113 protein-coding genes, 16 tRNA genes, 1 rRNA gene and 2 other annotated features (1 of these 132 cut by a window edge) are annotated in these 113,797 nt (G+C 48.9%); of the genes, 95 read left to right on the forward strand and 35 right to left on the reverse strand.

Annotation, left to right across the window (positions count from 1 at the left end):
• The 25 genes from MUG84_RS21675 to MUG84_RS21795 all read left to right on the forward strand — a co-directional run.
• Nucleotides 1-225, forward strand: a 23S ribosomal RNA gene (locus tag MUG84_RS21675); the annotation flags it as partial.
• A gap of 132 nt (nt 226-357) precedes the next feature.
• Nucleotides 358-433: transfer RNA gene (locus MUG84_RS21680), tRNA-Asn, on the forward strand.
• 4 nt (nt 434-437) lie between these two features.
• Nucleotides 438-529 (forward strand) — tRNA-Ser (locus MUG84_RS21685).
• Between the two features lie 23 nt (nt 530-552).
• A tRNA-Glu gene (locus tag MUG84_RS21690) sits at nt 553-627 on the forward strand.
• A 21-nt stretch (nt 628-648) separates the two neighbouring features.
• Nucleotides 649-724 (forward strand) — tRNA-Val (locus MUG84_RS21695).
• A gap of 20 nt (nt 725-744) precedes the next feature.
• Nucleotides 745-818 (forward strand) — tRNA-Met (locus MUG84_RS21700).
• A 29-nt stretch (nt 819-847) separates the two neighbouring features.
• Nucleotides 848-924: transfer RNA gene (locus tag MUG84_RS21705), tRNA-Asp, on the forward strand.
• A 170-nt stretch (nt 925-1,094) separates the two neighbouring features.
• Nucleotides 1,095-1,170: transfer RNA gene (locus MUG84_RS21710), tRNA-Phe, on the forward strand.
• 20 nt (nt 1,171-1,190) lie between these two features.
• Nucleotides 1,191-1,266 (forward strand) — tRNA-Thr (locus MUG84_RS21715).
• A 4-nt stretch (nt 1,267-1,270) separates the two neighbouring features.
• Nucleotides 1,271-1,355 (forward strand) — tRNA-Tyr (locus MUG84_RS21720).
• Between the two features lie 6 nt (nt 1,356-1,361).
• Nucleotides 1,362-1,435 (forward strand) — tRNA-Trp (locus tag MUG84_RS21725).
• A gap of 34 nt (nt 1,436-1,469) precedes the next feature.
• Nucleotides 1,470-1,545, forward strand: a tRNA-His gene (locus tag MUG84_RS21730).
• Nucleotides 1,546-1,561: 16 nt separating this feature from the next.
• A tRNA-Gln gene (locus MUG84_RS21735) sits at nt 1,562-1,636 on the forward strand.
• Between the two features lie 5 nt (nt 1,637-1,641).
• A tRNA-Gly gene (locus tag MUG84_RS21740) sits at nt 1,642-1,716 on the forward strand.
• A 10-nt stretch (nt 1,717-1,726) separates the two neighbouring features.
• A tRNA-Cys gene (locus MUG84_RS21745) sits at nt 1,727-1,800 on the forward strand.
• A gap of 14 nt (nt 1,801-1,814) precedes the next feature.
• Nucleotides 1,815-1,888, forward strand: a tRNA-Arg gene (locus MUG84_RS21750).
• 14 nt (nt 1,889-1,902) lie between these two features.
• Nucleotides 1,903-1,985 (forward strand) — tRNA-Leu (locus MUG84_RS21755).
• A 202-nt stretch (nt 1,986-2,187) separates the two neighbouring features.
• Nucleotides 2,188-3,390: an SLC45 family MFS transporter gene (locus tag MUG84_RS21760; RefSeq protein WP_244728882.1), complete on the forward strand. Its 1,203-nt coding sequence runs from the start codon at nt 2,188-2,190 to the stop codon at nt 3,388-3,390.
• Nucleotides 3,391-3,788: 398 nt separating this feature from the next.
• On the forward strand, nt 3,789-4,085 hold the full coding sequence (locus MUG84_RS21765; protein WP_244728884.1) for a hypothetical protein: 297 nt from the start codon (nt 3,789-3,791) through the stop codon (nt 4,083-4,085).
• Nucleotides 4,086-4,134: 49 nt separating this feature from the next.
• Entirely contained in the window at nt 4,135-4,812 is a 678-nt protein-coding gene (locus tag MUG84_RS21770) for a PspA/IM30 family protein (protein WP_244728886.1), read from the forward strand.
• Between the two features lie 4 nt (nt 4,813-4,816).
• The gene (locus MUG84_RS21775; protein WP_244728888.1) at nt 4,817-5,284 is read left to right on the forward strand and encodes a PspC domain-containing protein; all 468 of its coding nucleotides are present in this window, start codon (nt 4,817-4,819) and stop codon (nt 5,282-5,284) included.
• A 3-nt stretch (nt 5,285-5,287) separates the two neighbouring features.
• Complete coding sequence (locus MUG84_RS21780; RefSeq protein WP_244728890.1) at nt 5,288-5,998, forward strand: PspA/IM30 family protein; 711 nt, start codon at nt 5,288-5,290, stop codon at nt 5,996-5,998.
• 134 nt (nt 5,999-6,132) lie between these two features.
• Nucleotides 6,133-6,780, forward strand: coding sequence for a cell wall-active antibiotics response protein LiaF (gene liaF, locus MUG84_RS21785; RefSeq protein WP_244728892.1), 648 nt, complete (start codon nt 6,133-6,135; stop codon nt 6,778-6,780).
• Between the two features lie 16 nt (nt 6,781-6,796).
• Nucleotides 6,797-7,882, forward strand: a complete 1,086-nt coding sequence (locus MUG84_RS21790; RefSeq protein WP_244728895.1) for a sensor histidine kinase — start codon at nt 6,797-6,799, stop codon at nt 7,880-7,882.
• Nucleotides 7,863-8,510 carry a response regulator transcription factor gene (locus MUG84_RS21795; RefSeq protein WP_244729159.1) on the forward strand — a complete coding sequence of 216 codons (648 nt, stop codon included), beginning with the start codon at nt 7,863-7,865 and terminating at the stop codon, nt 8,508-8,510. Before MUG84_RS21790 ends, MUG84_RS21795 begins: the two co-directional genes overlap by 20 nt.
• A 92-nt stretch (nt 8,511-8,602) precedes the next feature.
• Here the strand turns inward: MUG84_RS21795 and MUG84_RS21800 are convergent, their stop codons facing one another.
• On the reverse strand, nt 8,603-8,968 hold the full coding sequence (locus MUG84_RS21800; RefSeq protein WP_244728897.1) for a hypothetical protein: 366 nt from the start codon (nt 8,966-8,968) through the stop codon (nt 8,603-8,605).
• A 170-nt stretch (nt 8,969-9,138) separates the two neighbouring features.
• Here MUG84_RS21800 and MUG84_RS21805 point away from each other — a divergent pair, with 170 nt between their 5' ends.
• From MUG84_RS21805 to MUG84_RS21815, 3 genes are all read left to right on the forward strand, one after another.
• Nucleotides 9,139-9,894: a YwmB family TATA-box binding protein gene (locus tag MUG84_RS21805; RefSeq protein WP_244728899.1), complete on the forward strand. Its 756-nt coding sequence runs from the start codon at nt 9,139-9,141 to the stop codon at nt 9,892-9,894.
• 197 nt (nt 9,895-10,091) lie between these two features.
• On the forward strand, nt 10,092-11,642 hold the full coding sequence (gene zwf / locus MUG84_RS21810) for a glucose-6-phosphate dehydrogenase (RefSeq protein ID WP_244728901.1): 1,551 nt from the start codon (nt 10,092-10,094) through the stop codon (nt 11,640-11,642).
• A gap of 127 nt (nt 11,643-11,769) precedes the next feature.
• Nucleotides 11,770-13,353: a peptide chain release factor 3 gene (locus tag MUG84_RS21815; protein ID WP_244728903.1), complete on the forward strand. Its 1,584-nt coding sequence runs from the start codon at nt 11,770-11,772 to the stop codon at nt 13,351-13,353.
• Nucleotides 13,354-13,411: 58 nt separating this feature from the next.
• Here MUG84_RS21815 and sspI read toward each other — a convergent pair whose 3' ends face one another.
• Nucleotides 13,412-13,645: a small acid-soluble spore protein SspI gene (gene sspI, locus MUG84_RS21820; RefSeq protein ID WP_244729161.1), complete on the reverse strand. Its 234-nt coding sequence runs from the start codon at nt 13,643-13,645 to the stop codon at nt 13,412-13,414.
• 129 nt (nt 13,646-13,774) lie between these two features.
• On the opposite strand from sspI, the gene MUG84_RS21825 reads away from it, so the two are divergent.
• The 3 genes from MUG84_RS21825 (at nt 13,775) to pulA (ending at nt 17,518) form a co-directional block, all read left to right on the forward strand.
• Complete coding sequence (locus MUG84_RS21825) at nt 13,775-14,437, forward strand: potassium channel family protein (RefSeq protein ID WP_244728905.1); 663 nt, start codon at nt 13,775-13,777, stop codon at nt 14,435-14,437.
• A gap of 54 nt (nt 14,438-14,491) precedes the next feature.
• The gene (locus MUG84_RS21830; RefSeq protein WP_244728908.1) at nt 14,492-15,292 is read left to right on the forward strand and encodes a TrmH family RNA methyltransferase; all 801 of its coding nucleotides are present in this window, start codon (nt 14,492-14,494) and stop codon (nt 15,290-15,292) included.
• Between the two features lie 273 nt (nt 15,293-15,565).
• Complete coding sequence (gene pulA / locus MUG84_RS21835) at nt 15,566-17,518, forward strand: type I pullulanase (protein WP_244728910.1); 1,953 nt, start codon at nt 15,566-15,568, stop codon at nt 17,516-17,518.
• Between the two features lie 70 nt (nt 17,519-17,588).
• Here the strand turns inward: pulA and MUG84_RS21840 are convergent, their stop codons facing one another.
• From MUG84_RS21840 to MUG84_RS21850, 3 genes are all read right to left on the reverse strand, one after another.
• Entirely contained in the window at nt 17,589-18,443 is an 855-nt protein-coding gene (locus MUG84_RS21840) for an SDR family oxidoreductase (RefSeq protein WP_244728913.1), read from the reverse strand.
• Nucleotides 18,440-19,528: a mannonate dehydratase gene (gene uxuA / locus MUG84_RS21845; RefSeq protein ID WP_244728915.1), complete on the reverse strand. Its 1,089-nt coding sequence runs from the start codon at nt 19,526-19,528 to the stop codon at nt 18,440-18,442. The genes MUG84_RS21840 and uxuA overlap by 4 nt, the downstream gene beginning before the upstream one ends.
• A gap of 77 nt (nt 19,529-19,605) precedes the next feature.
• Nucleotides 19,606-20,283, reverse strand: coding sequence for a GntR family transcriptional regulator (locus MUG84_RS21850; protein ID WP_244728917.1), 678 nt, complete (start codon nt 20,281-20,283; stop codon nt 19,606-19,608).
• Nucleotides 20,284-20,521: 238 nt separating this feature from the next.
• Here MUG84_RS21850 and ric point away from each other — a divergent pair, with 238 nt between their 5' ends.
• Nucleotides 20,522-21,220, forward strand: coding sequence for an iron-sulfur cluster repair di-iron protein (gene ric, locus MUG84_RS21855; protein ID WP_244728919.1), 699 nt, complete (start codon nt 20,522-20,524; stop codon nt 21,218-21,220).
• Nucleotides 21,221-21,310: 90 nt separating this feature from the next.
• Here the strand turns inward: ric and clpP are convergent, their stop codons facing one another.
• Nucleotides 21,311-21,898 carry an ATP-dependent Clp endopeptidase proteolytic subunit ClpP gene (clpP, locus tag MUG84_RS21860; RefSeq protein WP_244728921.1) on the reverse strand — a complete coding sequence of 196 codons (588 nt, stop codon included), beginning with the start codon at nt 21,896-21,898 and terminating at the stop codon, nt 21,311-21,313.
• Nucleotides 21,899-21,932: 34 nt separating this feature from the next.
• Complete coding sequence (locus MUG84_RS21865; RefSeq protein WP_244728923.1) at nt 21,933-22,604, reverse strand: sigma-70 family RNA polymerase sigma factor; 672 nt, start codon at nt 22,602-22,604, stop codon at nt 21,933-21,935.
• Nucleotides 22,605-22,855: 251 nt separating this feature from the next.
• Between MUG84_RS21865 and yunB the strand changes: the two genes are divergently transcribed.
• Nucleotides 22,856-23,707 carry a sporulation protein YunB gene (yunB, locus tag MUG84_RS21870; protein WP_244728924.1) on the forward strand — a complete coding sequence of 284 codons (852 nt, stop codon included), beginning with the start codon at nt 22,856-22,858 and terminating at the stop codon, nt 23,705-23,707.
• Nucleotides 23,708-23,893: 186 nt separating this feature from the next.
• On the opposite strand, the gene MUG84_RS21875 is transcribed toward yunB, so the two are convergent.
• Entirely contained in the window at nt 23,894-24,979 is a 1,086-nt protein-coding gene (locus tag MUG84_RS21875) for a M23 family metallopeptidase (protein WP_244728925.1), read from the reverse strand.
• 131 nt (nt 24,980-25,110) lie between these two features.
• Between MUG84_RS21875 and lipA the strand changes: the two genes are divergently transcribed.
• On the forward strand, nt 25,111-26,037 hold the full coding sequence (gene lipA / locus MUG84_RS21880) for a lipoyl synthase (RefSeq protein WP_280521454.1): 927 nt from the start codon (nt 25,111-25,113) through the stop codon (nt 26,035-26,037).
• A 43-nt stretch (nt 26,038-26,080) separates the two neighbouring features.
• Entirely contained in the window at nt 26,081-26,527 is a 447-nt protein-coding gene (locus tag MUG84_RS21885; protein ID WP_244728927.1) for a YutD family protein, read from the forward strand.
• Nucleotides 26,528-26,569: 42 nt separating this feature from the next.
• Here MUG84_RS21885 and MUG84_RS21890 read toward each other — a convergent pair whose 3' ends face one another.
• Together MUG84_RS21890 and ylbJ are read right to left on the reverse strand one after the other, a co-directional pair.
• Complete coding sequence (locus MUG84_RS21890; protein ID WP_244728928.1) at nt 26,570-27,373, reverse strand: NAD kinase; 804 nt, start codon at nt 27,371-27,373, stop codon at nt 26,570-26,572.
• 65 nt (nt 27,374-27,438) lie between these two features.
• The gene (gene ylbJ / locus MUG84_RS21895; RefSeq protein WP_244728929.1) at nt 27,439-28,707 is read right to left on the reverse strand and encodes a sporulation integral membrane protein YlbJ; all 1,269 of its coding nucleotides are present in this window, start codon (nt 28,705-28,707) and stop codon (nt 27,439-27,441) included.
• Nucleotides 28,708-29,132: 425 nt separating this feature from the next.
• Here ylbJ and MUG84_RS21900 point away from each other — a divergent pair, with 425 nt between their 5' ends.
• Nucleotides 29,133-29,834, forward strand: a complete 702-nt coding sequence (locus MUG84_RS21900) for a DUF2225 domain-containing protein (RefSeq protein ID WP_244729163.1) — start codon at nt 29,133-29,135, stop codon at nt 29,832-29,834.
• A 63-nt stretch (nt 29,835-29,897) separates the two neighbouring features.
• On the opposite strand, the gene MUG84_RS21905 is transcribed toward MUG84_RS21900, so the two are convergent.
• On the reverse strand, nt 29,898-30,128 hold the full coding sequence (locus MUG84_RS21905) for a hypothetical protein (protein WP_244728930.1): 231 nt from the start codon (nt 30,126-30,128) through the stop codon (nt 29,898-29,900).
• The gene (locus MUG84_RS21910) at nt 30,125-30,295 is read right to left on the reverse strand and encodes a YycC family protein (protein ID WP_244728931.1); all 171 of its coding nucleotides are present in this window, start codon (nt 30,293-30,295) and stop codon (nt 30,125-30,127) included. The genes MUG84_RS21905 and MUG84_RS21910 overlap by 4 nt, the downstream gene beginning before the upstream one ends.
• Nucleotides 30,296-30,403: 108 nt before the next feature.
• On the opposite strand from MUG84_RS21910, the gene MUG84_RS21915 reads away from it, so the two are divergent.
• A complete protein-coding gene (locus tag MUG84_RS21915) occupies nt 30,404-32,203 on the forward strand; it encodes a M3 family oligoendopeptidase (RefSeq protein ID WP_244728932.1) in 1,800 nt (599 codons plus the stop codon).
• Between the two features lie 283 nt (nt 32,204-32,486).
• Entirely contained in the window at nt 32,487-32,894 is a 408-nt protein-coding gene (locus tag MUG84_RS21920; RefSeq protein WP_244728934.1) for an O-methyltransferase, read from the forward strand.
• Nucleotides 32,895-33,124: 230 nt separating this feature from the next.
• Here the strand turns inward: MUG84_RS21920 and MUG84_RS21925 are convergent, their stop codons facing one another.
• Together MUG84_RS21925 and MUG84_RS21930 are read right to left on the reverse strand one after the other, a co-directional pair.
• Nucleotides 33,125-33,370 carry an alpha/beta-type small acid-soluble spore protein gene (locus tag MUG84_RS21925; RefSeq protein WP_244728936.1) on the reverse strand — a complete coding sequence of 82 codons (246 nt, stop codon included), beginning with the start codon at nt 33,368-33,370 and terminating at the stop codon, nt 33,125-33,127.
• 156 nt (nt 33,371-33,526) lie between these two features.
• Nucleotides 33,527-34,504 (reverse strand): aldose 1-epimerase, encoded by a 978-nt coding sequence (locus MUG84_RS21930; RefSeq protein ID WP_244728938.1) that lies wholly within the window; start codon nt 34,502-34,504, stop codon nt 33,527-33,529.
• Between the two features lie 560 nt (nt 34,505-35,064).
• On the opposite strand from MUG84_RS21930, the gene trpS reads away from it, so the two are divergent.
• Nucleotides 35,065-36,051: a tryptophan--tRNA ligase gene (gene trpS, locus MUG84_RS21935; protein ID WP_244728940.1), complete on the forward strand. Its 987-nt coding sequence runs from the start codon at nt 35,065-35,067 to the stop codon at nt 36,049-36,051.
• Here trpS and MUG84_RS21940 read toward each other — a convergent pair whose 3' ends face one another.
• The gene (locus tag MUG84_RS21940; protein ID WP_244728943.1) at nt 36,052-36,237 is read right to left on the reverse strand and encodes a hypothetical protein; all 186 of its coding nucleotides are present in this window, start codon (nt 36,235-36,237) and stop codon (nt 36,052-36,054) included.
• Between the two features lie 118 nt (nt 36,238-36,355).
• On the opposite strand from MUG84_RS21940, the gene MUG84_RS21945 reads away from it, so the two are divergent.
• Complete coding sequence (locus tag MUG84_RS21945; RefSeq protein WP_244728945.1) at nt 36,356-36,568, forward strand: alpha/beta-type small acid-soluble spore protein; 213 nt, start codon at nt 36,356-36,358, stop codon at nt 36,566-36,568.
• A 184-nt stretch (nt 36,569-36,752) separates the two neighbouring features.
• Here the strand turns inward: MUG84_RS21945 and MUG84_RS21950 are convergent, their stop codons facing one another.
• Entirely contained in the window at nt 36,753-37,736 is a 984-nt protein-coding gene (locus MUG84_RS21950) for a metal-dependent hydrolase (protein WP_244728948.1), read from the reverse strand.
• 304 nt (nt 37,737-38,040) lie between these two features.
• Here MUG84_RS21950 and cyoE point away from each other — a divergent pair, with 304 nt between their 5' ends.
• Both cyoE and MUG84_RS21960 read left to right on the forward strand, forming a co-directional pair.
• A complete protein-coding gene (gene cyoE, locus MUG84_RS21955; RefSeq protein ID WP_244728950.1) occupies nt 38,041-38,976 on the forward strand; it encodes a heme o synthase in 936 nt (311 codons plus the stop codon).
• 149 nt (nt 38,977-39,125) lie between these two features.
• Nucleotides 39,126-39,737: an SCO family protein gene (locus MUG84_RS21960; RefSeq protein ID WP_244728952.1), complete on the forward strand. Its 612-nt coding sequence runs from the start codon at nt 39,126-39,128 to the stop codon at nt 39,735-39,737.
• Between the two features lie 119 nt (nt 39,738-39,856).
• On the opposite strand, the gene MUG84_RS21965 is transcribed toward MUG84_RS21960, so the two are convergent.
• Together MUG84_RS21965 and MUG84_RS21970 are read right to left on the reverse strand one after the other, a co-directional pair.
• Complete coding sequence (locus MUG84_RS21965) at nt 39,857-40,201, reverse strand: toprim domain-containing protein (protein WP_244728955.1); 345 nt, start codon at nt 40,199-40,201, stop codon at nt 39,857-39,859.
• A 456-nt stretch (nt 40,202-40,657) separates the two neighbouring features.
• Complete coding sequence (locus tag MUG84_RS21970; protein ID WP_244728957.1) at nt 40,658-41,824, reverse strand: MFS transporter; 1,167 nt, start codon at nt 41,822-41,824, stop codon at nt 40,658-40,660.
• A 331-nt stretch (nt 41,825-42,155) separates the two neighbouring features.
• Here MUG84_RS21970 and MUG84_RS21975 point away from each other — a divergent pair, with 331 nt between their 5' ends.
• On the forward strand, nt 42,156-42,611 hold the full coding sequence (locus tag MUG84_RS21975) for a hypothetical protein (RefSeq protein ID WP_244728959.1): 456 nt from the start codon (nt 42,156-42,158) through the stop codon (nt 42,609-42,611).
• 42 nt (nt 42,612-42,653) lie between these two features.
• Complete coding sequence (locus MUG84_RS21980; RefSeq protein WP_244728961.1) at nt 42,654-43,814, forward strand: transglutaminase-like domain-containing protein; 1,161 nt, start codon at nt 42,654-42,656, stop codon at nt 43,812-43,814.
• 66 nt (nt 43,815-43,880) lie between these two features.
• Here the strand turns inward: MUG84_RS21980 and MUG84_RS21985 are convergent, their stop codons facing one another.
• The 3 genes from MUG84_RS21985 to MUG84_RS21995 form a co-directional block, all read right to left on the reverse strand.
• Nucleotides 43,881-45,701: a 5'-nucleotidase C-terminal domain-containing protein gene (locus tag MUG84_RS21985; RefSeq protein ID WP_244728963.1), complete on the reverse strand. Its 1,821-nt coding sequence runs from the start codon at nt 45,699-45,701 to the stop codon at nt 43,881-43,883.
• Between the two features lie 197 nt (nt 45,702-45,898).
• On the reverse strand, nt 45,899-46,324 hold the full coding sequence (locus tag MUG84_RS21990) for an ImmA/IrrE family metallo-endopeptidase (RefSeq protein WP_244728965.1): 426 nt from the start codon (nt 46,322-46,324) through the stop codon (nt 45,899-45,901).
• A gap of 52 nt (nt 46,325-46,376) precedes the next feature.
• A complete protein-coding gene (locus MUG84_RS21995; RefSeq protein ID WP_425313265.1) occupies nt 46,377-46,832 on the reverse strand; it encodes a helix-turn-helix domain-containing protein in 456 nt (151 codons plus the stop codon).
• Nucleotides 46,833-47,119: 287 nt separating this feature from the next.
• Between MUG84_RS21995 and MUG84_RS22000 the strand changes: the two genes are divergently transcribed.
• The 17 genes from MUG84_RS22000 to MUG84_RS22080 all read left to right on the forward strand — a co-directional run bounded on the left by MUG84_RS22000 (nt 47,120) and on the right by MUG84_RS22080 (nt 64,284).
• Nucleotides 47,120-47,599, forward strand: coding sequence for an ArpU family phage packaging/lysis transcriptional regulator (locus tag MUG84_RS22000; RefSeq protein ID WP_244728969.1), 480 nt, complete (start codon nt 47,120-47,122; stop codon nt 47,597-47,599).
• Between the two features lie 95 nt (nt 47,600-47,694).
• Nucleotides 47,695-48,021: a YciI family protein gene (locus tag MUG84_RS22005; RefSeq protein WP_244728971.1), complete on the forward strand. Its 327-nt coding sequence runs from the start codon at nt 47,695-47,697 to the stop codon at nt 48,019-48,021.
• Nucleotides 48,022-48,346: 325 nt separating this feature from the next.
• Nucleotides 48,347-48,511 (forward strand): hypothetical protein, encoded by a 165-nt coding sequence (locus MUG84_RS22010; protein ID WP_244728973.1) that lies wholly within the window; start codon nt 48,347-48,349, stop codon nt 48,509-48,511.
• Entirely contained in the window at nt 48,501-48,878 is a 378-nt protein-coding gene (locus tag MUG84_RS22015) for a hypothetical protein (protein ID WP_244728975.1), read from the forward strand. Before MUG84_RS22010 ends, MUG84_RS22015 begins: the two co-directional genes overlap by 11 nt.
• Nucleotides 48,879-49,101: 223 nt before the next feature.
• Entirely contained in the window at nt 49,102-50,592 is a 1,491-nt protein-coding gene (gene glpK, locus MUG84_RS22020; RefSeq protein ID WP_244728976.1) for a glycerol kinase GlpK, read from the forward strand.
• Between the two features lie 140 nt (nt 50,593-50,732).
• Nucleotides 50,733-52,394 carry a glycerol-3-phosphate dehydrogenase/oxidase gene (locus tag MUG84_RS22025; protein WP_244728978.1) on the forward strand — a complete coding sequence of 554 codons (1,662 nt, stop codon included), beginning with the start codon at nt 50,733-50,735 and terminating at the stop codon, nt 52,392-52,394.
• Nucleotides 52,395-52,936: 542 nt separating this feature from the next.
• Nucleotides 52,937-53,926 carry an ABC transporter ATP-binding protein gene (locus MUG84_RS22030; protein ID WP_244728980.1) on the forward strand — a complete coding sequence of 330 codons (990 nt, stop codon included), beginning with the start codon at nt 52,937-52,939 and terminating at the stop codon, nt 53,924-53,926.
• The gene (locus MUG84_RS22035; protein WP_244728982.1) at nt 53,923-54,912 is read left to right on the forward strand and encodes an ABC transporter ATP-binding protein; all 990 of its coding nucleotides are present in this window, start codon (nt 53,923-53,925) and stop codon (nt 54,910-54,912) included. Before MUG84_RS22030 ends, MUG84_RS22035 begins: the two co-directional genes overlap by 4 nt.
• 127 nt (nt 54,913-55,039) lie before the next feature.
• Nucleotides 55,040-56,710, forward strand: a complete 1,671-nt coding sequence (locus MUG84_RS22040) for an ABC transporter substrate-binding protein (RefSeq protein ID WP_244728985.1) — start codon at nt 55,040-55,042, stop codon at nt 56,708-56,710.
• Between the two features lie 17 nt (nt 56,711-56,727).
• Entirely contained in the window at nt 56,728-57,732 is a 1,005-nt protein-coding gene (locus tag MUG84_RS22045; RefSeq protein WP_244728987.1) for an ABC transporter permease, read from the forward strand.
• An 11-nt stretch (nt 57,733-57,743) separates the two neighbouring features.
• Nucleotides 57,744-58,640 carry a nickel transporter permease gene (nikC, locus tag MUG84_RS22050; protein ID WP_244728989.1) on the forward strand — a complete coding sequence of 299 codons (897 nt, stop codon included), beginning with the start codon at nt 57,744-57,746 and terminating at the stop codon, nt 58,638-58,640.
• A 150-nt stretch (nt 58,641-58,790) separates the two neighbouring features.
• On the forward strand, nt 58,791-59,006 hold the full coding sequence (locus MUG84_RS22055; RefSeq protein WP_244728991.1) for a sigma factor: 216 nt from the start codon (nt 58,791-58,793) through the stop codon (nt 59,004-59,006).
• Nucleotides 58,999-60,195 carry an anti-sigma factor gene (locus MUG84_RS22060; RefSeq protein WP_244728993.1) on the forward strand — a complete coding sequence of 399 codons (1,197 nt, stop codon included), beginning with the start codon at nt 58,999-59,001 and terminating at the stop codon, nt 60,193-60,195. The genes MUG84_RS22055 and MUG84_RS22060 overlap by 8 nt, the downstream gene beginning before the upstream one ends.
• A 178-nt stretch (nt 60,196-60,373) precedes the next feature.
• The gene (locus tag MUG84_RS22065; RefSeq protein WP_244728995.1) at nt 60,374-61,783 is read left to right on the forward strand and encodes a deoxyguanosinetriphosphate triphosphohydrolase family protein; all 1,410 of its coding nucleotides are present in this window, start codon (nt 60,374-60,376) and stop codon (nt 61,781-61,783) included.
• A 57-nt stretch (nt 61,784-61,840) separates the two neighbouring features.
• A complete protein-coding gene (locus tag MUG84_RS22070; protein ID WP_244728997.1) occupies nt 61,841-62,776 on the forward strand; it encodes an MsnO8 family LLM class oxidoreductase in 936 nt (311 codons plus the stop codon).
• Between the two features lie 75 nt (nt 62,777-62,851).
• Nucleotides 62,852-63,844: a TRM11 family SAM-dependent methyltransferase gene (locus MUG84_RS22075; RefSeq protein ID WP_244729000.1), complete on the forward strand. Its 993-nt coding sequence runs from the start codon at nt 62,852-62,854 to the stop codon at nt 63,842-63,844.
• Nucleotides 63,845-63,864: 20 nt separating this feature from the next.
• Nucleotides 63,865-64,284, forward strand: a complete 420-nt coding sequence (locus MUG84_RS22080; RefSeq protein WP_244729002.1) for a GNAT family N-acetyltransferase — start codon at nt 63,865-63,867, stop codon at nt 64,282-64,284.
• 114 nt (nt 64,285-64,398) lie between these two features.
• On the opposite strand, the gene MUG84_RS22085 is transcribed toward MUG84_RS22080, so the two are convergent.
• Nucleotides 64,399-65,370: a D-2-hydroxyacid dehydrogenase gene (locus MUG84_RS22085; RefSeq protein ID WP_244729004.1), complete on the reverse strand. Its 972-nt coding sequence runs from the start codon at nt 65,368-65,370 to the stop codon at nt 64,399-64,401.
• Between the two features lie 226 nt (nt 65,371-65,596).
• On the opposite strand from MUG84_RS22085, the gene thpR reads away from it, so the two are divergent.
• The 4 genes from thpR to MUG84_RS22105 all read left to right on the forward strand — a co-directional run bounded on the left by thpR (nt 65,597) and on the right by MUG84_RS22105 (nt 68,669).
• Complete coding sequence (thpR, locus tag MUG84_RS22090; protein WP_244729006.1) at nt 65,597-66,205, forward strand: RNA 2',3'-cyclic phosphodiesterase; 609 nt, start codon at nt 65,597-65,599, stop codon at nt 66,203-66,205.
• 263 nt (nt 66,206-66,468) lie between these two features.
• A complete protein-coding gene (locus MUG84_RS22095; protein WP_244729008.1) occupies nt 66,469-67,329 on the forward strand; it encodes a cell wall hydrolase in 861 nt (286 codons plus the stop codon).
• 81 nt (nt 67,330-67,410) lie between these two features.
• Complete coding sequence (locus MUG84_RS22100; protein ID WP_244729166.1) at nt 67,411-68,094, forward strand: metal-dependent hydrolase; 684 nt, start codon at nt 67,411-67,413, stop codon at nt 68,092-68,094.
• A gap of 86 nt (nt 68,095-68,180) precedes the next feature.
• Nucleotides 68,181-68,669, forward strand: coding sequence for a ferritin-like domain-containing protein (locus MUG84_RS22105; RefSeq protein WP_244729010.1), 489 nt, complete (start codon nt 68,181-68,183; stop codon nt 68,667-68,669).
• A gap of 27 nt (nt 68,670-68,696) precedes the next feature.
• On the opposite strand, the gene MUG84_RS22110 is transcribed toward MUG84_RS22105, so the two are convergent.
• Nucleotides 68,697-69,854 carry an MGDG synthase family glycosyltransferase gene (locus MUG84_RS22110; RefSeq protein WP_244729012.1) on the reverse strand — a complete coding sequence of 386 codons (1,158 nt, stop codon included), beginning with the start codon at nt 69,852-69,854 and terminating at the stop codon, nt 68,697-68,699.
• A gap of 254 nt (nt 69,855-70,108) precedes the next feature.
• On the opposite strand from MUG84_RS22110, the gene MUG84_RS22115 reads away from it, so the two are divergent.
• From MUG84_RS22115 to MUG84_RS22135, 5 genes are all read left to right on the forward strand, one after another.
• Nucleotides 70,109-70,702, forward strand: a complete 594-nt coding sequence (locus tag MUG84_RS22115) for a TetR/AcrR family transcriptional regulator (protein ID WP_244729015.1) — start codon at nt 70,109-70,111, stop codon at nt 70,700-70,702.
• 159 nt (nt 70,703-70,861) lie between these two features.
• Complete coding sequence (locus MUG84_RS22120) at nt 70,862-73,219, forward strand: YhgE/Pip domain-containing protein (RefSeq protein WP_244729017.1); 2,358 nt, start codon at nt 70,862-70,864, stop codon at nt 73,217-73,219.
• 166 nt (nt 73,220-73,385) lie between these two features.
• Nucleotides 73,386-73,865, forward strand: a complete 480-nt coding sequence (locus MUG84_RS22125; RefSeq protein WP_244729019.1) for a hypothetical protein — start codon at nt 73,386-73,388, stop codon at nt 73,863-73,865.
• A gap of 328 nt (nt 73,866-74,193) precedes the next feature.
• On the forward strand, nt 74,194-78,792 hold the full coding sequence (gene gltB / locus MUG84_RS22130) for a glutamate synthase large subunit (RefSeq protein ID WP_244729021.1): 4,599 nt from the start codon (nt 74,194-74,196) through the stop codon (nt 78,790-78,792).
• A gap of 383 nt (nt 78,793-79,175) precedes the next feature.
• On the forward strand, nt 79,176-79,322 hold the full coding sequence (locus MUG84_RS22135) for a hypothetical protein (protein WP_244729023.1): 147 nt from the start codon (nt 79,176-79,178) through the stop codon (nt 79,320-79,322).
• A 70-nt stretch (nt 79,323-79,392) separates the two neighbouring features.
• Here the strand turns inward: MUG84_RS22135 and MUG84_RS22140 are convergent, their stop codons facing one another.
• Nucleotides 79,393-79,761 carry a helix-turn-helix domain-containing protein gene (locus MUG84_RS22140; RefSeq protein ID WP_244729025.1) on the reverse strand — a complete coding sequence of 123 codons (369 nt, stop codon included), beginning with the start codon at nt 79,759-79,761 and terminating at the stop codon, nt 79,393-79,395.
• A 220-nt stretch (nt 79,762-79,981) separates the two neighbouring features.
• Between MUG84_RS22140 and MUG84_RS22145 the strand changes: the two genes are divergently transcribed.
• The 5 genes from MUG84_RS22145 to MUG84_RS22165 all read left to right on the forward strand — a co-directional run bounded on the left by MUG84_RS22145 (nt 79,982) and on the right by MUG84_RS22165 (nt 84,399).
• Entirely contained in the window at nt 79,982-80,401 is a 420-nt protein-coding gene (locus MUG84_RS22145) for a hypothetical protein (RefSeq protein WP_244729028.1), read from the forward strand.
• A gap of 190 nt (nt 80,402-80,591) precedes the next feature.
• Nucleotides 80,592-81,251, forward strand: coding sequence for a sugar transferase (locus MUG84_RS22150; protein WP_244729168.1), 660 nt, complete (start codon nt 80,592-80,594; stop codon nt 81,249-81,251).
• A gap of 63 nt (nt 81,252-81,314) precedes the next feature.
• Nucleotides 81,315-82,298, forward strand: a complete 984-nt coding sequence (locus MUG84_RS22155; RefSeq protein ID WP_244729030.1) for an LCP family glycopolymer transferase — start codon at nt 81,315-81,317, stop codon at nt 82,296-82,298.
• Between the two features lie 411 nt (nt 82,299-82,709).
• On the forward strand, nt 82,710-83,624 hold the full coding sequence (locus MUG84_RS22160; protein ID WP_244729033.1) for an ABC transporter ATP-binding protein: 915 nt from the start codon (nt 82,710-82,712) through the stop codon (nt 83,622-83,624).
• Nucleotides 83,617-84,399 carry an ABC transporter permease gene (locus MUG84_RS22165; protein ID WP_244729034.1) on the forward strand — a complete coding sequence of 261 codons (783 nt, stop codon included), beginning with the start codon at nt 83,617-83,619 and terminating at the stop codon, nt 84,397-84,399. Before MUG84_RS22160 ends, MUG84_RS22165 begins: the two co-directional genes overlap by 8 nt.
• 81 nt (nt 84,400-84,480) lie before the next feature.
• Here MUG84_RS22165 and MUG84_RS22170 read toward each other — a convergent pair whose 3' ends face one another.
• Nucleotides 84,481-84,903, reverse strand: a complete 423-nt coding sequence (locus MUG84_RS22170) for a bactofilin family protein (protein WP_244729035.1) — start codon at nt 84,901-84,903, stop codon at nt 84,481-84,483.
• Between the two features lie 9 nt (nt 84,904-84,912).
• The gene (locus tag MUG84_RS22175) at nt 84,913-85,923 is read right to left on the reverse strand and encodes a M23 family metallopeptidase (protein WP_244729036.1); all 1,011 of its coding nucleotides are present in this window, start codon (nt 85,921-85,923) and stop codon (nt 84,913-84,915) included.
• A gap of 205 nt (nt 85,924-86,128) precedes the next feature.
• Here MUG84_RS22175 and cls point away from each other — a divergent pair, with 205 nt between their 5' ends.
• Nucleotides 86,129-87,559 carry a cardiolipin synthase gene (gene cls, locus MUG84_RS22180; RefSeq protein WP_244729037.1) on the forward strand — a complete coding sequence of 477 codons (1,431 nt, stop codon included), beginning with the start codon at nt 86,129-86,131 and terminating at the stop codon, nt 87,557-87,559.
• Nucleotides 87,560-87,589: 30 nt separating this feature from the next.
• Here cls and MUG84_RS22185 read toward each other — a convergent pair whose 3' ends face one another.
• Nucleotides 87,590-87,913 (reverse strand): YnfA family protein, encoded by a 324-nt coding sequence (locus MUG84_RS22185; RefSeq protein ID WP_280521456.1) that lies wholly within the window; start codon nt 87,911-87,913, stop codon nt 87,590-87,592.
• 227 nt (nt 87,914-88,140) lie between these two features.
• On the opposite strand from MUG84_RS22185, the gene MUG84_RS22190 reads away from it, so the two are divergent.
• Complete coding sequence (locus tag MUG84_RS22190) at nt 88,141-88,971, forward strand: YitT family protein (protein WP_244729173.1); 831 nt, start codon at nt 88,141-88,143, stop codon at nt 88,969-88,971.
• A 22-nt stretch (nt 88,972-88,993) separates the two neighbouring features.
• On the opposite strand, the gene ligD is transcribed toward MUG84_RS22190, so the two are convergent.
• The 3 genes from ligD to ku form a co-directional block, all read right to left on the reverse strand.
• On the reverse strand, nt 88,994-89,896 hold the full coding sequence (ligD, locus tag MUG84_RS22195; RefSeq protein WP_244729175.1) for a non-homologous end-joining DNA ligase: 903 nt from the start codon (nt 89,894-89,896) through the stop codon (nt 88,994-88,996).
• A 79-nt stretch (nt 89,897-89,975) separates the two neighbouring features.
• Nucleotides 89,976-90,917 (reverse strand): ATP-dependent DNA ligase, encoded by a 942-nt coding sequence (locus MUG84_RS22200; protein WP_244729039.1) that lies wholly within the window; start codon nt 90,915-90,917, stop codon nt 89,976-89,978.
• Nucleotides 90,918-90,940: 23 nt separating this feature from the next.
• Complete coding sequence (gene ku / locus MUG84_RS22205; RefSeq protein WP_244729040.1) at nt 90,941-91,858, reverse strand: non-homologous end joining protein Ku; 918 nt, start codon at nt 91,856-91,858, stop codon at nt 90,941-90,943.
• Between the two features lie 187 nt (nt 91,859-92,045).
• On the opposite strand from ku, the gene MUG84_RS22210 reads away from it, so the two are divergent.
• Nucleotides 92,046-92,348 carry a hypothetical protein gene (locus MUG84_RS22210; RefSeq protein WP_244729042.1) on the forward strand — a complete coding sequence of 101 codons (303 nt, stop codon included), beginning with the start codon at nt 92,046-92,048 and terminating at the stop codon, nt 92,346-92,348.
• Between the two features lie 57 nt (nt 92,349-92,405).
• Nucleotides 92,406-92,588, forward strand: coding sequence for an H-type small acid-soluble spore protein (locus MUG84_RS22215; RefSeq protein ID WP_244729044.1), 183 nt, complete (start codon nt 92,406-92,408; stop codon nt 92,586-92,588).
• A gap of 181 nt (nt 92,589-92,769) precedes the next feature.
• Here the strand turns inward: MUG84_RS22215 and MUG84_RS22220 are convergent, their stop codons facing one another.
• From MUG84_RS22220 to MUG84_RS22235, 4 genes are read right to left on the reverse strand one after another with little or no spacing between them, the layout of a single operon-like run.
• Entirely contained in the window at nt 92,770-93,114 is a 345-nt protein-coding gene (locus MUG84_RS22220) for an EamA family transporter (RefSeq protein WP_244729046.1), read from the reverse strand.
• The gene (locus MUG84_RS22225) at nt 93,098-93,451 is read right to left on the reverse strand and encodes a DUF2304 domain-containing protein (RefSeq protein ID WP_244729048.1); all 354 of its coding nucleotides are present in this window, start codon (nt 93,449-93,451) and stop codon (nt 93,098-93,100) included. The genes MUG84_RS22220 and MUG84_RS22225 overlap by 17 nt, the downstream gene beginning before the upstream one ends.
• Nucleotides 93,448-94,152 (reverse strand): glycosyltransferase family 2 protein, encoded by a 705-nt coding sequence (locus MUG84_RS22230; protein WP_244729050.1) that lies wholly within the window; start codon nt 94,150-94,152, stop codon nt 93,448-93,450. The genes MUG84_RS22225 and MUG84_RS22230 overlap by 4 nt, the downstream gene beginning before the upstream one ends.
• The gene (locus MUG84_RS22235) at nt 94,121-95,437 is read right to left on the reverse strand and encodes an ArnT family glycosyltransferase (RefSeq protein ID WP_244729053.1); all 1,317 of its coding nucleotides are present in this window, start codon (nt 95,435-95,437) and stop codon (nt 94,121-94,123) included. Before MUG84_RS22235 ends, MUG84_RS22230 begins: the two co-directional genes overlap by 32 nt.
• Nucleotides 95,438-95,605: 168 nt before the next feature.
• Here MUG84_RS22235 and MUG84_RS22240 point away from each other — a divergent pair, with 168 nt between their 5' ends.
• From MUG84_RS22240 to MUG84_RS22265, 6 genes are all read left to right on the forward strand, one after another.
• Nucleotides 95,606-96,232, forward strand: a complete 627-nt coding sequence (locus tag MUG84_RS22240; protein ID WP_244729055.1) for a hypothetical protein — start codon at nt 95,606-95,608, stop codon at nt 96,230-96,232.
• 112 nt (nt 96,233-96,344) lie between these two features.
• Nucleotides 96,345-96,839, forward strand: coding sequence for a tRNA (adenosine(37)-N6)-threonylcarbamoyltransferase complex ATPase subunit type 1 TsaE (tsaE, locus tag MUG84_RS22245; RefSeq protein ID WP_280521457.1), 495 nt, complete (start codon nt 96,345-96,347; stop codon nt 96,837-96,839).
• On the forward strand, nt 96,836-97,606 hold the full coding sequence (gene tsaB / locus MUG84_RS22250) for a tRNA (adenosine(37)-N6)-threonylcarbamoyltransferase complex dimerization subunit type 1 TsaB (protein WP_244729057.1): 771 nt from the start codon (nt 96,836-96,838) through the stop codon (nt 97,604-97,606). Before tsaE ends, tsaB begins: the two co-directional genes overlap by 4 nt.
• 19 nt (nt 97,607-97,625) lie before the next feature.
• A complete protein-coding gene (gene rimI, locus MUG84_RS22255) occupies nt 97,626-98,144 on the forward strand; it encodes a ribosomal protein S18-alanine N-acetyltransferase (RefSeq protein WP_244729059.1) in 519 nt (172 codons plus the stop codon).
• A complete protein-coding gene (gene tsaD / locus MUG84_RS22260; RefSeq protein ID WP_244729061.1) occupies nt 98,144-99,193 on the forward strand; it encodes a tRNA (adenosine(37)-N6)-threonylcarbamoyltransferase complex transferase subunit TsaD in 1,050 nt (349 codons plus the stop codon). The genes rimI and tsaD overlap by 1 nt, the downstream gene beginning before the upstream one ends.
• Nucleotides 99,194-99,286: 93 nt before the next feature.
• Nucleotides 99,287-99,553 (forward strand) — a binding site (T-box leader).
• A 51-nt stretch (nt 99,554-99,604) separates the two neighbouring features.
• Nucleotides 99,605-99,885 (forward strand) — a binding site (T-box leader).
• 146 nt (nt 99,886-100,031) lie between these two features.
• Nucleotides 100,032-101,582 carry a 2-isopropylmalate synthase gene (locus tag MUG84_RS22265; RefSeq protein WP_244729063.1) on the forward strand — a complete coding sequence of 517 codons (1,551 nt, stop codon included), beginning with the start codon at nt 100,032-100,034 and terminating at the stop codon, nt 101,580-101,582.
• Between the two features lie 504 nt (nt 101,583-102,086).
• Here MUG84_RS22265 and MUG84_RS22270 read toward each other — a convergent pair.
• Entirely contained in the window at nt 102,087-104,036 is a 1,950-nt protein-coding gene (locus tag MUG84_RS22270; RefSeq protein ID WP_244729066.1) for an ABC-F family ATP-binding cassette domain-containing protein, read from the reverse strand.
• Nucleotides 104,037-104,456: 420 nt separating this feature from the next.
• On the opposite strand from MUG84_RS22270, the gene MUG84_RS22275 reads away from it, so the two are divergent.
• From MUG84_RS22275 to MUG84_RS22320, 10 genes are all read left to right on the forward strand, one after another.
• Complete coding sequence (locus MUG84_RS22275; RefSeq protein ID WP_244729068.1) at nt 104,457-105,065, forward strand: 5-formyltetrahydrofolate cyclo-ligase; 609 nt, start codon at nt 104,457-104,459, stop codon at nt 105,063-105,065.
• On the forward strand, nt 105,046-105,513 hold the full coding sequence (gene moaC, locus MUG84_RS22280; RefSeq protein ID WP_244729070.1) for a cyclic pyranopterin monophosphate synthase MoaC: 468 nt from the start codon (nt 105,046-105,048) through the stop codon (nt 105,511-105,513). The genes MUG84_RS22275 and moaC overlap by 20 nt, the downstream gene beginning before the upstream one ends.
• A gap of 45 nt (nt 105,514-105,558) precedes the next feature.
• The gene (locus tag MUG84_RS22285) at nt 105,559-106,044 is read left to right on the forward strand and encodes a MogA/MoaB family molybdenum cofactor biosynthesis protein (RefSeq protein ID WP_244729073.1); all 486 of its coding nucleotides are present in this window, start codon (nt 105,559-105,561) and stop codon (nt 106,042-106,044) included.
• 222 nt (nt 106,045-106,266) lie between these two features.
• Nucleotides 106,267-106,539, forward strand: a complete 273-nt coding sequence (gene tatA, locus MUG84_RS22290; RefSeq protein WP_425313262.1) for a twin-arginine translocase TatA/TatE family subunit — start codon at nt 106,267-106,269, stop codon at nt 106,537-106,539.
• Nucleotides 106,540-106,643: 104 nt separating this feature from the next.
• Nucleotides 106,644-107,429, forward strand: coding sequence for a twin-arginine translocase subunit TatC (gene tatC / locus MUG84_RS22295; protein WP_244729075.1), 786 nt, complete (start codon nt 106,644-106,646; stop codon nt 107,427-107,429).
• A gap of 386 nt (nt 107,430-107,815) precedes the next feature.
• Complete coding sequence (groES, locus tag MUG84_RS22300) at nt 107,816-108,097, forward strand: co-chaperone GroES (RefSeq protein WP_244729077.1); 282 nt, start codon at nt 107,816-107,818, stop codon at nt 108,095-108,097.
• Between the two features lie 59 nt (nt 108,098-108,156).
• A complete protein-coding gene (gene groL, locus MUG84_RS22305; protein ID WP_244729080.1) occupies nt 108,157-109,785 on the forward strand; it encodes a chaperonin GroEL in 1,629 nt (542 codons plus the stop codon).
• Between the two features lie 186 nt (nt 109,786-109,971).
• On the forward strand, nt 109,972-111,819 hold the full coding sequence (locus MUG84_RS22310; RefSeq protein ID WP_244729082.1) for an ABC transporter ATP-binding protein: 1,848 nt from the start codon (nt 109,972-109,974) through the stop codon (nt 111,817-111,819).
• Nucleotides 111,820-111,948: 129 nt separating this feature from the next.
• Nucleotides 111,949-113,007: a Delta(5) desaturase DesA gene (gene desA / locus MUG84_RS22315; RefSeq protein ID WP_244729084.1), complete on the forward strand. Its 1,059-nt coding sequence runs from the start codon at nt 111,949-111,951 to the stop codon at nt 113,005-113,007.
• A 65-nt stretch (nt 113,008-113,072) separates the two neighbouring features.
• Nucleotides 113,073-113,797, forward strand: partial view of a sensor histidine kinase gene (locus MUG84_RS22320; protein ID WP_244729087.1) — the 5' portion only. The gene runs 418 nt beyond the window's last position; only the first 725 of its 1,143 coding nucleotides appear in the window; the start codon lies at nt 113,073-113,075; its stop codon lies off the right edge, out of view.

Consider the following 113,797-nt stretch of genomic DNA (forward strand, 5'->3'; position numbering starts at 1 on the left):
CGGGATGGACGTACCGCTGGTGCACCAGTTGTTCCGCCAGGAGCATGGCTGGGTAGCTACGTACGGAAGGGATAAGCGCTGAAAGCATCTAAGCGTGAAGCCCCCCTCAAGATGAGATTTCCCAATTAGTAAGACCCCTTGAAGACGACGAGGTAGATAGGTTGGAGGTGGAAGTGCAGCAATGCATGGAGCTGACCAATACTAATCGGTCGAGGGCTTATCCTAAAAGTTTTTCGAAGAAAAACTGGCTTCGGAAGCGTTACGCTTTGCATTGGAGCAGCTTCGAAAACAAATTCTAAAACATGCAAATCGTTTCGTATCTAGTTTTCAGGTGATCAAACCTGAATACAATATTGTTCCCTGATAGCTCAGTTGGTAGAGCACTCGACTGTTAATCGAGTTGTCACAGGTTCGAGTCCTGTTCGGGGAGCCATTATGGAGAGGTGTCCGAGTTGGCCGAAGGAGCACGATTGGAAATCGTGTAGGCGCCAAAAGCGTCTCGAGGGTTCGAATCCCTCTCTCTCCGCCATTAATATTCACTTCTTACATTAAGGCCCGTTGGTCAAGGGGTTAAGACACCTCCCTTTCACGGAGGTAACAGGGGTTCGAATCCCCTACGGGTCACCACTATTTAAAACCCATATATATGGAGGCTTAGCTCAGCTGGGAGAGCATCTGCCTTACAAGCAGAGGGTCGGGGGTTCGATCCCCTCAGCCTCCACCATATATACTTTTTATTACTGACGCGGGGTGGAGCAGCCCGGTAGCTCGTCGGGCTCATAACCCGAAGGCCGCAGGTTCAAATCCTGCCCCCGCAATTACTTTCTCAAATAGAAAGTGCCTCTGTGGAACCGTGGTGTAGAGGCCTAACATGCCTGCCTGTCACGCAGGAGATCGCGGGTTCGAATCCCGTCGGTTCCGCCATTCATTTAAAGCTCCAGGGATGAGAATCCGATTATCGGGTTCGTCGGAGCACCAGCTTCGTTAGCACTGCTTCGCAGTCTCGAACGAAGTGAGAGTATCCCGTCGGTTCCGCCATTCTTTTAAAAGCAATTTTTAGTATTTGCACTGATTTGTTATACGTGATATAGTAAGGCTCGGTAGCTCAGTCGGTAGAGCAGAGGACTGAAAATCCTCGTGTCGGCGGTTCGATTCCGTCCCGAGCCACCATGAATTATAAATGCATAAAAGCCGGTGTAGCTCAATTGGTAGAGCAACTGACTTGTAATCAGTAGGTTGGGGGTTCAAGTCCTCTCGCCGGCACCATTATGGAGGCTTAGTGAAGTGGCTAAACACGGCAGACTGTAAATCTGCTCTCTACGAGTTCGGTGGTTCGAATCCATCAGCCTCCACCAGTATTTAGGGGCATAGTTTAAAGGTAGAACAGCGGTCTCCAAAACCGTTAGTGTGGGTTCAATTCCTGCTGCCCCTGCCACATTGTTTTTTGATTTAGTGAAATGTTTGATATGGCGGTCGTGGCGAAGGGGTTAACGCACCGGATTGTGGCTCCGGCATTCGGGGGTTCAAGTCCCCTCGATCGCCCCATTTATTATCAAACTGTTGGGGATTAGCCAAGCGGTAAGGCAACGGACTTTGACTCCGTCATGCATAGGTTCGAATCCTATATCCCCAGCCAGTTACGCGGACGTGGCTCAGCGGTAGAGCATCGCCTTGCCAAGGCGAGGGTCGCGGGTTCGATTCCCGTCGTCCGCTCCAAATATTTTATGGCGCCATAGCCAAGTGGTAAGGCACAGCTCTGCAAAAGCTTTATCCCCAGTTCAAATCTGGGTGGCGCCTCCATTATAACTAAATATGCGCCCTTAGCTCAGCTGGATAGAGCGTTTGACTACGAATCAAAAGGTCAGGAGTTCGAATCTCTTAGGGCGCGTATTATTTTTACTTGCTGGTGTGGCGGAATGGCAGACGCGGCGGACTCAAAATCCGCTTCCGGCGACGGAGTGGGGGTTCAAGTCCCTTCACCAGCATTAAATGAAAAACTCTTTATCTGATTATCAGATGAAGAGTTTTTTTTGCATTATACATACTAATACACATGTTTTATCACATATTCGAATCAGAATAGAAAATTTACACACCGTTAATGAAAGTAAAAAAATAATGAGCGATATGAAAATAAACATATTGTATAATAATGGAAACATCATCACTGAATGGGGGCTATCCTTCATGAGGAAAACATGGCTGCTTGGATTCGGATTTTTCAGTATTAGTATCACTTGGGCCTTATATAATGCGTTCGTACCTTATTTTTTGGATTCATATCTGCAGAAGACATCTTTGATTGGTTTCATGATGACGATCGATAATTACTTTGCTCTGTTTTTGCAGCCTTGGATTGGTAACCTGAGTGATAAGACAAATACCCGCTTCGGCAAGCGGATGCCGTATCTCATGTTGGGGATGCCTCTTGCGGCAATGTTTGTGATTTTGATTCCGTTACATACGAGTTTTATTACCCTCATCTTATTTATGATGCTGATGAACCTTTCCATGAGCGTATACAGATCTCCTACCGTTGCATTAATGCCGGATATTACTCCAGACAGCCAACGGACAAAGGCAAACGGGATTATTAACTTCATGGGCGGTGTGGGAGGCATCTTGGCTTTCGGAGCCGGTTCGATTTTGTATAATGTCAATCCGAGCTTTCCTTTTCTGGCAGCCGCTGCGATCATTTTGATTTCCCTATGGATATTAGTACGTTCTATTAAAGAGAAGAGAGATGTCATTGTTTCGGTACCCGTGGAGAAGCAGCCCAAAATCAAGCTGAAGCGTGAGCTGGACCGTACGACAGTGCTGCTGCTCACGGCGATCTTTTTCTGGTTTGTATCCTACCAAGGGGTGGAGGCTCTCTTTACACTATACGGGAAGCACCACATGGGATTAACGGAACAAGCTTCGGCGTTCTCGCTCACATTCTTTTCCCTGTTCTTTGTATTGTTTGCGATTCCAAGCGGCTGGCTCGGCAAGCGGTACGGTAAAAGGAAAATCATCATCGCCGGCGTCATAGGATTATTCATTGTGTTTGCTGCCATTCCCCTCGCAAAGACGGTACTTATGCTTCGGATCCTGCTGGCGCTGGGCGGTATGTGTTGGGCTTTGATTAATATCAACTCCTATCCATTTGTCGTCTCCATCGGGAGCGAAACAAGCATCGGCACACGCACAGGGCTGTACTATCTGGTCTCCTCATTGGCAGCAATTGCTTCGCCGCCGCTTCTTGGTCTCATCATCGACAACTTCGGATATGGCTCTTTGTTCGTTTATGCTTCCGCCGGCATGCTGCTCGCACTTTTATTCATCACGATGGTCAAACATGATGGCAAAAGTGAAGCTGTACAGGAGAAGTCTGTGGAAGCAAGCGTTTAATGGTATCTAGAAAGCACAGAAGTGGCATAGCAGCAATAAGCAGAGCGCCCGGATGACATCCGGCGCTCTTTTTTTGCTAGTTTACAGCAAGCCGAACATTTCACTAATCGCAAAGGAGTGTATTGCGCAGACTTCCTCTAGAGGGGGTTGGTTTCTTGGGAAGTGCATCGATGGACGTTTTACTTGAGAAGAGGAGCGACGATCCCAGTGTCTCCACAGATGAAGGTTATATCACTCAGAGTAGAGGCATAGGGAATAAATGCAGGATAGCCTTAGGTCCGAAAAGCTCCCCGACTAAGGTCTAGGATGAAAAACCGTCTGCGGTCTGTTTTGGAAAAAGGCCGAACCACCTAAAATAAAGACATAAGGTTGATGCAATGAAAGGAAGTGAGAAATACATGAAAAACCGTAACAACGGAACAGCCATCGTATTGATTGTAGTTGGGGCTTTGATGCTCTTTGGATTATTCGCCCCGCTATTTGGTAAACTGATGGGTCTGCTCTTCCCGATTCTGATGGTTGCCCTTGGTTACTACGGAATCCGCAGAGGTAGAGTGCTGATCGGTACCATTATCCTAGCGTTTGGTGCGTTTTCCCTCCTGGCGAAACTGTCCTGGTTCATCGCACCGCTGCTCGGAATCGCGTTGGTGATTTTCGGAATCTCCCTTCTGAAGGGAAAGAAAAATTACTACTAACATAAATCACATTCTAGAAGAAAAAACGAATAAGGAGGGACTACACGAGATGAGTGTTTTTCGTCGGGTACGTGATATCACCGCAGCAAATTTAAATGAACGTTTAGAGCAAAGCCAGGATCCGGTGCGATTAATTGATCAGTTTCTGGCCACTACACGGGACGACATCGTTGAAGCTGAGAAGCTTGTGCAGCAGTCCACAGCACATATGAGACAGCTGAAGCAGCAGGCTGACCAGGCTGAAATGATGAAAAACAAACGTGAAGAGCAAGCGCTACTGGCTTTGAAGGCTGGAGAGGATAATCTCGCCAAGCTGGCTTTGCAGGAAAAGATTATTTATGAAGAAAAGCTGGAACAGTACAGCGAGTTGCTAAATACAACAAGAAATTCTATGGTGGATTTGGAAAACCAGCTGAATGAGTTGAAGATGGAATACCAAACGGTATATAACAAGCGCCAATACTATGCAGCACGCATGGAGACGCTTCGGCTCCAGCAGCGCATGAACCAGCGGATGGAAGGATACGGAAGCGGTCAGGATGTTCCTAAAATGTTCAACCGCCTCGAAGACCGGATCTCCGATTGGGAGTTCGAAGCTCAAAGCCTGCGTGATCTGCGTCGTATGGGTCAACAATACGTAGATCAGGCCAGTGAAACGGTATCGGGCATTTTGGAAAAGGAACTGGCCCGTTTGAAACAAAAGCTGAACAACAGCGGAAAGGAGTAATATCATGAGAAAACTCTACCGTTCGCGGCGAGATAAGATGGTAACTGGGCTTTGCGGCGGACTGTCGGAGATGGTGGGCATTGATTCAACGCTGCTGCGAATTCTGTTAGTCATCACTGCTTTCTTCAGCTGTGGAACCACGCTGTTCTTCTATTTCGTCGCATCTCTGGTTGTTCCGAAAGAGCCTTTACCTCCATATAATCCATATGGTCCCGGACCAGGCGGTTATTATGGCGGTCAGCCAGGAAACCACGGCAGTTATTATGGAGGAAACGGCAGCTATAGCGGCCCATCCTTTGATCCAAGAAGTAAATATAACGACCAATCATTTGGCAGCAGACCTACTGGAGGGTTATCCTCCCAGTCATCCAATCTGGATGCCATGATGGAAGATATCGAAAAGAAAGCCATGAAGAAAGAGCTTGAAGATCTGAAGAAAAAACTGTCTGATTATGAGAAGGGAGAAGTGTAAAACATGGGAGTATTTAAAAGACTGAAAGATATGACGAAGGCATCGGTAAATGATTTGCTGGATAAGGTAGAGGATCCAATTGTAATGCTGAATCAGTATCTACGCGATATGGAGGCAGAAATTCACGAGGCTGAGGTGACTGTTGCGAAGCAAATGGCCAACGAACGCCGCATGAAACAGCGTGTGGAAGAAGCTGAGAAAATGTCCGTACAGCGTGAAGCTCAAGCCGAGCTGGCTCTGAAGAACGGACAGGAGGAAGTAGCCCGTAAGCTTCTCGAAGAGAAAATCTACTTCGACCAAAAAATTACCGAATACCGCGACCTGCATATACAGTCCGAGAACCAAGCCAAAGAGTTGGTACAGCAGCTGCATGAAATGAAAGACGAATTCTACAAAATGCGCAACAAACGCAATGAACTGGTGACCCGCGCTCAAATGGCGAAAGCCAAAAAGCAAATGTCCCAAATCAACAGCCTGCACACGATCGAAAGCGGCAGCGCATCCCTTGGATTCCACCGTATGGAAGAAAAAATCATGCAAATGGAAGCTGAAGCTGATGTTATGCGAGCCCCTTACCGTCCGACAGCAAGCACAGCAAGTACATTCACAAATCCGGTAGACGCTGAAAAGCAATTGAAGGTGGAAGAGCAGCTTAACGCTTTGAAAAACAAAATGAACCCTTCAAGCGGCGCTTCCAAAACAACGAAAGAATAAGTATTTACAGCACTGGACAATATGATATGCTATATAGAATGAAAAGAGGAAAGCCATACTGGTGTGATACCCGCACCATATGGCTTTTCCGACCTTTACTATAAACGTGTTCAGACATCACAAGGAGGTGCGGCATGGAAAAAAGAAATCGAATCATTGCGCTTATACTTATCGGCGTGGGCCTGCTCATGCTGGTCGGCAGGTGGGTCGGCTTCTTTACCATTGTCGCACTCTTGTTTTTGTTGATGGGCATTTATACAATCCGCGAAGGAAAAGTAAAAAGAGGCTACCGCCTGCTCGCCGTCGGCGCAATTTTGCTGCTGCTAGACCATCTGATGATGGTGCTCGGGATCGCGCTGCTTTCTCTTGGATTCTTTTTTATAAAGGCGAAGAAGGTTCAGCCGAAGGAAAGCTTTGTACAGAAGCAAAATTTTTCCTCCCATTTTGACTGGGACCAGCAGCCTTGGGTGATGCGCAGCATGAGTGTGTGGCATGTGCTTGGAGAAGCGGATTTAGATCTGACGCTGGCGATTCCAGAAGATAAACATACCGTGATGATGTTCCAGGGAATTATGGGCGATATGGATCTGAATATTCCGGAATATTACGGTGTGGAAATTGAGGCGTTTGTGCTGTTCGGTTCCATTGATTTTCGAGGACACCGGGATAATGGCATGATGAACCGTTTGAGCTGGAAATCACCGAATTATGATACCAGTGATCAAAAAGTGAAGTTCATCGTTTCGTATCTTATTGGAGATTTAGACATTAACATATCATAGAAAAGGGGTTCCCCGCATGAATACAAAAAAGCCGGCTAATATGGTCTCCCGGAGCATGGGCGAGGGGGCCCTTCTTTCATTTATACTGCTTCTAATTATTTTTTATGTTTTGTATACATATGGTTATTTAGCACCGTTTGATTCTTGGAAGAGAGTCGTGCAGGCAGTAACAACGCTGATTCTCGTTCCGGTGGGTATTGGAGCCGTGTATGGCTTTTATCAGAGCTACCGGACGAAATGGAGACTGGAAATGCTGCGGGATACGCTGCTTTCCTGGGAAAAGGGAAATCTGTCGAAAGATGTTCCGGAGCTTGGAGTGGACGAAGTGGGACGGCTTGGCGAGCAGCTGGGACGGATTAGCAAAAAATGGGAGGAACAGGTCACTTCGCTGCAGCGTTTGTCTACCAACAACGCTCAGCTTGCTGAGCAGGCCAGGGTGTCTGCGATTGTGGAGGAGCGGCAGCGCCTTGCGCGGGAACTGCATGATGCGGTATCTCAGCAACTGTTCGCCATTTCCATGACAGCTACTGCCGTAGGAAGAACGCTGGTGAAGGATTTTGATAAGGCACAGCGGCAGGTCGCTCTGATTGAGGAGATGGCCGCTGTGGCGCAGTCGGAGATGAGGGCGCTTCTGCTTCATCTCCGGCCGGTGTACCTGGAAGGGAAGCCGCTTGAGCAGGGCTTGAAAGAGCTGATTAAAGAGCTTAAGGTTAAAGTACCGATGGATATCGTGTTTGAAATGGATGAAGGCATTTATCTGATGAAAGGGATCGAGAATCATCTATTCCGGATCATTCAAGAGTCGATGTCGAATACGCTACGGCATGCTAAGGCGGAAAAAATGGAAATCCGCATCCATCAGAAGCAGGATACCGTATGGGTCATGCTGCGAGATAATGGCCAAGGTTTTGAACTGGATGAGAAAAAGCAAACCTCTTACGGCCTTTCGAATATGCAGGAACGGGTGAATGAAATTGGCGGTTCAATTCAATTCATTACAGCCCCTGGCAAAGGGACACGAATTGAAATTACGATTCCAATCGTAAATGAAGATAAGGGAGGGGATGAGGACCATGGAGGACATGGAAAAGCCGGAAATTAAGGTGCTGCTCGTAGACGATCACGAGATGGTACGCATCGGTCTGGCAGCCGTGCTGGGTACGGAGGATGGAATAGAAGTCGTCGGAGAAGCCGGTAGCGGCGAGGAAGGCATCCGCTTGGCGCGTGAATATAAGCCTGATGTGGTGCTGATGGATCTGGTCATGGATGGCATGGACGGCATCGAAGCCACAAGACAGCTGCTCAAGCTGTATCCGGATTGTAAGGTTATTGTGCTGACCAGTTATTTGGATGACGAGAAAATGTATCCAGTCATCGAGGCCGGTGCCTTCAGCTATCTGCTCAAAACATCCAGAGCAAGCGAAATAGCGGAGGCGATCCGCGCTGCGGCACGCGGGCAGTCTGTTCTCGAATCTCAAGTCGCATCGAAAATGATGAACCGGTTCCGACATGCGGAAACCGAAGCTCCAGCCCATAAGGAGCTCACTGAGCGGGAAATGGATGTGCTGCGCTTGCTCGCCCAGGGCAAGTCCAATCAGGAAATCGCCGATGACCTGATCATTGGCATTAAGACAGTCAAGTTTCATGTAACGAATATTTTGGCGAAATTAGGCGTGGATGATCGGACCCAGGCGGCAATATATGCTTATAAGAACGGTCTTGCCGAATAAAAATAGCGTTTCTCATCAAAAAATGCACCCTTGCGTGAACAGCCATAGACGATCCCCTTTAAGGCGTCTGGCTGCAGCAGGGTGCATTTGTATTAGATCAGGAAGAGAAAGGCTAACAAACCAAGGCTGAGCGCCAGTGCCCCAAAGCCATAACCGTATCCATATCCATATCCATAGGGCGGGTATCCGTAGTAGGGGTATCCATATGGAGGATACAATGCGCGAACTTGAGCTTTAGGGGCAGGTTTTTTGTTTTTGGAGGCGCTTGGACGTTTCTTGTTAGGCTTAACATTTGCAGCGTGCAGGGCTGTATCATCATCACCATTCAATATGATATGACCATCTTTGCAATGCGTTAATTTTCCGATATAGGTTCTGCCATCATGCAGACATGCGAGTACCATTTTACCACGATGCTTTAATATATTATCAGTTGTCAGGGGGTAAATAGGGATCATGTAAAAGTCAATCCTCCCTCTACTATAGTTTGTTATCAATGTATTCAGATGTAGGCTAACGTGATATGGTTATTCACCCATTTATCCGCTGCCGCACATAGGTATAGAAATCTCTGAACCTGGACATTCTTTTTAGTAGATTGATAGTTTGGTTCTGGGGGATGGATGGAATGAAAGCAGCTGCTAAATGGTTCGGGGTGTTTCTGATTCTCATGACGGTACTTGGATATGCGTGGGCTCATTTTTGGGATGGAATGACGAAAGCAGAAGCCAAGAAGGTAAGTGAGCTGCAAACCCTGCTGGAACTCGGGAATCAAGTGGTGGATCACCCTCAGCGTGTGGTAGTCAAATGGCAGGGAGCATGGGAAGGCGCGGGTGAAAAAGATGCTGAAGCCGCCGCCAAGAAGCTAACCCAGGCGCTGGAGCTACCGCCAATGGATCAGTTAACGGAGAATGGGCATAAAACATATAGGGTCATTGACCAGAGTAGCGCGGTAAGTGTCCGCTTTCATTGGCAGGAGATATCCGCTGACCAAAGCTACATTATTATTCAACTGGAAGCCGAAAGTCCCGATGATTGGAACATGTTGTCCAATTTGCAGGAGAAGTACGGGGAGAAAATGCGTGATGCCGGGATTGACGCTGAATGGAATGCCTCTCTGCAGGGGAGCTCTAATGATAACATGAATGCTAGATCCACCATGATTCACATTGAAGATGGCCTCAAGAATAAACTGGATGCGGTACAGAAAGAAACATATGCAGATGCCACGACTGTAAGCAATGCTTATCAGGTGCCTTCTTTAACCTCTCGAGTCAGAAGCGGGAGTACATGGCTGAATATGCAGGTGGCTGTCCATGAGGACGAGACAAACGGGAAAAGCCGCGTCACGATTGGGCTTCCGGTGATTACGATTGAATATTAAATGCAGGATACATTTTTAAAATTATGGTTATAATATCTGAGTATTTTTGTAAGAAAACTGATGGCATCATTTTCATGGATATGCTAAAATGACATAACATCATTTTTAAGCTTTGTCATATGCCTGTTGGAGAGCGGGTATTAATTCGTTTTTTTGTATAAAAAATAAACTATACTACATAGGAAAGAATGAGGGCCATGGCTGAAAATCAAAATTTAGAATCGTTGCAAACACCAGGCGCTGTATTTTTTATTTTCGGTGCAACAGGAGATTTGGCTAAACGTAAGTTGTTTCCGGCAATCTATAGCTTATACCGTGAAGGAAAACTGGCTGAGGATTTTGCCGTGATCGGCGTGGCGCGGCGTCCGCGTACACAGGAAGAATTTCGTGAGGATGTATACAACTCCATTCAGGAATTTTGCCGGTACAAGGTGAAGGATAACGAAGAATTTAAATCCTTTGCCCAGCATTTTGAATATAAATCCCTGGATATCAACAATGTGGACGGCTTCCGCGAGCTGGATGAACAAACGAAAGTTCTGGAAGAACGTTTCCATATCCCAGGTAACCGTATTTTCTACTTGGCACTGGCTCCTGAGCTATTCGGCAGCGTGTCCTTTAACCTGAAAAAGGGCGGTATGCTCGAAGGCGCTGGCTGGAAGCGTCTCGTGATCGAGAAGCCTTTCGGTTACGATCTGAAATCGGCTGAAGAGCTGAATGAACAAATCCGTCAGGTGTTCAAGGAAGAAGAGATTTACCGGATTGACCATTACCTCGGCAAGGAAATGGTACAAAATATCGAAGTGATCCGTTTCGCGAATGCGTTCTTTGAACCCCTCTGGAACAACAAGCATATTGCGAACATTCAAATTACCCTCAGTGAGACCGTTGGCGTCGAGGAACGCGGCGGATATTACGATCATGCAGGTGCGCTGCGCGACATGGGACAAAACCACATGCTGCAAATGCTCACCATGGTGGCTATGGAGCCACCAAGCCGTCTGTTGCCGGAAGATATCCGAGATGAAAAGGTGAAAGTACTTCGCTCGCTCCGTCCTTATTCAAACGCGGAAGAAGTGAAGAACAACGTCGTGCGCGGACAGTACGTACAGGGCAGCTCGCGCGGTCGCGATTTACCGGCTTACCGCGATGAAGATAAAGTAGATCCGCAGTCGAGTACCGAAACGTATTTTATGGCTCGCGTGTTCGTGGACAATTTCCGCTGGGCGGGCGTACCGTTCTACATTCGAACAGGCAAGAGGCTGCCGGTCAAAACAACTGAAGTCGTGGTTGAATTCAAAAATATGCCGAATAATGTATATCTCGGACAAAAGCATAATCTTGAGCCGAACCTGCTCGTGATCCGGGTGAATCCGATGGAAGGCATTTACGTGAAGATCAATGCCAAGAAACTGGGCTCTGAATCAGAAATCGAGCCGCTTGCAATGGATTTCTGCCAAAGTTGTATGGTGGGCATCAATTCGCCTGAAGCTTACGAACGGCTGCTGCATGATGCCGCACGCGGCGATTCAACCTACTTTACACGTTGGGACGAAGTCGCCTCCGCCTGGTCTTTCGTTGACCGCATTGCAGAGGCTTGGAGACAGGATGCAGAAGGTCCTTGCCACTACCCTGCAGGGTCATGGGGTCCAAAAGAAGCTGATCAACTACTTGAAGAGAATGGCTTCCACTGGTGGCCTGTTAATGGTCAGGATGAAGACAACGTGGTATGGCAGTTGAGTAAATAATTATTTTTCCCTAAACAATCATAGCCAGAAAAATTATCATCCTCATGCAGCTTTTGCATGGGGGTGATTTGCGTATGGAATGTGGTACAATAATAGACATGACTTTAGTGATGAAGGGAATAGTGAAATGAGCAAAGGGACAGATCAGGTCTTGCAGCAGGAAGTCGATAAGCGGAGAACATTCGCCATCATCTCCCACCCGGATGCGGGTAAAACGACTTTGACGGAAAAGCTGCTGCTGTTCGGGGGAGCGATCCGGTTAGCCGGTACCGTTAAAGCCCGTAAAGCCAGCAAGCACGCAACAAGTGACTGGATGGAAATCGAAAAACAGCGGGGGATCTCGGTAACTTCCTCCGTGATGCAGTTTGACTATATGGGACATCGCATTAACATTCTGGATACACCAGGCCACCAGGACTTCAGTGAAGATACCTACCGTACGTTAACAGCTGCCGACGCAGCAGTCATGTTGATCGACGTGGCGAAAGGTGTCGAAGCACAGACAATCAAGCTGTTCCAGGTGTGTGCGAAGCGCGGGATTCCGATTTTTACGTTCATCAACAAATTGGACCGTGAAGGACGCAATCCGTTTGAGCTGATGGAAGAGCTTGAGCAGGTGCTTGGCATCCGTTCGGTGCCTATGAACTGGCCTATTGGTACAGGGCGCGATCTGTGCGGTGTTTATGACCGGATGAAAAATCAGGTGGAGCTGTTCCAAGGCAATGATCATTCCACGATTGAGGTGCAAAAGGTCGAGGATTACAATGATCCGATCATTCGTGAAATGGCCGGAGAATACCTGCATGACCAGCTGTGCCAGGATCTTGAGCTCCTGGATGTCGCAGGCGATCCTTTTGATATGGAAAAGGTTTTGAAGGGCGAACTTACGCCAGTCTTCTTCGGAAGTGCCATCAACAACTTCGGCGTGCAGACGTTCCTTGAGAACTTCCTGCAGCTTGCACCGAAGCCACAGCCGCGCAGCAGCACCGCCGGACAGATTGCGCCTTCAGACGAGAAATTCTCCGGATACGTCTTCAAAATCCAGGCGAACATGAACCCGGCGCACCGCGACCGGATTGCCTTCATGCGGATCGTATCGGGTAAATTCCAGCGTGGAATGAGCGTTAAGCATATACGTGCCGGCAAGGATATCAAGCTGTCGCAGCCGCAACAGTTTCTGGCACAGGACCGGGATATCGTCGAAGAGGCTTATCCGGGTGATATTATCGGTTTGTTCGACCCGGGCATTTTCCGGATAGGGGATTCGCTCAGCCAGGGAAGTGAAGTGGTATTTGACGAGCTGCCGACATTCTCGCCGGAGATTTTTGCCAAGGTGACGGTCAAGAATGCGCTCAAGCATAAGCAGTACCAGAAGGGGATTGACCAGCTGACTGAGGAAGGAACCATTCAGGTGTTCCGTACCGTTGGCTTCGAGGATACGATTCTCGGCGTTGTGGGTCAGCTCCAGTTCGAGGTATTTGAATACCGGATGAAAGGCGAATATGGCGTCGACGTGCAGCTTCAGCGGATGCCGTTTCAGTTTGCGCGCTGGATCATCGACAAGGATATCGATCCAAGCAAATTCCGGATCAACTCGACGCTGGTGAAGGATAAGAAAGACAACTATGTTGTCCTGTTCGAAAATGAATATGCCATGCGCACAGCGATGGAGAAAAATCCGAACGCCAAGTTCCTGGATACGGCTCCTTAAGCTGCAGCATCGTCAATAACCCTCCGCGTCTTACGCGGAGGGTTTGTTTTCTTGATGATTAGGTTAGGGAACCGGGAGTCACTGTCTTTAAATGTTCTTGCACGATATGGACCAGTTCATCCTGCTTTGTTTTATCTATGTTTTTCCAGATCATTTCGAAAATAACTCCAAGCCCTGGCAGAGCCTGCTCCGGTCCGTCGACCGAGCCCTCAATCATTTCGCGGAGACCTGCGTCATCGCTGCCATGCACCTTGTGAATGATAGCTTGGCGCAAATCAAGTGTTATCGGCATCATTTTCCCTCCATCCATAAAATTAGGCTACAAGCATAATGTTCCCCATGTCACGTGCCAAAATTCAAGTTTTTCGTGCTCTGTGATATAATAATCAAGATGGACTTCTATAACCCGGGGGGTTAACAAATGGCGAAAAAACAGTACGCCGTCATAGGTATGGGACGCTTCGGATTCAGTGTGGCCAACGCACTCAGCGAAATGGGCTTCGATGTGCTGGCAATTGATTCGAACGAGCAGCGTATCCAGGCGGTTTCCAATATTGTGACACATGCCGTATCCACCGATTCTACGGACGAGGAGGCGCTGCGGGCGCTTGGTATCCGTAATTTCGATGTAGTGGTTGTGGCAATCGGCGAGGATATTCAATCCAGTATTTTAACGACATTGATTTTGAAGGATATCGGCGTGGGGACGATTATCGTCAAAGCGCAAAATGAGCTTCACGGCAAGGTTTTGAACAAAATCGGAGCAGACAAGGTCATTTATCCAGAGCGGGATATGGGCATGCGGGTTGCGCACCATTTGATCTCTCCTAATATTTTGGATTACATTGAAATTTCGGATGATTACAGCATTCTTGAAATGAAGGCTTCAGAGGACATGGTAGGAAAAAACCTCAAGGAGCTGGAAGTACGCGCCCGTTTTGGCTGCAACGTCATGGCGATCAAGCGCGGCAGTAAAATGAACATTTCGCCTTATGCTGATGACCGTCTCGAAGAAGGCGACGTCCTAGTCATCGTAGGTGAAAAAAGTGATTTGACGAAGCTAGAGCTTGCGTATCCGAAGTGAGCCTGTTGTGGGGTATTGTAAGTTCATAAGCATGGCTAAAGAAGGACGGTATTCATGGATATTTTATCACCGCAAAATCCCCGTGTGAAAGAATGGGCACAGCTGCTCGAGAAGAAGCACCGGGACAAGCAGCATAAATATATAATCGAAGGCATTCATCTAGTTCAAGAGGCGCTTCGCTCCGGAGCTGATCTGGAATGCGTGGCGTTTGATGTAGAGCAGGGGATTCCCACTGAACTCTCGCACATGACAGGGGCGGCAGCGGAAGTGGAGTGGATTGGCGTCTCCGCAGCGGTCATTGCCAAATGCTCTGACACTAAAACGCCGCAACCAGTATTTGCAATTGTCAGAAAGCAATCCGCGGATATGGACGTACTGCTGCGGAACAAGAACAGCCTGGTCATCGTCCTTGACGGCGTTCAAGATCCTGGCAACGTAGGCACCATCATCCGAACGGCGGATGCAGCAGGAGCAGACGGTGTGATCGTAGGACGCGGCTCAGCGGATATCTATAATCCGAAAACGATCCGATCCACGATGGGCTCTATTTTTCATCTGCCTGTGGTGGAGGGGGACCTGTTGGAGCTGCTTCCTGAAGCAAAAGAAAGCGGCGTGCGCGTCGTCAGCACAAGCCTGAAGGCGACATCAACCTGCTATGGGTATGACTTTACCGGGCCTTCGTGGCTCCTTGTTGGCAATGAAGCGAAAGGCGTGTCTGAAGCAGCGCAGCAGCTTGTCGATGATTCGCTGATCATTCCGATGAAAGGGCAGGCAGAGTCGCTGAACGTGGCTATGGCTTCAACGGTGATGCTGTTTGAGGCGATGCGGCAGAGGGATTTTAACCAAGGATCATAATGTTCTGAGGAGCTTAATAATTAAAATTCCTCAGACTTACGAGAGACTGGAGAACGTTCGGCAATAACCGGGACGACTCCAGTCATTATTTTTTTATATAGTGTGAGTACTACTCTGCATAACGTAGTTATATCAATAGACTGGCTATAGACCGTTCATAACAGGAACTGGGCTGGTCTTTTTCCTGTTGATAGGGCAGAAAAAAGATAAAACATACCCCGTCATTGCTTGCTATAATGGACATAATGACAAATGATCGGGGAGTGGCTGAAAGTGGCGGTACAGAAGGAACATGATGTCGTTGTTGATTATGGGGATCCTGCAGTCACGAACGGCGTTTCTGTGTTTGATGCAGCATTTGACGAATCTTTTGCGTACGACGGCGATGATCTTGGCGTATGTTATACGCCGGTTGAAACGAAGTTCCGCTTATGGGCTCCAACGGCTTCGGAAGCAAGGCTGCTGCTGTATCCGGCTATGGCTTGTACGTTAGCTGAAGAATTGGAGATGATCCGGGATGTAGGGGGAACCTGGGCTCTTCGAATGGAAGGTGACTTCAAGGGCTTCGGTTATAAGTATAAGGTGAGAATCGGCGGGCAGTGGAATGAGGCGGTGGATCCTTATGCTGCTGCTGTTGGCATCAACGGTGACTGCGGAGCCATTGTGGACCTGTCCGCGAATCCGGACCATTGGACAGAGGAAAAGCCTGCTCTGGATTCTCCCGTGGACGCTGTGATTTATGAGCTGCATCTTCGGGACTTGTCTATACATCCAGGCAGCGGGATATCCCATCCCGGAAAATATCTTGGTCTCGCCGAGGAAGGCACGAAGGGGCCAAAAAATATCCCGACTGGACTCGACCATATCCGAAGTCTGGGGGTTACGCATGTCCAGCTGCTGCCCGTGTACGACTATTCTACGGAAAGTGTAGACGAGTCCCGGCTTGATATTCCACAGTACAATTGGGGGTATGATCCCAAAAACTATAATGTTCCAGAGGGTTCTTACGCAACCGATCCTTACGAGCCTTCCGTGCGCATCACGGAAATGAAGCAGATGATTCAGAAGCTGCATGACAAAGGCCTCCGCGTTATTATGGACGTTGTTTACAACCATGTCTATGATTGGTACCTGATCAACTTTACCAAGCTGGTACCGGGCTATTATTTGCGTTATAAAAATGACGGAACACTTTCGGATGGTTCGTTCTGCGGCAACGAATTTGCTTCGGAGCGGAAAATGGCCCGTAAATTCATTGTGGATTCCATCCTACATTGGGTGAAGGAGTACCATTTCGACGGCTTCCGTTTTGACTTGATGGGACTCATGGATATAGAAACGATAAATGAAATTCGCAGACGCCTTGATGAGATCGATCCTTCCATCATTACCATCGGTGAAGGCTGGAATATGAATACCACGCTGACTGCTGAGAAGCGGGCGAATCAGTTGAATGCACAATGGCTTCCAGGCATCGGCCAATTTAATGACGGCTTTCGGGATGCGGTAAAGGGAAGTATTTTTCTGCATGAGAACAAGGGCTTTATCAGCGGCGCCAGCGGCTTTGAGAATGATGTCCGCAAAGGCGTCGTAGGAGGGATCGAATACAGCAGAAGACTACGGCAGTTCGCCTCAGAACCCGTCCAAAGCGTCAATTATGTGGAATGTCATGATAATCATACAATGTGGGATAAGCTTGTTCTATCGACCGGAGAAATGACTGACAAAGAGCGCAGATGCATGCATCGTTTGGGCTCGGCAATGGTTCTGACAAGCCAGGGCATTCCGTTTATTCATGCAGGCCAGGAATTTATGCGGACCAAAAATGGCGTGGAAAACAGCTATAAATCTCCGGATGAGGTCAATTGGCTGGATTGGGAACGCTGCTCCGCTCATCTTGAAGACGTGAGATACATGCAGCAGCTGATCCGGCTTCGCAAAGAGCATCCCGCGTTCCGTTTACGGACGGCAGCGCAGATCCGGGAACATCTTATTTTTGAGGAAGCTCCTGCCGGATGCGTAGCTTACACGCTGCGTGATCATGCAGGTGGGGACACAGCCAAGCATTTGTATGTGCTGTATCATGCAAGAACAGGGAAGACCCGAGTCGATCTCCCATTTCCGGGAACGTGGGTAATTTTACTCGGGGAAGAACAGGTGCAGGATCTGCAAGCTGAGCAGATCACGGTTAAGGGAATCGGTATGGTCGTCATGGCAATCGAATAACAAGAAGAGGGGCAGCCCGGGTCTTTTAGTGACCTGAAGCTGCCCCTTATATATTCACCAACAGTTGCTTTTATACGCCGGAATATGCCATAAAGCCACCATCGACAGGGATGACCGTTCCTGTGACAAATCCGGATGTGGTTTCGTCAACGAGCCAGAGCAGGGTGCCAAGCAGATCCTCAGGAACCCCAAAGCGCCGCATAGGCGTATGAGTAATGATTTTATGAGACCGTTCGGTGAGGGAGCCATCGGCGTTGGTGAGCAGCGTACGATTCTGCTCTGTCATGAAGAAGCCTGGAGCCATGGCGTTTACGCGGATACCGGACTCGGCCAGATGCACAGCCAACCATTGCGTAAAATTGTTAACGGCTGCCTTGGCGGCACTGTAGGCCGGAACCTTTGTTAATGGGCTCTCTGAGCTCATGGATGAAATATTAAGTACGGTAGCTCCTGAGCGTCCGATCATATTTTTGGTGAAAACTTGAGTCGGGATAAACGTACCGATAAAGTTCAAATCCATGACATTCCGGAAGCCTTGTGCACTGACATCAAAGAAAGAAGTAATATCCGGCAGATTCTCATCACCTGCACGGTGAATCTCATTGGTTGTATTGGCGCTCGGATGATTGCCCCCAGCCCCGTTAATGAGAATATCACAGCCTCCAAACAGCTCGCGCACCTTCTCCTCGGCAGTGGTAACACTCTCCTTGTCGGTAACGTCACAGGCAATGGCAGTGGCTTTACCTCCAGCTGCGCGGATTTCTTCTGCGACGAGTTCGCCTTTCTGGATAGTCCTGTTCAAAATGGCGATGCTGGCTCCTTGTCGTCCAAGCTCCAATGCCATGTCACGGCAGAGCACCCCTGATCCGCCGGTGATGACTACGGTTTTCCCCTGAAGGGCTGGGTGCAAGGGAAGAGTACTCATATGGATCCCTCTTTTCTTGTAATAGGTTGAACCCGCTCCAAAGCGTCCCATAATCCCCATAGGTACATAATGCCAAGGGCACGATCATAAAGGCCATATCCTGGCCGGCATTCCTCACCCCAGAGATGGCGGCCATGGTCCGGTCTGACGTATCCGGTGAAGCCATTGTCGTGATAAGCTTTTACGATGCCGGTGATATCGACGGTTCCGTCTTGCGTTCGGTGGGAGGTTTCGATAAAATCACCGTTGTCGTAGACGCGGACATTACGGATATGGGCGAATGGAATCCGTTCATGGAATTCATGAATCATGCTAACGATATCGTTGTCCGGGTTCGCGCCGAAAGACCCGCTGCAAAGCGTGATACCGTTGGACGGGCTGTCTACGATCTTAAGCAATCTACGCAGACTCTCCTGTCCGGTTATGATGCGCGGCAGCCCGAAAATCGGCCATGGCGGATCATCCGGATGAATAGCCATCTGAATGCCGTAGCGCTCAGCGACTGGTACGATGGCTTTCAGGAAATAGGCGAGATGTTCCCAAAGATCTTCAGACGATACCCCTTTGTAAGCCTCAAATAGGGAGTTCAAGTGTTCGAGACGCTCCGGCTCCCAGCCCGGCATCGTCAATGTGCTGTTTTGGTTGATCTCTTGGACAAACTTGAAGGGATCGATTCCGTCTATTTTTGATTTTTCAAAGAAAAGAGCCGTTGAGCCGTCATCCATCGTTTTATGTAATTCGGTCCGGGCCCAATCGAACACAGGCATAAAATTATAGCAGATGACCTTGACGCCGACCTGTGCCAAGCGTTCAATGGTCGTAATATAGTTCTGAATATACCGGTCGCGGGTAGGGAGACCGAGCTTAATATCTTCATGTACATTTACGCTTTCGACCACGTCCAAGTGGAGGTTGTATTTCGCAGCCTGGTCGCGGACTTCTAAAATTTTCTCCATTGGCCATTCTTCTCCGGCCGGAACATCATGCAGTGCCCACACAATACCTTCCACACCGGGAATTTGTTTAATCTGGCCGAGCGAAACAGTGTCGTTACCTTCGCCGAACCAGCGGAATACCATACGCATTCCTTCACCGCCTTATCGTCATGTAATGAATATCGGGACCGCTGCAGGCTGCTGCCGGGCAGTCCGGTCGTCAGGCATTACTTGAAATATTCGGGATACCGTTCTTTAAGCACAGGAAGGTTGGCAATGTTGAGACTCATATGCTCTTTCATAATCTGCTCGGCTAGGTCTGCTTGCTGCTGTTTGACAGCGAGAAACATTTGACGGTGCTGCTCATAGAGATGCTCCCAATGCGGATCCGTCCATAACCAGAGGATGCGGGTACGGTTGAGGTGGGCGTTCATCTGCTGGATCGTGTTCCAGGTACCGCGTTTCCGGCAGCCTTCAAACAGAATGCGGTGAAAATCCTCGTCTAGTTCAAACATTCTTTTGCCGTCGCGCTGCTGAATAGAATGCTGCTGCTCCGTAAGATTGCTCTCCAAATCCGCCAGCCTGTCGGCAGGAAAAGACTCGCAAGCAAGCCGGATAACGGCTTTCTCCAGTTGTTCGCGCATGAACCGGGCTTCTTCAACCATATCAGAGTCAATGAGCGAGACCCGCGTTCCGCGCTGCGGAAGAACGAGCACGAGACCTTCCTGAGCCAGCCGAACGAAGCTCTCTCGCACCGGGGTGCGGCTAACCTGAAAGGTCAGCGACATTTCTTTCTCGGACAGCGTGGTACCAGGGGGCAGGTCCAGGCTGACGATTTGCTGTTTAAGATGTTGATAAACGGCACTTCCAGCCGATCCGGACTTCTGAAGCATCCTTTCGTCCATCTTGTTCACCTCCTCCTACCATACTACCATACAAGTATGGTAGTGTGGAACAGTAAGCGTAAACAAAATTATTTTAGAGCGGATCTTTGTAGTGAAGGCGAAAACTTCACAGATCGTTGGATTTTGGTATGACCGTAGTCACAAGAATGGATTCCGGCTTTTCATATACTGGGTTTGTAAACACGATTAAAATCTCACGTAATTAACGGAATAAATCCACTATATGGAGGTCCTTTCAATGAGTTCATTCACACTTCAAACCCAAGTATCAGATATCGTAACAGCCATACCACAGTCGGCAGATTTGTTCCGAGCACTGCGGATCGATTTTTGCTGCGGCGGCAAGATCCCTTTGGAAGAGGCGGCAGTCAAACGGAAGCTGGATCCGGCGGCTGTGCTAGAGCAGATAAAGACGCTGGAAACGAAGATGGTAGATTACCAGCAAAGCCGCCCGGGCGAACTGACTGAACCGGAGCTAGTCAAGCATATCCAGAATAAGCATCACGCCTTCCTGTGGGAAGAACTGCCCGCTCTGACGCCTTATGTGACGAAGTTGGCCCGTGTGCATGGGGAGCATCATCCGGAGCTGCTGCGGGTACAGGAGATTTTCACGGATTTGAAAAAGGAACTGCTGGAGCATACCGAAGATGAGGATCAAAACGTATTTCCACTGATTCTGAAGTTCGCTGCGCGGCCCGATCTAGGCACCGCCGCAGAGCTTAAACCGCATGTATCCGAGCTGGAGCATGAGCATGAGCAAGCAGGCAATCTCCTAAAGGAGCTGCGGGAAATCACCAGCGATTTTGCTCTTCCTGAGGATGCCTGCGGCACGTATCGGCTCGTATATCAGCGGCTCGAAATGCTTGAAAAGGATACCTTCGCGCATATCCATCTGGAGAACAATGTGCTGTTCGAACGGATTCGCGCGGCAGTGTAACTCACCATGTGTTGTCCTTGATTTTTCTATAAATGAAAAGCTGTCCGAGAAAAGCCTCGGACAGCTTTTTTTTCAGCACGGAGCTCAGTTTCAGACCAGGGGTTTCGTAATAATCCGGTCCACAATGCCGTATTCCAGCGCTTCTTCGGCCGAGAGGTAGAAGTCACGGTCAGCGTCGCGGTAGATTTTATCCAGCGGCTGGCCTGTTTTGTCCGCGATGAATTGATTCACCTTTTCCCTCATCTTAATGATCCGGCGGGCGGAAATTTCGATATCGCTGGCCTGCCCTTGAGCGCCGCCCAGCGGCTGGTGCAGCATGAACTCGCTGTTTGGAAGCGCGTAACGTTTGCCCTTGGCGCCGCCAAGGAAAAGAAATGCCCCCATGGAGGCTGCAATGCCCATGCAGATCGTACTGACCTGCGGTTTAATGTAATCCATCGTATCGAGGATGGCAAAGCCGGAAGAAATTGAGCCTCCGGGACTGTTAATGTACAGAGAGATTTCTTTGTCCGGATCATCGGCAGCCAGGAAGAGCAGCTGGGCGATAATGCTGTTTGCTACCTGGTCATTGACCTCGGATCCTAGGAAAATGATCCGGTCCTTCAGCAGCCTTGAATATATATCGTACGAGCGTTCACCCAGGCGGGTCTGCTCTACAACGTAAGGTATCGTATTCATCGTAATAGCCTCCTTCTAATGTACAGCGAAAGGGCTATGCCGCGCGTAAATGTAGGGAAGGTGAGTTACTGCCAATATGGGATGAAAGCCGGACAGGTGATTGGTTGGCCTGGTTCGCAGTGCGTAGCGATAGGGCGAGCTTTCTCAGCAGTTCAGGCTGCTCCAACCGGATCGCAACCAGAAGCTGGCGCTGAAACCAATCGGCATCCACCAGATCCCATTCCTGGCTTGCAGCCGGAATTTCTGCAGGCTCATTCTCATTCAATTTACGGCGTGCCCTATACAGCAGCGATTTCACGGCGGTCTCGTTTAGTTGGAGCGAAATCGCAATGTCAGACAGCCTGTATTCGAAAATCTCCTTCAAGACAAACACCAGCAGCTGTTTCGGAGTCAGGCGCTCCATCAGTGTATCCAGTCCACTAAGCAGCTGTTCCAGCGTTTTTTCACGCGAAGGCTCCTCCATGGTTTGACCTATGGCTTCGCGGCTTCTTTTGCGCAGCTGGTCAATCCAATGATTGCGGGCAATCGTCGTCAATAGCGGGAGGCTGGCTTCCCGTTTGCCGGAAGGGTCCTTTTGACAGAATTTTATAGCCTTAAGCATGGAGTCATGCGCCAGATCCTCGGCGTCCCAAGAATTGCCGGTCATGCTCAGGCAGACATATTTCAGCTTCGGGTACAGATCTTCCAATTCCTTATGGATTAACATGTTAATCACTCTCCTTGAGAGGCCTCTATATATAGAACGTTCAGGCAGTGGTAAAAGGATACGGCCGCTACTTAATTATTTTTCGTCTTCCTCAAAACACTTCATGGTTATTTTCCATTATACCAAAAGTATATGCCGGATCGATGCTGCCCAATCGGCGGGTGACTATGGCTTGCTCTTCTTTTTTTCGGGACAGGGACATATGCTGATAAGGTAAGCGACCTCTTCTTCCAAGGAGGGATGGGCAGGACATGAAAAGAAGAGCGAGATGGCGGAGCAGGGGAGTGAGCAAGCCGCGGAGCCGGAGGAAGGTGTGGCTGATCGGTTCGCTCGTGTTTCTGATCCTTTTGCTGCAATTTTTTGGTTTTGTGGAGAACCATATGAAACCTCCGATCATGCACCTGGCGAAAATCCGTATGAAGCAGATCGGTACGGATGCCATTAATGAAGCCATTGCTTCTCAAGTCGCACAGGGTAAAAATGCAGAGCAGCTGATCGACTGGAAAATGGATTCCTCCGGAAAAGTCTCCGGATTCATGTTGAATTATGCGGAACATATGAAGATTACTTCGGATACGTTTAAGGTAGTGCAGACCACGCTGCAAAACAAGCATATGCTGTCTGAAAGCATTCCGATCGGGCAGGCGCTTGGGAGTCCCCTCATCGCTTCCTTCGGTCCGAACGTGCCGATCCGTATCGAACCGCAAGGAGCTGTCAAGGTGGATCTCAAAACGAGGGAGAAGGATGCTGGCATTAACATGGTGCTGGTCGAGGTCTATATCCATGTAACCGTAGAGGTGGCGGTGATCATTCCTTTTGACATGGAGCCAGAAGTGATCGACACGGAAATTCCGGTCTCTTATCTTATGGTGGTTGGTGATGTGCCGATGTACTATTACAACAGTCAGGGACAGCCTGTAGGAAGTAACGGTGTCAATGCGCCGAATATTGGTCTGCCGGGCATTACCGATAATACGGCATCCTCACATACAGGCCAGAACGGACAAGGAAAAGAGACTCCGGCGATACCTGGCATCTCAACTGGAAAACCGGAAAAGCCTGGTGACAAGGGCGAGAAGTCTGAAACTTCGGAGACTCATTAAGGATAGCGCAAAGCTCCCAGCGCGCGGTGTGGCGTCTGTATGACGGCGGTGAACAACGGTTGATGTTCTGGCTTAGATGAAGAAGAATAAATTAAGGGAAAAATAAAGCCTGAGTCGACTGCCCATGAAGAGGGGCATGACTCAGGCTCGTGAAGTTGTTTTTTAAGACTACAAAGGATTCTTCCGTCAGGAAGTTCCTTTTTTCTTTTTCTTGATGGCCTGATGTTCTTCCTTCTCCCAGTGCCGAAGCAGCGGATAGGGATCAAATGACCATTCCACAAGTCCACTGTCCCGGTAAATGCCATAGTGCAGATGCGGCGGGAACTTCCCTTGAGTTCCGGGTTTTCCGTATCCGGAGCTTCCGACCCAGCCGATCGTCTGGCCGGGAATGACGATATCGCCCTGTTTCAAGTTTTTCTCAAAACCCTGTAGGTGGGCGTAATAATGGTAACGATTTTCCAGATCCCGGATGCCGATGCGCCAGCCCCCGTAACGGTTCCAGCCTTTCAGCTCCACGATGCCGTAGCAGGTGCTTCGTACCGGCATCCCGTAGGGAGCAAAAATATCGGTTCCTTCGTGTATGCGGTATCCGCCCCAGCTTCGGCCAGTTCCCCATGTGCTGCGGTATGCGTAGGAATTGGAGATAGGCAGAGGAAAAGCGTGTCCTGACAAGTCCAGCGTCTGAAACTTCTCATAAAGCTTCGAAAACTGCCGGATTCGCTGAACAGAACGGCTGTTATGGTAATATTCCCAGAGTGCGATGCTGAAATCATCCTCGGATTGACCGTAGCGGATCAGATAGGAAGCCATGCTGTACAGCACATCCATATCATTGTTCATATCCGCGTGCCCGTCACCGGATCCGTCTTTGCCATAGCCGTTAAAAATGCTGATGGAGTGCGGATTGCTATCCTTCTGATCGGGATTGAACATGCCGGTCCATACGGGCTCGTTCATGAAAATGCCAGTTAGCCTCGCAGGGTGGCTGCGGTCCTTTGGATGGACTTTCGTCAGCGTGTGCTCATATTGGTCAATTGCTGCGAGGCGGTACCATGGAATATGGGTTACTGCGGCAACGCTCTCGTAGAGTTTTTTTCTCGAGGTAAGTATTTCCTCCCGGCTCAGCTTGTCCAGCGATTCCGCTGCTTGCGCAGGAGCGGGATTGGAGGCCCCCCATACAGGAGAGGCCACGGATCCAAAGACGATAGCTGCAGCAGCAGCGCAAATTAGTGAACGGCGGATTTTATTCAGCTTTGAAATGGATATTCTCATTGTGTACCTCCTGCTGGCAGCTTATAGGCTTTTTATCCGGCCCGAACGGGAATAAGTTTAGATTGGTACAAGAGAAGCCATTTTATCCCGCTTGGGAAATGGAAGTATTTTGAGTTATTTCATGATATAATATGGGGCATGCAGTAGTTAATCATGAGCGAAAGAAGGTCAAATCATTGCCTAATCAAACCGTTAAGGAACCAAAGCCGGACTGGATTCGCATCAAACTGACAACCGGTGACAACTATCAAGAGATCAAGAGCATGATGCGCTCGAAGACACTACACACTGTGTGTGAAGAAGCGCGTTGCCCTAACATATATGAATGCTGGGCGAACCGTACAGCGACTTTTATGATATTGGGTGATATTTGTACGCGTGCCTGCCGTTTTTGTGCAGTCAATACGGGAAGACCTACCGAGTTGGATTTGCAGGAGCCTGAACGGGTGGCCGAAGCCGCTGAGAATATGGGATTGAAACACTGTGTTGTGACAAGCGTCGCACGGGATGATCTATCTGACGGAGGCGCTATGATTTTCGCTGAAACCGTTAAGGCCATCCGCAAACGCCTGCCGCTGTGCAGCGTCGAGGTTCTTATTCCTGACTTCATGGGAAATTGGGATGCACTTAAGGTCGTTATGGATGCCAAACCGGATATTCTAAATCACAACATCGAAACTGTAGAACGCATGTCGAATCGCGTGCGCGCGAAAGCGAAATATCACCGTTCTCTGGAGCTTTTGAAAAAAGCGAAGGAAATGCAGCCTAATATTCCAACCAAATCGAGCATCATGCTGGGTGTAGGTGAGGAATGGGATGAAATTTTGCAGGCAATGGACGACCTGCATGCTGTGGATTGCGATATTATGACGATCGGCCAATATTTACAACCATCTCCACAGCATTTGAACGTTGCTAAATATTATCATCCGGATGAGTTTGTTAAGCTGAAGGAGGAAGGCATGAAGAGAGGGTTCAGCCACGTTGAATCCGGTCCGCTCGTACGCAGCTCCTACCATGCCCATGAGCAGGTAAAATCAGCGGCAAGCCACAAATAATCATTATTATTTTTTCTTTGAACGAAAGGCAGGGGGAGCACATTTGATTCTCATTGGAGGAAAAAGCTACGAGCTGCTGAAAGACCATAAAAATGGCTGGAACCCTGAAGCCTTTCGCGACCGGTACAGCGAAGTGCTGGACCGCTACGATTATATTATCGGAGACTGGGGCTACAACCAGCTGCGGTTAAAGGGATTTTTTCGGGATAAGCATCCTAAATCCAACAAAGATTCGGCTTATTCCGGAATGCTGGATTACATTAATGAGTACTGCAATTTCGGGTGTGCTTACTTCGTCCTGCAAAAGAATCGGGATGGGCAGCCGAAAGAGAAGGAGAAGCAGGAAAAACCCGAAAAGCTTGATCAACCGGAGAGGGTAGAGAAGCCGGAGAAGCAGGAAAAACAACCAGAGAAACAGGATAGACCTGAAAAATCCGGGAAAATGGAAAAACAGGACAAGCCGGAGAAAGTCAAAAACGGTTCCCAATAGGGAACCGTTTTTTAGTATCTGATATAAAATAATAAGCAGCGTTTATCCAAGGAAAGCCTCTCTGACACGGTTCCAGAACGGAAACGGACGGTAACGTGCAAAGCTTACCTTTTCTTTCGCGACCTGGCAGCTTACAGAGATTAAATCGTCGACCTGAATGTTGACATGATCGATCGTAAGCAACAGACGCTGTTCCTTCCGAGAGAATATGTCAGTGTGATGATGCTTTGGCAGCAGCAAGGGCGAACCCATCGTACGGAACACACGGTTGTTGATCGAGGCAATTTCCGCGATCTGCAGCGCTTCAATCGTCGGATGTACCATCGCTCCGCCAAGACTTTTATTGTAGGCGGTACTTCCGGATGGTGTCGAGATGCAAATGCCGTCGCCACGGAACATTTCAAAGGTCTGGTCGTTGATATCCACTTGGGCCACGACGGTTCCGTCCACGCCCTTAAGTGTAAATTCATTGAGTGCAATATAAGAAGCATTGCCCGATTTTCTATGGATTTCCAGCTCGAGTAGCGGGTATTTAACGATCCGCGGGCGGATGGAGCCGGATTTGCTGGCAGAACTCATCAGGTCAATCAGCTGAGGCAGCTCGTCTGCCTGCCAGTCAGCATAGAATCCGAGATGGCCGGTATGAACACCAACAAAAGCGATATCGGGAATATGGTCAATAAATGTATGAAAAGCATGAAGCATCGTGCCGTCTCCGCCAATTGAAATGACAATCTCGGGAGATTCGGCATCCAATCGGAATCCGCGTTCAGCGGCTAGCTTATGGAACTGCTCGCTCAAATCAACTGACAACTGATCACCGCGATCCAGGACATAATATCTCAAGAGAGTTAGGCTCCTTTGTTTGGGTATATAACGATCATAAACAATATCGGAGCATAACACAACGTTCATTTAGCTGCTTTACCGTTTCCTTGGTGCCATAAAGCACGGATCCAGCTCCAGAACACGGAAGCCAAAGTAATGAAAACAATCAGGATGCACAAGTAGGCAATCCGGTCCGCAAAACCTCCTGCAGCAGAGACCAGGCTAAGTTCCGGCTCAGGACGGAATGCGGGAGAAGGTCTCAGATTGCCCATCAGCGGATCCCACAGCAGCAATATAAGGACTGCAGCCAGTATGGCATGAATCAAACGCGCAATCATAAAGGGCAGGTACCGCAAATTGGTTGCATGCAGAATACTTGCAATTTGAGCATGAACGGAGAGTCCGCCCCAGGACAAGATAAAAGCCGCGGCGGCTGCTTTGTAAGGCAAAGGTACTGAGGCAGCCGCTTCACCTGCGGAACGTGCTCCGAGCGTTACTTCAAAAAGTCCGCCAATCAGCGCTTCGGATAATGAAGCAGGAAATCCGACAGCTGTGAGTATTTTGTCGAGAATAAGGTAGAGGCTCTTCATTACACCAGCCTGCGTCAGCAGCTCCAGGAATACGGAAAAGAATACGACCAGCCCTCCGACGACAATAATAAGCTTCAAAGAGGATTCCACCGCCTGCCGAAGCATTTCGCCTATGCTTCGGCCGTCCTGCATTCTAGCCTGATGCATCGCGGCAAAAGCGCTCTGGACACGACCGCCTTTTTTAGCGGAATCCATCGCTCGCTCTGGTGTCGGGCCTAAACCGTTAGAAACTCCAGATCCAGTCTTCTGCTGACCATGAAAACGCATGAGAATCCCGATCAGGAAGCCACCCCCATAATGAGCCGCTGCCAGGATGACAGCAATTTTGGAGTCATGGAAGAAGCCCACTGATACGGCGCCAATCAGAAAAATAGGGTCTGACGACGTCGTAAAGGCCACTAGCCGTTCTCCTTCGTCCCGGGTGATCATATTCTGTTCCCACAGCTTGGCGGTGAGCTTGGCACCGATCGGATAGCCAGAAACGTAACCCATCGCTGCTACAAAACCTCCGCTGCCCGGAATGCGGAAAAGCGGCTTCATCAGCGGGTCCATGAGCGTTCCGAGTAAATGCACGACGCCAAAGCCCAGCATCATTTCCGAGATGATGAAAAACGGGAACAAGGAAGGAAAGAGAATATCCCACCAGATGGCCAGTCCACGCAAAGCGGATTCAAGATAAGCTCCGGGAAAAAGGATCATGAGCAGCAGCAAACCGGCGAATGAAGCCAGCATCAAGGGGAGACTCAGCTTTTTTACGGACATAGTCACACCTTCCTGGTAATGAATGGGTCATTCGAATCAAATCTGTTTTCCTAAAATTTATGATTTACATCGGACAAACAGTACAAAAAAAGTTAGAAAGCGTTTACAAAGCATAATGTTTTTTTGACGAATGTATGCTAAAATGTATATACCAACTACTATTTAATATCCAAATTTTAATATATGGATGGAGTGCTGAGATCATGAGTATTGTCGTCGGTGTTCTTGTCTGCGCTTTCGTGTATGTTATTCGCGCCTCATTGGTCCATCCCGGCGAAGAGGATTGGAGCAGCTACTAAATACCCTAAGGTGCTAAACAAACGTTTAGCACCTTTTTTTGTTTTTTGATATAATGGAAATAATTTGTACTTGTTAAAATAATGCCCTGGCACCTAGACGAAAGACATGAAAGGAATGTGGGGATGTTGACCTTAGAACCTCTATACTCCATCAAAGTGACCTGCTATTACTGCGAGCATGGATTTAATACCTCACGCGTACGTCCCAGCTTCAAAAAAGCAATCCGGACCGACTCCGACTTTTGCGCTTATTACAAGGATGAAAATCCCGATTATTACGTTGTCAGAGTTTGTCCGAAGTGCGGCTTTGCTTCAACCGAAAATTCGACTGAACGCTTGAATGATGCGCAAAATAAACGGTTTGCCGAAAACATCAGCAGCCGCTGGCTGGAGCGCGATTTCAGCGGACACAGAGAATGGGAGGCTGCCCTTGAAACGTACAAGCTGGCTCTGCTTGTCGCACAGACGATTGGAGAGAAAGAGCGGAACATTGCGAGCCTTCTTCATCACATCGCCTGGCTGTACCGTTATAAAGGGGACGAGGAGCAGGAGCAGCGTTTCTTGAAATACTCTCTTGAATCCTACATTAAGGTTTATGAATTTGAAGGCGTCGGAGCCAATAATGCCCGTCTGCTCTATTTGATCGGGGAGTTGAACCGCCGAATCGGCGAATTCAGCCAGGCGGTCAAATGGTTCTCAAGGGTCATAAACGACAAAAAAATCGTGGATGCGGCAATGATCCGTGCTTCACGGGAACAATGGGGTGTTCTTCGCGAGCAAATGCTGGCACGGAAGCTGGAGCTGCCTGAAGAAATGAATCTGGCCTGAAATGAACAGGTAAGCACAAAACACGCATAGAACATGCGTGTTTTGTCTAAAGTCGGGTACATTTTAGCGTACGGGTTGATCGAACCGCAGATAGTCGTTATCGGTCTCGAGTACGTTTAGCCGGCTGCTGCAGCAGGGGAAAACGACCAGCTTTTTTCTGCCTTCATTGATGCTTTTCAGTTCGCTGGGTTTGAGATTCAGTCTTACATTTCCGGCTCCGCAAAACGGGCATTCATGCACATAAATGTCGCCCATCTGCTTGTCATAAGGCCAAGTATTTGCGAAAGGGATCATTGACCGTCCTTCTTGTCCGCTTGATCCTCATTCGTTTGTTCTTTGCCAAGCTCAGCAATTTTTTGCAGCAGAATATGCTGCGGCATGTGCATGAGATGTTCGAGCGGAACTCCCAGTTTCTCCGACAGCTTAACAGCCGTTTCGGGTGATATTTGCAGTGGTCTCATGACGAGCATCCCTCCAAAGGATTTATTAAAGGATGTTTTTCTTTCAGTTATACACCTTAACATGAATACCAATCAAATGAAACTTATGTAAAGGAATGGTGATCTGTAATGAATAACAATTTGAAATTGACATGGGATCTGGAGTCCATTTTCCCAGGAGGATCTGCTTCTACTGAATATCAAACGTTCCTGGATACCCTTGAAAAGGATCTTGTGAAGCTGAAAGAGGATGTCAACTCCGCGACCGCGCCAACGAATCTTGAAGAGACCAAAGGGCTTGACGGTATCATTTCAAGCATGGGCAGCTGCATTTCCCGCCTCTCAGAAGGCAGTGCTTTTGTAAGCTGTCTGCAGGCACAGGATCAAGGGGACAAAAAAGCGGTTCAACTGGCTGGCCGGATTACAACCTTGCATGCCCTTTTAAATACGATCATCACCCAGTTTGACGATATCCTTGGCCGTACCGATGATGAGACATGGAAAGGATGGATGGGTCGCGATGAAATCCAGCCGATTTCTTTTGTCTTGAATGAAAGCCGCGACCAAGCTCGTGAAAAGCTCAGTCCTGAGCTAGAAAGCCTGGCGCTGGATTTGGCTGTCGACGGTTATCATGGCTGGAGCGACCATTACGATACGGTGGTAAGCCACGTGAAAATTCCGTTTGAAGTCGACGGAGAAACCGTGCTGTTGTCTGCAGGACAGGCCCATAACAAACTGTATGATGCGGATAAGGAAGTCCGCGATGCAATGTTCGTAAAATGGAAGGAAGCTTGGGCGGACAAAGCCGACTTCTGCGGAGATACGCTGAATCACCTCGGCGGCTTCAGACTGAAGCTGTATGAGCGCCGCGGCTGGGATGAGGTATTGAAGGAGCCGCTGGCCATTAACCGGATGTCGAATGCAACACTGGGTTCGATGTGGAGTGTGATCCAGGACAACAAACCGATGCTCCTCAAATACATGGAACGCAAAGCTAAACTGCTAGGAGTCGAAAAACTGAGCTGGGTAGATGTCGATGCTCCGATCGGAAAGGTATCATCGAAGGTCTCCTATCAGGAAGCGGCGGAAACGATTGTGGAGCAGTTCCGTAAGTTCAGCCCGAAAATGGCCAACTTTGCCGAAATGGCTTTTGATAAATCATGGATTGAAGCGGAGGACCGTCCCGGCAAACGTCCTGGCGGCTTCTGTACTTCCCTTCCGGTCAGCAAAGCAACCCGTATCTTTATGACCTTCAGCGGAACAGCTTCCAATGTCTCCACGCTTGCGCATGAGCTTGGACACGGCTACCATCAGCATGTGATGGACGATTTGCCGGTGTTCAACCAGAATTATGCCATGAATGTGGCAGAAACTGCTTCTACATTGGCTGAAATGATCGTGTCTGACGCCATGGTGAAAAAAGCAAGCGATGAGCAGGAGAAGCTGGCGCTGCTTGAGGATAAAATCCAGCGCAGTGTTGCTTTTTACATGAATATCCATGCCCGCTTCCTGTTTGAAACACGCTTCTACGAAAAACGCAAAAAGGGTCTTTTGAGCGTACAAGAGCTGAACGATCTGATGGAGGAAGCACAGAAGGAAGCTTACTGCAATGCTTTGTCTGCTTATGAACCGACGTTCTGGTGCTCCAAGCTTCATTTCTACATTACAGGCGTACCGTTCTATAACTTCCCGTATACCTTCGGTTATATGTTCAGTACAGGTATCTACGCGCAGGCTTTACAGCAGGGCACCGGCTTTGCTGACAAATATGATGCTTTGCTGCAGGATACCGGTGCCCTGACAGTGGAAGAGCTCGCTAAAAAGCATCTGAATGCCGATCTGACAGGACGCGATTTCTGGCAGAGTGCAGCCGATTTGCTCACTCGGGATATCGAGGAATTTTTGAGCATGACAGAAAACTTGGCTTAAGCAGAATTAAGCTTGAACTAGGCCCTAGGCGACAAACGCAAGAGGAGTCTCCATCCGTGGGATGGGTCCTCCTCTTTTTTTGCAGGGAATGAGAGTTTACGGTTATTTTGTCATAAAAAACAGAAAAATAGCGGAATTTTGAATTAAATAAAATCGAAATTGCGAAAATAATAGTAATAAATACCCATTTATGTTTAAAATTGTTGTGTGATCGGAAGTCCTGTCTTATAATGAGTCATAAGCCCTAAATTTTTTGGCGAATATTGAAGAGAGGAGGAAGAGAATGATAAAAACCGAGCAATTATCCCTAGCAAGACAGCTTGATATAGTCTTTAAAGAGCTTGAAGAAGAGCTGAACGACCTATCCTCAGGAACAGTGTTTGTGCAAATACGCAATAATACGATTGGTAAATTCGGGATTCGTCATAATCCGCTGGAGGGTCGAAATGGGGAACTGCGTTCCGAAGATTCTGGACTTACTCCCGTGCAATATTCATCCTTTCGGGTCATGGCGCTGGAAAGTTTAAAATATAAGCGGCACTGGACCCACGGCGAGATCAGTTACGAATTTGCTGTAAGGCAGGGGATGATCGTTGTCGATGCCATCCTAGAGTCGAATTATAATATGGCGAGTTTGATGATTCGCTACCCAAGACATACATACTCCGATCCACTTGCCGAAGTTTATTAATTCAAACGCACTTATTGTATTTTTAGAAACATAGGAACAACATACAATTTTGAACATGAAAAGCAGGATTAGCAGCATACAGAACATAATAAATGAAGCGCCAAAAAGGCAACCTTTTTTTCAAAAGGCTGCCTTTTCTTACGGATTTTTAGCCCGTAATGATCCGCAGGTATGGCTCACGCCTTGCCGCAGATCGACACGATATCACATTTACAAATGCCGAAAGCAGATTATTGTTGACCACCGGAAAGCTGCTGTTCAGCCATTTGCACCAGACGTTTTGTAATATATCCTCCCAAAGAACCAGTCTCGCGGGAAGTCATATTTCCGTAGTATCCGTCTTGCGGAATTTGTACACCCAGCTCTTGAGCAGCTTCCATTTTCATTTGTTGAAGTGCGGCGGTTGCTTGAGGTACGACCAGGTTGTTGGAACCGCTACGTCCTTGGTTTTGACCTGCTTGACCTGCTTGACCCATGATTGTCACCTCCTTCGAACTTGTTGAAGTTATTATGGTTATAAAGATTTGAAAACATACAGCAGAGGATAACAAAAATCTTGGGAATATTTATGAAAAAGAAAATAAGGCGTCCTCCCGACATCATCGGAAGGCCGCCTTATTCTTATCGTTATTTTAGGATTCGATAGGGTATACCATATTTAATTGCAAATCCATTTCAATGGACTCCTTGGGCTCGAGTCGGATGAGTCCGGTGACTTCAGGACCGAAGGAGAGATTGGGGGCATTTGGGAGCCAGGTATAAGGTTCAATGCATAGAAACTCATTGGCATCACCTTTGGTATATAGCACCCAATGCTTATAGTACTTGGGATCTGCTGAATATTTGATTCCATAGCCATCGCTGCGCAGCAGGGTAGCCTCTACAGGCTGGCCTTTTCCGATCCGGAACTGTGTGTCGAAATTCGATCCTTGTATATTCATCCCATCGTTAAGCTGCTCCAGGGGACCGAGAGGCAATACATCACCTGTGGTGAGCAAATCCTGATCGAGACCGTAAATCGCATCTACAGGCAGATGAAGGGTCCATTCACCGGGTTGTCCGTCGAGCAGGAACCAGGTATGGAAACCAATACCAAAAGGAACCGGATAATCGCCTAAATGAGTAACTTTTAAATGTTGGGTCAAACGGTCACCCTGCAGCCGCATGGTCATTTCAAGCTTTAAGGGAGCCGGAAACTGTTCCATCCAGTGAGGATCGTCCGCGGTCAGAAATTCGGTTGTGACAGCACAGCCGTCTTCATCTTCTTCAATATCGCTGACTCTCCAAGGCTGGGTACGGTGCAGCCCGTGGATATGGTTGTCACCTGCGGTATTGCGGTCGAATTGGTATTCGCGGCCTTCAAATTCAAAATGGCCTCCACGAATTCTGCCAGGTGGAATGAGCATCGGCATACCGAAATGATAGGGTTTTTGCATATAAAATGCCAAATCATTTTCATCGGGTCTTCGGATGACTTGTCTGTTCTGGATGTTGTCCCAGATGGAAATCACATTGTTCCCCAGCCACGGCAGCAGCGTGACTTCAAGCTCGCGACTATGAAGAATGTACGTGTCGTAACCATTCCATTGCCCTTTGGTCACTTGTTTCATATCGATGCTCCTTTTCGTACTTATAATTCAGATCGTTACATTAATACTGCTTTAACGTTATCATAACAGATTTTACGGTTGTAGGTAAAAAAATCACTTTCGACATTATTCGCAACAGCCAAAAACTGCTTTTATGAATATCTGCCCGGTTCTGCTCAAAAGATAATTTTGCAATTCCTGAAAAGGGGTTTGACAATTTGGCAACATCAGCTATATCATAGGCAGTGAATAAAGGCTTTTCAATGATTATGTAAACGCGATGACAGGGACAAGTAAGCAAAGACGGCATAACCTTCAGAAAGCCGGTGGTTGATGTGAACCGGTGGGGCCGATTTTGCCGAATGGACCCTTGAGTGCCGAGTTGAACGGAAGAGGCTTCTTCCCGCGTAGACCGGCCGGACCATTCCACGTTAAGGAATAGAAGGTTGTTTCGGACCTTTGGATGGCATCTGTTCATGTGATGCTTTACAGCCGGACAGCAAATAAGGGTGGCACCACGGTCTCACGTCCCTTGCGGGCGTGGGGCCTTTTTGTATATTCAATTTAATGGAGGGATTTTCATGAAAACCGTTCTTTCTGGAATTCAACCAAGCGGCAAGCTGACGCTGGGAAATTATATTGGAGCCATGAAAAATTTTGTGAAGCTGCAAAATGACTACACCTGCAACTTCATGGTCGTTGATCTGCATGCGATCACGGTGGCGCAGGAGCCGAAGGCTCTTAGGGAACAGTCTGAAGCGGTAGCAGCTTTGTTCATCGCAGCCGGTATCGATCCCGATAAAGCCAATGTCTACATGCAGTCTCATGTACCGCCTCATGCGGAGCTCGGCTGGATTATGACGACCCTGACTTCGATGGGCGAGCTTGAACGGATGACCCAGTTCAAAGACAAAGCGGCAGGAAAAGAATCTGTTGGCGCCGGTTTGTTTGTATATCCTTCACTGATGGCGGCAGACATTCTGGTGTACAATGCGGACCTCGTGCCGGTTGGCGAAGACCAGAAGCAGCACCTGGAGCTTGCCCGTGATTTGGCTGGACGCTTCAACCACCGCTTCGGCGATTATTTTACGATTCCGGAGCCGTATATTCCTGAAGTGGGCGCACGGATTATGTCGCTAGACGACGCGTCGAAAAAAATGAGCAAAAGCAATCCGAACCCAGGCAGTTATATCGCTTTGCTCGACACACCGGACGAAATTCGCAAGAAAATCAGCCGGTCTACGACCGACTCTGGTAAAGAGGTACGCTATGACCCTGCCGAAAAACCTGAAATTAGTAATCTCATGAGCATTTACTCGGAGTGCTCCGGCATGTCTATGGCAGAAGTTCAAAATAAATATGAAGGCCAAATGTACGGCGGCTTCAAAAAGGATTTAGCCGAGGTTGTTGTCAGCGTGCTGGAACCTCTGCAAAAAAGATATTATGAAATCCGGGAATCCGGACAGTTGTACGATATTCTTGAAAAAGGCGCAGGCAAAGCAATGGAAACCGCATCGCGTACGCTGTCAGACGTGAAGGAACGGATGGGCTTCCTGCTGCCTAGATGATTACTCGGCTTCGGGACCGTTCAAACGGTTCTTCTTGGCCTTGATGACGAATCCCCAGCCGATATTGCAAATGGCGATTACTCCTAGAAAAACTGCAAGCCAGCCGTTATAGCTTATGGAGATAGCGGCGGCTCCTAGCAGGAAAATAGATGAGCATGCGAACCAGAGGGACAAACCTTTACTCATTGTAAAAAACCTCCAGACAAAATATGAATTCTTTTCTGTATAACTCTCAGTAGACGAGCCATACTAAGCTTGCAAGCTTGTAACTCACACACACGCAGAATTGAAGGGAGATCTGATTATGGCTCAATCTCGTTCTAACAATCTGGTAGTACCTCAAGCAAGAACGGCTTTGCAGCAAATGAAAATGGAAGCTGCTCAAGAACTGGGGATTCAAATTCCTCAGGACGGATATTACGGCAATATGACTTCCCGTGAAACTGGTTCCCTCGGAGGATATATTACCAAGCGCCTTGTCCAAATGGCTGAACAATCCATGTCCGGCCGTCAATAATCTGATTAATCACCAGCCCGGAGCGTATGAAGCGCTTCGGGCTTTTCTGTGCGCGCTTCCAAGATGGACTCTCTAGGGTGATTCTCTCCCACCAGCCATTATTCGTCAAGTTTGAATTGGATGGAGGGAATGGAAAAGGCTGCTTCCTCAGAGGAAACAGCCTCATTTAATAAGAAGGCTTTTATCAGCCTGAATTGATGGACAGCCTTTTATCCATTTTCTTCTCACTTAGCCATCCGACGTAGGTGTTGATCGGTTGGAATTGTTTATCCATGACGAGTACAGCTACAAACGGGTATTGCTTCCGGTGGCGGTAACGGACATCGGCCCAGCGGACAATGTACCCCCAAGGGAGATTCTCCACTTCCGCAACGGCAAAAGACGTGAAATAAAGGAACGCCTGCACATCCGGATGCTGCTTAGAATGCTCTATAGCCGGGTGCTGCTCGGTAACCGCATGCTTGCGCCATTCCAGCCCGTTTCCGTTCAGAACACCGATTTCATAGCTTCCGTCAGTCAGAGCTTTCACCACATGCCATTTATGAAAGGTGACCGTCGGAATGACATAGTAGCGTTCACCCTCCTTACGGGTGGAATCCAGCCGTTTGACCTCAGCTGTTCTAAGTGAATGAACAACGGTCCGCCAGACATAATAGATTGCCGTCAGAATGTACAAGCCCGTAAATAACGGGGCGGGATGAACTGCACCGGTGCTCCAGAGCAGGATGGCAACGGCATGCGTTGAAAAAATAAACGGATCGAAAATATGAATGATATTCCAGGAGATCCACCGCTCTGAAAATGGCCGAGCAGCCTGGGTTCCATACGTATTGAACAAATCGCTGAATACATGAACGCACACGGCAACTCCGGTCCATAGAACGATGTGTCCGGCAGGCACCGTCCTAAACAGCAGTGACAGAATGCTGCTGATCAGCGCGGTCCAAATAACGAGAAAGGGAAGAGAATGCGTGATTCCCCGGTGATTTTTTACGTACAGGGCATTGCTTTTGATGCGCAAAACCCCATCGAAATCAGGGGCCTGAGAACCGATGACCGTACCCAGAAGTACAGCGGTTGCAAGCGCGGGGCTTGCGGCTACCGCTGGATCAACGTAGGCAAGACCAGCCAAACTGAGTCCCATCACAAAATGCGTGGCTGTATCCATTACCATGTCTCCTTCATGTTGTTCTTATTATTATTGTAACAAATCCTGAAATACAATTCTTGCGGCCATGTGCGGATCATGTGAGAATTTTGCAAATCCTGCTGTTTCGCTTCCTTATAATAGTTACTACCCACTTTTGGATGAATATATAAGGAAATGACCATACTTAATTGTGTCACCATATTGTCAAATTGGTGAATGATTTTGGAGATGATTGTCAAACACTTTTAACTTTTGATATGATAAACTTTATAGCGGGGATATCTTTCCTCCATCATGACAGAATAAGGAGGATTCTCAAGGCGTGGACAATCATTTAAGTTACCAGGCTCCTTCGGATTCCGCAACGCTTTCCATCAAGCAAACGCCCCCGGATTCATCGGCAACGTGGAGAGATTTCATTACACTTACGAAACCCGGGATTATCCGTTCTAATTTAATTGCTGTTTTTGCAGGATATTGGGTCGCGTCCCAGTGGGACATTCAGTTTGGTAAAATGATTTTGACCCTTCTTGGAACTGTGCTTGTCATGGCTTCTGCCTGTGTATATAACAATTATTTTGATCGTGAACTCGATACAAAGATGGAGCGTACGCGCAATCGTACCCTTCCAACAGGGCGACTGAAGCCCTCAGTAGTACTCTGGTATGCCTTTATACTTGGTGCACTAGGACTGGCTGATCTGTTTATTTTCTCAGGGGTTCTGGCCGGCATTTTCGGAATGGTGGGAATGTTCGTTTATGCGGTCGTGTACACTATGTGGCTGAAACGCTCTTCGACTTGGAGCACATCGGTGGGTGCCATCTCCGGAGCAATGCCTCCAGTCATCGGGTATGTGGCGGTAACGCATACGGTCGATTTCGGAGCTGTACTGCTCTTCGCACTGCTGTTTTTGTGGCAGCCGCCGCATTTCTGGGCACTTGGCATCCGCCGTGTGGAAGAATACAGAGCAGCAGGATATCCGCTTCTACCTGTTGTAAAAGGAATTAAACGCACCAAAATTCAGATTATTCCGTATCTGGTGCTACTGGTTCCAATTCCATATTTGATGTATGCGTACGGATATACCGGTATTTACTTTATGATCATAGGAACATTGCTGTCGCTGATATGGCTGTTCCTCGGTATTAAGGGCCTCACTGCAAAAGATGACGAAGCATGGGCGAAAAAGCTGTTTATCTTCTCGATTAACTATTTGACCCTAAGCCTCATCGTGATGATCCTGAACACCGTGCATTAAAATATATAACGGACAAATCCCATGGATGCATGGGATTTTTTCTAGAAATCAGGTAGAAGTTCTTGAACTTCTACCTGATCTTACATAACGGTTATTTTGAAGCTGAGCCACCCGGCTCATATCATGGGGAGAGAGGAAGCGTTAACCGAATGTTGAAACGTTATAAATGGACATGGATTTTGCTAGCTGTCATTATCATTATGGCTGGCTACCTGATCTACACCAGCACAGGGTTTGGCAAATCCAAGCTGCCGGTTCTGGGACAAGTTGAGGACTTTTCCTTGGAAAATGTAGATGGCAAGACTGTAACGCTAGATGATACGAAGGGGAAAGTAAGGCTCTTTTATTTCTTTTATACAAGCTGCCCGGATGTATGTCCCGTAACGACATTCTTGCTCTCTCAGACGCAGAAGCAGCTCATTAAGGACGGTGTCTTCCCTAAAGATGTTGAATTTGTCTCTATATCTTTTGACCCGAAGGTAGACACCAAGGAAAAGATTAAAGCATTTGCAGATAAATTTTACGTGGATTATAACGGATGGTATTTCTTGAGAGGTGATGACCAGAAAATCAAAGATATCGCCGAGAAGTCGTTTAAAATCGGCATTATGGGCGATAACAAGGATAATTTTGCCCACTCCAATGTCATTGCTTTGGTTGACCGTGACAACAACGTACGCAAGCTGTATAACGCGAACGACACGGATAATGTCACCGCAGAATCGCTCGCCAAGGATGTTGAAGATCTGGCAAAAGAATAAGCTGACAGGCATTCATAAGCGCCGCTTGAATTACCACACAGGTAAATCAGCGGCGCTTTTTAAGGATAAAGAGGGGGATCTGGATAAATTGAACTAAAGAATAATTACCTGTTTAAATTTTAGTTCAAATTATCTGGATAAATGATGTATTCCTCCAGACCGGCCTTCTCGAGCTGGGCCACCAGATATTCGTCGGGTGTACCTTCGACACCGGGATAGCCGCGCCGGGTATAGATATGTTCTGCGTCGGGAAAGGCATCGCGGAGAACACCGCGAATTTTTTTGCCGGAGCTATCATTATCCATAAACAAATACACCTCTTCGTCTCCGATCTCCTTGCGAAGGGACTCCAGCTTGTTGGAGCCCAGTGTGCCGAATGTGCACAAAATGCGAATTTCCTCTTGTAGCAGCCTGCGGAGCTTACTACGGTCATTTTTCCCCTCAACGACAATAAATATAGACATGATAGTCTCACCTCGGGCACAGGAGCTGACAACACTCCTATCGAAATTCCCCGGGAAATGTTGAAAATACAATTGCAGCCCGGTTCTCCCTTAGTGTAGCTCTTTTCTTATCTGTCATGCAAAAAACAAGACGATCTGTCCTGTGGATAGGGCAGATCGTCCTTTTCAGGTCGAAATTAACTTAGCAGCACCAGAAGGCACGCAGAATAATTACCAGTAAGATGAAGAGCACCAGAACTGTTCCGATATTGCTGTGGTGGTGGCATCCACCATAGACTGGTGAAACAACTGGAGCTACATTGGCTACTGGAGCTACATGAGGACCGCAATGACTCATTCCTAATCACCCCGCTATATTTGATGTCGCTTAACACAATGTATCCTATGTGGGTGGAAGGCATATGTTTTGTGCAGTGGCCCATTTAGGTGGATTTGGGTATTTACCTACGTTAGAGGCTAGGAGGCAGGGTTTTGGTTGATATTGGGATAGAGCAGGGATCCAGGCTTTCGGCTGATCGGGATAACCATGAGTCCAACCATCAGTAGGACAAAAGCAATAAAGTAAGGCGATACGAAGGTGCGAAGCTGTCCGGCAGCAATCGGTCCGATAAAGGAGCCGATGGACATGGCGATCGATTGCAGCGAAAAGACCCTTCCCAGTCTGCTGCCTCCGCTCAGCTGAATGAACAGCGAAGCCATCGCGGGGAAAATAATCCCTTTTGCCATCCCAAGGATAAGCAATGTGGTTGTGAGCGGGATGGACTGAAGCGCGGCGAGACAGTAAAAACAAACCGCGAGCACAAAGATGCCGCCAAGAACTCTTTTGAAGGGAGAAAAGCGGTTCACAAAAAGCATACTGAGTGTGACGAGCGCGCCGATGCTCATGATGGAGAAAAGAATACCGGTCGACATGATGCCGTCCACGCCGGTAGAGCGCAAAGGCAGCTCGAAAAATAATATGCCCTGTGAGCATGAGATGATAAAAGGCAGAATATATATGCGCCAAGGCACCTGTAGTTTAGGAACAACCGCAGGATCCTTCTCCCCGGATGAGGCGGCCGATGGTTCGGACCTCTGGAGGGGGCGGGGTACACTGAAAATGGCCATGACGCCGGTGGCAATCAGCAGCCACCCTAGGCTTTGAAAGGTAGTGGAATATCCGGCTTTAGCGACGATAAACGCACCTGCGGCTGGTGATACCACCGAGGCAAGCGTATGCACAACGCCATGACCCGACATGAGTTTACCTTGGGTTACTTTGTCGGATGAGAGCGAAGCCAGCAGCGTTAGGCAGGCAGGAGAGAGGAAGGCAAGGACAAATCCGCTGATGGAACGCAGCACAAGCAGCTGCCAGGGATAATGCACCTGGGACTGGAGGAGCAGCACGATCCCGGCCGAAACGAGGCTGAAAATAATATAACGACGGCTGCCATGCCTGTCGATTACGGTTCCGGCGATCAAATTTCCCGGGAGATGCGTCAGGGCATAGATGCCCATCATCCAGCCGATAAAGACAGGTGCTGCCCCGAGGGACACTGCAAACGGAGTCAAGATAGGATACTGGGCATGAAGATCAAAAAAAGCCAGAAACAAAAACATGTAGAGCCAAATAGCGGTTTTCACGTGAGCAGCTCCTTTCTGTACGATCAATAGACAAGCAGGCTCGATCCGGGAGATGGACCTATAGCACTGTCTTTTCTTCAGCCGACTCTATTTCGGACAGAAATAACAAACGCCGGACTTGTCTTTAGCTCATTCTCTTTACATGTACGCTTGTACTTGGCGTATTAGACCCTATTTTTGGATGGAAGCGTATTTGATAGGCATGTAGCCGAAGGCGGAGGCAGGAGAAGGCTGACAGGCTATAAGGGAATCATGTATAATCTAAAATGGCAGACCGCTAGATTACTAGAGGGTCTGATAACAAGCTTCGGCTGATGGGAGTGATAGGTGAATGAATACGCAGGTTTGGTCCGATTTTATACAGCAAAACTGGCTGATAATCGTTATTGCTCTCATTGTGCTGTTTGTGGTCCTAAATCTAGTAAAGACAATGGTGAAATGGGTACTCGTCATCATCATCGTTGTGGCCGTGTTGGTGTACAGCGGAGTTTCACTTGACAAAATCAAGAACGTAGTGAATGATGTCACGACTGAAACCGTGGATACCGTAAAGACTGAAGCGACAAACGTCATGATGAAGGAAGCAAAAGAAGCAAAATATACATCGGATGCGGCCGGGAACTTTACGATTACATCGCCGAATTTGGAGATGAAAGGCCAAAAGGGCAATGACAAGGTGGAGGTATCACTACGGGGCGTATCGCTCGGGCAGTGGAAAATCAACGACACCGTCAAGTCATTTATCTCGGAAGCCAAGAATAACTCGAATGTTTCACCGGGGAAATAAAGCAGGCTTTTTCCATGCCGTCTCATGGAGGGAGGTCATCTTATGTTGCAATCATGGATGAAGAGTCTGCAGGAATTCAACATCGTTTCTATTTTTTTGCTGCTGATTATGCTCGTCTCGCTGCTTCAAGGCTGGGGTAGGGGAGCATCGCGTTCGGCTGGAAGACTTCTCTCCCTGCTGCGGGAGGGAGTTTTTATTTTAGTAGCGCTGGTGCTGTCGGTGCCTTTTACCCAATGGATGTCACCCAAAGTACAGGAATGGTTGACACATTACAGCAGCACGCTTCCAAACCGGGACTTAAGCCAATGGGAACAGATTTATTATACGTTTATCAGGTCAATGGCTGAATCTCCTCTGCTGCGGTTCGCTGTGTTGTTCATACTCAGCTACAGTATCATCCGCCTGCTGCTGCGGTGGCTTACAGTGCTTATCTTCGGAGGAAGAGGTGCGCTGTTTGTGCCGGGCAGCAGGCAGTCCTCATCGATTTTCAGCCGGTTCTTCGGAGCATTGATCGGCCTTCTGATCGGTGCAGGGCGCTGCATTGTTGTTGTTGCACTGCTGTTTGTATTCGTGTCGCTGTATCCGAATTCATCCTTCACGCAGTACGTGGAAGCTTCGCCGATTTATCAGGAAGGAGCGAAGCGGGTTATCGAGCCGCTCACCGGACATCTGGTGAAGGATAAGCTGCCGGTGTTCACGAAGGCCGTGGAAAAAGAGCTCAGCGGCATTATGCAGCGCAAATATGAGGTCATCGATCATGCGATTCCGGATGATATTGAAGCGGCAGCTGCCGAAATCGTCAAAGGAGCCACAACGGATGAGGAAAAGGCACGGCGCTTGTACGACTGGGTAGGCACCAGGGTGCAATACGACTACGGCAAGGTTGACGATTACGAACAAAAGGGCATCTGGCACGAGCAGAGTCCTCAGAATACGTTCGACACGAGAAAAGGGGTCTGTATCGACTATGCCCGCCTGTACGCAGTAATGGCCCGTTCGCAAGGACTTCAGGTCCGTGTCGTTACCGGTCAAGGATACAACGGTCAGGGTGGATATGGTCCGCATGCTTGGAACGAAGTATACCTGAGCGAGCAGAACAAATGGGTACCGCTAGATCCGACGTGGGCTCAGAGCGGGGACTGGTTCAACCCGCCGAATTTTGCGGCGACGCATATCAAGGACGAAGTTCTTTCGCAAACTTAATCATTAAATACAGAAAAGGAGCTGTACCGTACGCCTGTAGATGGCGTGCTTGGTACAGCTCCTTTTTTATGCCGGCAGTTTAATGATTTGCCCCGGATAGATCAGGTTGGGATTTTTGATATGATTCAGGTTCTGCAGCACTCTCCAGGTTGTTCCGTATTTCAGGGAAATGGAGTAGAGCGAATCACCTTTCTTCACGACATACACATTTGCTGCTGGAACCGGAGCCGGTTTGGTCGGTTCTGGCTGAGGCTTTACTACAGGTGCAGTCGGTTTCTCGGGCTGCGGAGCCGGTGTTTCCGGTTTGGCAGGCTCAGGTTCAGGCTGTTGAGCTGGAGCTGCACCTTCGGTGAAGCGTCCCTGAGGCTCAGTCGGTACTTTGCCGCCTTTATGAATGTAAGAGATCAGCGCTTCATCTAGCGCGCCGTACATGCCGGCTTGAGGATATTTGCTGAACATGGTGTATTGGTCGCCGCCAATCGACATAAAGTCGTTGGTCGCCAGCGTATACGTCGCTTTCAAATCAATCGCTTTGCCGTCAACCGTTACGGAATGCACGCGGCTGCCTTTGGGCTTGGATTTGTCAATTTTGAAGCTGACTCCGGATACCTGAGGGAATCCGCCTTTGGATTCCGGATAGTCGGATACACCATTTTCGAGAGCGGCAACGATGTCTTCACCGGTCACTTTCAGCTGCACGATCTGGTTGCCGAAAGGTAACACGGTTACGATATCCCCTTTGGTGATGGTACCGGCCTCGATGGAAGCGCGGATACCACCGCCATTGGTTATAGCGATATCTGATTTGCTCACATCACGCATGGCATCGGCCAGGAGATCACCGAGATTGGTTTCGCTGGTACGGATTTTTTCACGAGAGCCTTCGAGCTTCACCGGCGTTTCGCCGACCTTTTCCTTCAGAATCGGCTCTTGTTCCTTTTGGATGGAAGCGACGAGAGAGGCTACTTTTTCATCCGGCTTGATGTCAGCAGCCTGGTTCTCATCGACCAGCTTCGCTTCTTTCTTCACGACTTTGCCGCCGTCGACCCACAGATCTACAACGCCCACATATTTGGTGTATTCACCGGCGCTGGCAATCAACGTATTGTTGTCGGCATTCAGTCCGTGTTCCAGTACGGTGTGGCTGTGTCCATCGATGAACACGTCGATGCCGGGCACTTCTTTAACGAGCTTCAGGCTGGTGTCGATGCTGGACTTGTCTTCGCCCAAATGTCCGACGGCAACGATGACGTCCGTTTTAGGATTGAGCTCATCCACGATTTTTTTGGCTTCAACGGCCGGATCGGTGAATTTGATTCCCTCTACGTTTTTCGGACTGGTTTTATAGGACGTTTCCGGCGTGCTGAAGCCGATAATTCCGATTCTGACACCATCGATTTCTTTAATGATATAAGGTTTAAATAGATCAGAGCCGTCAGATTTTTTGACATTGGAGCTGAGCATTGGGAATTTTAGCATTTGGGAGAGCTCGACCAAACGGTTCCAGCCGTAGTTGAATTCATGGTTACCAGGAACCATGGCATCATAGCCCACTTCATTCATGACCTTCACAACGCTTTCGCCGCGAACCAGCGTGGCAAACGGCGTACCGTGGACGGCATCACCCGCATCAAGCGTAAGCGTGTTCGGATTTTGACTGCGGTATTGATCGAAAATCCCTTTGACTTTGGCAAATCCCATTTCCGGAGAAGAAGCGACTGCACGTGCATGCATGTCATTCGTGTGGAGGATGGTGATATGCTTGCCACTTGGAGCAGCTGCAGCAGTGCCATCCGGAGTTCCATCTGCCGCCGCAGCTGTTCCGATCGAGCCTACAAGCAGGCCGGTACTGAGCAGAAGAGAAGTAAGCCATTTACTTTTGAACATGTAGCTTCATGACCTCCCTTAGTAAATAGATAAATTTTTTGTTCAACGCCATAATTAGTGTTTGACAAGAAGCGATAGTCCGTAAATCACAGCAGTTAACTCGCGTAATATCAATAACTAATTTTAGTATTGAGTCAAAATTTTTCCTACTCTTTTATTCTAATAGACGATCAGGGAGGTGTAATAAGACCAAAGAATCAATTATGGTCCCGGACGCGGGAAAAAAGCTGCATTTCCGGCGGAATGCCATTGCGTAGGCAGTAATCCTGTATAGTTTCCTCCTGTTCCATCGTTGTACCCGCAGTCAGCAGGAGGATGGCGAACCGGTTGGCCTGCAGTTCAAATTTTCCCGGAGCGAAATAAGAGTGCTCCTCCAGAAAAAAGCGGCTAATGCCTTTATGCAGCCGGTCATGGCCGAGTTCATGCGCACATACGAATCTCTGCCATTCGGGAGAAAGCTGATTGTGTATGACGATAAAACGTCTGCGCAGCTTACGGTAATACAGCCCTTTAGTCGATTTTCCAAGATCGGTATAACGGATATGTATGCCAAGCTCATGCGCAAGCTCGAAAGGGCAGCTGGTTTTATACTTGCGGATTAACTTTCGAATGATCTCATCCACAGTCTTCACCTGCTTTGTTGGTTGTAGTCGAAAGTTGCTGTCGTGGTGTAAGTTATTTCCCATCCGGAGTTCCGTTATTGTTTTTCTTCCTTTTGTTCATTTGTTTGGCCTCCCAGAACAGTCCGGTCAACACGTCTTTGATCCGCTGCTTGTCCTCCTGGTCCAAAGGAATCCCATCAAACATCAGCTCGCCGTCCTCTTCCAGCATCTTTTTGAAGTCCCGCTTATCTTTCGAGGTAGCCCATTCTGGCGATTGTTCCGCTACACTCTCGTTCAGGTCGTCAGCCCCTTCCAAATAACCAGCCGCAATCATCAGATCTCCATAAGAAGTGTTTAACGCCTCGGCAAGTTTACGGATAGTGGTGGCTTTGGGCACTCCGCGCACACCATTTTCCATTCTGGATATTTGCGAGTTGCTGATTCCGGCCGCATCGGCCAGCTGATTAATAGTCAATCCTTTTTGCTCCCGCAGCTGCTTCAGCAGGTTCCCAAATTCGTTTTCCACAATGTGTCCACTCCTTTAATAAGCACGGGATTTTCGCCAAATCCTTAGGGCAGATCCCGGTTCTATACTGTTCAATATACGCTTTTGTTGCCAAAAGGTAAAGAAAAGACGTGAAATCTATACCAAAAGGTATAAATGATTGGGGAATCTCGTCTTTATCTTCTGAAAAGGTTCGATTTTGCCGTTTTACGATATGTACCAAAAAGTGGTATGTTAACATCATTATACGAACAAAAATGCGAACACGCCAGAAATAATTAAAAATTTTTTATATGAAGGAGTGCATACCCATGGAACAAGGATTACCGGAGCTGGATCGTCGCAAAACACAAACCGCCGTTGAGGCTTTGCTTGAAAAATACCGTATCTATAAAACCATCATCTTTGAAGAGAGAGAGGCAAGTATAACCGCTTCTTACACCGAACGTTTTCATGGTCCAACGAATGTAACTTCCGACCAGACCGCCAAAATTGCTGTCCACAATGTGGACGTGCCTGCTGCCCGGAGAGCCTACTGCGAAATGATCGAATCGATCGTAGAGCGGTTAGGCGAACGGGAGCAGTTGATCATCCGCGAACGATACATGAAGCAGGACGATGTGTTCGATTACAAAATCTACAATTATATTCTGGATCCGCCGGTGAGCAAGGATACGTATACCAAAATCCGGACCAAAGCGTTCTATAAAATGGCGCTGGCGTTCGCAGACCGCGGGCTGCTAAAGCTGGGTGAGCTTCAGAAACAAGGAGTGAGGTGCGATGGGGCATGAAGTTCGGAGCGTATTTGAAAGTAATTTTTGAGACAATCTACATTCAGTGCTGTGACCTAAAATACAAATACAAACTGATGGAGGATGATTTCACAATGTCGGACAACATTTCAAGCAGTAATCTGGAGAAAATACATTTCATATTAAAGTCAACGCCACCGAGAACAACCTTTTCTCAAGACATGACCGATGAAGAACGGAACATCATGTTACAACATATTGCCTATTGGACCGAAAAGCAGAAACAAGGGATTGCTCTGGTTTTCGGACCTGTTCTAAATCCGACAGCCCCACATGGAATCGCAATCATTGAAGTTGAGAATGAAGATCAAGTCCCAAAACTCATCGCTGAGGACCCCGCCGTTATTGCAAGCGTGATGACAACAGAATTTTATCCGATGAAAGCAACGTTGCCCCAATAGCACCTTGAAAAAAATAAGAACATACATTCGTACTATTTTCATCCGCAAATGCTCTTGAATCCGTCCGATTCACCATCAGCGCATCCGATTCAGGGGTGTAAGATTATATCATCGGAAATGGAAACAAGAGGACAAACCGAAGACACAAACAGTCAAATGCGAGCCGGCCATCGAGCCGGTTTTTCTTATGCGGTGAATTGTCCCTCAGTCCCGTTTCCGGTGCAAATCATGAGAGAAAGGAGGAGCCGAAATTGCGCAAGCAAACAGACGCTTGGAATGCCGGAGTCGGGCTAAGGCTTAAGGGAAAAAAGATTCGGCTGTCCGCATGATGAGAGTGGCGGTCAAGCAAGCGATCATGGATATCGTTTCCGCGCTGAAAGACCGGCTGTATGATGTGCAGCCTCCGGCAGGGGTCGTAGAGCCCTATGGCGTGATCGCTCCTCGGGGGCTTTTTTATTACCATGCCAAAGGAGGATTTAATGATGAGTGAAGGAGTGAATGCAAAATCCAAAGAAAATTCAAAGCTGCTTGTGGATATCCAGATCCAACTTGCGTGTATTGAAAAAACAATTGAAGTGATTCCTACGCTTGCCGCGGCTGTCGAGACACTTAGGGAGATCGCACGTAATGCAGATCAATACGCTAAATCAGCGCATCAGAGGCTGGATCAGCTTCAGATAGCCAAAGAGATTGCTGATGAAGCGTTAAGAACGGCACAGTCAGCGATTGCTGCACAAAACACTCAAAAGGAAGACCAGAAGTGGTTTAAGAGAACATTTTATGGATCGATTATCACAGCCGTGGCAAGCGGAGTCGTAGCCACCTTATGGGCGGCATTTAAATTTTCGGGATATTAATGCTTTCATGTCACAGGGTACGGGGGCAAGGATCACAAACGACAGCAGGATGAAAATGCCCCCGCCTGACCAATTCACTGGAATTATTTAAAATTTCTTCTTCAAATATAATAAAATTTGGAATAGCATAAGAAGTAAACAGAAACATCTGACATTTATTTACTTGATATAATTAATAGAGGGTTTACAAATATCGTCTATTCTTATTACACGGGGGAGAGCTATGGAAAAATACATATTGTCTTTAGACCAGGGAACGACGAGTTCGCGCGCGATTTTATTCAATAAAGGCGGGGAAATCGTCCATACCGCGCAAAAAGAGATCACGCAATATTTTCCGCAGCCGGGCTGGGTGGAGCATAACGCCAACGAAATTTGGGGATCGATTCTATCGGTCATCGCTTCGGTTCTTTCCGAATCGGGCGTGAAGGCGGAGCAGATCGAAGGCATCGGCATCACCAACCAGCGGGAAACCACCGTTGTGTGGGATAAGGAAACCGAAGAGCCGGTGTACCATGCGGTAGTATGGCAGTCGCGGCAGACGAGCGGGATTTGCGAGGAATTGAAGTCCAAGGGTTACAACGATATCGTACGTGAAAAAACAGGCCTCCTCATCGATCCTTATTTTTCGGGAACCAAGGTGAAGTGGATTCTCGACCATGTGGAGGGCGCAAGGGAAAAAGCTGAGCAGGGCCAACTTCTATTCGGCACGATCGACTCCTGGCTGATCTGGAAATTCACCGGGGCCAAGCGGCATGTTACGGACTACTCCAATGCATCCCGCACGCTGATGTACAACATTCACGAATTAAAATGGGACGAGGAGCTGCTCACGATTCTTGGCGTGCCTGCTTCCATGCTGCCTGAGGTGCGCCCATCCTCTGAGATTTATGGTCACACGGCAAAACATCACTTTTTCGGGCAGGAAATCCCGATTGCCGGGGCGGCGGGAGACCAGCAGGCGGCTTTGTTCGGTCAGGCCTGCTTTGACGAGGGAATGGCGAAGAATACCTATGGTACCGGCTGTTTTATGCTGAAAAATACCGGCGAAACTGCGGTCCATTCCGAGCATGGCCTGCTGACCACGATCGCGTGGGGCATTAACGGCCGTGTGGAGTATGCGCTGGAGGGCAGTATTTTCGTGGCAGGATCAGCGGTGCAGTGGCTCCGGGACGGTCTCCGCATGCTCAAGGATTCGAAGGAAAGCGAGGATTACGCGGCTCGGGTCAGCAGTACGGAAGGGGTCTATGTGGTACCCGCATTTGTGGGTCTGGGCACTCCATACTGGGACAGCGATGTGCGCGGAGCGGTGTTTGGTCTTACCCGCGGCACGTCGAAGGAGCATTTTATCCGGGCGGTGCTGGAGTCGCTGGCGTACCAGACACGGGATGTTATTTCCGCAATGGAGGGCGATTCCGGCATTGAGCTGAGAACGCTGCGTGTGGACGGCGGCGCCGTGCATAACAACTTCCTGATGCAGTTCCAGAGCGATATTTTGGGGGTACCGGTGGAACGGCCGGTCGTGAACGAAACTACCGCGCTCGGTGCAGCATATTTGGCGGGACTCGCGGTTGGCTACTGGAAGAGCCAGGAGGAAATCTCGGAGCTGTGGGCGAAGCAGCATGAATTTGAACCGACGATGAGCGAAGAGGTTCGTGAAGCACTGTACGGAGGATGGAAAAAAGCGGTGAATGCCGCCATGGCATTCAAGTGAGCATCGTGCGGTCCCTGCTACAATAATCCATAAAAATAGCTTGAAATGAACGCGAGTTCAATCCAAATTTACCCTTACATGAAGTTAGAGATTAAGTACGCATTATTATGGTCTTTTGCATGCAGAGGAGATGGACAGTCATGACATTCACGAACACGGAACGGGAACAGATTATGAATACGCTAAGAGGGGAAACGTTTGATGTCCTGGTCATTGGCGGCGGCATTACAGGGGCTGGCATCGCCCTCGACGCGGCAACCCGTGGGATGAAAACGGCTCTCGTGGAGATGCAGGATTTTGCAGCAGGCACTTCCAGCCGATCGACCAAGCTGGTTCATGGCGGGCTCCGCTATCTAAAGCAATTCGAGGTCGGTATGGTGGCTGAAGTCGGTAAAGAAAGAGCGATTGTGTATGAAAATGGCCCACATGTGACTACGCCCGAATGGATGCTGCTGCCAATGCATAAGGGCGGTACGTTCGGGAAATTCAGCACCTCGATCGGACTCCGTGTCTATGATTTTCTGGCTGGTGTAAAAAAGGGCGAGCGGCGCTCCATGCTGTCTGTTGGGCAGACGCTCGACAAGGAGCCGCTGATCAAGAAAGACGGTCTTAAGGGCGGGGGATACTATGTCGAATACCGTACAGATGATGCGCGCCTGACGATTGAAGTAATGAAGGCAGCGGTAGAGCATGGAGCTACGGCCTTGAACTACTCCAAGGTGGAAAGCCTCATCTACGATGACAAGAAGCAGGTGAAAGGTGCCGTCGTCCGAGATCTCCTGACAGGGGATTCTTACAAAATCAAGGCTGCCAAGGTAGTCAATTCTACCGGTCCATGGGTTGGCCAAATTCGGGAAATGGACGCGTCTAACAAAGGCAAAACGCTCAGGCTGACCAAGGGTGTCCATCTCGTCATTGACCAGTCCAGATTTCCGCTGCGGCAGGCGGTTTATTTTGATACGCCGGATAAAAGAATGGTGTTCGCGATTCCGCGTGACGGCAAAACCTATGTGGGCACTACGGACACATTTTATGAAGAGGATCCGGTGCATCCACAAATGACGGCAAGTGACCGGAGTTATATCGTCAAGGCCATTAATTTCATGTTTCCGGAAGTGAAAATGACTGAGCAGGATATCGAATCCAGCTGGGCCGGTGTCCGTCCACTCATTTATGAGGAGGGAAAGGACCCGTCCGAGATTTCCCGGAAGGATGAGATTTGGGAGTCGGACAGTGGACTGTTGACCATCGCAGGCGGCAAGCTGACCGGGTACCGTAAAATGGCGGAAACCATTGTCGACGTGCTGGCCCATAAACTGGGTGAAACGCAGCATCGTACTTTCAAACCTTGCCAAACCAAGCATCTTCCGATCTCCGGAGGAGACATGGGCGGCTCCAAGTCGTTTGATGCATTTGTGCAAAAAACAGCCCCGGCAGGTGTACAGGCTGGCCTCTCCCAGGAGGAAGCGGTTCGGATCGCACGGATGTATGGAACGAATACGCCGAAGGTGTACCAGCGAATAGCGGCAGGTAAGGACAAAGCGAACTCTTTCGGAATGCCGCTGATGGTATACGGACAGCTCGCTTACGCATTGGATGAAGAAATGGTGGCCTCTCCGGTAGATTTCTTAACCCGCCGTACCGGCGCGACCTTGTTCAACATCGACCTGGCAAGAAAAATGAAGGAGCCTGTCATTCAGATGATGGCATCCTATTTGGGATGGACTGCGCAAGCTCAAACGCATTACATGAGCGAAATGGAAAAGGCGCTGGCAGATGCGGTGATTCCAATACCTGATTAATTTATAGCTGCAACCTTCTGTGAAATAAAGCGAAAACGATCGAAAAATGCAAAATGAAGACCTGAAGTAGGCGCTTTGTTTTGCATTTTTGTTTTACTTTGTTCTAAATTGTATAAATATGTAGGAAATTGTTTTGATATGATTCTGACGTGCTGTAAAATATTTCTTGAATCTACCTATTTCTTATAGTAAAGTTTTGTAATAAATATCCACTTCGCATGCAGACAGAAGTTATTTCTACTCCTACGACTTCATCACACCATCATGCATAAACATTCGCAGTTTAATTCCGGCAAAATACCATCTTAACTTTTGACTCGAATTTCAGATGATCTGACGGGCTATATTCCAAGCTGTTTTCTCGAAATAATTGGCTGTATATTTAACCGAAACCTTTTACATCACCCGTATGAAAAGAACCTGTCCAGAAGGCTGCGTAAAAAACCGAAAGGCGTTTTTGCGGGCTCATTTTTTGCACCCATTTGACCCTCGTTCAATTGTTTGATCCAAGGAACCCATTACAAGCACAAAGGAGTTTTTGCATGGGCAAGCCAATACTCGAGATCAAGGATCTAAGAACGCATTTCTTCACAGACCGCGGGGAGATTCCGGCAGTTGACGGTGTCGATCTGTATTTGAATCCGGGTGAAGTGCTTGGCGTTGTTGGTGAATCCGGCTGCGGCAAAAGCGTCACCTCACTGTCGGTGCTGAGGCTGGTGCCAAGTCCGCCAGGGAAAATTGTTAGCGGATCGATCTTGTTCAAAGGCAAGGATATCGTCCCGCTCAGAGAATGGGAGATGCGCAAAATCCGCGGCAACTCGATTTCAATGATTTTTCAGGAGCCTATGACCTCGCTTAATCCGCTATTTACGGTGGGGCAACAGATTACGGAAACGGTGCGGCTGCATCGAGGCGTCAGCAGGAAAGAAGCGCGCTCCATCACGCTCGATATGTTGAAGAAGGTAGGCATCGCCAGAGCGGAGTCCATTATTGATGAATACCCGCATCAGCTGTCCGGCGGAATGAGGCAGCGGGTCATGATTGCGATGTCGATCGCCTGCAGTCCCGAGGTGCTGATCGCCGATGAGCCAACGACCGCGCTTGACGTCACCATTCAGGCACAGATTTTGGAGTTAATCCGGCGGCTGAACGAAGAGCGGGGGATGGCGGTCATGATGATTACGCATGATCTTGGCGTGGTTGCGGAAATGTGCCACCGGGTCGCGGTCATGTATGCCGGCAAAGTTGTGGAGGAAGGAAGCGTACATGATATTTTTAAAAATCCGCTTCATCCCTATACGCAAGGTCTAATTCAATCGGTTCCTCGCATGAACGAGACGAGGGAGCGCTTGTATTCCATTCCAGGCAATGTCCCGATTCTCAGCAAAAATATGCAGGGCTGCCGTTTTGCTGCACGCTGTCCACATATGATGCAAAGATGCTTGGAAGCGCTGCCAAACTTGAAAGAACAGGAAGCTGGGCACAGCAGCAGATGCTGGCTGCATGAAACCCCACAGGAGGATGCCGTATGAGTGAGACACTGCTTGAGGTTCAGCATCTGAAGAAGTATTTTCCGATCCGTAAAGGGCTATGGAACAAGACGCGAGGCTATGTCAAAGCGGTCGATGATATTTCATTTTCCGTGCGCCGGGGCGAAACGTTCGGTCTGGTAGGAGAATCAGGCTGCGGCAAATCCACGACGGGACGCTCCATTTTGCGTTTAATCGAACCGAGCGAAGGCAAAGTGATTTTTGAAGGCCGGGAAATTACCGGACTGCCCGATGAGGCCATGCGTAAGCAGCGGCGGGATATGCAGATTGTATTTCAGGACCCTTTCTCCTCACTGGACCCGCGCCACAGCGTACAGCGCATTTTGGAAGAGCCGCTGATCGTGCACGGAATCAAGAGCCGTAAAGAGCGGCAGCAGCGGATCGAGAAGCTGATCGACGTCGTGGGCCTGACCCGGACGCATTTGCATCGATATCCTCATCAATTTTCAGGGGGACAGCGGCAGCGGATCGGTATCGCCAGGGCGCTCACCCTGCAGCCCAAGTTGATCGTAGCGGATGAGCCGGTGTCGGCGCTGGACGTGTCCATCCAGTCCCAGGTTATTAACCTGCTGCAGGATCTGCAGAATGAATTCAGGCTGACTTATATTTTTATCGCCCACGACCTTAGCGTGGTGAAGCATATATGCGACCGCGTCGCGGTCATGTACCTCGGGCGGATCGTCGAAATTGCGAACAAGCATCAGCTGTACGATATGCCGCAGCATCCTTACACCCAGGCGCTTCTTTCTGCCGTACCGGAGCCTGATCCGGATTTGAAGCGGCAGCGGATTATTTTGCAGGGGGAAGTGCCGAGTCCAGCTAATGCGCCTGTGGGCTGTGCTTTTCATACAAGATGTCCGAAGGCCATGCAGGTCTGCACCGAGGTTCGCCCTCAGCTGCTGGATACCGGAGGCGGTCATATGACGGCCTGTCATCTATATACTCCCGCGTCATCCGGTATGGAGTAGATGTTCACTTTGGTTTAATGCGGCTTAGCTGCTGCTTGAGGCTTTGTGTATACAGGGTTCGGCCGAACCCATGCAAAGTACCGCATATAAACATTTATCCGCTCAAGAAAAGAAAGGGGAAAAAACGATGAAAAGATGGACAAGCGTGTTCCTGGCACTGACGATGGTACTGGTATTTGCGCTTACGGGCTGCGGCAGCAAGAACGACAATCAGCAGGCATCCGAGACGCCGAAGACAACCGACAACAGCAACGAAAAGAAAGAAGATCCGAAGCCGGAGGAGAAAAAGACACAGGATACACTCGTATTTGGACGCGGCGGGGATTCGGTAGCACTCGACCCGTCCATCGTTACGGATGGCGAGTCGCTGAAAATCGGACACCAGGTGTTCGATTCGCTGCTGGAATACAAAGAAGGTGAAACCGAGGTTCAACCGGCACTGGCCGAGAGTTGGGAAGTATCTCCGGACGGGATGAAGTATACGTTGAAGTTGCGCCAAGGCGTGAAATTCCATGATGGCACGGATTTTAACGCGGATGCCGTCGTATTCAACTTCAAACGCTGGAGTGATCCGAAGAGCGAATTCAAATTCGAAGGTGATTCCTTCGACTATTACGATTCCATGTTCGGTCCGGACGGCTCCCGCGTCATTAAGGACGTGAAAGCGGTAGACGCCAATACGGTAGAGTTTACGCTGAGCCAGCCGCAGGCGCCATTCCTGCAAAATATCGCTATGACCTGCTTTGGCATCGCCAGTCCGGCCGCGATCAAGGAGAAGAAAGAGAACTTCAAGAATGAACCGGTTGGCACAGGTCCATTCGTATTCAAAGAGTGGAAACGCAATGATTCCATTACGCTGGAAAAGAATCCGAACTACTGGAAGCAAGGTCTTCCGAAGCTGAATAAGGTCATCGTACGTTCCATTCCGGACAACTCCGCACGCTTCAATGCGCTGCAAAACGGGGAAATTGATATTATGGAGGATTTGAATCCGGATGATCTGTCGGTACTCGAAAGCAAAAGCGATCTGCAAAAAATCAACCGTCCAGCCTTTAACGTCGCGTACCTTGGCTTCAACCTGAAGAAAAAACCGTTTGATAATGTAAAGGTCAGAGAAGCACTGAGCCACGCGGTCAACAAACAGGGCATTATCGATGCATTCTTTGCAGGCCAGGCCGTACCGGCCGTCAACCCGATGCCTCCAACGCTGTGGGGTTATAACGACAGCATTCAGGATTACGATTATAACCTGGACACCGCCAAGAAGCTGCTGGCCGAAGCGGGTTATCCGAACGGACTACCAGAGCCGGTTACGTTCTATGCGATGCCGGTATCCCGTCCGTACATGCCGGATGGCAAGAAGGTGGCGGAAGCGATCCAGGCCGATTTTGAGAAAATCGGCGTGAAAGTCAATATCCAATCTCCGGAGTGGGCAACGTATCTGGACGATACGAAAGCTGGCGCCAAGGACGATATTTACATGCTGGGTTGGACGGGCGACAACGGCGATCCGGACAACTTTATCTATACCCTGCTCGACAAGGATTCCATTCCAGGCAACAACCGCAGCTTCTATGTGAACGAAGACCTTCACAAGATCCTAATCGAAGCCCAGAAGGAAGTCAGTCAGGACAAGCGCGTCGAGCTGTACAAAAATGCACAGGAAATCATCAAAAAAGACATTCCATGGATTCCGCTCGTGCATACAACGCCAATTCTGGCTGCCAAGGCCAATCTGAAAGGATACGTACCGTCTCCGACCGGAACTGAAGCCTATAGCAACATCTACTTTGAATAATCGGCAGGTGATTTGCTTTGAGCTCATACGTGATAAAACGCCTGTTGATCCTGGTTCCAGTGCTGATCGGGATGACGATCATCGTATTTTCCATCATTCATGCCATTCCGGGTGATCCAGCGGAAACGATTCTCGGTCAGAAGGCCACCGAACAATCCAAAGCAGCGCTGCGGGAGCAGCTGGGGCTGAACAAGCCCTGGCTGCAGCAGTATTTTACGTACCTCGGTGATCTGGCTCAAGGCGACCTTGGAAAATCGATCCGCACCAAAGAACCGATAGCCAAGGAGATTATGCCATATCTCGCTGCCACACTGGAGCTGACGATTACGAGCATGCTGTTTGCCACCTTCGTTGGGATGAATGCCGGTATCATCAGCGCCTGGAAGCAGAATTCCTGGTTTGATTACATTATTATGGTGATCGCACTGATCGGAGTATCGATGCCGATATTTTGGCTGGGACTGATGGAGCAGTGGATTTTTTCGATCAAGCTGCATTGGCTGCCGTCGATTGGGCGGATGGACCAGCGCGATCCGGTAGAGTCGGTCACGAACCTGTATGTCATCGATTCCATCATCGCGGGCAGATGGGATCAGCTGTGGACGGTTATGAAGCATCTGGTGCTGCCAAGCATTGCGCTCGGCACGATTCCGATGGCGGTCATCGCCCGGATGACGCGCTCCAGCATGCTTGAGGTCATGAAATCCGATTATGTCCGTACGGCTAAGGCCAAAGGCTTGTCCCAGTTTTTCGTGGTGTACAAGCATGCGCTGAAAAATGCCTCGATTCCCGTTCTGACCGTTATCGGTTTGCAAACGGGCTCACTGCTCGGCGGGGCCGTATTGACGGAGACGATCTTCGCCTGGCCGGGGGTCGGCCGCTATATTTTCGAAGCGATCAGTTCTCGGGACTATCCAGTTATTCAAAGCGGCATTCTCATTATTGCGTTCATGTTTATCGTCATTAATCTGATTGTGGATCTGCTGTACGCCTTGATCGATCCGCGCATCCAGTACAAATAAGGGGGAAGAACATGGCAGAAGTGACTGTAAACCCAAGTGCCGCCACTGCTCCGGTTATGGAGGAAGTTTCGGGCCCCTGGCGAGATGCGTGGAGGGCGTTTCGCAAAAATAAAACCGCGTTGGCTGGCCTTGTCATTATCGTGTTCTTCATCTTCATTGCCTTGATCGCACCGCTGATTGCCCCCTTCGACTATAAGGAGCAGCAGTTGATGGACCGATTGAAGCCGCCGTCTTCCACCCATTGGTTCGGAACGGATGATCTTGGCCGCGATTTGTTCACCCGGGTGCTGTACGGGGCCAGGATTTCCTTGTGGGTCGGATTCTTCTCGGTCATCGGCTCTATCGTGGCAGGAACGGCACTCGGAATTATCGCGGGGTACTTCGGCAAATGGGCGGATATGATCATTTCGCGGCTGTTCGATATTTTGCTGGCATTCCCGAGCATCCTGCTCGCCATTGCCATTGTGGCCATTCTCGGTCCATCGCTGCAAAATGCGCTGTACGCGATTGCCATCGTCAACATTCCAACCTACGGGCGGCTGGTCAGAGCGAAGGTACTCAGCTTGAAAAACGAAGAGTACATTACATCGGCTAAGGCAATCGGAATGAAAAACATGCGCATTTTGCTCAGCCATATTTTGCCGAACAGCTTAACGCCGATTATCGTGCAGGGTACGCTAGGTATCGCCCATGCGATCATAGAAGCCGCAGCGCTCGGGTTCCTCGGTTTGGGCGCCCAGCCGCCGGAACCGGAGTGGGGAAAAATGCTATCCGACTCCCGCCAGTTTATTCAAAAGGCGCCGTGGACGGTCGTTTTCCCGGGGGTATCGATTATGCTGACCGTGCTCGGGTTCAACCTGCTCGGCGACGGTCTGCGGGATGTGCTCGATCCGAGAATGAAGAACTAAAGGTAAAAGTAAAAAACAGCGGTTCTTTGCCTCAAGCTTGAGGTAAGGGGCCGCTGTTTTGCTGCCGATGATTAATAGAGGGGATTAAAAGATTTTCCAAACCGTTGTAACTATTGTGGATTTGAAACGTGGTTATGTTGAGGGGATTACATGATGAAGCGCAGCACACTCGAAAGCGTGTACCAGAAATATATGCCTGAAGTATACCGATATGTACGTTCCCTTTGCGGTAATGATGCTGCCGCAGAGGACTTGGTGCAGGAGACCTTTTACCGCGCTTATTTGCATCTGGAAAATTACAGGGACGAGAAGGTGAAGCCTTGGCCGCTGAGAAAGAACCGTGAAAGGAGCGATCAGGATGAGTGATGATTTCAAGCAGAAGCTGCAGGACTACAGGGACGGGAAGCTTACGGACGAAGAACATGCGGATTTGGAGCGGGAACTGGAGAAGATGGAGGTCTACCAATCCTATCTGGATGAGACGCTGGGCAGGGATGACAACAATGAAGACTTCAAGCATTCGAGGCGAGGCAAGCCGTCCATTCAAGAGGAGCAGATGCATAGGAGGGAAAAGAAGCTGCTCCGGAGAGGGAAGTGGAAGGTACGTTTTGGCACGGTGCTGACTTTAATGAGTTTGTTTATTTGGTTTACGGTCTTGTCTGCGATCGGAACGGGTATCTATTACACGGCAGGTGATCCAGATCTCGGCGATATCGACCGTGACGTGATTGAATCAGCGATTGCTGTAGGATATCCAAATACAAGTGTTCATCTAAGCAGTAACGCTGGGCCATATTTTAATATGAAGGTGAACAGTTCAATAACCAAACGCGTAGGAGATGAATATGTACAGGTAGGGGATTTTTCGGCGTCTTTTTTATTTAGCTGGATGAGATTATATCATTTTTCTTGGTCGGACTCTGTAGCAACCCAAAGTGGTTTGTTTCAATTTCCTGGAACGGAGGGATCTAGCAGCGATCAGGAGTGGAATAAACTTGAGAAGCTCCCCGAGGGGACTGTAGCTGAAGCTTATGTGTCTTACAACCGGCTGTATACGACAGACGAAATACTGCAGCGGTTCAAGGGGAAATCGATGGATCCCGTCTGGTTTGCGGTAGATAATGGAGATGGGTCAGATCGATCTGGGAGAGACAATAACGTCGTTATGAGTCCGATCGGATTTCCGGCAAATCCCGTCTGGCATCCCGACGATGGTAAGATCAGCAATCGTTCGGAACAAAAGACAGGCATCTTTTCTTTGATGGGGACATCAACGACTTCTTATCCTGATTTAGACATGTATGGCTCGGGAGAGTTAAGAGATGAGAACTTTATCAAAACACTCCGCATTCTAACGGAACACAAATATATTGCGAAACAACTGATTCCTTTTGTCGATATGAAGCAGACACTGGAATACGTCGAGAAACACGGGGTTCACATCTACGGTGCTGTCGTAACCGGTCCAACCAAGGAGATTTTAAAGCTGAAAAATGATCCTGAAGTGTCCGGTATCCATGTGGGAAAGGTGACGTTATGGAATTGGCACGAATAAACGTAAGATAAGATTCCGGCAGTTGCACATATCTAAGAAAGAGTCGTCCTGCGAAGACCGTCATGGTCTGGCGGGGGCGGCTTTTTTTGTGCAAAGGTACTACGCGTTTGCTAACTCCCAGTCCGGACTGAAATGTCTTATAATAAAAAAATAAAAACTGGAGTTAGGAGTGCTGTATATGAATATCAAGGACAAAAGAGAACACCGTCAGTACCCTGAACAAACCAGACAGGACGCGTCCAGAGCGACGTATGAACGGGATTATTCACGGCTGATCCATTCCCCGACCTTCCGCCGCCTGCAGGGCAAGTCACAGGTGTTTGGCGCAGGAACCGGAGACTATTACCGGACACGTCTGACACATTCGCTTGAAGTGGCGCAGATCGCACGGGAAGCTGCCAAAAGCCTGGTGCGGGCACACCCCGAGGTTACCGAAGAAAAGGCTGATAATCCGGGGCTCGTGATCGATCCAGAGGTGGTTGAATGTGCGGCGATCGCTCATGATTTTGGACATCCGCCTTTTGGGCATAAGGGTGAAGAAGTGCTCGACGGCATTTTGGACCAGTTGATTAAGGATAAGACGAAAGAAGCGGTTGAGGGGCTATACATGGATTCCGAGCAGATTCATGATGTGCGCCTCCGCATGCGGCATAAATATGAGCATTTTGAAGGGAATGCGCATAATTTCCGACTGATCATGTTCCTAGAAAAGCGGGAAAACGTGGACGGACTGAATTTATCTGACGCGGTGCTGCTTGGGATTAACAAGTATCCGTTTCCGGGTACGTTGATCAAGAAGGGGCTCTACAAGCATGAATGGAGCTACATCTCGGAGATCCGCAAGAACTGGGGCATTCCCGAAGGCAAAAGAACGCTGGAATCGCAGCTAATGGACTTATGCGATGACATCGCATACTCTGCGCATGATTTGGAGGATGGGATCAAGGCCGGAAAAATTGAAGTACATGAGCATTTTCTACATGACCCGTATATCATCCGCCTGATTATCGAAAAGATCAAAACGTTGGAGGATTCCTTCTGGAAAGGCTGGGATACGGACCGCATTCGGCTGAAAGTGGAGGATGTCATGACCGCCTTTCTGCAGGTATGGAATGAAAAAATACCTTATTGTGAGCATGATTATTCGCGGACGCGGCGTGAGGTCAAAGCCTTTTGGGTCAATCTGTTTGTGAGCCATCTGGGTGTGATTCCGGACGGGGACTGGAAAAAGGTTACGTTCATTAAGGACAATGAAGAGGATTTGGATATGCTGCGTACGGTCAGCGTACTCAAGAGCTTTGCCTGGGTAACAATGATTCGTGACCTGCGTGTGCAGCGCCTGCAAAAACGGAGCGAATGGATGATCAAACATCTGTGGGATGCCTTCCTCGATCCGGTCACTTCCAAATCTATTATCCCGTCTGACTGGCTGCAGCGCTTTGAGAAGGATCAGGCCAGCCGCCATCCGATTTGGACATGGGAGCATATGGTGATCGATTATATTGCGGGTATGACGGACGCTTTTGCGGAAAAGATCTATAATGAATTGTACGGACTGAAGGTCGGATCAATATACGATGTGGATTAGTTATCTTATTAGATTTGATTTGGTTATACCGGTCGTGTGAGAGAGGAGGCTGAAATTATGGCGGGATTAAGCTTAAGCGTACTGGATTTGGTACCGAAAATCGGAGAGATCTCCTATGAAACTGCGCTTCAGGAGGCAGCGGCGCTAGCAGCGTCAGTGGAACAGTGGGGCTACAAGCGCTACTGGGCAGCCGAGCATCATGATCTTGAGAATCTGTCCTGCGCATCCCCGGAGGTGCTGCTCGCCCATATCGGGGCCAAAACAAGCCGGATCAGGCTCGGGACGGGCGCCCTTCTGCTGCCTCACTACAGTCCGCTGAAGGTAGCTGAAAGCTTCCGCCTGCTGGCTGCGCTATATCCGGGGCGCATTGATCTCGGCATCGGCCGGGCTCCGGGCGGTTCCGCTCATGCCTCCATGGCGCTAAGCGGGAACTTTTTGCAAAATGTTGCGGATATGCCTAAGAAGATGAGGGCTTTGGTCAAGCTGATGGAAGATCGTTATGTTTACGAAGATCAGCGGGTACAGGCGAGACCTTTACCGCAAATTCAGCCGGATCTGTGGATGCTGGGCACCAACAGCAAGAGTGCAGGCTTCGCGGCTGAGTATGGCACAGGCTATGTTTTTGGGCAGTTTATGAGCGAGCGTGACGGAGCTGAAGTGCTGAAGACGTATCGGGAAAGCTTTCGTCCTTCGGCGCTGATGGACAAGCCGCGGATGATGATGGCGATTGGCATAATTTGTGCCGAAACGGAGCAGGAGGCGAAGCGGCTTCTGCAGACTGCGAAGCTGCCCGGACCGGAGCGAAGTGATCAGGAAGAACGTGCACAGCCGCAGGAACGGCTCATATGCGGTTCACCGGAGCAGGTGAGGGAGCGGCTTGCCGAGCTCTCAGCATCCTGCGGGTGCGAGGAATTTCTCATATTTACGCCTGTCCAGGATTATCCGAAGCGGCTCGACTCGTACCGCTTGCTAGCTTCCTGCTGTTTAGAATAAGGGCATATCAGTCACAGAAATGAAGCAGAAAATCAGTCAGGACAAGGTATTTTTGGAAAGGAACAGTCACATGTTATGGCGATAAAACAACAGATAGAGCAGGCTTTGGCAAAGGATCAGCCCATGTACCTTTATACGTATGCGAGCCATGAGACTGAAGCTGAGCTTTGCGGTATGGAGATGCGGGCATTATTTGGTGATGGGATCGTATGTAGAACGGCGTCCCTGCTGCTCAGCCATCGAAAAATAAATCCCGACCGAAGCCCATTCCTGTCCCTTCGTCTGGATGTCCTTGTGAGCGGTGGCTCGGCGGAGGGGATTGCGGAGCGGGCAGGCACGGTTCAACAGATTATTAACGGGAACACATTCAAAGTTACGTATATCAAGTCGGGTGACCCTTATACCTATAATGAGCAAAGGGCATTTGAACGGTTGGTCGGAAGCAGAATTCACGGCAAGGCTGACATGAAGAAGGCTGACATTACATTCGGGCTGATCTCTGTACAAGGGATCTGGCTGCTTGGTGTCTGCCATGTTCCGGAGCGGAGCTGGCACGCGCATATTCATAAGCCGCAAAACTATTCCACCGGACTTAGCGCCAAGGCGGCTAGATCTCTGGTTAACATTATGGCGCCAGAAACGGAAGGAGTACGGGTGGTAGACCCATGCTGCGGAATGGGCAATGTTTTGATTGAAGCATTATCCATGGGGATTCATATCCAGGGGAACGATATCAACCCGCTTGCGATCCGGGGAGCCAGAATCAATCTAAAGCATTACGGTTATCCTGTAGAGCTGGTGACGCTGGGGGATATGAATGAACTCGAGGGACATTTTGATGCTGCGATATTGGATATGCCCTATAATCTATGCTCCGTTCTTCCGGAAGAAGAACAGAAGCAGATGCTGACCAGCCTTCGCCGGCTGGCGCCGCGTGCGGTCATCGTTACCACCGAAGAGGATGTGCGGGTACGTGTTGAAGAAGCAGGTTACCGGATCATCGATGAATGCAAGGTGTGGAAAGGAAGCTTTGTGCGGCAGGTGTGGCTGTGTGAGGCTCTTTTGTAAAAGAAAGAGGGTGTGGAAATTTGCAGATTAGAGCTGCCAATAGATCAGACTATCCTGAATTAAGACAGATATACCTTGAATCACGCCGTAAGAGTTTCGTATGGGAAGACGAAAATGAAATGACTTTAGCAGACTTTGATAAGCATACGAGCGAAGAGTATATTATTTTGGCAGAGGAAGATCATCGTATATTGGGATTTACTTCTTTATACTTGTCAGATAATTTTATTCATAATCTATTTGTTCATCCTGAATTCTCAGGTAAAGGCGTCGGCAGCAAGCTGCTTGATGTTGCCACCTTGAAAATGAAAAAACCATTGACGTTGAAGTGCGTATCTGCAAATCATAAGGCTATGAAGTTCTACGAGAAGAATGGTTGGAAGAAGGTCGTTGAAGAAGGCGTCCCAGGAGAGAAATATTGGGTTATGGTGTATGAATAGCTCTTTATCATTCGTACTTATAAAAATAAACTCCCTAAAATATCATTGGTTTACCCTATGGGTTTTCCAATGCCAGCTTTAGGGAGTATTTTTGATAGACTGGAGCTAAATTTTCTAGTACATACGCTTGTAATCAACCAGGTTGTGCGGCGGCTTTTGCCCTTGGGCATAGGCCCTGACATTCTCTGTGAAAATATCAACCACGCGCTCGGTGTAACGGTCCGTGCTTCCGGCAACATGCGGTGTGATGATGACCTGCTCCATCTCCCACAGTGGATGTTCTGCCGGGAGCGGCTCTTCTTCAAACACGTCGAGTCCGGCCCCGCTGATGTGGCCGCTGTTCAAAGCTTCGAGAAGAGAGGAGGTGTCTACCGTTGGGCCACGGCCGGCATTGATGAAGCAGGCGCCTTTTTTGGCTGCGTTCCACGCGGCGGCATTAAACATATGATGTGTCTCCTCCGTTAACGGCAGTACGTTGACAATATAGTCACCTTGACCAAGCGCTTCGTGTAAGCTCTCCATCGTATACATTTGATCCACATGGGGCTCCGGCTTATCCGACCGTCTCACGCCAATCACCCTCATGCCAAACGCTTTGGCTAGACGGGCTGTCTCCCTGCCGATTTCGCCTACGCCAACGATCACCAGTGTTTTACCGTTTATTTCGCCCAGTGTTTGAAGTCCGGGAGCCGTCAGATTCGGCTGCCACTTCTTTTTCAGCTGTTGACGTACGGCAACATGCATCTGGCGCGAGAAGGAGAGCATCATGGCCAAAATGCTTTCCGAAATCGGGATGGCATGCACACCGCTGGAATTCGTCAGCAGTATCCCCTTATCCCTTAGACGTTCCAAAGGCAGGGTATCTACACCGGCGGACCAGGTCTGCACCCACTTTACGTTGCTGTCCTCCTGGAGTACATACTCGGCAATTGTTTTCGACCATCCGACGATGATTTCCGCATTTTTGACCTGTTCAGGGCCGAGCTCGTTCTTTTTTTTGATAATCACTTTAAAGCCAGGAGCAGCCTCCTCAATCTGATGAATTTGTTCTGGTGTCAGGGAATGAAGACATACGATTTGTTTCATGCTTTGCCTCCTCATTCTATGATTATGTACGCTATGTATTACTTTCTAGGATACCAGATTCAAACATGGAGTGAAACGTGAGTGACCGCAGCAATCGGATCATCCTTTTCTTTACATGGAGACTAATGAACTAAGGATTTTTTTTGAAGGGAAAAGTGATTTTTGGGATATGATAAAATGACGGTATTATATAGTAGGAAAAATTTCCGGAAGGGGTAATTTCGACATGAATCAATTAAGTCTGGAGCAACCGCTGCGATTGTTTATCGCCGTTAAATTATCGGGAGAATTAAAATCCAAGCTGGAGAAATGGAGAAAAGAACAGCAGCCAACTTTATCTTTTAAAAAATGGGCCCATAGGGAAGATTATCATATTACCATCCAGTTTTTGGGGGATGTCAATCCTACTCTTGTACCGGATATCTCGAAAAAGCTTCAGGAAACAGCAAGCCAATTAAATCCATTTGTTCTTGGACTTGGTGAGGTGGGCGTCTTTGGTACCGAGAGCTCTCCGAGGGTGCTTTGGGCTGGAGTAATTGACCACAATCATATGCTCATCCGTCTGCAGGAAGCGGTAACTCATGCGATGGAGGATTTCGGATTTGTGAAGGAGTCCCGTCCTTATCGTCCGCATATCACAATTGCCCGAAAATACGCAGGAAATGAGCCATTTCAGCTAGCTTCACTCCCGCCTGTTCTTCCGCAAACAGCGTCTTTGAAACAGGGAGAAGGAGAGAGCTTCTGGACTGTAAATGAATTTGCACTTTTTTCCACGCATTTGCACGATCGGCCAATGTATGAGATACTAGAATCCTTCCGCGTAGTGGAATATTAGTAGATTGATATTTTTCGGGTTTTATTTTAGTCATATTCAAAAATTCCTGCACATCAAAAACAATAAGCTATTTCCCTTAGCCGTATCCTGTGAACCGTAAAATTGTGCCGTCACGAAGCTGGTGTTGTAACAAGAGTACCTATGTTTTCCTTTTTTCTTGTATTCGCGGATGCAGCAAGTCACTGAAAATGTTTTTCGGGTTTTCGAAACCTTTATTTTCAGTTACATAAGAAGGGAATGTGCCGGGATATAGGAGGAGAAATATGTACACTCTAAGACAAAACCGCTGGATGGCTGTGCTGATCGGAGTTCTTCTGGTGTGTTTCTCTGCGATTTGTTTGCTTATTCAAAATGAACAGGCTAGTAAATTGCAGTATAATAGTAGCTCGAATCTGAATCCTTTTGATTCTATTCCTTTGGGTAAGACTCAAGTCGCGGCTGTCAAAGCGCAGAATATACAGAATACGCAGCAATCATCTCAGCTTAGGCTACCCTTAGGCATTGAAAACGCTAATAATATTAATTTGTGGAAAAATAAACCGGAAGCAATCTTTATTGAAAGTCTTCCTGCTAAATCGCCACAGGCAAAGGCGAAGCTGGAAGATAAGCAGCTGAACGCAAAACCGAAGGCTGCAAAAGTGAAGGTTTCGGAGCAGAAAGAGCTGAATCCTCAGCTTACTCCCCCTAAAAAATTATTCTTCAGCCGGACCAAACTGCTAAGTCCATCAGAACAGGAGAAATCGACCTGGCAGTATAATGTATCCGCTGAGGATGTGCTCCTGCTGCAAAAAATTGTCATGGCAGAAGCAGAAGGCGAACCGTACCAAGGCAAAATTGCTGTAGCGAATGTTGTCTTGAACCGCCTGCGGTCAGCCAATTTTCCCAATACGATAAAAGAGGTTATCTATCAAAAACATCAGTTCAGTCCTGTGGCTAACGGACGATTTGACCGCGTGAAGCCAAGCGAGGATTGTATTCATGCTGTCAACGAAGCCTTGAACGGCAAGAAGGCCGTAACGGATGATACGTATTATTTCTTGTCTCTAAAGCTGGCGGAAGATCTGACCGTACATCATACGCGTACATTCGAGAAACAGATCGGTAATCATTCTTTTTACAAATAAATACCAATTGGTTATGATAGGGATAGATCGTTATTCAATCAAACTGGTTTGGGTAATTTATTGTAGGAGGTGGCTCTTTTGATGAAAATTACGTATTACGGCCATTCTTGCGTGCTTGCAGAGGCTGGCGGCAGAAGTGTGATAATTGATCCTTTTCTGACAGGAAATCCGGCTTCGGGAATCTCGCCCAAGGATATTCATGTGGACGCTGTTCTGCTGACGCATGGTCATTCGGATCATTTTGGAGACTGTATCGAAATCGCCAAGGCGAATGATTGCCCGATTATTGCTGTATTTGAACTGGCGGAATACTGCCGGAGCCAGGGTGTTCAAGCCTTTGGGATGAACATTGGCGGCGGACACTCCTTTGACGGCTTCAAGGTGAAATACACGCTGGCTTTTCACAGCTCTTCTGTGCAGGTTGGAGACTCCTGGATTTACGCAGGGGAACCTGGAGGCATTTTGCTGACAATGGGGAACAAAACCTTTTTCCATGCGGGTGATACGGGGTTGTTCGGTGACATGCGCCTGATCGGTGAGATGAACAAGATCGATGCGGCTGCACTCCCGATCGGAGACGCGTTCACCATGGGACCGGACGATGCGCTGCTGGCGGCCAAATGGCTGCGTGCGGAAAAAGTGCTGCCGATTCACTACAATACATTCCCGGCCATTCAGCAGGACGGATCTCTTTTCTGCGAACGGCTGAGTCAGGAAGGCATGAAGGGATACCCGCTGAAGTCGGGCGAAAGTTTCGAAATCTAGAGTTGTCTTTGCAACTGACAAACACCCCCTCGTTTCTTGGGCATATACTGGGGAATGATTAGCCTACAGGAAAGGCGGGTGCAAGGGTGAACTACCGGGATAACGGAAGCGGTTCGATCGCCGTTCAAGACCTGCAGTATGTCATTCAGGCAGAATACCGTTCCATGATATATGCACAGCGCCTTCTGTTTCTTGCACCTCCGGAACACCAGATGCATTTCAGCAGATATGTCGAAACGAAGCAAAAGGAACGGCTCGTGGTCTGGACGCGCCTATATTATCATTTAACCGCCTGTTATCCGGTGTTCAGCAAGGTGAAACCGCCAAGGGACTATGTGTCCGGGCTCAAAACGGCCATTGAAGATACGCTTGATACTGCTGATTTTTATGCATGGCTTCACGACAGCTCGCAGGACCCCTACCTTCGGAATATACTGCAGCGTGCCATGAACGGGGAGACAAGATGGGCGGTAAGGCAGCAATTTCTATACAGCAGCTATTTGCTTGAGAACGGGGATAAGGTGAAAGGCAAAGGGTTTACTGATGTAACAAAAAAACAGCTTCCTCCTGTATAGGGAGGAGCTGTTTTTGCGTATTACCGTTTATAGCCTGCCGTTCCGTGATGAAGTATGCAGGTCTTCCTGCCGCAACAATTCGAGCACCTGCTGTGCGCAGTAACAAGGCTCGCTGCCTGGCTCTGTGCTAACCAGAGATTTCAGCCTATTATGTTCCACTTGATCGTATTCATGAACCAGACGATGATGCCAACGGTGCAGAACCTCTGGGGAATGAATCATTTCCGCGCTCCCAAGCTCCACGAAATATTGGCCGTTCTCTTCTTCCTGCCCAGGAAGAACTTCAAAAAACAGCATTGGGATGCCTTTCGCCAGGCCTTCCGTGCATGTCATCCCTCCGGGCTTCGTGATCAGCAGGTCGGACACATCCATCCACTTATGAATCTCCTTCGTATATCCGAGCAGGTGAATGTTAGAATGACCAAACAGGGGGCTGTTTTTCATCTTTTGAAGGATCTTTTCGTTGCTGCCCGTGCAGAAGATGAGCTGAATCTGATCGGCCCAGGAAATCAGCAACTTGATCATCTCTTTGTTGAAGGAAACGCCCCAGCCACCGCTCATGATCAGAATCGTCGGCATGCGTTTAAGTCCTAGCTCCTTTATCAGCTGCTCCTTGTCTGTCCTTTCCCAGAAGTTCGGGTGAACAGGGATTCCGGTTACTTGAATGGAAGAGGCCGGGACATTTCGGCGAAGCAGTAAGCCTTTGACCTTAGGTGAAGACACCAGATATTGATTAACTTCCTTATTCACCCAAGTAGCATGGACATCATAATCCGTAATCAGCGTAACCAGCGGCACATGTATGCCCTGCCTTTTGAGACGCGAGATCACAGCATTGGGAAAAGGATGCGTACATACGATCAGATCCGGTTTAAGCTGTTTAATGACTTGAGCCGCCTGGGTGTAAAAAATCCGGTGCAGAGCAAGCTTGGTCAGTCGGTTGAGCGATTTATTATATTGCTTGCGGTAGAGCATCCCGACCAGTTTGGGACTGCTGCTGACCGTCTTGCGGTATGCTGACAGGATCAAAGGTCCCATCGTCGGATTTAAAAATTTACCGAGCTCGATGACGCGGCACTGCAGATGAGGGTCGAGCCTCTTCATCCCGGTCGCTAGTGCGTAAGCTGCTTGCGTATGGCCTGTGCCGAATCCTTCGGACAGCAGCAGCACTCTCTTTTTCCGCATGTTTTCACCCACTTTTCCTTCCTCTATCTTACAGGAGGAAATGGTAAAAATCCATAAACGACTGTCTTTTAGGAAGAGTTGCCTGACGGCGCATGAAAGAAAATAAATGAAAATATTCTGAAAAATCGCCTGGGAGGGGTTGTCAGAGGAGTAAGAACGTGATAAAGTATGAATCGACCATATGACTAGATCGGGAATCTGGTCATTCTAATATTCAAGAATTCAACAATGATGAAGGAAAGGAGGGGAAGGATATGCCTGCAGTAGATCGTCGAGAGCAAATCCTTCATGCGGCAGCACAGTCATTTGCCCTGTTTGGATACAAGGCGACGACGATGGATCAGGTAGCGAAAATCGCGAATGTAGGCAAAGGGACTATCTACACCTTCTTTACCAACAAGGAAGAGCTGTTTGACGAAATTTTGTACAGTGTCATTTTGGAGATGAAGGAACTGGCCGAGAGCAAGATCAGGCGGGAGCATACTTTTTTTGAGAATCTCTACAGCGTCCTGGATGCTTTGCTGGAATTCAGGGACGACCATGAACTGCTCATCAAGCTGTCCCAGGAAGTCCGCGATGTCGGTACGCCAAAGGCCAGAGAAGGGATCGCGAAGCTTGAGCGTGTCATCCTGGATAATTTAGAGAGGGAAATTGCCTATGCGCGAAATCAGGGTGAGATCAAGCCATGTGATCCACAAGTGGTCGCCATTGTCTTGTTCAAGCTGTATATTGCTTTGACTTCCGACTTCAATCAAATCCGGGAGCCTTTAAGCAAGGATGAAATTCATCACTATATCCGATTGTTTATGGCAGATGGTCTCGCGAATGTTCCTGAAGGAGCAGCATAAACATCTGAATAGCAGGGGCAAACCATGCTTCCAAGTACGTGCAGTCCATGACAGACGGCCGGAAAAGGAAGTTTTTATCGGCCTTAAAATGACCGAATGATCAAAATAGTCATTTGGTTCTAGAAATCGATTTTAAAAAAATGAAGGAGAGAAACACTCATGAGGTCATTATCTGTATTTGTCAAAGACATGGCTGCGACTGTCCGCAACCGGAAGCTGCTCATTTCCATGGTGGCCGTGATCTGTATTCCGGTCATGTATGCCGGGTTATTTCTGACAGCCTTCTGGGATCCTTATGCTAAAATGGATCAATTGCCTGTGGCGGTTGTCAATAAGGATACCGGTGCAGAATACGGTGGCCAGTCGCTGAAGATCGGCCAAGATCTCGTTGATGAATTGAAGAAAAGCGATGATTTTGATTGGAAGTTTGTGAGTCGCGAGGAAGCGGAGAAAGGGATGGCAGATAACAAGTATTACATGACCATTGTGATCCCGGAAGATTTCTCCTCTAAATCCGCAACCGTGCTGGATGAGCATCCGCAGCCTTCCGAGATTATTTTTGAGCCGAATGAAGGCTATAACTTTCTGGCTTCCCAAATCGGCGGTTCAGCCATAAAAGAAATCAAATCACAGGTATCGGAGAAGGTAACCGAATCCTATTCCAAAGTCATGTTTGATGAGATCAAAACGGTATCCAGCGGCTTGGGTGAAGCGGGAAACGGCGCATCCGACATTTCGGATGGAGCCGGGCAGCTGGATGAAGGTGCTGCCAAGCTGAAGGAGAACTTGAGCAAAATGGTAGCTGGTACGGTGAAGCTTGAGGAAGGAATTCAGCCGCTTTCGAGCGGAGCGGGGGACCTGCAAAAAGGTGCCGTGAGTCTGAAGGAAGGTTCCCAGACACTTGCAGGGGGCTTGAATCAACTGAGTTCCGCGCATAAGCAGCTCGAAGACGGCGTTGTCTCTTCGCATCAAGGCTCCACACAATTAAAGGACGGACTGGCCGCATCTGAAGCTGGCAGCGCCAAACTGCAGGCGGGGCTGCAAACAGCCGTGGACGGCAGCGGGAAATTAGAGGCGGGTCTCGCCTCAACGCTGGACGGCAGCGGCAAGCTGCAGGAAGGCCTGAAGCAATCCGAAGCCGGCAGCTCGAAGCTGGCTGAAAGCTTGAAAGCCGCTGAAGCGGGAGGAGAGCAGGTCGCATCCGGTGCTCAAAGCGTAGCGCAGGGCCTGCAGCAGCTCGCACAAGCGAATCCTGAGCTTGCTCAAAATCCGGCCGTGCAAAAGCTCATTGCAGCCAGCCAGGCGGTAGCCAAAGGCAGTGAGCAGCTGCATCAAGGCCAGCAGCAGCTTAGTGAAGGAGCTGCACAGCTGAATAAGTCGCAGCAGCAGCTTTCGGGCGGTGCATCCAGTCTCCATGCTGGACTGCAGCAGCTCTCCGGCGGAGCGACGCAGCTCAGCCAAGGCGCAGAGCAACTGACGGCTGGCGTGGATCAGCTGCATCAAGGCCAGCAGCAGCTGCTTCAAGGGGCAACAAAACTTGAAGCAGGTCAGTCCAAGCTGGAAGATGGCATGAAGCTGTTCGGCACGAAGCTGGCCGAAGCGGCTAACGGCAGTCAGCAGCTCGCAAGTGGCGCTGGACAACTTGCCGATGGATCTGGCAAGCTGCAAGGCGGCATGAGTCAGCTGGGCAGCGGCGTCACAGCGATTGCCGATGGTTCCAAACAACTGGATAATGGAGCTGGACAACTGAGCGAAGGGCTTGGCCAGCTGAAGGATGGTTCTACGGAGCTTGCATCGAAACTCAATGAAGCAGCAGAAAAAAGCGGCGAAGTCAAAGTCGGAGACGATAACTTCAAAATGTTCGCCGAACCAGTAAAAATCCAGGAGAACAAGATCTCTAAGGTTCCTAACTACGGAACAGGATTTGCGCCATATTTCCTGTCCCTGGGATTGTTCGTAGGCGCACTGATTTCTACGATCGTCCTTCCGATGAGAGATACCTCCGTTCTCGGAGCATCAGGCTACAACCGGTTTATCAGCCGGACCTTGTCTTTCGTACTGATGAGCGTGCTGCAATCCTTGCTGGCTGCTCTCGTTATGTTGTACGGATTGAAGCTTGAAGTGCAGAACGTACCGCTATTCTATGTCTTTACGTTCATTACAAGCTTGTCCTTTACGTTCATGGTTCAGGCGTTTGTCACTTGGCTGGATCAGCCTGGACGCTTCGTTGTCATCGTACTTCTGATCTTCCAATTGACAACCAGTGCAGGTACGTTCCCGCTGGAGATGATTCCAGACTGGATGAAGATCCTGAATCCGCTCCTGCCAATGACATACAGCGTCGTCGGCTTCAAATCAGTCATATCCACCGGTGATTTCTCGCTGATGTGGAATCAGGCTGCCGTACTCGGCGCCGTGGGCATCGTATTCCTGGCTCTGACGCTGACGTACTTCCTGATGAAATCGCACAAGGGCATTCTCGAGCAACAGCAGGAATCGCCTTCCTTATCCGCATAACGGATCAAAGGTTAGAAGGGTTATCCCAAGCCATCTTGGCTATGGGGTAACCCTTTTTAGTATGGCGGATTAATATTGTTGTTTTCGTAAGAATTGTTGCTATCTTGACCATACTGATAAAAGGTTGACTTCTAAGCAAGTACATTGGAGTTAGAGGATGGTTAATATGAGAGACGAATTAAGTATAAATATCTATTTAGATGAAACAGATACTCCGTTTTCAAGATACTATAGCTTAGAAGATGTTCACCTAAGCTCTGATCTTGAAGATTTTATTTTGGCAAAGCTACACAGTGGAAGAAGAAAAGAAGTAGAAATATTTTATTTAGGTCAGAATGATTTTGACGAAAAGTCATTACAGGCTGCCACATTTAACACTTTTTCTGACATCTTGAACGAAGAGGAATATACATATGCTAGAAATGTCAAAAAGTCTATTGTTTTGTTTGTGCTTGGTATTATTGTTGGGGTGATATTCTTGAAGTATTCAACTACTCATGCCTATATTGCAGGAGTCTTAAGCATTGTATGTTGGGTTTTTATTTGGGCAGGTACAGAGGTTTATTTTTTTGATAATCAGCAAATCAAACAAAAAATTAGAAAATGCAGGAATATTCTAAATGCGAATGTGTGCAAAAATGAATAATTATTCACTATAAGTATTATTTAATCTAAAAACGATTTAATGCAGTAGTGCAAACCATTGTTTATCGGGATCATAAAAACTTTAAATTGCGCAGGTTAGAGGGCAGTGTTAAAATAAAAAAACCAATTCTTGCTGAATAAATATCAAAGTTAGAAATGAATAACCTTTCCCCATAGCAACAAGGTTGTCCGCGGTTGTATGTTTACCCCATTCCCCAGTTAATAGTCACTGTTTTGTTCTTGCAGCCAATGTCGTCTCAACTATGGTTATGTTTGCTGTACCCGGATTTAAGTCATTATTCATTCTGAAGATAGAAAGGTTGCTTTCCATGAGACATACGGTACTTCCCCCTAAACAGGGACTTTATGATCCGCAGTTTGAAAAAGATGCTTGTGGCATGGGGTTTGTTGCTCATATCAAGGGCCGGGCTTCCCATGAAATTGTTAGCCAGGCGCTGACGATGCTGGAAAATATGGAGCATCGCGGCGGTCAGGGCAGTGAGCCTAATTCCGGTGACGGAGCCGGTATTATGCTGCAAATTCCCCACCGTTTCTTTGCCGAAGAGGCGCAAATACAAGGTTTTGAACTTCCAGAAGCAGGCCAATATGGTGTCGGCATGCTGTTTCTTTCCCATGATGAGGCCGTTCGTGAGGCTCATGAGAGCCGGCTGATTCAGATTATTAAGGAAGAAGGGCAGTCTTTTCTGGGTTTCCGCGACGTGCCTACCTATGATGAAATGCTGGGAAAATCGGCGAAGGAAGCTAAGCCGTATGTGCGCCAAGTATTTATCGGACGCAGCAGCGATCTGATGGAAGACCTGGATTTTGAACGCAAGCTGTACATTATCCGCAGACGCGCTGAACTGGCGATCCGCTACGGCGGAACGCCGGAAGGAGAAACCTTCTATATTTCCAGTCTATCCTGCCGGAAAATCGTATATAAAGGCATGCTGACCACCGTACAGGTGGGACAGTTCTACCTTGACCTGCAGAACAAGACGGTTGAGACCGCAATTGCACTGGTTCACTCCCGTTTTAGTACGAATACTTTCCCGAGCTGGGAGCGTGCGCATCCATACCGTTTCATGATCCACAACGGCGAGATCAATACGCTGCGCGGCAACGTGAACTGGATGCATGCTCGCCAATCCCTGTTCAAAAGTGAAGTTTTCGGCAGCGATTTGGACAAAGTGAAGCCGGTGATCAATCCGGATGGTTCGGATACCGCGATGTTTGACAATACGTTCGAATTCCTCTATCTCAGCGGACGTTCCTTGCCGCATGTGGCCATGATGATGGTGCCTGAGCCTTGGAACAACGACGCGGGTATGAGCGAAACGAAAAAAGCATTTTATGAATACCACAGTTCGCTAATGGAGCCTTGGGATGGCCCTGCCGCGATGGCATTTACGGACGGCGTGCAGATCGGGGCGATTCTTGACCGCAACGGTCTGAGACCTTCCCGTTATTATGTAACGAAAGACGACTTAATCGTATTGTCTTCCGAAGCAGGCGTCCTCGACATTCTACCTGAAAACGTGCTTTACAAGGACCGCCTGCGTCCAGGCAGAATGCTGCTTGTTGATACTAAGGAAGGGCGCATTATTTCCGATGAGGAAGTCAAAGCGCAGATTTCTTCCGAGCAGCCTTACCGTAATTGGCTCGACGAACATCTGATCAATCTGGAAGAGCTGCCGGATGCGCCGGAGCTTCCGGATCCGAAGCATGATAACGTTACACAGCTGCAGCTGGCCTTCGGCTATACGTTCGAGGAGCTGCGCAAGGTGCTAGAGCCGATGGCTTCGACCGGCATGGAAGCTCTCGCTTCGATGGGCTACGATGCTCCGCTGGCCGTATTGTCTGATAAGCCGCAGCGGCTGTACAACTACTTTAAGCAAATGTTCGCGCAGGTGACGAACCCGCCGATCGACGCGATCCGCGAAGAGATCATTACTTCGACGGCAACAACGATCGGACCGGAGCGCAATCTGCTGCATCCTGAGCCGGAAAGCTGCCGTCAGATTCGTTTGGATACGCCGATCCTTTCCAATGAGGATTTTGCGAAAATCCGCCATGTGCACCGTCCGGGCTTCAAGTCGATGACGATCCCGATCTTCTTTACGGCAGCAGATGGAGTGGAAGGACTGCGTCAGGCGCTGGACGGACTTTGCATTGCTGCCGACCGCGTCATCGGCAAAGGCCATAACATTCTGATCCTGTCCGACCGCGGCGTTGATCGTGAGAATGCGGCAATTCCGGCGCTTCTGGCTGTATCCTGCCTGCATCATCACTTGATCCGTCAGGGCACGCGTACAAAGGTGAGCATTCTGCTCGAGTCCGGCGAACCGCGTGAAGTGCATCATTATGCGCTGCTGCTCGGCTACGGCGTCAGCGCGGTCAATCCGTACCTGGCGTTTGAAACGCTGGACGACATGATCCGCCAGGGACTGCTGCGCGGCGTAACGCATGAGAAAGCGGTCAAAAATTATATCAAGGCTTCGACAAAGAGCGTGGTTAAAATCCTCTCCAAAATGGGGATTTCCACGATTCAATCCTACCGTGGAGCACAGATTTTCGAAGCGGTCGGCCTGAAAGAGGAATTCGTAGAGAAGTACTTTACCAATACGCCTACCCGCATCGCAGGCATCGGGCTGGAAGAGGTTGCAGCCGAGGCGCTGGCCCATCATAACCGTGCTTTTACGGACAAGGACGGAAGCGACATGGTGCTGGATTCCGGCGGCGAATACCAATGGCGTAAAGACGGGGAAGAGCATCTCTTTAACCCGCAAACGATCCATCTGCTGCAGCAGGCTGTTCGAACCGGCGATTATAAGGTGTATAAAAAATATGCCAAGCTGGTGCAAGGCGAAAATGAGCAGAAGATGACGATCCGTTCCTTGCTGAAGCTGAAACCGGTTGGACCTGCAGTACCGCTGGAAGAGGTTGAACCGATCGAGTCCATCATGCGCCGCTTCAAAACAGGAGCCATGTCGTTTGGCTCCATCAGCAAGGAAGCGCATGAAAGCTTGGCGATCGCGATGAACCGCATCGGCGGCAAGAGCAACACCGGCGAAGGCGGCGAGGATCCTGCTCGCTACATTCCGGATGCGAATGGCGACTCCCGCCGCAGTGCGATCAAGCAGGTGGCATCAGGCCGGTTTGGCGTCACGTCGAACTACCTGGTCAATGCCGATGAAATTCAGATCAAGATGGCCCAAGGCGCCAAGCCGGGTGAAGGTGGACAGCTTCCTGGCCGCAAGGTGTATCCATGGGTTGCCGAGGTCCGCGGCTCTACTCCGGGGGTAGGTCTGATTTCACCTCCTCCGCATCATGACATTTACTCGATCGAGGATTTGGCGGAGCTGATCTATGATCTGAAGAATGCCAATCCTCGTGCCAATATTAACGTGAAGCTGGTATCTGAAGTCGGCGTCGGTACGATCGCTGCCGGCGTGGCCAAAGGCAGAGCCGACATCATTCTGGTGAGCGGTTATGACGGAGGCACGGGCGCATCCCCTCAAAGCTCTATCCGTCATGCGGGCATGCCGTGGGAGCTGGGTCTGGCCGAAACGCATCAGACGCTGATCCTGAACAATCTGCGTGATCGTGTCGTACTCGAAACGGACGGTAAAATGCTGAACGGCCGAGACCTGGCCGTGGCAGCACTGCTGGGTGCCGAAGAATACGGCTTCTCCACAGCGCCGCTGATCGCACTTGGATGCATCATGATGCGCGTCTGCCAAATGGATACCTGTCCAGTTGGCGTGGCGACGCAGAATCCGGAGCTGCGCAAGCATTTTATGGGTGATCCGGCGCATGTCGTAAACTTTATGAAATTCGTGGCAGAGGACCTGCGCGAGTTGATGGCTGAGCTTGGATTCCGCACCATTCAGGAAATGATTGGACGTACAGACTGCCTGGATGCCGAAGTTGTTAATGAACATTGGAAGAAGCAGGGGATTGACTTGTCCGCGCTGCTGCACACACCGGAAATGCCGGAAGGAAGTACACGCTTCAACAGCAAGACGCAAAATCATGGTCTGGAAGAAACGCTGGATATGCGTTATCTGCTTGACATGGGTGCTCCTGCTCTTGAGAGGGGCGCAGCCGTGCAGGGCACACTCCCGATTACCAACGTGGACCGCGCTGTCGGCACCATCCTGGGCAGTGAAGTCACGCGGAAATTCGGAGCAGCTGGACTTCCAGAGGATACGATTTCCATCACGTTTACAGGCACTGCAGGCCAGAGCTTCGGGGCTTTTGTTCCAAAGGGCATGACGCTGACGGTTGTAGGTGATGCCAACGACTATACAGGCAAGGGTCTTTCCGGCGGTAAGCTGATCGTGAAGCCTTCGGACAAATCGACCTTCAAGGCGGAGGAGAATATCATTATCGGCAACACCGCATTTTACGGTGCAACCAGCGGTGAAGCCTACATTAATGGTATTGCCGGCGAACGCTTTGCTGTCCGTAACTCCGGCGCTGCGGTCGTTGTAGAAGGCGTAGGTGATCATGGCTGTGAATATATGACAGGCGGACGCGTGGTTGTACTGGGCGGCACAGGACGGAACTTTGCAGCCGGTATGTCCGGCGGTATCGCCTATGTATATGATCCTGAGAACACCTTTATTCAGCGCTGCAACCTGGAAATGGTATTGCTCGAGCGGGTGGAGGAAGCCGAAGAGGCGGAAGAGCTGAAGGATCTGATCCAGAAGCATGTGTCCTATACCGGAAGCGCCATGGGCCACAAGGTTCTGGAGAACTGGGGGCAAAGCCTGGAGCAGTTCGTAAGGGTTATTCCGAAGGATTACAAACGGATGACACAGCATATTCGCAAGGTTCAGGAGAAAGGATTGACCGGGGAAGCGGCGCTGCTGGCGGCTTTTGAAGCTAATATGCGTGAGCTAGCGAGAACCGGGAGTCAATAAGTCATAAGTTTTACATGAACGTGCAAAATTGACCGAAATGGGTCTGTAATTTTGGCTCCGAATGGAGATTGAAATCGCAGGCCCATTTTTTTCGACAAAAATAGAACCGGATTTCGAAGACAAACTTTCCATCAGACGACAGTATCGTGATAATACCTGGGATATAATAAAAAGGACCTAGCACTTCAAGACTGTTGGCGGATGAATTCAGACAATCGGGCAGTCATTTGATCCTATTTTTAAGATATCAGAACGTATAAACTTCACGAAACGCATCCTGATATCGCAAGAATAACTATCCCTAAAGACGTCTTTCTTCTATGAGAGTACATCGATAGACTTTATTTTTATGAAAATCGATGAGTGGAGCGAGGGTATCTTCGATGAGAGATGAGAAGGAATTTGGAGCCGAAGCACGGACCAATAACGACAATCCAGCACAAATGCAATTAGATATCCTGAAGGTGCTGGAGCAATGCGGGATACACCCTGAAAGCTGGCATAACTACGTGGAACAACAGGATCGATAAAATATACTAAAACCGTCACCATAATCTAAAAAGACCTCAGCAGCTCTATGCCACTGAGGTTTTTTTCTGTTTATTTCATGGAGCGCTCCATACGTACAAAAGCAATAAACCGTCTCGCTTCTTCTTCTGTAAGACTTCGTCCGTCTACCGTTAAATTGAACCTCTTCAGCAAATCTTCGTCTGATAGTTCCAATTGATCTACAAAATCGCGAACTCCCTGATCCATAACCTGCTTAGGCTGCGCCGTACGACCAATCAGATAGTCTATGGAAACTTCGAATTTATCGGCAAGCTTGGTGAGAATTTCAAAATCAGGTTTGCGGCGGTTCTTTTCATAGTGGGAGAGTGCGGCTCTTGTGATACCGAGTGATTGGGCTAATTCTTCTTGAGTCCATCCTCGTTGATCCCGCAGTTCTGCGATGCGATTATCATGATTCATGAATTAATCTCCTCCGATTACCTGCATGATTTTCTTATTCAAGTAACAAATTGTATCGAACTCACCGTTTAAGTCCTAAAAAAAGAATTGACTAGTTACAATTTGTATCGTAAAGTAAAAAATGTAAATGATACTATTTGTATCTTTATAGAAACAATATGTATCAATAAGCAGTGTAGTCAATATCCTTACTTTTATACCATAAGGCAGGGTTGAACCCATGAATATGTTGACGGCATACGGAAAACCTCTTCAAACGTACATATCCATTCATCAAATCGGTGAAAATGCTATTTTTTTAAACCGTTCCCGTCCGGTTGTCTTATGGGATCTTGAATCCCAAATGCTCGTCTTCATCAGCGATTTGAACTTCCCACTTTTGCCTGAGATCCGGCTGTGCTTTGACATCGAGTGTCAAGGAGAGCTCTTATGCCGGACTTACGGCAAGCTGCTTTGGAAAGAAAACAGCCTGACGGAGGCTATACAGTATGGCGTCCTGCTTGAGCCTGGGGAGGTGAATATAGCAAAAAAAATCACCCACACCCTCATGGGCGGCAGAATCGACGATCACAAGTATGATTTTCATATGGATCTCATGAATGACAAAGGTAGCGGTCAAATCTTTGATATTTTTACTTAATCATTTTGGCTAGGAATAAAGACATTTTACTATATTTATCAAAGGGCTGCATAGTGCTTTTGCCGAAGGTTTTACAAAATAGCCACTGAAACCGCAAAACCCAATCTGTTAAGCGAGGGATGGATCTTGAGCAGTTTGATTTTTTATAAGCGGGTTACCTATGAATAGTATAAATCCGTTAAAAAATACAATGGAATCCGGCCGTCAGCTTGAATCAATACCGCTGTTTGAAACGAAAAACCGCAATTTGTTCCGGATCAATAAACGAATCCAGGATATATGTCTCTCTCTTCTTGGGCTTATTTTGTTGTCTCCGCTGCTGCTCCTAATCTCGCTCCTGATTAAAGCTGAGGATCCCAAAGGTGCGGTTATTTTTGCCCAGACCCGGGTAGGAAAGAACGGAAAGACATTTAAAATGTACAAATTCCGCTCCATGGTTCGTGATGCAGAGAAAATGCTGGGGAAGCTGATGGAACAGAACGAGGTCAGCGGAGCCATGTTTAAAATGAAAAATGACCCCAGAATTACCCGCGTGGGTCGTTTTATCCGTAAAACGAGTCTGGATGAGCTCCCTCAGCTGTTTAATGTGCTCAAAGGGGATATGAGTCTGGTTGGTCCGAGGCCACCGCTGCCGCGGGAAGTGGATGACTATACTTCCTATGACATGATGAGGCTTCTGGTCGTGCCCGGCTGTACAGGGTTGTGGCAGATCAGCGGCAGAAACCACGTGGGATTTCAGGAAATGGTGGAGCTCGATCTCGAATACATACGCAATCAATCCTTTTTCAAGGATATGGTGATTTTATTCAAGACCGTGAAAGTGTTTTTCGGAGAGGATAATGCTTACTGATTCGTAAAGCTTTGCCGCTCCCTGTCAGCGAGGGTGTAATCAGAAAGGTGGATGGTCTAATCCATGCGAAAATGGGTTGTAATCCTCACTTCAGTATTTATCGTCATCTTGCTGGGCGTGGCCGGATATGCGGCATATATTTATCAATCCGTCAAAACGACAGCCCACCAGATCTACGAGAAAAGAGATGCTACGGTTCAGCCGAAACCGGTCAGTATGGAGGGGAAATCCACTCCGAGTACTTCAGCCGCAGGTGCGGGCGTTACTGAGCAGCCCAGCTCAGCCCAGGCAACGGCGCAGCCCATTAATCTCGAGGAGAAAAAGCCCTTCACGGTGCTTGTCCTAGGTGTGGATGAACGGGAACATGACAGAGGGCGCTCGGATGTGATGATCTTCATGACCGTCAATCCCGCGAAGCAAAGCATTCTCATGTTTAACATTCCGAGGGATACACGAACGGAGATTATCGGACACGGCACGGTGGATAAGATCAATCACGCATACGCGTTTGGCGGAGTGAACATGTCAGTCAAAACCGTTGAGCATTTTCTGGATTATCCTGTAAATTACTATATTAAAGTGAATATGGAAGGCTTTGCTCATTTGATTGATTCCATGGGGGGCGTTGAGGTCAACAATCCCTTTGCCTTCTATTATGAGGGACATCAGTTTGAGAAGGGCGACCTGCAATTGGATGGAGAGGAAGCGCTGCTCTACTCACGGATGCGTTATGACGATCCGCGCGGCGATATGGGCAGAAATACGAGGCAACGGCAAATTTTGAAGCAGGTGATCAAAAATTCGCTCAAAATTACGAATGTGGTCAAAATTGAGTCGCTCCTCGCCGAAGTGGGTGACAGCGTCAAGACGGATATCACTTTTGATGATATGAAGACTTTCTTGACGGATTACCGCACGGATTTGAAACAGATCGATCAGGTTGAGATCAGCGGCCAGGGAGAAAGAATCAATGGAATCTGGTATTATCTGGTCAGCGATAAAGAACGAAGCCGTATTCATAATCTGATCAAAGAGCATTTACAATAGAAGTTTTAGAGCCGAATACCGTTATGGAGCTGCTGTCCATAGCGGCTTTTTGCTTTTCAATCAGAATTGCTTGACATCAAATCGTGATTGATGTAGATTTCTGTTAGTGATACAAAACGTAACTTTTAATTCTAGTAATGATACAGTATTGACTTTAATAACCAAAGGAGAGGAAGTTGGTTCGGATGAACGATCAGCGGTACGTCTATTGCTTATGCTGTGAGAGAATGGTGCCCGCATCGGAAACGGCGTATATTTTCCGGACGGGATATTACCGTACCATTGTTCCTTTGGGCTATTGTGAAGATTGTTATAATCAGGCGGGAAAAGAGATCGATTTTCTGTATACGGGGTATTTGCAGAAAGGGTATGATACAATGAGGCGATAACCTACGATAAGGAGTGAAGCGGATGCAGCATGAACCGGTGGTTCGGCTGAAAGGAGTGACGAAGAAGGTTGCTTCCAAGATTCTAGTGGAAAATGTTACACTCGACATTCCGCCCGGGCAGGTCTTCGGTTTTCTTGGGCCCAATGGTGCAGGGAAAACAACGACGATCCGGATGATGGTCGGTTTGACCTCTATCAGCCAAGGAGATATCCAAATTTGTGGTTACAGCATTAAGGAGCATTTCGAAAAGGCCGTTTCTCATGTCGGCGCTATTGTTGAAAATCCGGAGATGTATAAGTTTTTGACGGGATACCAGAATCTACGGCACTTTGCCCGGATGATGACTGGCATTACCGAAGCGAGAATCCAGGAGGTAATCCAAGTTGTAGGTCTTAGTAACCGAATTCACGATAAGGTGCGAACCTATTCGCTTGGGATGAGACAGCGACTCGGCGTAGCTCAGGCTATCTTACACCGGCCCAAGCTGCTGATTCTGGACGAGCCTACGAATGGACTGGACCCACAAGGGATCCGGGAGCTTCGGGATTACCTGCGGCATTTGTGCCATGAAGAGGGGACAACGGTTTTTGTCTCCAGCCATCTGCTATCTGAAATGGAACTCATGTGCGATAGTGTCGCGATCATTCAAAATGGACGCTTGATTGATGTTCGTTCGCTTAATAACAGCAGTGGAGAAGGGCAAGGCTCGGCGGCGGAAACGGCATTTCTGGTTGATGAGCCAGATAAGGCGCTTTCCATCCTTGGAAGTGGTACGCAGCAGGGCAGCCTCATTACTTTAAAGCTGACCCGGGACGAAATTGCCGAGACGAATGCAAGACTCGTGCAGGCGGGAATCAAGGTGTATAGCATACATAACGTCACCCGTTCGCTGGAAGAACAGTTCCTGGAAATGACAGGGGGTGACCAGATTGGGTAATTTTTTGGGCCTCGTGCAAAATGAAAACATGAAAATTTACCGTCGTGCCCGGACCTGGGTAATGCTCGGGATACTTATCATTGTCACCCTGTTGATTCCGGTGCTGTTTTCAATGGTGGACTATGAAGGGAACACCTCTGTTTGGGACAGCGTCGTTCTGAGCACTACCTTTACTTTTTATTTATGTACGATCTTTTCGGTCATCGTCGCGGCGGATTCCGTGGCAGGCGAGTTCTCATGGGGAACGATCAAGCTGCTCCTGATCAGACCATGGAGCCGTTCCAAAATTCTGCTATCCAAGTATGTTTCAGTGATTCTGTTCAGTTTGCTCAGCACGCTGCTGCTTGCAGGAGTATCGATCCTGATATCTAGTCTCCTGTTCTCCAGCACCGTGGAGAGCGGCCTGTTCCCCCCAGGGAAAAGCGGACTAGCATTTACACTCCAATATATTTTTTGCAATTATGTTAATTTGTTTATTACGGTTGCGATCGCGTTTATGCTCTCGACCGTTTTCCGTTCAGGAGGTCTCGCGATTGGGCTTTCCCTGTTCATCATGTTTACCAAAGGAATATTCACGAGTCTGTTTGATCCTGATCGGTATGCATGGGCCAAATATTTGATCTTCACGCAAATGGACCTTACGAAATATCTGCAAAGCGGCGAGGGACCGGGTGGCACAACGCTGGGCTTTTCGCTTGCTGTACTTGCCGTGTATTATATCGTCTTTCTGGCCGTTTCCTGGTATGTCTTCAGTAAGAGGGACATTGCCGCTTAAAGCCTTCGAATATGTCAAAAGCCCGCTGCAGCACGGAGTGTGGATTCGTTCACACCCCCGCTGCGGCGGGCTTTTTTGTGTTTAGATAGCTTCCGTTTCCACAAGGCATACATCAGCGGCAGGAAGCGAACTCGGCTGTTCATCCTTCTTGGGCTCCATTTTGCTGGACCCATTCAGAATTCCACCCTCGGTAATCACCAGGGATGTGGCGGCGAGCACGTCTCCGTACATTTGACCGGTAGAGGTGATCGTCAGCTTGTCTTCCGCCTGGACATCCCCGTAAACTTTTCCAGCAATAATGACCTCTCTAGCCTTAATGTCAGAGCGGGCGACCGCATGCTCGCCGACCGTGACACAGGCCCGGCTCTCGATGATTCCGTTGAATGTACCTTCAATACGCACATTGGCCTCGCAGGATAGAGCTCCTTCGACTTCAGTCCCCCGCCCAACCAGGGAATCGGTAGGCATGAATGCGTTTTTGGATGCTTTGGATCTGCCCAACATAGTACCTCCTTAATTGATTTCAGAATTGGTCGAACGGATATAAGAGAGTGGGTTGACGGGTTTATCCTGCTTGACGACCTGGAAATGAAGATGAGGTCCGGTGCTGCGCCCGGTTGAGCCGAGGAGGGCGATCTGTTCGCCTTTGTCGACCGAATCGCCTTCATTCACCTGTATCTTACTGAGATGCATATACCAGGTTTGCAGCCCGTTCGGGTGTTCGATGACGACATACCGGCCGCGCGCTCCGCCTTGCTCTGCTGTAACCACTTTACCTGCGCCTGCGGCGTATACGGGTCCACCGTCTTCTCCAGCAATATCAATGCCCGCATGGAAGGCGGCTTTGCCTGTAAAAGGATCCGTCCGATAACCGAAGCTGGAGGTCATCACCTTGGAGGCGGTTGGCCATAATGTTGGATCTCCCGAAATTTGCGTCTCTGTTTCCTGGGCTTTTTTCAGCGTGTGGGGGACCGTACTTTCCATTGTTTTCAGCAGCTCCTGCATTTCCTGAAAGTCGTCTTTCGTCTCCTGGGCAAGATCCAGCATTTCATTATCATACACGGCAATGAACTCGCCCCCGACATGCTCTGAAGCGTCCCAGGACAGGGAAGACACTTTATCCTTGGAATCGTCCGTGGACATGCTTGTGCTGTGTTTGTCGATAAACTTCTGCAGCTGCTGTTCCAGCTCATCCACATGCTCCATTTTCTGCTGCATATCCTTCGCCTGGGATGACAGTTTGATCATTTCATTTTGCAGGCGCTCGATGGATTGCTCGCGGCTGTTCACCGAGCTCTGAAGCTGGAGGTTTTTCATATGTTCAAGGTTAACCTTCTGTTCCAGGTGAGAGATGACCTGGGAAGAATGAGCCTGCAGGGCAAGCACGAGACCGGACAACGAGAGAACGGCGGCTGCGGGGACGGCCAACATCAAGGGCTTGGACAGATGAATCTGCTTCACCGAACGCTGGGCGTCCCGCATGACCAGGAGTGTCATACGTCGATTGGCGGTTGCACTTTTCATGGCAGCTCCTTTCTGTAGCGTCATTATACTTGTCTTATAATCTATGTATTCGATATAAGCCCGAAACATGTCTAAAATGTTACCAATTACTGCCCTCGCGTCTAGTGCGAGCCTCTTGAGGGGAAGTGTTGAATAAAGAAGGCTTGGTTTGGTCAATGATGGATAAATAACCGATCGGCATTTTTTCCGGCAAGGAGGCTGCCCTATGGTGTGGCTGCTGTCCGCACTTATTATTTTTATTTTTCAGATCGCTACGATTCTGCTGCTTGAATTCCGCAATCCTTCGAAAACGATCGCATGGTTGTTCATCCTGTTCTGCTGTCCGATCATTGGCTTTGTCGTTTACTGTTTTGTGGCGCAGGATTACAAGGCAAGAAGACAGGTCCGTACCCGGGGATCGCGGCTGTTCCGGCAGATACGTTCCATTCTATGGAGCCGGGCGGTGATAGTGAAAGAAATAGGAGAGATGCATAATCCCGAATTCGAGCATCAGGAGCGGCTGTTCAACCTGCTATCCAAGCTGTCGGAAAGTCCGATTACAGGCTGCAACGCCAGCAGGGTACTGACGGACGGGGAAGAGGCTTTTGGCGCCATGTTGAAGGCGATGGAAGCGGCAAGGGAGCATATACATATCGAGTTTTATATTTTCCGGCATGATGTAATCGGAACCCAGTTCCAGGAGATCATGATCAGAAAAGCGAAGGAAGGCGTCAAGGTCCGGTTCATGTGTGACGGGCTGGGAAGCTATAAGCTGAAGCGGGAGTTTGTGGAGAAGCTGAAGGAGGCCGGAGTGCAGTTTTACTTCTTTTTGCCGCCGCTGCTGGCTTTTATCGACCGGCGCATCAACTACCGTAATCATCGCAAAATTATCGTGGTGGATGGATTGACCGGATTCGTAGGCGGACTGAACGTTGGGGATGATTATTTGGGTCAATATCCGAATATGGGTTACTGGAGAGACACTCATCTGCAAATCCAAGGTGACGCCGTCTATTATTTGCAAAACGTGTTCCTGAATGATTGGCAGCTGGCGTCAGGGGAAAAGATCGTGGATCCCGCACTTTATCCCGAACATGCATGCGAAGCCGATGAGCAGATTCAGATTATCAGCAGCGGTCCGGATCAGAACTGGAATGCCATCCAGGAGCTGTGCTTCTCGGCCATTTCGGTGGCGAAAAAAAGAATCTGGATTACTTCGCCGTACTTTATTCCTGATCCGGGGGTTTATGAAGGGATGAAGACGGCTGCCGTAAGCGGGGTGGATGTAAGAATCATTATTCCATGGAGATCAGATTCGAGACTGGTTCATCTGGCTTCGCTCTCGTATGTAGAAGAGCTGCTGCTGGCGGGCGTAAGGTTCTACCAATATCAGAAAGGCTTCATTCATGCCAAAGTGATGATCGTAGATCAGCTGCTGGCTTCGGTCGGCACCGCCAACATGGATATGCGCAGCTTCTTCTGCAATTTTGAATTGACGGCTGCGCTGTTTGAACAATCTTCAATAGAGCGGCTTGCAGCCGACTTTGAGGAGGACATGCGAGTGAGTCGTGAAATGACGAAGAAGGAGTTCCAGGAGCGGGCGTTTCTGCACAAAAAAGCTGAGATGCTCTGCCGCATGTTATCTCCGCTGCTGTAGATGCGGCTTCCGTGTGGGAGCTGCTTTACTTCAGGAGCGGGGAGCCCACAGTATGACGGCAACGCCTGCCAGACAAAGCATAGCTCCGATCCAGTCATACAGGTCAGGGGGATTTTTGTCGATGCCCCATCCCCATAGGAGCGCGAGTACGATAAAAACACCTCCATATGCGGCATACACGCGGCCAAAAGAGGGATAGTGCTGCAGCGTGGGAATAATGCCGTACAGAACAAGCACCACGGCGCCAACCACTCCGTACCACCAAGGCTTGGACTCCTTAATCCAGAGCCATACCAGGTATCCGCCGCCGATCTCTGCCAAGCCGGCTAACAAAAATAAAATTATGGATCTCATGATAGAATATCTCCCATCGCATTAATACTTAGACAGAAACTATGATATAATATTAAAGAGCAATAATCACGGGAAAAGACTTTCCGTGTTATTTATATTCACACCAAATTAATAAGAATCGGGGGAATTCGATGGCTGGATCTTCTTCTAATACCCAGACTGCGGATAGGGCTAAGCTTCCGCATGGAGAGCCGCAACCGCTAAACGTACCGACTTCTAAGCTTAGAATGTTAAAGCGCATCATCGTCATGCTGATCGGAGCAAGCATGGTCTCCGTCGCACTGGAAATTTTTCTAGTGAACAACAATATTATTGATGGCGGAATCACCGGTATCTCCATTATGCTATCCCACCTCTTTCATTTGCCACTAGGTATTTTTCTAACGTTACTCAATCTTCCCTTTCTGTTTCTCGGTTATAAGCAAATTGGTAAAACCTTTGCGTTCTCAACGCTTGCGGCGGTTCTTGTCATGTCCGTAGGCACATCACTGCTTGCGCCAGTCAAACCGATAACCTTTGATCCGCTGCTTGCCGCTATTTTCGGCGGAGTCATTCTTGGAGCAGGCGTCGGCCTAGTTATTCGTGCCGGGGGATCTACGGACGGCAGTGAAATTGTCGCGATTCTGATCAATAAGAAATCCCCTTTTTCCGTTGGTGAGATCATCATGTTCATCAATGTATTTATTCTTACGAGTGCAGGCTTTGTATTCGGATGGAATAACGCCATGTACTCGCTGATCGCCTACTTTATCGCTTTTAAAGTGATTGATATCACCAACGAAGGGATCGACCAGTCCAAATCTGTATGGATTATCAGCGACAAATATAAAGAGATTGGCGATGCTCTGACCTCTCGTCTTGGGCGCGGCGTGACATATTTGGAGGGTGAGGGAGCATACTCCGGTGACAGCAAAAAGGTTATTTTCGTTGTCATCACCCGTCTGGAAGAAGCCAAACTGAAGTCCATCGTCGGAGACTGGGACCCGGATGCGTTTCTCGCGGTTGGTAATATCCATGACGTTAAGGGCGGTCGGTTTAAGAAAAAGGATATACATTAGTATAAAAGCCCGGAAGATAATTTTATCTTCCGGGCTTTGTTGTGCTCAGATGACGGATGACCTGCTCTACCGGCTGCGGCGGCAGGGCGGCGATCAAATCCCCGGTCTTCTTCAAACGCTCTTCGATATTAAGCAGGTGAAAGTCAAGCGGCGACACATTGCTTTCGACCTCTTCCCAGTGGAGCGGCGTGGATACGGTGGCACCGGGTCTGGCCCGAGGAGTGTAAGGCGCCGCAAGGGTTTTACCTTGATAATGTTGAAGGTAATCGAAATAGATTTTATCACCGCGGTTTTTCTTCAGCCGCTCCAGCGTGAATAAATCCGGATGCTTTTCCGTAACGAACCTTCCGACAAAATGTCCAATCACCCTGAGCTCATCGAACGTAATGCCTTGGTTGATCGGTACGATGATCTGAACACCCGTAGCTCCCGAGGTTTTCGGTACTGAAGCAAGCCCGAGTGATTGCAGCACCTTTCCTACAATAGAAGCGGCCTCCATAATGCGCGGCTCCTCCGGAAGCGAGGGATCGAGATCAATCATCCACTCGCATGGTAGGGTGCTGCCGGCGTAATGAAGCGAAGGGTGAAACTCCAGCACAGCGAGATTGCCAAGCCACAGCAGCTCGGGCAGCTCATTCAGCAAAATATAATGGATGCCGTCCTGCTCGGCTGTCTTTACATAAGGCGGAAGCGGATCGGGAGCATTTTTCTGATAAAAAAATTCTCCCGGAACCCCGTGCGGATAACGGATCGTCGTAAGTAGCCGGTTCTGGCAGTAACGCAGCAGATAAGGCGCGATTGCAGCCAGCTTTTGCAAATACATCGACTTGGTGACGCCCATCTCTGGCCACAGCGGCTTGTCCGGATTCGTAATGGGAATCTCATGGCCTTCAATGGTAATGGAACCTTTCACAGTGCGCGGCATCATGATACCTCCGTTTAAATTGATGGCGGATGTCACTTTAGGGAGCAAAAACCGGCTAGGCTGGATCGACGATGGATGCTCACTGGCCCAGCTTGCAGTCTTCTGGAGATACATCCACAAACGCCTGAATACTCGGCTGCCGCAGGGTTCCCCCGGGCGTCCATTCCAGAAAGTGTACCTTTACAACCCAATCGGGGTGGATCCATACCGCTCCTTTTTGGCGTTCTGTCTGGTTGGCAAAAGGTTTGTCCTTCTGGGTCATCCCTACAGCTTCCTCCGTGATTCTTCGCCAGTCGGCGACTCCCAGTTTCCCGGTTCCCGCATGTCCAATATAAATGAGCCTGCCGGAATCATCATAGAGTCCCAGAAGTAGGGCATTCACGATCCGATCGCGGTAAGTCACCCCGCCAACCACGGCATTGACGTCCTGAATGTTCTTTCGCTTTTGCCACCGCTTGTCCTTGCCGTTCACGGCGTACACGCTGCCCAGGTCTTTGACCACAATGCCTTCAAGCTGATGCTGCTTGGACACTTCGTAGAGCAAAGGGATATCCTGATAGCTGGGCACCTGCTGGACATGAGGATTTGGAATCAGCACCTGTTCGAGTAAGGCTTGCCGTTTGTGGAGAGGCTTGGAGGTTACCCAGGCTCCGTTGTGGTATAAAATATCAAAAACCATATAGACGATCGGCACCTGCTTAACGCGAGCCCGAATTTGCTGCTCCTGGCGGAGGCTGTCCCTTTTCATAACTTGATGAAAGGAAGGTACGCCGTTTACCAGAGCAATGATCTCTCCATCCAAAATGACCGATTCGGCTTTGCAGTAAGCCGCTGTATCCCATAGTTCGGGATACTGGCGCGTACGGTTGTTGCCTTTACGGTTGATGAGCTCGGTCTCTTCGCCATCGTAATATACCAGCATGCGTACGCCATCCCATTTGATCTGGGCGATCCATTTATCCCCGGAAGGGAGGCTGTCCGACATAATCGGCTCAAACGGCTTCAATGGGGTCAGCTTCACAGGCACTTCTCCTTTGGATCAGGTTAGGACACGGTTTCATTTTTCTTCGTCGTTTTACGCCGCTTTGGCTTAGGACCTTCTGCACCTGCGGCTTGTTTGTCTTCTGCGGCGGTCGTTTTGGTTTTCGTTTTGGTGGCTTTCTTTGGTTTGCCGGGATCTGTTGCTGTGAGTGTTGGCTTGGCCGCTTCGATACTGGCTTGCAGGGCAGCCATGAGATCGATGACATTCGTCTCCTGTTTGGCAGGCGCGATCTTGATCTCTTCGCCGGTCACCTTATGCTCGATGAGTTTAAGCAGGCGTTCACGGTAATCATCCGTATACTTTTGCGGGTCAAAAGGTGTGGACAGCTGATCGATAAGCATTTGTGCCATACCTAGCTCTTTTTCGTTTACGGTGATGTTCTCCGGCAAATTCGGTACCTGCGTTACCGGGCGGATCTCATCGGGATAAAACATCGTTTCGATAGCAAGGCATTCCTCCAGTACACGGATGGCCGCCAGGCTGCTTTTGGAGCGGATGGAGATTTTGGCAATACCGATTTTGCCGCTCTGGCGCATGGCTTCCTTCAGAAGCTGATAGGCATTGCCTCCGGCCTGATCCGGAGCGAGATAATACGTTTTTTGAAAATAAATCGGATCGATCTCCGACAAATCCACAAAATCCAGAATTGCGATGCTTTTGTTCGCCTGCTCGGTAATTTGCTCAAGCTCTTCCTTTTCAAACAAGACGAATTTGCTTTTTTCGTATTCATAACCCTTGGAGATTTCCTCCCACTCGACCTCTTTCTCGCAAATCGGACATTTGCGAACATAGGATAGGGGGCTGCCGCACTCCTTATGTACATATCGCATGGAGATATCCTTGTCTTCCGTCGCCGAGAACATTTTAACAGGCACATGGACAAGTCCGAAGCTAATCGCGCCTTTCCAAACCGTATGCATTTTTAGCCGCTCCTTTTTTTCGTTTTCGTATATTGCTTTGTTCCTTATAGTATGGGTATTTTTAGCCCGATCTATGACATCAAAATGGAAGAAATAGAAGGATATTCACTTATTTTACATGCTTTTTTCCTGAAAAGGACATACTGAGGGAAGTGCATTCCATTTTTACGGGTCAGGAGGCAACCAAATGCAGAAAAATCAGAATGAAGATCAGCATGAGGATTTTCATGCCGCGGAGATCAAAAGGTATGAACAGGTATCCGAGAATATGCAGGCCACGAGCTTTATGCATGGAAACGGCATAGATTGGGAGAACTTTACATCGCCGGAGCAGACCATCACCCATGAAAGCCACATGTTTGACATCGACCGAATGATCAATGAGGGACTTGGCGGTGGCGAAATTACGACGGACAACGGATTTATCGGTGAAAGTACGACGGACTCCATGGTGCCGGAATCGAAGGAGAATAAGTCAGGCCAGCAATAATCGGATTGAGTGAATCTATGTCATCTGTAATGAATAAAAGAAAGGATGGATTATAATATGGACGTAAAACGAGCGCTTGAGATCTATACGGATAAAAACCATAACTTTGAAGTGAAGCTGGAAGGCCAGCCGGTCTGGATTGAAAATGTCGATGAGGTACATGGCATGGCGACCGTGCAGGTAGGCCCAAACCCGACCAACACGCAGACTGTTAAGGTGGAGCGTTTGCAGGAAGATTAGACAATACGGAATGGTAAGACCCGTTAGCCGGTAATGGCTGCGGGTTTTTTGTTGTTCAGTGCCGAGCTTGATCCAAATAAAAACAAGCCGAAGCACAAGTAACCATGCACTCCGACTTGCTTTTTTTGAGATGATGTGGGATGAATTTTCGTTTTTGTGGAATGCATAGAATGGCCTGCATCTATTTCACGATTAAATAGGCACCGAATATGATGACAGCAACTCCGGCAATTTTGGTGATACTCATCGTCTCGTGAAAGAGAAAATATGCCGGAATTAAGGCCAGGACGTATGCGAGGCTTTGCAGTGGATAAGCAACGCTTAGCGGCAGTCTGGACAAGACAGCGAACCACAAAAGAGTAGCCAGTCCATACAGGCACAGTCCGCTCCAGATATGGACGGAAGAGATGAGCTTCATCCAGTGGAGGCCGCCGCTGTTTTGCAAACCTAACTTGAACAGAATTTGGCCACACACAAGCAGGATGATATTAAGCAGCAGCAGGATATAACTAACGATTGTGTTCATGAAGTTCCGAGCCCTTTCCTTTTAGAATCGTGATCTCCTGTGTTAGGCGCAGTACTTGTTGGCTAAGCTTCGTAATCACAATGGTCAAATGCAGGATGAACACGAAACAGAACAAAAGACCAAACAGAAAAAGAAGCGCGGGAGCGTATTCGATATGCAGCCAACCTGCAAGCTTTTCGATCCATTTTACATTCAGCGAAATGACTAGCAGCAGGACACCCATCAAAATCCAGAGCAATGAATACTGCTCCTTCAGCTTGCGGAGTCTTACCAGTTCAAGGATCGTAATTAAAAAGACAAGTGAAAACAAGATGGACAGCAGATAAATATTCATCATGATGTAGGTTTCACCTCATTGAAACGGACAGCGCTAATCAGAACGGACAGGGTCACCTTTACCATATAATAAGCTGACTTAATCGGAGTGATGGACGATTTTCCCGTTTCTCTCTGGCGCATCTCCGCCTTCACTTCAACCAGTCTGCATTTCTTGCGGGTCAAGTACACGATGGACTCCACTTCGGGATAATCGATCGGATAATAGTTCGCGTAAAGCTCAATAACCCTACGTCCTGCGGCCCGAAATCCGCTGGTGGTATCAGTGAACCGCTGCCTGGTAACGAGACTGACAAGCATGGAAAAGAAACGGATGCCCAGTTTTCGCATGAAAGAGGAGCGGTAGGATGTTTTCTCCAAAAAGCGGGAGCCGATCACCATATCATTTTCCTGAATCTCGGACAAAAGACTTTGAAGATCGGCCGCGGCATGCTGCCCATCCGCATCCATTTGAACGGCGACATCATAGTTATGATCGCGGGCATACATGTATCCGGTTTGCATCCCCCCGCCAATCCCGACATTAAAGGGCATGCTGAGTACGATGGCGCCAGCTTCTTTGGCAACGGCTGCTGTGTGATCCGTGGATCCGTCATTAATGACCAGAATATCGACTTCGGGCATATAGCTTTGAATTTCGTGAATAACATGCTGAATGCTCAGCTCCTCATTATATGCCGGGATGATCACCAATACTTTCAACGTGCTTATTCACCTCTTTTCTGTTGGTCTTGGCTTTTTGGAAGGCTGAGAGTGCTTGAGCGATAGCATAACTTGCAAACATGACAAAAATGAAAGTCATCGGGTAACCGTACCTGGACATTGCCACGAACGGAAGATGAATCGCGGTGAAATAAGCTATTGTCAAAAGCACCGGAAGCAGAGGCTTCCAGTTCTTGCGAATACATGCCCAAACCATACCGACGAGTCCGGCCGATACAATCACGATTTGGATCGTCCACACGACGGCTTTTCGGATGGAAAAGATATCATGCAGATAGAAAGGAACCAGATAAAGAGAGTAAAATCTGCCGATGGTGTAATGGTAAATATATTTAAGAGGATCGTGCACAAGGCCGTATTTCAGGATATCAAGCCCTTTGGCAATCGCATCCGAATCGGAACCCATAAATATGGTTTTAGGGTCGTACTGCGGATAAGCGGCAAAAAATCCGGCGGAAGGAAGCTGATAATTCATCCGCGTTCCCAGCAGAAACGGACTGCCTGCCGAGCTTGTAAATAAAATGAAATGACCGAAGGTGAAAACATTCCGGATCCACCATGGGAGCAGCAGCACAATATAGGCAGCCAGAATGGTGGCGGTGAACCGGACGATCTCCTTAAACGAATAGCGGTATGCAAGCCATAAGAAAAGCATCATGCACGGAAACAAGGAGGCTTGCGGCTTGAAATAGGCTGACGCTGCTGTCAGCAGCCCGACGACGATGTACCAAGACGTTTTTCTGGAATGAAGAGCAGTGATCATGGCACAGAGAAGCAGCAGAATAATGGTGCGGTACGTGCCTTCGGTCAGGACGGAACCGGAAGTGAAGTAATCCGGAAGATAAAGCGCGACCAGTACGGTCGAGATGACGGCAACCCGGTGATTAAAGGTATATCTGGCGATATGATAGACCGGGAAAATACATAAAGCCTGCAGAAGGGATTGAAAGATTCTGAAGGCGGTCACGCCCCCATGCTCTTCCCCGAAAATGGCCATAAAGCCGCTTAATAGGATCGGCAGACCCGGCATAATAAAAGCGGAAGGCTTGTCTCCTGAATTATAGACAAGTGTTCCTTCTTGAAGCAGCACTCTGGCGCTGTGAATATACTTCACGTCATCATTGTTTAGTTTGAGAGGGTCCCCGAGCAGGAGACGGTCGCCATGAACCAGCACCACGATCACTGACAAGATAAATACGGCGGATGAAACGATCAGCAAAAATCGTCTTGTTGAAGCTTCCTCTTTAATGTAAGTAGAAAACAAAGCTTTTACCTCCAAGTAGAAATATTGCAGTGCTACCTATGTATAACAATCCTGAAGCCAAAAAGTTGGATATTGCGGGGAAGAAACGACCTATGATCCTTCCAATTATTAGGTTACAATATTTAGAAGTGAAAGTATATTATTCTTCTATTGACAGAGGTAGGGTTTATGAAAAAAATGTTCTGGAGCATCGCAATATGTGCAGCCGGCCTTGCGTGCTTTTATATCTTTTTTATAGATGGCACATACAGAACGCCGGTTCAGGCGATTGAACAGGCGAGACATTTGGATGAACCTATTGAAATTGTGCAGGAGATAGAGAAAGGCAACGGAGAAATGGTGTTCTATCTGCGGTATATCAACCGGCGCAATACAAAACCTGTGATTTCTGCGGATTATACGGAACGGACCCTTATGGGCTGGAGGTGGGTTTCCGGCGGCGGACATACGCTGATGGAGACAGATGATGCGATGAGCCCACAGGCGAAGCTGGATATGGAATGGTCAGCGCAGTGGATTCCGGGAGAGGACGGAACGCCGTTTCCAATGCTTTTCGGGGCTGTCGTGAATCCGGACATCGCCAAGGTAGAAGTGACGGACGTCAAGACAGGTACTACGAAGCCTGCAAAGATGATCAACGCCCGGCCGGATATGAGAATTTGGTATTTGCTTGTTGATGGGTCCCGAGGAAATGATTATACGATGCAGGCATTGTCGGAATACGGGCATGTACTCAGTACGCAGCAGTGGAATCCAAATAATGGACCCGAGATACGAGAGGATGGTATAAAATGAAGAAGGAAATGAACATGATACACCTTCACACATCCTTGCGGGAGCGGGGACAGACCGATATAATTAAGGACAAGTTATGACATGGAATTGATACTGAAGGTGGGTCAAGGGATTGGAACATAATCAGAACGGGGAACCGTTTGTGTATACCTCCCATAGTCCGAAGGATACCGAGATGCTGGCGGAATGGCTTGCGAAAGCAGCGGTACCCGGAACTGTAATCGGTCTGGATGGCGATTTGGGAGCAGGGAAAACGGCATTTTCACAGTCATTTGCCAAGCACTTGGGTGTGAAGGGAGTTGTAAACAGCCCTACGTTTACCATCATTAAGGAATATGAGGGGCGTCTGCCTTTCTATCATATGGATGTGTACCGGGTGTCTCTGGAAGAGGCGGAGGACCTTGGGCTTGATGAATATTTTTACGGCAGCGGGGTATCTCTCGTGGAATGGTCGCAAATCGTCGAGGAGCTGCTGCCGAAGCCGCATCTGCATCTTTACATCGAGACCACCGGTGAGACTGAGCGGAGAATTACGGTACAGGGTTACGGAGAACCCTATGAAGAATGGTGCAGAAGTCTGAAACAGAATGGAGTCTTTACAGAATGAATCAACCACAATCACAGCCGCTTAAGCGGTTTTTGGCGCTGGATACGTCCACCGCATGTCTTGCCTTGGCCGTTATGGAAAATGATAAAGTGCTGCACACTGTCAAAGCCGCCGGGGAACGCAATCATTCGGTTCACTTGCTTCCTCTCGTTCAAAAAGGGCTCGGAGAAGCCGGCGTAGCATCGAGCGATGTGGATGGCATTGCCGTGGGAGTCGGACCTGGATCCTATACGGGAACTCGCATTGCCGTTACGGCAGCCAAGACGTTGGCCTGGGCCTGGAACATTCCGGTTGCCGGAATCTCAAGCCTGCAGGCTTTTGGATGGAGCGGCCTGATTACCGCTGCAGATCGGAGTGCAGGGGAGAACTGGGTTATTCCTTTGATGGATGCCAGAAGAGGGCAAGCTTACACGGCTCTATTTCAGGCAAAAGGAAGCAGCATGCCGGTGCGCATAAAAGAGGATGCCATCCGTTTGATGGACAATTGGGTGGAAGAGATCGAACGGTTGCTGAAGGAGACGCCGGAGGAACAACAGCCGGAAGGCGTCTGGTTTGTTGGCGATACCGGTAATCATGATGCTGCGGCTGAGCGTCTTCAAGCGCTGCTGGGCGACCGCCTTCATATCACTTTAAGTGATATGGAAGGTGAGCCGGTGGGCCGGCTAGGAGCGGAACGTCTTATGCGCGGTGAAGAAGATGACGTGCACCGGCTGGTGCCGAATTATACCCAGCTGGCAGAGGCCGAGAAGCTTCTGCGGAAGCCGTGAAGGGAGTCTGTCATAAGTCATGGAGCAGGAGCTGTACCCGAGTAATGAAGGTCTGACCTTCCGCCAAATGGCGCTGGAGGACATCCCGGACGTGATGGTGATCGAGCACGAAGCCTTCACGCTTCCCTGGACAGAGGAGGCTTTCCGGAACGAGCTGACACAAAACCATTTTGCAAGGTACATGATTATGCAGTACCTGGGTCAGCCGGTTGGATATGCGGGCATGTGGACCGTGATCGACGAAGCGCATGTCACCAATATTGCCGTTCTGCAGGCATACCGCGGACGCAAGTGGGGGGAACGCCTTCTGCGTGAACTCATGAAAACCGCGGCGCAGCTCGGAATGGAGCGGATGACACTCGAGGTCAGAGTATCGAATGATGTTGCACAAAACTTATATCGTAAAATGGGATTTAAGCCTGCAGGGCTCCGCAAAGGTTATTATTCGGACAACCAGGAGGACGCCATGATCATGTGGGCGGATCTGTCTTGGCGCGGCAGCGCTTATGGCAGTGAGGAAGGAAGCGAAGCGTACTGATGAGTGAATTTCATAATAATGAACATGAACCCTGCTATATTCTGGCCGTTGAGACCAGTTGCGATGAGACTTCCGTTGCCGTCGTGAAGGACGGCAAAGAGGTGCTCAGTAACCTGATCGCCAGCCAGATTGAAACCCATAAAGCTTTTGGCGGTGTTGTGCCGGAAGTTGCGTCTCGCAAACACGTGGAGAATATTACGCTGATGCTGGAAGAAGCTGTGAAGAAGGCGGGTATCGGCCTTCAGGATATATCAGCAATAGCCGTTACGCAGGGACCGGGATTGGTCGGCGCTCTGCTGGTTGGCGTTGTTGCAGCTACCAGCTTGGCAATGGCGCTGGATAAGCCGCTCATTGGTACCCACCATATTGCGGGGCATATTTATGCGAATCGCCTGGTGGCCCATCTTGAGTATCCATGTATGGCGCTGGTCGTTTCCGGAGGACATACCGAGCTTGTATACATGAAGTCCGAAGGGAGCTTCGAGGTCATCGGCCGCACTCGTGATGATGCCGTGGGCGAGGCTTATGATAAAGTCGCACGCGCCATTGGTTATCCATATCCCGGAGGACCGCATGTGGACCGTCTTGCACTGGAAGCGGAGGAAGCCGTTGATCTTCCGCGTGTATGGCTCGAGCCCGATTCCTACGATTTCAGCTTTAGCGGTCTGAAATCGGCTGTACTTAATGTCGTCAATCAGCGTAAGATGCGTGGAGAGCCGCCTATGGAAGGCGCCATTGCACGCGGATTCCAGGAATCGGTCGTGGAAGTGCTCGTTACTAAAGCCATCCGTGCAGTCAAAGCCTATAGTGCCAAGCAACTGCTGCTCTGCGGCGGCGTAGCTGCCAACCGCGGCCTGCGCAGGGAGCTCGAGCGGAAGTGCCAGGAGGAAGGCATAGAGCTTATTATTCCACCGTTTGAGTATTGTACAGATAATGCAGCCATGATTGGGGCTGCGGCTTATCTGAAGTGGAAGGAACGAAAATTTACGGGCCTGAACATGAAAGCCATGCCGCAATTCTCGCTGGAGGAATGGTCGGTGCAGGAATAAAAGGGCGCTGGTTTGGACAACATCTTGGTAAATACCTGTTGACAGCATTTGGCTCAAAACCTTATAATCGTTTCAAATTCAAATGAATACTTGATAAACGCAATGAACAGGAGCAGTAGGGATCCGGGATATTAGAGAACTGCGGGGTGGTGCAACGCAGTCGAAGGAACCTGCAACTCGCCTGGAAGCGGAGCAGTGGAAATGCCGGATGCTAATCCGGGCCGGTCTGTGCACACCGGACAGTATACTGCTACGGTCAGCCACCGTAAGAGGCTTTGAGGGGTTTCTCGAATTCCGAAATTGGAAGAAGAGAAGCAACAAGAGTGGTACCGCGAAGGTGAACAGCCTGTCGTCTCTTGATTACAAGAGATGGCAGGCTTTTTTGTTTTCAAACATTGATCATTCCATATACCAAACGCGATGAACGGGAGCAGTAAAAGGATTTCTGACTTGGCAGAGAGCTGCGGGTAGGTGCGACGCAGCGGCAGAATCCTTTGAATCTCGCCCGGAAGCGGAGCGGTGGATACGAAGCAATTCGGGTACACCGCATAACGGCTTGCCCCCGTTACAGGGATGCTCCAGATCTGAAGTTTGATGATGTGGAGAATGAGGAGGGTGCTTACGATCCGGCAAGGACGGTGAGCGCCAAGAAGAGTGGTACCGCGGAGGGTGAACAGCCCGCCGTCTCTTGATGACAAGAGATGGCGGGCTTTTTGGTTTGTATGCTTTTATGTGATCTGCATACAGCCTTGCTGCCGGCAGCAGTGGGCGGGTGAAGCGAAGAAGCCGTAAGTCGACGTACGGTTTCTCAGAAGAACAACTTAAGGAGGATCATCCCATGACCGATAAAAAAAGAATCCAAATTTTCGATACGACGCTGCGTGACGGAGAGCAGGCACCAGGTGCCAGTGTGAAGCCGGAGCAAAAAATCGCCCTCGCCGCGAAGCTGATCGAGCTGGGTGTGGATGTCATTGAGCCGGGTTTCCCGATTTCGAGTCCCGGCGAGTTTGCCGCGGTGCAGGAGATTTCTCGCCGGTTCCAGCAGGTGGAGATCTGCGGCTTTGCCCGCGCTGTCAAAGGAGATATAGAAGCTGCCGTCAAAGCGACCCAGGATGCCGCGCGCCGGCGCATCCATCTGTTCATTTCTTCCTCGGATATTCATCTGCAGCATCAAATGCGCAAAACCCGGAAGGAAGCAGTAGCCTTGGCACGGGAGATGACCGCGTACGCCAGGCAATTCTCGGACGTCGTTGAATTTACGGCCATGGATGCAACACGCACCCGGATCGAGGATCTGATCGAAATGGTGGAGGTGGCCATTGAAGAAGGGGCCTCCATCATCAATCTGCCGGATACGGTTGGCTATGCTCTGCCGCTGGAATATGGCGAGATGTTTCGCCGTGTCCGCGAAGAAGCCAGAGGTGGCAAGACCGTGCAGTACAGTGCCCATTGCCACAATGATTTGGGTCTTGCGGTAGCCAACAGCTTGGCTGCCATTCAAAACGGAGCCTCCCAGGTGGAAGTGACCGTAAACGGGATCGGTGAAAGGACAGGGAACGCTGCTTTAGAGGAACTGGTCATGGCGCTCGAAACGAGAGGCGACGCCTTGGGATACACGACAGGTATCACAATCGATAAGCTGTACGAAACCTCACGGATGATTAGCGGGGCCATGCATTTTCCGATGGCTTACAACAAACCCATCGTAGGACGCAACGCCTTCCAGCATGAATCCGGCATTCACCAGGATGGTTTACTGAAGGACCGCAGCACATACGAAATTATGAATCCGGATAAAATGGGCATTCCGCGCAGCATGATCATTCTCGGCAAGCACTCTGGACGCCATGCTCTCCGGGACCGTCTGGCTCGTTATGGCATCGAAATCCAAGGGGCAGAGTTGAACCAGTTCTACAACGTATTTAAGGAAGCAGCAGATCACTTGAAGGTTGTCAGCGATAATCAGCTGCTGCAGATGGTCAGCCAATCGCTGGGCAGACCTACGCAGGTATATGAGCTCGGGGATGTTCAGGTCGTTGCGGGCAGCGCATCCAATCGGGTGGCGGCAGTAACCCTGCGTCATCTTCATGAGAACCGCGAGACCTCCCATTCAAGTATGGGGAACGGGCCTCTTGAAGCTGTGATTGCGGCAATCAGCCAAGGCATTGATGCTGAGATTACGTTTGGCGATCTGGAGCTCCACTCCTTAAGCGGCGGCGAGGATGCCCACGCTGAGGCGGCGGTGAGTGTTGAGCGGAAGGGGAAAACCTACCGGGGAACCGCCGTTCATCACGATATCGTTATGGCGGCCGGTCTGGCTTATGTAGCAGCCTGCAACAGCGCGGTGCTGTCGGCAGAGGATGAGGAGCAGCCGCTGCAAGTCAATTAACATCGGAAAATGGTAAGTGCAATATGGCAGTATGCCACCGATTTATTTCGACATGAGAATAAAGGCTGCCTTACAGGCGGTTGCCGAAGTGAGCCCTCACTTTAAGTAAAGTGAGGGCTTTTTTTACAGCATTCGACAAACTTTTTGTCAAGTTGTGGACAAGGTTATCCACATATCAGAGCAAATTTGTGTACAAATTGACGTTTGGGGCGAAAACTGTTGGTTTATAAGGGTTTTGAAAACGGGGATAGTATTTACATTTTCATAAAGCAAAAACTGTGGATAATGTGAATAAATTAGTGGATAAAAGTGGATGCAGCTATAAAATCTTAATTTAATCATAAAAAAATGGCCCCAGGGGCCATTTTTTGAACAAGGTTATGCACTATTTATGTGGATAAGCTTGTGTACAAGATTCTTTTTCGAAAAATAAAAAAATTTTGTGAATTTGACAAATTACATTTCCTTGATCTCAAAGGCCTATACTTTAAGACCCAATCCGGATTATTCGCTGGCGAGCAGCTCCCATTCGGCGAAGACTTCATCCAGCTCTTTCTTTTTGGTCTCCTGCTCCTGTTGATGCTTCTGAAGCGCCATATAGTCCTGATAGACCTCGGGCCTCGTCATCTCGGCCTCCAGTTCAGCAATAACCGATTCGAGCTGCTGAATTTGTTCCTCCAGAGCAGCGATCCTGCGCTGGCGGCTGCGCTCTTCGCGTTTGGCCTGCTTGTCGGCTTCAAAAGAATTAACGCCAGCTTTGTCAGCCGTTTCGGCAGGATTCTCCTGCTTTGACACCTTAGCGCCGGCCGCTTCGAGAGCCTCTTTCGACAATTCCTCAAGTTCCAACTTTTTGGCGGTATAATCGTCATAATTCCCTAGGAAATGTTCCACTCCCTTCGGATGGAGCTCAACGATTCTTTCGGCCATTTTATTGAGGAAGTAGCGGTCATGGGAAATGAAAAGAAGCGTTCCCTCGTAATCCATCAGCGCCGATTCTAAGACCTCTTTGCTGAATAGATCCAGATGGTTGGTCGGTTCGTCGAGAATCAGCATGTTGGCTTCAAGCAGCATTAGCTTGGCGAGCGCGACGCGCGCCTTTTCTCCGCCGCTGAGCGCAGCGATTTTTTTCAGGACGTCTTCTCCGCTGAACAGGAAGTTGCCGAGCACCGTACGGATTCGGGCTTCTTCCAAATGAGGGTACTGACTCCACAGCTCCTCCAGTACCGTATTGGACGGATTGAGGTTCGTCTGTTCCTGGTCGTAATACCCGAGCTTCACTTTCGTTCCCCATTGAATCGTACCGGATTCCTGGCGGAAGCTTCCGAGCAAGCATTTGAGTAGAGTAGATTTGCCTATTCCGTTCGGACCGATGAGAGCCACGGTTTCCCCGCGGTGCAAATCGAAAGATACATGATCAAACAGCTTATGCGGAGGGGAGAAGGAAACGGCAAGATCATTTACCTGCAGCACATCCTTACCCGACATATACTCCACGTCAAAAGAGAAGCTGGCTTTTTTCAGATCGCCCATCGGCTTGTCCAGACGGTCGATTTTCTCGAGTGCCTTGCGACGGCTTTGGGCCCGTTTGGTGGTCGAGGCTCTGACAATATTTTTCTGGATAAAATCCTCCATGCGGGCAATTTCATCCTGCTGTTTTTCATATTGCTTCATGGCTGATTCGTATTCGGCTGCCTTGAGATCGATATAACGGCTATAATTGCCAGTGTAACGCCTCGACTGATGGCGCTCGATTTCCACGATGGCTGTGACCAGCCGGTCGAGGAAATAACGGTCGTGGGAAACGACCAATAGCGCGCCGGAATAGGAACGCAAATAATCTTCAAGCCACGTCAGCGTGGCAATGTCCAAGTGGTTGGTCGGTTCGTCCAGCATGAGAATGTCCGGAGCCTGCAGCAGAATACGGGCGAGCGCCAAACGTGTTTTCTGGCCACCGCTGAGGGTCGAGATCGATGTATCCGGTGCGAAGCTGCCAAAGCCCATGCCATGGAGCACGCTTCGAATTCGGGTTTCCATCTCGTAACCGCCATGATCCTTGAACCAGTCGGAGCGCATGGCGTAACGATCGAGCAGCTCCTGATATTTTTTGGGATTGTCCATCTGGTCCGGATCCGCAATTTGCTGCTCGAGTAAGCGGAGCTCTTTTTCCGCTTCAATTAATGGAGAGAACACGTTCATCATTTCTTCCCAGATGGTGCGGCTCGATTGGAGTCCGCTGTTCTGGGCGAGATAGCCGATCGTCGTTTCCTTGGATTTATAAATTTGTCCGCCATCGTACGAGATTTCACCGGCAAGAATCTGAAGAAGGGTGGATTTACCGGCGCCGTTGACCCCGACAAGTCCGACGCGCTCCCTTTCCTGAATCTGCAGATTGATTCCCTCGAGTACGGGCTCGATTCCATATAATTTTCTGATTCCGCTTGCTTGCAGCAGCATGAACTGACTAACCCCCGTCTATGACGGAATGAAATCAAGAGAAAGAAGCTTGATTCCTTCCATCTAATATTTATGAATAAAAGAAAAGTTGATCATTGCAATTTACAATATGAATAATCCCAGTTTACATGAAATATGAAGAATTCGCGACTTGCAAGGCAGGACTTCGGATCAATCTTGGCGAAAATGGAGCAACAGTGGTAAACTAAGAGCAAACTGAACCTGCAGGCTCTGCAGAAGTTCATGAAGCGACGAAAATTTTGCCAGATGTAGATCAAAAATGATGTACTCATTCTAGATATGGCTCCACGATGAACATAAATGAATCATGAGAAAATATGAAAGTTTACTTTTTTGAGGGAAGGCAGCTGTTTTTACCCAATGAACGGCGAAAATGCCACAATACAGGAAATAAAAGCATTGCTTCGCACCCGAATGGCCGAAGTTCGCGGTGAACTACAAGCGGCGCAGCACCAGACCTGCTCATTGAAAGCATGCGATCATGCGGCGGCTTGGCTCAACAAGAAGAGCATCCGCAGCATATTGATTTACGTGCCTTTTCGCAGCGAGCTGGACACGAAGCCTCTCATCCAGGAAGCATGGCAGGCTGGCATTGAAGTATATGTGCCCCGCTGCCGGCGGGAGGACTGCTCAATGACGCTTCACCGATTGAAGCATTGGGACGAGCTGAGTGCAGGTGCATACGGTATTTTGGAGCCTGATCCGAGGAAGTCTCCCGCTATGCCGGAAGATTTTGTGCCGGAAGTTGTCATTGTGCCGGGGCTTGCTTTTGACATGATAGGCGGAAGATTGGGGTACGGCGGCGGTTATTACGACCGGCTGCATGAACGCTTCTCGCTCCTTGGCACGTCAGATAACTTGCCGGTATGGGCCGGTATCGGATACGGCATTCAAGTGATCGAGAAGGTTCCCATGGAAAGAATGGATGCACGTCTTCAGGTTCTGATTACGGAGCAGGATGTATATGAATTGAACAAGGAGGCTGAAGATGGAACTGACGCATTTTAACGAACAGGGTCGGGCGAAGATGGTGGATGTTTCGGACAAGGAGGTCACTTCGCGGACGGCCGTTGCGCAAACAATGGTGAAAATGGCCCCGGAAACGCTCGCGTGTATTAAGGAAGGGAAGATCAGGAAAGGCGATGTGCTTGCCGTGGCTTCGGTAGCCGGCGTTATGGCAGCCAAAAAAACATCCGACTGGATTCCGATGTGCCATCCGCTGCCGCTGACGGGCATCGATATCCATTTTGCGGACAACGGCAATGATGAGCTTTATATAGAAGGAACTGTGAAGACGACAGGCAAGACTGGGGTAGAGATGGAGGCCTTGACGGCCGTTTCCGCTGCAGCCTTGACCGTTTATGATATGTGCAAAGCGCTGCAAAAGGACATGGTTATCGGACCGACGATGCTCAAATCCAAGACCGGCGGGAAAAGCGGCGATTATCATAGATAGACCGTTTATAAACCAAACAGATGCGTAGGGTGGAGGGGTGATATCATGGTGTGGAAAACAGCGATCTTGACGGCAAGCGATAAAGGATCAAGAGGTGAGCGTGAAGATACAAGCGCCCAGGTTATCCGGGAGCTGGTGGAGGAGGAACTTGGCGGGGAAATTGTGGAGTACCGGATTGTACCCGACGAACAAGATGATATTATCGCATCACTCATTGAACTTACGGATTATTTTCAGGCGGATCTGGTGCTGACAACGGGAGGAACAGAATTGGCGATCCGGGATGTAACCCCGGAAGCGACAAGAAGGGTCATTGAGCGGGAAGTACCTGGCATGGCAGAAGCCATGAGAGTGACGGTCATGCAGAAGAACCGGGGAGCGATGCTGTTCCGAGGCATTTGCGGTATCCGCGGCCGGACGTTGATCGTCAATCTGCCGGGAACGCCCAAAGGAGTGCATGAAAACCTGGCAGCCATAATGGATCAACTGCCGGAGGCGCTCCTAATGGTTACGGGACAGTTCCGCCAATAGTCAGAAAATGAAAATTCCTTTGTTTTTTTTAAAATTGTCACACTTATTTGATTTTGTTGTGATTTGAGTTATGGTATGATGTGTTTGTGGCAAAATTTTGTCTAAATTAAAAGAATATAATGTCTTTTCAATAACAACGTGTGATTCTCTTTGCGCAATAAATCTAAGAGCAACAGACAAGCTTCTTGTTTAAGAATAAAGCAACAGAGAGGAGAATTCGATATGCTGAACGGTATTGGCGTACCCGGAATTATTTTGCTGGTGATTTTGGCGTTACTCTTATTCGGGCCGAACAAGCTTCCTGAGCTCGGACGTGCGGTAGGACGTACCTTCCGTGAATTCAAGGACGGAACACGTGAAATCCTTGGTGAAGATGATGCTGCTGCTCGCAAGAGCGAACCGGCTAAACCGCTGGCCGTTGCTCCGGTTGAAGCACAGGTTGCAGCTCCGGTAGCTTCGCAGAGCACTGCTGACAACAAACGTCTTCCCGAATAGTTCTTTATTGTAAAGAAAATAGGCTGAATGGATTGTGGAATCCCTTCCGTGCGGGGAGGGATTTTGTTTTGTCCGCAGGGCAGAAGAGATAGGATGGTGACAGAATGTCTGATAATCAGGGAGAAATGTCGATTGTCGATCACCTTGGGGAGTTGCGGAAGCGCATCATTTACATTCTGGTCGTTCTGCTGGTGGGCCTGATCATCGGCCTGGTCTGCGCCAATCCCATTTACAAGTATCTGATCAGCGTGGACACGGCCAAGAACTTCCAGCTTAATGCTTTTGCGTTCTGGGACGGCATCGGTATGTATATGAAAATCGCCATGGTTGTGGCGCTCGTATTGACCATTCCGTTTACAGCGTACCAGCTGTGGGCGTTTGTGAGTCCCGGTCTTCGTGAGGTCGAACGCAAAGCGGCTCTCCGGTATGTTCCTTACGCATTTATTTTATTTGTGATCGGTATGGCATTCGGATATTATGTGGTTTTCCCGATGGCGCTGGGCTTCACGACGACCATCACGAAAAATATGGGACTGGCGGAAACCTACGGTATTTCCCAATATTTTAACTTTATGTTCACACTGGTCGTGCCGATCGCGCTGCTGTTCGAGCTACCGCTGATCGTCATGTTCCTGACCAAGCTGAGAATCTTGAATCCACGCAGGCTGCGTAAAATGCGTAAGATGTCTTATTTTGCGCTGGTGTTCATCGCTGTGGTCATTACCCCGCCGGATTTCATTTCAGATTTTCTGGTGACGATTCCGCTGCTGCTGCTCTACGAGTTTAGCGTGTACCTGTCCTCGGCGGTGTACCGGAAACAGCTCGCGGCCGATGAAGCGGCCGATGAAGCGGCCGAAGAGAGATATGCGTTTCCTGCTAACCTGGAATAATCAACATTTTCATAGGATGAGAATCATCCATACATGATCAAGAGCAATCTTCTCCGCCGCGGGAAGAAGGCTCTTTTTCTTTTTAAAAGAGAAGAGTCTCTCTTCTAAATTTTATTTGCGTTTCTCTGGCATATTTTAAAATGGGGTGGATAGAATGATGGAGTATGAGTAAAGAAAGCTTGCTCAGCTGAGGAAGGACAAGCCCTGGTTCATGCAATTGAAAAAGTGCGGAATTCTTTGAAAAATACATTAAGAGGACTTGAAATCTGTGCCCAAGTTGAGTATCATAAAAGTGGTTGTTAGCACTAGAGGTTGTCGAGTGCTAATACATAACGACAACAATGCTGTTACAGAATCACAACATATTAACAAGGAGGCTATTTTTCATGATCAAACCTTTAGGTGACCGCGTATTGGTAGAACCGATCCAACAAGAGGAAACAACTTCTTTCGGGATTGTCCTTCCGGACTCTGCAAAAGAGAAGCCGCAAGAAGGTAAGATTATCGCTGTTGGCGGCGGAGCTGTAAAAGACGGAGTGCGCGTTCCTTTGGAAGTCAAAGAAGGCGACCGTGTTCTTTTCTCCAAATATGCCGGAACAGAGATCAAGTATGAAGGTAAAGAATATCTGATTATGAAAGAAAGCGACATTCATGCAATCGTAGGCTAAGGCCTGAACATAGGATCAAGCGAAATACCAACACTATTTTATGGGAGGTTTTTATCAACATGGCAAAAGATATCCGTTTCAGTGAAGATGCACGCCGCTCCATGCTGCGTGGTGTAGACGCTTTGGCTAACGCTGTAAAAGTGACGCTCGGACCTAAAGGCCGCAACGTCGTTCTTGAGAAAAAATTCGGCAGCCCGCTCATTACTAATGACGGTGTGACGATCGCAAAAGAAATCGAACTGGAAGACGCTTTTGAAAACATGGGCGCTCAGCTCGTTAAAGAAGTAGCTACCAAGACGAACGATGTTGCCGGTGACGGTACAACGACTGCAACAGTTCTGGCTCAAGCCATGATCCGCGAAGGTCTGAAAAACGTAACTGCAGGCGCTAACCCTATGGTTGTCCGCAAAGGTATCGACAAAGCGGTTAAAGCAGCTGTTGCTGAACTGAAAAACATCGCGATCGCGGTTAACGATAACCAAAAAATCGCTCAAGTCGCTGCAATCTCCGCTGCTGACGAAGAAGTGGGCCAACTGATCGCTGAAGCGATGGAAAAAGTGGGCAACGACGGCGTTATCACAGTCGAAGAATCCCGCGGATTCAACACCGAGATGGAAGTCGTGGAAGGCATGCAGTTCGACCGCGGTTATGTATCTCCTTACATGATCACCGATACGGACAAAATGGAAGCCGTTCTGGACAATCCATACATCCTGATCACCGACAAGAAAATCTCCACAACGCAAGAAATCTTGCCATTGCTTGAAAAAATCGTTCAACAAGGTAGACCGCTTGTGATCATCGCTGAAGACATCGAAGGCGAAGCTCAAGCTATGCTGGTTGTGAACAAACTGCGCGGAACATTCAACGCTGTTGCCGTTAAAGCTCCTGGCTTCGGTGATCGTCGTGAAGCTATGCTGCAGGATATCGCTGCCCTGACTGGCGGCCAAGTGATCACTGAGAAGCTCGGTCTTGATCTGAAGAGCGCTACCATCGATCAATTGGGTAACGCACGTCAAGTGCGCGTAACCAAAGAAAACACGACCATTGTGGACGGAAGTGGCGACAAATCCGATATCACAGCTCGTGTGAACCAAATCCGTGCGCAGCTGGAAGAAACAACTTCCGAGTTCGACAAAGAAAAACTGCAAGAGCGTCTGGCTAAACTGGCTGGCGGCGTAGCGGTTGTCAAAGTTGGCGCTGCAACCGAAACTGAACTGAAAGAGCGCAAACTGCGCATCGAAGACGCCCTGAACGCAACCCGCGCTGCGGTTGAAGAAGGTATCGTTTCCGGTGGTGGTACTGCCCTCGTGAACGTATACAATGCCGTTGCTGCTGTAGACGTGACTGGCGACGAAAGAACAGGCGTGAACATCGTTCTCCGCGCTCTGGAAGAGCCAATCCGCACCATCGCAGCTAACGCTGGCCAAGAAGGTTCCGTCATCGTGGAACGTCTGAAAAAAGAAGAAGTTGGCGTAGGCTACAACGCTGCGACTGACGAGTGGGTAAACATGTTTGAAGCTGGAATCGTTGACCCTGCGAAAGTAACCCGTTCTGCTTTGCAAAACGCGGCTTCCGTAGCGGCTATGTTCCTGACTACCGAGGCAGTCATTGCCGACAAGCCAGAACCAGAAAAGCCAGGCATGCCTGATATGGGCGGCATGGGCGGTATGGGCGGCATGATGTAATAAGGGGACTAAAACCCTGTAATATCAATATTTTAAAGGCTCCCGCGAGGGAGCCTTTTTCTATAAAATCACGAAAAAATCACATTTTTCATCTCTGCTATCCGACCACATTTCCGGCATCATACAGGTACCTTATTATCAAGTCAATAGATGATCAAACAATTCATAATCATAGGGGGATGACCCATGTCCAAAATGTATGGGGGAGGCATGCCGGGTGCGGGCTTTGGCCGGATGAAATTCGATGACGGCCAGCAGAAGCCCAATATTTCGAAGGCCATGCTGCTGCGCATTTTCAATTATTTCAAGCCGTATTGGAAACAGACCATGCTTGTGCTGTTTATACTGTTGGTTTCGTCTTTATTGGGGCTGTTGCCGCCCATTCTAATTCAGCGGATCGTCGATCATGCGCTTCCGGACAAAAATATGAAACTTCTGGTGGAGCTGGTGCTGATTTCGCTGGGAACCACGGTCGTGGCAGGACTGCTGGGCGTATGGCAGAGCTATTTAAATTCATTTATCTCTCAAAGCATCGTTTACGATATGAAAAATCAGATGTACACCCATTTGCAGCGGATGCCGCTGCAGTTTTTCTCCGCCGTCAAGCAGGGGGAAGTCATTACCCGGATGACGAGCGATATTTCAGGCATTCAGGGCGTTTTCAATAGTACGGTGATCAATTTTGCCAGCAATCTGTTCGTGCTTTCCACCACGGTCGCCACGCTTGTCATCATGAACTGGAAGCTTGCCATCATTGGCATATTGATCGTGCCGTTGTTTATCATACCAACAAGAAAAATGGGCAACGTGCGATGGAAGCTGGCCAAGCAGACGCAGGAAAAGATGTCTGAACAGAACCATATCATTCAGGAAACGCTGAGCATCAGCGGTTATTTGTTAATGAAGCTGTTCACGCGGGAAGAGAAGGAATATGACAGCTTCAGAATCATTAACGGGGAATCGGCACGGCTTCAGATCCGGGAATCCATGGCCGGCCGCTGGTTCATGATGATTTTGTCTACTTTTACGAGCCTGGGACCGATGCTTATTTATCTCTACGGAGGTTATCTGTTTATCCATGGGGAAATTACCGTCGGAGCGATTATTAGTTTTGTGGCGCTGCTGAGCCGGATTTACGGTCCTTTTGGTCAGATGACGAATCTGTATGTGGATATTAAAAGATCGGTTGCGCTGTTTGAACGTATTTTTGATTATTTTGATATGAAGCCGGGGATTGTTAATCGCCCTGATGCCCAGGCGGTGGAGTTGACCAAACAGGATATCGTTTTCGAAGACGTATGTTTTGCGTATCAGAAGGATAAACAGGCCCTGGAGGACATTTCGTTCACCGCGGCCTCAGGCACGATGACCGCCCTCGTCGGCCCGAGCGGAGCCGGAAAAACGACCATCACCAACCTGATTCCGCGGCTTTACGAGATCGATTCCGGAAGCATCCGAATCGGAGGAACGGATATTCGCGACATGACGCTGGAATCCCTGCGCTCACAGATTGGTCTCGTCACCCAGGATAGCTATCTGTTCAACGGGACGATCAGGGAGAATTTGCTGTACGCCGGCAGCGAAGCAAGCGAGGAGGATATGGTCAAAGCCTGCAAAGCGGCGTATATTCATGATTTTATCATGGAACTTCCGGATGGTTACGACACGGTCGTCGGGAATCGGGGAATCAAGCTGTCCGGAGGCGAGAAACAGAGAATTTCCATTGCGAGAGTACTATTGAAAAACCCGTCCGTCATTATTATGGATGAGGCCACTTCATCGCTGGACACGGCATCGGAATATTATATTCAAAGAGCGATGCATCTCCTACTGCAGGACAAAACCAGCATCGTGATCGCTCACCGCCTCTCCACGATCATGGCCGCCGATAAAATTCTGGTCGTGAAGGATGGAGCCATTATTGAAGAAGGAAATCATGAGGAACTTTTGCTGAAAAACGGGGTTTATACCGATCTTCACAGCAAGCAGTTTGAACGAAAAGCATTCAGCATGGATTCGCAATCGCCTATATGACATTTGTCATACTCCCTACCTGATGTTCATGACTACCCGGGCAACAGGTTGTTTCCTATACTGAGAATAGAAGACGTTCATGGATATGCCGTGGCGGTTTCCATGCATCCACTCAGGGAGGAAGACATAATGACGACGGAATCGAAAGTAAAGAATTTAAGAAGAGAGATGACTCCCTTTGAAAAAAGCAATACGAAGTCGAGCATCTGGCAGATCGTATCAACGATTGGCCCAGTGTTATTACTCTGGTACTCCGCATATTTAAGCTTGTCTGTATCGTATTGGATTACCCTTCCCATTCTGATTATTGCATCGGGGTTCGTGATCCGGACGTTCATCATATTCCACGACTGCTGTCATTACTCATTCTTTCAGAACCGGCTGGCGAATGAAATCCTGGGTAACATTACGGGTGTCCTCACGCTGGTTCCGTATCAGCAGTGGAAGAACACGCATTCCATTCATCATGCTACTAGCAGCAACCTGGATAAACGAGGTATCGGCGATATGTGGGTGATGACGGTGAACGAATATGCCGCTGCACCTTTTATGCGTCGCATGGCTTACCGTTTCTATCGCAATCCTGTGGTCATGCTTGGTCTTGGACCGATTTTCGTGTTTGTGCTGTCATACCGTTTTAACCGCAAAGGAGCGAAGCGGAAGGAACGCCTCAACACTTATGTGATGAATGCTTCGATCGCAATCCTGTATGCATTGCTCTGCTGGGCTGTTGGATGGCAGGCATTTATGATGATTCAGCTTCCCATTATATTCGTTTCCGGGATGCTCGGAATCTGGTTATTCTATGTACAGCATCAGTTTGAGGATTCTTATTTCGAAAATGAAGAAGAATGGAGCTACGTGAAGGCGGCGGTGGAAGGAAGCTCGTATTATAAGCTGCCAAAATTGTTACAATGGTTAACAGGTAACATTGGCTTTCATCATGTTCATCATCTGAGCCCGAAGGTTCCTAATTACAACCTGGAGAAGGCGCATAATTCAACGCCGCCGCTGCAGAAGGCCACGACGATTACGCTGCTTACGAGCTTGGTTTCTTTGAAATTTCGTCTGTGGGACGAGCAGAACAAGGCTTTCATTAGCTTCAAGCAGTTCAAAAGTTCCATTCAAAAAGCTAAACACGAAACGAAACCCATGCCAAGCCCAAGGGCAAGCATACAAGGGGAATAACCTCCCGTCACCGATTATGATAAAATAAACGTAACCTATCGATAGCATGCCATGGAGGAACCGCCTTGCAGAAATGGTATCAAATTTTCCACAGGAGCACTGGACTTAGTCCCTATGTGTGGGTCGTCTTTTATATTCTCCCTTTTTATTTCATTTTTCGATCTTCGTCAATGGTTCATGCGGTGTTTGGCGTTCTGATGATTCTGGCCTTTTTTGGATGCTATGTGCTGTCCTTTGTCTCTAAGGGCTGGATGGTGTACTTTTGGACATCCATTCAGATGCTGATCTCGATCGCGATGACGCTGCTTTTCGGTTACGTATATTTCGCGCTCTTCGTCGCGTTCTTTATCGGCAATATCCATCATCGGGTTGGATTTGTGGTACTGTATACCCTTCATCTTGTCACGACGATCGCAACGATTAACTATGGCTACGTTACAAAAGATCCTGTTATGATTGCGCAAATCCCGTTTGTGCTGATCAGTCTCATAGCAGTGATTCTGCTGCCCGTTACCACATACTACCGGAACAAGCGGGAAAAACTTGAGATACAGCTGGAGGACGCTAACAAACGGATTTCCGAGCTGGTGAAGCTGGAGGAACGTCAGAGAATCGCCCGTGATCTGCATGATACGCTGGGACAGAAGCTTTCCCTTATCGGGCTAAAGAGTGATTTGGCCGGCAGATTAATGAGGACTAACCCGGCCCAGGCGGAGGCCGAGATCAACGATGTGCGTCAAACGGCCAGAAACGCTCTCAATGAGGTGCGGGATATGGTTACGAAAATGCG

This window comes from Paenibacillus mangrovi (assembly GCF_022898935.1).
GTDB lineage: Bacteria > Bacillota > Bacilli > Paenibacillales > Paenibacillaceae > Paenibacillus_AQ > Paenibacillus_AQ mangrovi.

Bases quoted from the DNA above. Each gene is read 5' to 3' on its own strand.
- MUG84_RS22220 (WP_244729046.1), bottom strand. From the start codon at position 93,114: ATGAACACAATCGTTAGTTATATCCTGCTGCTGCTTAATATCATCCTG.
- MUG84_RS22085 (WP_244729004.1), bottom strand. From the start codon at position 65,370: ATGAAACAAATCGTATGTCTTCATTCCCTGACACCAGAACAAATTCAT.
- moaC (WP_244729070.1), top strand. From the start codon at position 105,046: ATGGAACTGACGCATTTTAACGAACAGGGTCGGGCGAAGATGGTGGAT.
- MUG84_RS22265 (WP_244729063.1), top strand. From the start codon at position 100,032: ATGACCGATAAAAAAAGAATCCAAATTTTCGATACGACGCTGCGTGAC.
- MUG84_RS21945 (WP_244728945.1), top strand. From the start codon at position 36,356: ATGGCTCAATCTCGTTCTAACAATCTGGTAGTACCTCAAGCAAGAACG.
- MUG84_RS21825 (WP_244728905.1), top strand. From the start codon at position 13,775: ATGGCGAAAAAACAGTACGCCGTCATAGGTATGGGACGCTTCGGATTC.
- MUG84_RS21940 (WP_244728943.1), bottom strand. From the start codon at position 36,237: ATGAGTAAAGGTTTGTCCCTCTGGTTCGCATGCTCATCTATTTTCCTG.
- MUG84_RS21875 (WP_244728925.1), bottom strand. From the start codon at position 24,979: ATGAGAATATCCATTTCAAAGCTGAATAAAATCCGCCGTTCACTAATT.
- rimI (WP_244729059.1), top strand. From the start codon at position 97,626: ATGGAGCAGGAGCTGTACCCGAGTAATGAAGGTCTGACCTTCCGCCAA.
- MUG84_RS21805 (WP_244728899.1), top strand. From the start codon at position 9,139: ATGAAAGCAGCTGCTAAATGGTTCGGGGTGTTTCTGATTCTCATGACG.
- groL (WP_244729080.1), top strand. From the start codon at position 108,157: ATGGCAAAAGATATCCGTTTCAGTGAAGATGCACGCCGCTCCATGCTG.
- MUG84_RS21910 (WP_244728931.1), bottom strand. From the start codon at position 30,295: ATGAGACCACTGCAAATATCACCCGAAACGGCTGTTAAGCTGTCGGAG.
- cls (WP_244729037.1), top strand. From the start codon at position 86,129: ATGGTGTGGCTGCTGTCCGCACTTATTATTTTTATTTTTCAGATCGCT.
- uxuA (WP_244728915.1), bottom strand. From the start codon at position 19,528: ATGCGTATGGTATTCCGCTGGTTCGGCGAAGGTAACGACACTGTTTCG.
- ric (WP_244728919.1), top strand. From the start codon at position 20,522: ATGAGTTCATTCACACTTCAAACCCAAGTATCAGATATCGTAACAGCC.
- MUG84_RS22185 (WP_280521456.1), bottom strand. From the start codon at position 87,913: ATGAGATCCATAATTTTATTTTTGTTAGCCGGCTTGGCAGAGATCGGC.
- MUG84_RS22155 (WP_244729030.1), top strand. From the start codon at position 81,315: ATGCGAAAATGGGTTGTAATCCTCACTTCAGTATTTATCGTCATCTTG.
- MUG84_RS21950 (WP_244728948.1), bottom strand. From the start codon at position 37,736: ATGGATACAGCCACGCATTTTGTGATGGGACTCAGTTTGGCTGGTCTT.
- MUG84_RS22030 (WP_244728980.1), top strand. From the start codon at position 52,937: ATGGGCAAGCCAATACTCGAGATCAAGGATCTAAGAACGCATTTCTTC.
- trpS (WP_244728940.1), top strand. From the start codon at position 35,065: ATGAAAACCGTTCTTTCTGGAATTCAACCAAGCGGCAAGCTGACGCTG.
- yunB (WP_244728924.1), top strand. From the start codon at position 22,856: ATGAAAAGAAGAGCGAGATGGCGGAGCAGGGGAGTGAGCAAGCCGCGG.
- MUG84_RS22270 (WP_244729066.1), bottom strand. From the start codon at position 104,036: ATGCTGCTGCAAGCAAGCGGAATCAGAAAATTATATGGAATCGAGCCC.
- MUG84_RS22100 (WP_244729166.1), top strand. From the start codon at position 67,411: ATGAAAATTACGTATTACGGCCATTCTTGCGTGCTTGCAGAGGCTGGC.
- MUG84_RS22170 (WP_244729035.1), bottom strand. From the start codon at position 84,903: ATGTTGGGCAGATCCAAAGCATCCAAAAACGCATTCATGCCTACCGAT.
- MUG84_RS21815 (WP_244728903.1), top strand. From the start codon at position 11,770: ATGAGCAAAGGGACAGATCAGGTCTTGCAGCAGGAAGTCGATAAGCGG.
- MUG84_RS22120 (WP_244729017.1), top strand. From the start codon at position 70,862: ATGAGGTCATTATCTGTATTTGTCAAAGACATGGCTGCGACTGTCCGC.
- tatC (WP_244729075.1), top strand. From the start codon at position 106,644: ATGTCTGATAATCAGGGAGAAATGTCGATTGTCGATCACCTTGGGGAG.
- MUG84_RS22310 (WP_244729082.1), top strand. From the start codon at position 109,972: ATGTCCAAAATGTATGGGGGAGGCATGCCGGGTGCGGGCTTTGGCCGG.
- MUG84_RS22095 (WP_244729008.1), top strand. From the start codon at position 66,469: ATGTACACTCTAAGACAAAACCGCTGGATGGCTGTGCTGATCGGAGTT.
- zwf (WP_244728901.1), top strand. From the start codon at position 10,092: ATGGCTGAAAATCAAAATTTAGAATCGTTGCAAACACCAGGCGCTGTA.
- tsaD (WP_244729061.1), top strand. From the start codon at position 98,144: ATGAGTGAATTTCATAATAATGAACATGAACCCTGCTATATTCTGGCC.
- MUG84_RS21905 (WP_244728930.1), bottom strand. From the start codon at position 30,128: ATGATCCCTTTCGCAAATACTTGGCCTTATGACAAGCAGATGGGCGAC.
- liaF (WP_244728892.1), top strand. From the start codon at position 6,133: ATGGAAAAAAGAAATCGAATCATTGCGCTTATACTTATCGGCGTGGGC.
- MUG84_RS21780 (WP_244728890.1), top strand. From the start codon at position 5,288: ATGGGAGTATTTAAAAGACTGAAAGATATGACGAAGGCATCGGTAAAT.
- desA (WP_244729084.1), top strand. From the start codon at position 111,949: ATGACGACGGAATCGAAAGTAAAGAATTTAAGAAGAGAGATGACTCCC.
- MUG84_RS21930 (WP_244728938.1), bottom strand. From the start codon at position 34,504: ATGAAACAAGTGACCAAAGGGCAATGGAATGGTTACGACACGTACATT.
- MUG84_RS22190 (WP_244729173.1), top strand. From the start codon at position 88,141: ATGTTAAAGCGCATCATCGTCATGCTGATCGGAGCAAGCATGGTCTCC.
- MUG84_RS21765 (WP_244728884.1), top strand. From the start codon at position 3,789: ATGAAAAACCGTAACAACGGAACAGCCATCGTATTGATTGTAGTTGGG.
- MUG84_RS22025 (WP_244728978.1), top strand. From the start codon at position 50,733: ATGACATTCACGAACACGGAACGGGAACAGATTATGAATACGCTAAGA.
- MUG84_RS21925 (WP_244728936.1), bottom strand. From the start codon at position 33,370: ATGGGTCAAGCAGGTCAAGCAGGTCAAAACCAAGGACGTAGCGGTTCC.
- MUG84_RS22005 (WP_244728971.1), top strand. From the start codon at position 47,695: ATGTCGGACAACATTTCAAGCAGTAATCTGGAGAAAATACATTTCATA.
- MUG84_RS21770 (WP_244728886.1), top strand. From the start codon at position 4,135: ATGAGTGTTTTTCGTCGGGTACGTGATATCACCGCAGCAAATTTAAAT.
- nikC (WP_244728989.1), top strand. From the start codon at position 57,744: ATGGCAGAAGTGACTGTAAACCCAAGTGCCGCCACTGCTCCGGTTATG.
- MUG84_RS22135 (WP_244729023.1), top strand. From the start codon at position 79,176: ATGAGAGATGAGAAGGAATTTGGAGCCGAAGCACGGACCAATAACGAC.
- MUG84_RS21800 (WP_244728897.1), bottom strand. From the start codon at position 8,968: ATGATCCCTATTTACCCCCTGACAACTGATAATATATTAAAGCATCGT.
- MUG84_RS21775 (WP_244728888.1), top strand. From the start codon at position 4,817: ATGAGAAAACTCTACCGTTCGCGGCGAGATAAGATGGTAACTGGGCTT.
- lipA (WP_280521454.1), top strand. From the start codon at position 25,111: ATGGGGCATGCAGTAGTTAATCATGAGCGAAAGAAGGTCAAATCATTG.
- MUG84_RS22110 (WP_244729012.1), bottom strand. From the start codon at position 69,854: ATGCGGAAAAAGAGAGTGCTGCTGCTGTCCGAAGGATTCGGCACAGGC.
- MUG84_RS21975 (WP_244728959.1), top strand. From the start codon at position 42,156: ATGAATACGCAGGTTTGGTCCGATTTTATACAGCAAAACTGGCTGATA.
- MUG84_RS22215 (WP_244729044.1), top strand. From the start codon at position 92,406: ATGGACGTAAAACGAGCGCTTGAGATCTATACGGATAAAAACCATAAC.
- ylbJ (WP_244728929.1), bottom strand. From the start codon at position 28,707: ATGTCCGTAAAAAAGCTGAGTCTCCCCTTGATGCTGGCTTCATTCGCC.
- MUG84_RS22240 (WP_244729055.1), top strand. From the start codon at position 95,606: ATGAAAAAAATGTTCTGGAGCATCGCAATATGTGCAGCCGGCCTTGCG.
- MUG84_RS21965 (WP_244728955.1), bottom strand. From the start codon at position 40,201: ATGTCTATATTTATTGTCGTTGAGGGGAAAAATGACCGTAGTAAGCTC.
- groES (WP_244729077.1), top strand. From the start codon at position 107,816: ATGATCAAACCTTTAGGTGACCGCGTATTGGTAGAACCGATCCAACAA.
- MUG84_RS22140 (WP_244729025.1), bottom strand. From the start codon at position 79,761: ATGAATCATGATAATCGCATCGCAGAACTGCGGGATCAACGAGGATGG.
- MUG84_RS21985 (WP_244728963.1), bottom strand. From the start codon at position 45,701: ATGTTCAAAAGTAAATGGCTTACTTCTCTTCTGCTCAGTACCGGCCTG.
- MUG84_RS21980 (WP_244728961.1), top strand. From the start codon at position 42,654: ATGTTGCAATCATGGATGAAGAGTCTGCAGGAATTCAACATCGTTTCT.
- thpR (WP_244729006.1), top strand. From the start codon at position 65,597: ATGAATCAATTAAGTCTGGAGCAACCGCTGCGATTGTTTATCGCCGTT.
- MUG84_RS21790 (WP_244728895.1), top strand. From the start codon at position 6,797: ATGAATACAAAAAAGCCGGCTAATATGGTCTCCCGGAGCATGGGCGAG.
- MUG84_RS22035 (WP_244728982.1), top strand. From the start codon at position 53,923: ATGAGTGAGACACTGCTTGAGGTTCAGCATCTGAAGAAGTATTTTCCG.
- ligD (WP_244729175.1), bottom strand. From the start codon at position 89,896: ATGCCGCGCACTGTGAAAGGTTCCATTACCATTGAAGGCCATGAGATT.
- MUG84_RS21920 (WP_244728934.1), top strand. From the start codon at position 32,487: ATGATAAAAACCGAGCAATTATCCCTAGCAAGACAGCTTGATATAGTC.
- MUG84_RS21850 (WP_244728917.1), bottom strand. From the start codon at position 20,283: ATGGACGAAAGGATGCTTCAGAAGTCCGGATCGGCTGGAAGTGCCGTT.
- MUG84_RS22115 (WP_244729015.1), top strand. From the start codon at position 70,109: ATGCCTGCAGTAGATCGTCGAGAGCAAATCCTTCATGCGGCAGCACAG.
- MUG84_RS22160 (WP_244729033.1), top strand. From the start codon at position 82,710: ATGCAGCATGAACCGGTGGTTCGGCTGAAAGGAGTGACGAAGAAGGTT.
- MUG84_RS21865 (WP_244728923.1), bottom strand. From the start codon at position 22,604: ATGTTAATCCATAAGGAATTGGAAGATCTGTACCCGAAGCTGAAATAT.
- MUG84_RS21795 (WP_244729159.1), top strand. From the start codon at position 7,863: ATGGAAAAGCCGGAAATTAAGGTGCTGCTCGTAGACGATCACGAGATG.
- MUG84_RS22060 (WP_244728993.1), top strand. From the start codon at position 58,999: ATGAGTGATGATTTCAAGCAGAAGCTGCAGGACTACAGGGACGGGAAG.
- MUG84_RS22070 (WP_244728997.1), top strand. From the start codon at position 61,841: ATGGCGGGATTAAGCTTAAGCGTACTGGATTTGGTACCGAAAATCGGA.
- MUG84_RS22055 (WP_244728991.1), top strand. From the start codon at position 58,791: ATGATGAAGCGCAGCACACTCGAAAGCGTGTACCAGAAATATATGCCT.
- MUG84_RS22285 (WP_244729073.1), top strand. From the start codon at position 105,559: ATGGTGTGGAAAACAGCGATCTTGACGGCAAGCGATAAAGGATCAAGA.
- MUG84_RS22225 (WP_244729048.1), bottom strand. From the start codon at position 93,451: ATGATGAATATTTATCTGCTGTCCATCTTGTTTTCACTTGTCTTTTTA.
- gltB (WP_244729021.1), top strand. From the start codon at position 74,194: ATGAGACATACGGTACTTCCCCCTAAACAGGGACTTTATGATCCGCAG.
- MUG84_RS21915 (WP_244728932.1), top strand. From the start codon at position 30,404: ATGAATAACAATTTGAAATTGACATGGGATCTGGAGTCCATTTTCCCA.
- MUG84_RS22175 (WP_244729036.1), bottom strand. From the start codon at position 85,923: ATGAAAAGTGCAACCGCCAATCGACGTATGACACTCCTGGTCATGCGG.
- MUG84_RS21960 (WP_244728952.1), top strand. From the start codon at position 39,126: ATGTTGAAACGTTATAAATGGACATGGATTTTGCTAGCTGTCATTATC.
- clpP (WP_244728921.1), bottom strand. From the start codon at position 21,898: ATGAATACGATACCTTACGTTGTAGAGCAGACCCGCCTGGGTGAACGC.
- MUG84_RS22010 (WP_244728973.1), top strand. From the start codon at position 48,347: ATGATGAGAGTGGCGGTCAAGCAAGCGATCATGGATATCGTTTCCGCG.
- MUG84_RS22015 (WP_244728975.1), top strand. From the start codon at position 48,501: ATGATGAGTGAAGGAGTGAATGCAAAATCCAAAGAAAATTCAAAGCTG.
- MUG84_RS22075 (WP_244729000.1), top strand. From the start codon at position 62,852: ATGGCGATAAAACAACAGATAGAGCAGGCTTTGGCAAAGGATCAGCCC.
- MUG84_RS21760 (WP_244728882.1), top strand. From the start codon at position 2,188: ATGAGGAAAACATGGCTGCTTGGATTCGGATTTTTCAGTATTAGTATC.
- tsaB (WP_244729057.1), top strand. From the start codon at position 96,836: ATGAATCAACCACAATCACAGCCGCTTAAGCGGTTTTTGGCGCTGGAT.
- glpK (WP_244728976.1), top strand. From the start codon at position 49,102: ATGGAAAAATACATATTGTCTTTAGACCAGGGAACGACGAGTTCGCGC.
- MUG84_RS22000 (WP_244728969.1), top strand. From the start codon at position 47,120: ATGGAACAAGGATTACCGGAGCTGGATCGTCGCAAAACACAAACCGCC.
- MUG84_RS22210 (WP_244729042.1), top strand. From the start codon at position 92,046: ATGCAGAAAAATCAGAATGAAGATCAGCATGAGGATTTTCATGCCGCG.
- MUG84_RS22040 (WP_244728985.1), top strand. From the start codon at position 55,040: ATGAAAAGATGGACAAGCGTGTTCCTGGCACTGACGATGGTACTGGTA.
- MUG84_RS22065 (WP_244728995.1), top strand. From the start codon at position 60,374: ATGAATATCAAGGACAAAAGAGAACACCGTCAGTACCCTGAACAAACC.
- ku (WP_244729040.1), bottom strand. From the start codon at position 91,858: ATGCATACGGTTTGGAAAGGCGCGATTAGCTTCGGACTTGTCCATGTG.
- tatA (WP_425313262.1), top strand. From the start codon at position 106,267: ATGCTGAACGGTATTGGCGTACCCGGAATTATTTTGCTGGTGATTTTG.
- MUG84_RS21830 (WP_244728908.1), top strand. From the start codon at position 14,492: ATGGATATTTTATCACCGCAAAATCCCCGTGTGAAAGAATGGGCACAG.
- MUG84_RS22145 (WP_244729028.1), top strand. From the start codon at position 79,982: ATGAATATGTTGACGGCATACGGAAAACCTCTTCAAACGTACATATCC.
- MUG84_RS21840 (WP_244728913.1), bottom strand. From the start codon at position 18,443: ATGAGTACTCTTCCCTTGCACCCAGCCCTTCAGGGGAAAACCGTAGTC.
- MUG84_RS22125 (WP_244729019.1), top strand. From the start codon at position 73,386: ATGAGAGACGAATTAAGTATAAATATCTATTTAGATGAAACAGATACT.
- sspI (WP_244729161.1), bottom strand. From the start codon at position 13,645: ATGCCGATAACACTTGATTTGCGCCAAGCTATCATTCACAAGGTGCAT.
- MUG84_RS22150 (WP_244729168.1), top strand. From the start codon at position 80,592: ATGGAATCCGGCCGTCAGCTTGAATCAATACCGCTGTTTGAAACGAAA.